Here is a 114,319-nt window from a genome sequence, read left to right as displayed (position 1 = left end):
CGCCTCGCCATTCGACAGGTGGGAGAGCTCGGCCGGCAAGCGCCCGGATTCGATTTGATCGAGATACGAGAGCACCGCCTGCTTGATGAACCAGTGCGGGGTACGCCCCACCTGTTCAGCCGCCGTGCGCAAGCGCGCACGCAGTGCTTCGTCTACCTTGATTCCGAGCGTGGTGGTGGCCATGTCGCCTTCTGTTGTCCGTGAAAAACCCCAAATCGGGATGGCGGGATTATTCGCCAGTCGCCCTTCGAATTTAATAAGGGTTTACCCTTTAGGTTGCACTTTTTCGATGTTGCGGTGCAACCTGACACGGCAATAAAAAACGCGTGCACCGGCTTGGACCTGTACACGCGTTTTCGGCGGTGGCGACCCGGGCGCGGGGCTACTCCACCAGTTCGACCTCGGGCTTGCTGGCCTTGTCCACCTTCGAGGGTTTGGCGGGCGTGTCGCCGTAGCTCAGTTGCACCGCCTCGCTCTCGTCGATGTCGACCGTGACCGTGCCGCCATCGACCAGCTTGCCGAACAGCAACTCGTCGGCCAGCGCCCGGCGAATGGTGTCCTGGATGAGGCGTTGCATGGGACGCGCCCCCATCAGCGGGTCGAAGCCCTTCTTGCCCAGGTAGTCGCGCAGCGCTTCGGTGAACGTGATCTCGACGCGCTTCTCGTGGAGCTGGTCTTCCAGCTGCATCAGGAACTTGTCGACCACGCGCAGGATGACCTCGCGGCTGAGCGGCGCGAACGAGATGATGGCGTCCAGGCGGTTGCGGAACTCGGGCGTGAACATGCGCCGGATCTCGGCCATTTCATCGCCCGTGGCACGCGAATTGGCGAAGCCGATGGACGGCTTGCCCAACGCTTCCGCGCCCGCATTGGTCGTCATGATCAGGATGACGTTGCGCATGTCGGTCTTGCGGCCGTTGTTGTCGGTCAACGTGCCGTGGTCCATGACCTGCAGCAGGATGTTGAAGACATCGGGATGCGCCTTCTCGATTTCATCGAGCAGCAGCACGCAATGCGGCTGCTTGGCGACGGCCTCGGTCAGCAGGCCGCCCTGGTCGAAGCCGACGTAGCCAGGAGGCGCGCCGATGAGGCGCGACACCGCGTGGCGCTCCATGTATTCGGACATGTCGAAGCGCAGCAACTCGACGCCCAGCGTGAAGGCCAATTGGCGGGCGACTTCGGTCTTGCCCACGCCCGTCGGGCCGGAGAAGAGGAAGGAGCCGATGGGGCGTTCGGGCTTGCCCAGGCCGGACCGGGCCATCTTGATGGCCGAGGCCAGCACTTCGATGGCGGGTTCCTGCCCGAACACGACGGTCTTGAGGTCGCGTTCCAGCGTGGCCAGGCGATTGCGGTCATCGGTGGACACCGACTGCGGCGGAATGCGCGCGATCTTGGCCACGATGCTTTCGATCTCGCCCTTGCCGATGACCTTCTTCTGGCGCGAGCGCGGCAGCAGGCGCTGCGCGGCCCCGGCCTCGTCGATGACGTCGATGGCCTTGTCCGGCAGATGGCGGTCGGTGATGTGGCGCGCCGACAGTTCGGCCGCCGCGGTCAGCGCGGCGGCCGAGTAGCGCACGCTGTGGTGCGATTCGAAGCGCGCCTTCAGGCCGCGCAGGATCTGCACGGTCTGCTCGACGCTGGGCTCGGGCACGTCGATCTTCTGGAAACGGCGCGACAGCGCCGAGTCTTTCTCGAAGACGCCGCGGTATTCGGTGTAGGTGGTGGCGCCGATGCACTTCAACTGCCCCGACGACAGCGCCGGCTTGAGCAGGTTGGAGGCATCCAGCGTGCCGCCCGAGGCCGAGCCCGCGCCGATCAGCGTGTGGATCTCGTCGATGAACAGCACCGCGTTGGGATTGGCGCGCAGCTGCTTCAGCACCGCCTTCAGGCGTTGCTCGAAGTCGCCGCGATACTTGGTGCCGGCGAGCAGCGCGCCGATGTCCAGCGCGTAGACCTGGGCCTGCGCCAGGATTTCCGGCACGTCGCCGCGCGTGATGCGCCATGCCAGGCCCTCGGCGATGGCAGTCTTGCCCACGCCGGCCTCGCCGACCAGCAGGGGGTTGTTCTTGCGGCGGCGGCACAGCACCTGGATGACGCGCTCGACTTCCTGCTCGCGGCCGATCAGCGGATCGATGCGGCCAGCCAGGGCGGCCGCGTTGAGGTCCTGCGCGTATTGGTCGAGCGCCGACTGGCGCGACTCGGCATTTTCCTCGGCGGGCGGCGGTTCCTTGGCCGGGCTGCTGGACTCGACCTGGGTCTGCTTGGTGATGCCGTGCGACAGGAAATTGACCACATCGAGGCGCGTCACGCCCTGCTGTTGCAGGTAATAGACGGCGTGGGAATCCTTCTCGCCGAAGATGGCGACAAGCACGTTCGCGCCGGTGACCGGCTTCTTGCTGGCGCCGCCGGACGACACGTGCATGATGGCGCGCTGGATCACGCGCTGGAAACCCAGCGTGGGCTGCGTGTCCACTTCGGCGCCGCTCGGGATGACGGGCGTGTTCTCGGTGATGAACTGGCGCAGGTTGCGGCGCAGTTCGTCCATGTTGGCCGCGCAGGCGCGAAGCACTTCCACCGCAGACGCGTTGTCCAGCAGTGACAGCAGCAGGTGCTCCACGGTAATGAATTCATGCCGGGCCGAACGGGCCTCGACAAACGCCATGTGCAGGCTGACTTCAAGCTCTTGAGAAATCACGCTTCCTCCGTCTTCCAATCGAAGCGGACCAGTAAATCCACGCTTCCTATTCTATGCCGTTCACGGCACAACACCAGCGATTTGGAATGTCGCGCTGTCGTGGCGCCCCTGCGCGTCCATGACGGTGGCGACATACGTGCCATTACGCGACAGTACCAGGGTCTGGACCGCTGCCTCGGCGCCTTTGCGCGCATCGCTGCGTGCCACGATTCGACCATCGAGCAGCCACCAGAGTTCTCCCCGGGTGCCTTCCGCGCCCAATGCCAGCCGAACCTCGCGCTGGCCTGGTGGTGGCCGCAATACTGCATGTGGGGCCACCCCGGTCAGACGCAAGGGCCCGTCGGCGGGTTCGGCGTAGGCCGGGAACGTGGGCGGCACGGTTTCATTCAGCGACCAGGCCGCGCGCCGTTGCGGACAGACGCCGTCCGGCGCCCGTTCGGGCGTGACGCCCAGTGGCCAGCACGTCGTGACGGGCTGCACCGTTACAGGGCGGACACGCCAGGCCATGCCGGTGCCTGCGGGGCCTCGCGGCAATGCCGCCGCCAGGTCCTGCAGCAATGGCGCCGCCACGTTCGCGCCAAAAAAACCCGGATTGGGCGTGCCGTCGGGCCGCCCGACCCAGACGCCCAGCGTCCAGTCGTCGGTCACACCCAGCGCCCAGGCATCGCGGAACCCGAAACTCGTGCCCGTTTTCCATGCCAGCATGGCGCCCGACTGCTGGAACGGCCGGTCGGGATGGCCGCCCCCTTCCAGGATGTCGCGGATGATCCAGGCAGCGCCCTGGCTCATGATACGCGACTCCCTGAACGGCTGCCCTTCCTCCAGCCGCGGCCGGCCCGCCAGCCCGCCGCGCGCCAGCGCCCGATAGGCGCCTGCCAGCTCTTCCAGCGTGGTGCCGCCGCCGCCCAGGATCAGGCTGAGATTGGGCACGGCGCCCGCGGGCATGCGCAGGCGCACCCCGCCCGCCTGCATGGCCGAGGCGAAACGGGCCGGCCCCACCCGGTCCAGCAGGTCGACGGCGGGCACGTTCAAGGAACGTTGCAAGGCCTGCGCCATGCTCACCGGTCCGGAAAACGCGGCCTGGAAATTACCCGGAGCATACCCGCCAAAAGACAGCGGGTCGTCGCGCAGCAGGCTTTCGGAATGCACCAGGCCGTCATCCAGCGCGAAGCCATACAGGAACGGCTTGAGCGTGGAGCCGGGCGAGCGCACGGCCTGCACCATGTCCACGTGGGCATAGCGGGAATCATCGCCAAAGTCCGCCGAGCCCGCATAGGCCCGCAGCGCCAGCGTGTCGTTGTCCATGACGATCACGGCCGCCGAGACACGCGGCGGCAGCAGATCGATGCGATCGAGCAGCATGCCTTCGACCGTGGCCTGCATCTCGGCATCCAGTGTCGAGGCCAGCACCTCCTGCCCTGCGGGCGCGCGCCGGCGCAGGCGCTCGGCCGCGAGCGGCGCCAGCCAGCGCGCGCGCAAGGGCGGCGCCACGACGTTCTCGAGCCGCGCATCGGCCACCCGCGCCTCGGTCCAGCCGCTGGTCTGCACCATGCGGGCCAGCACCTTGTCGCGCGCGGCCTGCGCGGCCTCGGGATGGCGGTCGGGACGCAGGCGGGACGGCGCCTGCGGCAGGGCCACCAGCAGCGCGGCCTCGGCATCGGTCAGGCGCGCGGCGGGTTTGCCCAGCCACAGGCGCGCGCCCATTTCGACGCCTTCGACGATGCCCCCCATGGGCGCCCGGCTCAGGTACAGGGAAAGGATCTCGTCCTTGCCGTAATGCAGTTCCAGCTGCAACGCGCGCAAGGCCTGGCGCAGCTTGGCGGACAGCCGCCGCGAATCGGCGCCCGCCAGCGCGGGGTCGATCAACCGCGCCACCTGCATCGTCAAGGTCGAGCCGCCCGAGACGATGCGGCCGTTCCACAGCCATTGCCAGGCGGCGCGCGCCAATGCGACAGGGTTGATCCCGGGATGCCAGCGGAACCAGCGGTCCTCGTAATCGAGCAGGATCTGCAGATAGCGCGGCGAGACATCCTTGGCGGTCACGGGATAGCGCCAGACGCCGTCGGCGCTGGGCCAGTTGCGCAAGGGCTCGCCGTGCCGGTCGGTGACCACCAGGCCGCCCTGCGCGCGCGGATCGGGCAAGGGAAAGGCGCGGTCCAGCAGGATGATGCCCAGCACCATCAGCAGCAGGACGAGCAGGCCGCGCCGCGCGGCCTGCCGCCAGCTTGCGGCGGAACCGTTCACCCGCCCGACTTCGAGGCAGGCTGCCGGTCGCGCACTTCCACGGTGCCCCAGCTCGCGCCCACGCCGCGCAGTTCGGGCCGGTACATGTCCTCGGCCTCGACGGCGGGCACCGTGTAGCGGCCGGGCGACACCACGCGCACCATGTAGAAGATATCCAGCGTCTGGCTGTTCAGCTCGGCGGCGACCACGAAGCGATCATCGCGGTATTCGGTGTGCTTCACGCGCGAATCCGACAGCGCAGCCTGCACGCGCTTGCCGCCCAGGGTCCAGTCCTGCATCTGCGGCCCCTGCACCAGGTTGATGTTCTCGACCTCCAGGCCTGCCGGCACGCGGTCCACCACCAGCCCGTCGGCGATGCGCTGGCGCGCCGTGGCCTGCAGGCGCACCACCATGACGTCGCCCGTGCGCAAGGCATTGCCATCCCACACGCGGCCATCGGTGTGATACCAGGTCTTGCGCAGGGAGATCGGGTCGTGGCGCTCTGCGGGCGGCGCCATGGGATAACCCTGCAGGTCGATTTCGGCGAAGAGCGCCTCCTTGCCGGTGTTGCGCAGCGTCAGGCCGCTTTCCAGCACGGCGGCACCCACCGACAGCACCCGGTCGTCGGTGCCCGTTTCCGTGCGCGGCGTGGCGCCAGGCACGCTCAGCTCCGCCGACCAGGGCTTGCCCGCCCCACCGCCGGCCGCGCGCGCGGCCAGCAGCAGCGAGACCTGTTCCTGCGTCGACAGATAGCTGCGGCCGCCCAGGCGGCTTGCCGCTTCGGCCAGCAGGTTCTCGCGCTGCGGATGCGCCAGCTTGTGGCGCGCCATCAGCGCATAGGCCATGGCGTAGTCACGCACGGCCGACCCGTAGTCGCCCAGCCAGGTGTAGCCCGTGCCACCGAAACCGTAGGTGCGTTGCATGGCGGCATCGACAGCCTGCCGGGCGCGCCCTTCGTCGCCCGTCAACTGGAAGGCCACGGCCATCTGAATGAGGGGCAGCGGCGAGCGCGCGCGGTCCTGGTAGTCGTCGTACAGCACACGCAGACTGGCAAGCGGCGCCTTGCCTTCGCGCGCCAGCACCAGCGACACCGCGGCCAGTTCAGCAAAACGCTGGTGGCTGTCGCGCAGCAGGTTGAGGTCGCGCGACTCGTAGCGGCCGGTTTCCAAGGCCTGTTGCGTACTTTGCGGCAAGGTGCCGAAGCGGTTGGGCGCCTGGCGCAACTGCGCCATCAGCCAATCGCGCGTGCGCGCCAGGGCGCTGTCGGGCACGCTGAAGCCCTGCTCGCGCGCATCCAGCAGGAAGCTTTGCACATAGGCGCTGGTCCAGAGGTTCTGGCTGCCCTCGCCCCAGGTGGAATAGGCGCCCGACCCGCCGCGCATGCCCGACAGGCGCGCCAGCGCGCCTTCGATCCTGGCGGCGCGGACCTCCTGCGTCTGCGCGGGCAGGCCTGCCAGGCGCGCGGCCTCGTCGTCCAGCACGACGTAGGGCATGGCGGCGCTGACGGTCTGCTCGGTGCAGCCGTAGGGATAGTCCAGCAGGTCCTTGACCAGCTTCGCGACGTTCAAGGGCGGACGCGACGAGACCGTCACGGCCAGCGTGGCCGAATCCATGTGCAGGTCATCGCCGAACGCCACCGGCAAGGCGCGCGACTCGCCCGGGGCGAGGCGCAGGCGCAGCACCTCGCGGCGCGGCGCATAGGCCGGCTGCACGGTCAGTTCGGATTCGCGCGTGATCCGCACGGGCTCGGGGCCGCCACGCGCCTCCAGGTTCAGCGTGATCTTGCCCGCGCCCAGGGAGCCGGTGGTGGTGGCGGTGAAACGCAGCGTGCTGCGCTGGCGCGGCTTGAGCGTGACCGTGCGCGCGCCGTCGGCGATGGCCAGCGGATTGGCGGCCGACAGCGTCACCGACACCTGCTGCGTGGTCTCGGTCATGTTGCTGACATCCAGCGCCACCGCCGCCTGGTCGCCCGGCGTGATGAAGCGCGGCGTCGACAGCTCCGCCACGATGGGCGCGGCCACGACCATCTCGGCATCGGCATGGCCATAGCGTTCATCGGTGAACGCCACCGCCATGAGGCGCAGCGTGCCGTTGAAATCGGGCAGGTCCAGCGGGATCCGCGCGCGGCCCTGCTCGTCCAGCGCGACCACGCCCGAGAAGAGATCCACCAGCTTGACCTTGCGCGGCAGGCTGCGCGTGTCGCCGCGCAGCGCGGCATCGCCGCCCCACTTCAGCCGGCCGCGCGTGCCGTCCATCTTCTCGATCAGCTTGCCGTACATGTCCAGCAGCTCCGGCGCATAGCGATGCTTGCCGAAGAAGAAATCGAAGGGATCGGGCGTCGCGTACTGGTTGATGTTCAGGATGCCCACGTCCACGGCCGACAGCGTGACGTGCGCGGTCTTCGCGCCCTCGCCTTCGACCTGCACCTGGACCATCGCCTGGGTTTCCGGACGCACCTTGGCCGGCGCGTCCAAGGCCACCTTCAGGCCGCGCGCCGTGGTGTCCAGCGGCAGGTGCACCAGGCCGACGGCGCGTGCGGGCGTGACCCGGTCACCCGTGCTGCCAGGCCGGAACACGGTGGCCGAGACATAGAGATCATGGCGGCGCCATTCGTCATTCAGGGGAATGTCGATCTGCGTGCCGTCGGCCTTCGCATCGACCCACTTGCTCCAGAGCAGCGTGTCGCCCTCGACCGTGATCAGCGCGCGGCCATCATGCGGCGGGCGGAACGTCAGGCTGACGGGCACGCCCGGCTTGGCGGGCACGCGCGCCAGCTGCATCTGCACACGGTCGGGCCGGTTGCCGATCTCGTCCGCGTTCTGCGCGTCCCAGCCGGCGTAGAAGCGATAGCGCAGCGTCTGTCCGGTTTCCGGATCCGTGATTTCCAGGCGGTAGCGTCCCCAGCCCACCTGCAGCGAGAACGGCATGCGGATGTGCAGGGGCAATTGCCGCGACTCGACCAGTTCGTCGGTATCGGTGTAGCCGCTGTTCCAGCCGCGGTTGTCGTCGTAGCGCCAGTAGTATTGGCGACGCTCGTGATACAGCCGCATTTGCGCCGCGGCCAGCGGCACGATCTCGCCGCGCGCGTCCACGCGCACGGCCTCGAAGGCCGCGCCGCTGGACTCCCGGGTGACGTCGCGGTCGAACAGCGGGCGCACGGCGATCAGCTTGTCCGCCGGCCAGACGGAACGCTCCAGCGAACGCACGACGGGCCGCCCGCCCGACTCCAGCAGGCTGGCCGACAGGCGCAGGCGCATGGGCGAACGCGCGCCCTCCACGCTGGGGTCGATATCGAGGCTGGCGCCGCCCTGGGCATTGGTCTCCTTCTCGGGCAGTTCTTCGTAGCGCCGCGTGGCATCGTCCGCCACGTCGCCGAAGATGAAGCCCGGCCACTGCGCCGGCAAGGCCACGCGGTCACGCCGCACCTGCAGGCTGGACAGCAGGCGCATGCCGTCGGCGGGCGCGCCGTACAGATAGTCCCCCTGCACCGCCACCGTCCAGTTCTCGCCCGGCGACAACACGCCCTGGCCGCCATCGAGCGCCAGCTTCATGCGCTCGGGCAGGAACTCCTCGACCTGGAACTTCCAGCTGGCGTCCGGCACGCGCGCGGCCGGATCGACGCGCAGTTCCAGCGTCCAACCGCCCGTCGGGGCATCGGCGGGCAGCGCGATCGCCTGCTGCACATAAGCGGCGACCTTTTCATCGCCCTTCCAGGTGCCGGACTGCGACACCTTCCCGTCGGGGCGCTTGATGCTGTAGGACAGCGGCGCAGCCGGCAAGGCGCGGCCATCGGGATCGCGCGGCAGCACCGAGACATGGAAGCGCTCGCCGGGGCGATACAGGTTGCGGCCCGCGTAGACGAAGACGCTGTTGGCACGGGCCGGGTGGCCGCCCACGTCGAACTCGGAGAGATCCAGCGCGGGTTCGCCCAGCGCCAGGACCGTCATTTCCTTGCCGCGCAGCGCGCGCAACACGCGCGCCTTGCTCAAGTCGCCGGTCAGCGTGGCATGGCCCTGGGCATCCGCGCGCGCGCGGGCCAGCACTTTCGCGTTGTCGTCCAGCACCTCGACGTCCACGTCGGCCAGCGGCGCCCCCGAGGACAGCGACACGGCGAAGGCCTCCAGCTGCCCCGCATAGCGGCGCGCGTGCAGGCCGATGTCGCTGACATAGAAATAGGTCACCTGGTAGTCATAGCGGAAGCGGCCGGGCTGCGACATCACGGCCACATAGATGCCCGGTTCCTTCAGCGGGGCGATGGTCTCGACCGGCAGGAAGGTGACGTGTCGGCGGTTCGGCTTGTCGTCGGTCAGGAAGCGGCCCTGGTACACGCTGGTGGTCAGGTTGCGCAGGCGGTCCAGGTCCCATTGATCGACCGACCCCTTCAAGGTCCGGTTCGACGAATAGCGCCAGTTGCCGCCCTCTTCGTCGTAGTCGTCATCGTCGTCCGAACGCGTCGCGCCGATGCCCAGGACGTTGCTGAAGAACTCGGGCACCTTGTCCGGGGCCACGCGCAGGAACTGCACGTCGACCTCGGGCTGGTTCACCGTGGTCACGGGCAGGCCGCCGTTCTGGCCGGCGGGCAGCACCACGCCGCGGCTGGCGAAATAGAAGGAAGGCGGCATCGCCTCGGTATCGACCACGCAGCGCAGGCCTTCCGGCAGGGTCGTTCCGCCCTGGGCGGCCAGCTCGCGGCCCAGGGTGATTTCATAGCGCCGCTCGGGCTGCACGTAGGGGAAATAGATGACGCGGGGGTTCTCGCCCATCGTCCAGCTGCCCTGGACAGGCTGGCCGCCGCGGGCAGGCGCGTCGCTCAGGGCAAACGGCGTGCCAGGCTGGGCACCGCCCTGCTTGGCCTCGTCGGCCCGGCCCGCCTCCGAAGGCGCCTCGCCCGTGTCGATCACGCGCAGATTGCCATCGAGCTTGCGGCGCCCATCCACCGGCTGCGTGAAGGTCACGGCCAGCGCCAGCGAATCATTGAATTCGCGCGCCTGGCAGGTGACGGCATTGAACGGATCGGGATCTCCGATGGTGGAGCCCGGCGCCGACCCCGCGGCGGGCGAAGGCCGGTGCTGCGACACGTTGACGACGACCGGCGCCGCGTCGGGGCTGGCGCCGAGCCGGCCTTTCCCGGCCCACCAGCCCACCGCGCCCGCACCGGCGCACACCACCGCCACAGCGGCAACTAGACCCCAGGAAAAGCGTTTGCTGGCCACCGCGACGACTCCTGCTTCTTATGGATATAGATATCTAGAGGAAAAAACCGGAAAAACAGGCCGTTGCCGGCCGCCGAGCAAACCGGGGCGCCGCGGACCGGCAAGGCGGGTCCGCCAACGCTTCCGGGAAGAGGCGCGAACGCGCCTGGGAAGGATCTAGTCGTCCACCGGCTCCATGATGCACTGCAGGGGATGCTGGCGCGCCTGGGCGTATTGGCCGACCAGGGCAATCCGGGTGGAGGCGATGTCGCGGGGGTAGACACCGCAGATGCCACGCCCTTCATGATGCACTTGCAGCATGACGCGCGTGGCCTGTTCGATATTCTTGCCGAAGAACTTCTGGAGCACCTTCACGACGAACTCCATGGGGGTGTAGTCGTCATTGAGCAGCACCACCTGATACATGGGCGGGGGTGCGGGCGGCGCAAGTTCGGGCTCCACGACAGTGTCGTGCTGAGGGTCGTAGCGTGTACTCATGATTCCGGCATTTTAGGAAAAGCGCGCGTGCTTGTGCGCATCCAAGCGTAAAAACCGGCTTGCGGCCACGGGATATCTCCGCCGCTCGCCCCCGGTTTCCTGCCTGAAAATGCGACGTTCGCATGCGTAATAACCATACTTGACGCACCTGTCAAACGTGCGCATCATCAGTTGCTTCCGGAGGTTCCGCAACGCGGGGGCCCCCTGGAAGCAGATGCTTGCCGGCGGGACCCGGTGGCAAAAACCCATGATGAACAATATGTGAGGCAGTCCGCATGTCTGAAACGACCGCAACCGCCAGCCAAGGGGATACACCCAAATCGACCGGCATCGTAAAGTGGTTCAACGATGCCAAGGGATTCGGATTCATTACTCCCGACGATGGCAGCGAAGACCTTTTCGCGCATTTCTCGTCCATCCAGATGAATGGATTCAAGACCCTGAAGGAAGGACAGAAAGTCGCCTTCGAGATCATCCAGGGGCCCAAGGGCAAACAGGCGCTGAACATCACGGCAGCCTGACCCGCCAGCCCTCGCGGCCCGGTCCGGCGGTCCGGCCCAAAACCGGACCGCCGCGGTGTATAAACACCGCATGACACGCATCCGAACCTTTTTCCGCTCGGACCGGCGCCTGCACGCGCTGCTCGCCTGTGCCGCGCTGCTTCCCGCCTCGGTCTTCGCCGCCTCCGGCGCGCTCCCCTTGCGCGAGCTCACGGCCGGCATGCACCGCATCCACGCAGAAATCGCCGACACCGACGCCAGCCGCACACGCGGCCTGATGCGACGGGAATCGCTGGCGCCCAACCACGGCATGCTGTTCATCTTCCAGGACAGCGACACGCGCTGCTTCTGGATGCGCAACACGCCCCTGCCGCTCACCATCGCCTTCCTCGACGACGCGGGCCGCGTGGTGAACCTGGCCGACATGGCGCCCCATACCGAGACGCCGCACTGCTCGGCCGAACCCGTGCGCTACGCGCTGGAAATGGAGCAGGGCTGGTTCAGCCAGCGCGGCATCCAGGCCGGCGCCCGGCTGCAGGGGCTGCCGGCAGCCGGCCGCTGAGCGGCCTGCAAGCCCCCGCCTGTCTCTCGGCGCACACCGCTGCGCGCCGCGCCTGTTCACGCCGCGCCGTCTTCCGGTGTGACGTCCCGCACGTCGACCTGCGCCTCGCCCCGAGCGAAACGCAGCGATAGCCGCGCGCCGCGCGCGAGCGTCCCGGCATCGCGCACGATCCGCCCATCCGTGTCTCTTGCGATCGCGTAGCCGCGCGCCAGCGTCTGCTGGGGATCCAGGGCCCGCAACTGCCCCGACAAGGCCTGCAGGGCGGCCTGGCGGGCCGGCGTGAGCCGCCTGCCGGCCTGGGCCAGGGCTGCCTGCACCCGCGCCAGGCGTTCCGCCGCGCGCCGCACGTCCGGGCGACGGTGCGCCAGCCGGGTATGCAATACCTCCAGGCGCGCTTCGCGGCGGGCCAGCGGCCGGCGCGCTGCCACGCCCAGGCGATGGCGCAGGGCATCCAGCCGATCCCGCTGATGCGACAGGCGCTGGCCGGGCGACGTCAGTTGCGCGGCGGCCCGGTCCAGGCGCTGCGCCGCGCGCTCCAGGCGGCGCTGCTGCGTGCGGGCCAGGGCGCGATTGGCCTGCGCGACCCGTGCCAGCCACTCGCCGCGCGGCGTGGCGGCCAGCTCGGCCGCCGCGGTGGGCGTGGGCGCGCGCAGATCGGCGACGAAATCGGCAATGGTGAAATCGGTTTCGTGCCCCACCCCGCTGATGACGGGGATGGCGCTGTCCAGGATGGCGTAGGCCAGCGCTTCGTCGTTGAAGCTCCAGAGATCCTCGATGCTGCCGCCGCCTCGCACCAGCAGCAGCGTGTCGACCTCGGCGCGCGCGGTCGCCGCGCGCACCGCGGCCGCCAACCTGGCGGCCGCGTCGGCGCCCTGCACGGGCGCCGGATAGATCACCACCGGGATATGCGGGGCGCGGCGGGCCAGCGCCGACAGGACATCGCGCAAGGCGGCCGCCTGCAGCGAGGTCACGACGCCGATGGCGCGCGGCAAGGCCACGGGCTCGCGCTTGCGCTCGGGGTCGAAGAGCCCCTGGGCAGCCAGCTTCTCCTTCAGCCGCAGAAAGGCCTCGTAGAGACCGCCCTGGCCCGCCGGCCGCATGGCGTCCACCTGCAGCTGGTAGTCGCCGCGAGGTTCGTAAAGCGACACCCTGGCCCGGATCTCGACCTTGTCGCCCGCCCGGGGGGAAAAGGAGACCGCCTGGGCGCGTCCGCGGAACATGACCGCGCGGACGGCGGCCTGGGGGTCCTTCAGGGTGAAATACCAGTGGCCTGATGCCGCCTGGGTGAAATTGGAAATTTCGCCCGACACCCAGACTGCCGGAATGCTGCGATCCAGCAACTGCCCCACCGCTTGGTTCAACTGGGCAACCGTCAGGACAGACCGCGCCAAATCGTCATTTGTGACCGAAAGTCGTGTTGTCATAAGGCTGAGCGCAGAGGGAGCTGTCCACAGGCCGGCGGAGCGGGGAACGGATGATACAACAGCCACCGATTTGGCCCAACCCTGCCAGATGCCTTCAAAGAAACCATGCAAGCCATTGATTTATAAGAAAACATGGAAAAACGGGCAGTGCGTGCCCTGAGCGCGTACCGGCGCGCAAGCCCTATCCACGCGTACTCCGGCCGACTTGCACACAGAATTATCCACAGAATCTGTGGATAGTTTCGGCGTGGATCAAACGCCGGGGGCAACCTCCCGTAACAGGGGCTTGCCGCCCCGCGCCGATGCACTATCATTGCCAACCTGTCGCCTGACCGGCATGCCGCCGGATCGCCCAGGAGCTACCGTCTTGCTTTCCATCCTCCACGATGCCGGCTGGCCCGTCATCCCCCTGCTGTTCGCCTCGGTACTGGGCCTGGCGCTCATCATCGAACGCCTGCTGGCCCTGCGGCGCGCCCGCGTGCTGCCGCGCGGCCTGACCGAACAGGTGCTGGACATGCTGCGCCGCCGCCAGGACACGCCGGAAGCCCTGTCGCGCCTGGCCACCAACTCCCCGCTGGGCCGGGTGCTGGCCGAGGTCGTGCGCAACCGCCACCTGCCGCGCGCCGAACAGCGCCTGGCGGTCGAGGATGCCGGCCGCGCCGAGGCCCACAAGCTGGGCCGCTACCTGTCCGGCCTGGGAACGATCGCCGTGGTGGCGCCGCTGCTGGGCCTGTTCGGCACGGTCGTGGGCATGATCGAGATCTTCGGCGCCTACACCCCCGACGGCGGCGACCCCGCCCAGCTGGCGCGCGGCATCTCCGTCGCGCTGTACAACACCGGTTTCGGCATCCTGATCGCCATCCCGGCCATGATCTTCCACCGCCACCTGCGTGCCCGCGTCGAGGATTTCCTGCGCGACATGGAGACGGCCGCCGCCCGCCTGGCGCGGGTGCTGGCCCGCGACGAGGGCGTGTCGTGAATTTTGGCGGTCCGCGCGCCGGCCACGAAGAACTCGAGATCAACCTGATCCCGCTCATCGACGTCCTGCTGGTGGTCCTGATCTTCCTGGCGGCCACCACCTCGTTCATGCGCCAGAGCGCGCTGGAAGTCGCCCTGCCCCGCGCCCAGGCCGACGCTGCCTCGCCCCCCCAGGCCCTGGACATCGCCATCAGCCGCGATGGCCGCTATGCCCTGAACGGCGAGCTGCTGGAAGCCAGCGGCGCAGCCGCCATCGCCCAGGCACTGGCGCGCGCCGCCGCGGGCCAGGCCGATGCCGTCCTCGTCATCAATGCCGACGGGCAGGCCAGCCACCAGTCGGTCGTCGACGTGATGGAAGCCGCCCGTGAAGCCGGGATCGCGCGCGTGAACTTCGCCGCGCAGCGCGCACCATGACCATGGGCCGCGGCGCAACGCTGCTCCAGCGCCAATGGCAGACCGGCGGCTGGCTGTCCACCCTGCTGCGCCCGCTGTCCTGCCTGACGGGGCTGGCCATCCGGCTGCGCCGCCGGGCGCACGCGCAAGGCTGGCGCAAGACCTGGCGGGCCCCGGTGCCGGTCGTCGTGGTGGGCAACGTCTATGTCGGCGGCACGGGCAAGACCCCCGTCACCATCGCCGTGGTGCGCGCGTTGCGCGAGCGCGGCTGGCGCCCCGGCGTTATCAGCCGGGGCTATGGCGTGAAGATCGGCCCCGCCCCGCGCAGCGGTCGCGGCACGCTCTCGGCCGACGACTTCGGCGACGAACCCGCCCTCATCGCCCAGGAAACCCAGGTGCCGGTCGCCGTGCACCCGCAACGCCCGCTGGCCGGCAAGGCCCTGCTGGCCCGCTGGCCCGACGTCGACGTGATCGTCTGCGACGACGGCCTGCAACACCTGCCGCTGGGGCGCGACGTGGAAATCGCCGTGGACGACGAGCGCGGCGTGGGCAACGGCCTGCTGCTGCCGGCCGGCCCGCTGCGCGAACCGCCCGCACGCCTGGACACCGTGGACGCCATCGTCACCAATCGCAGCATGCACGCCACGTCCGACAGCGCGGCAGGCGCGGCCCTGGGCGTGCCCTACCGCAGCGACATGCGCCTGACGCCCTCGCGCTACGTCAACCTCGTCTCGGGCGAATCCCTGTCTGCGGCCGACTTCATGGCGCGCTATGGCGCCACGCCGCTGGCCGCCGCCGCCGGCATCGGCCAGCCCGAGCGGTTTTTCTCGATGCTGCGCCACGCAGGCCTGAACCTGGTGCAGACCCTGCCCCTGCCGGATCACTACGCCTATCACGGCTCGCCTTTCGATAGCCTTCAAGCCGAAGGCGTGCTGATCACCGCCAAGGACGCGGTCAAGTGCGCGGGCCTGGGCGACGAGCGGCTCTGGACCGTGCACGCCGACACCGCGTTCTCGCGCCCGGCCCTCTTCGACTGGCTCGACGTCCGCCTGCGCGCCGCCGCCGCCCAGCGACGGCAGCGGCACACCCAGCCCCCCCCCCCGCCCGGGAAAGTCGACTAGAATTCCTGGATGGAATCCCGTCTGCTCGACCTGCTTGTCTGCCCCGCCTGCAAGGGCCGCCTCCACTACGACCGCGCGCACTCGGAACTCGTGTGCCGCGGCGATCGCCTCGCCTATCCCGTGCGTGACGGCGTGCCGATCCTCCTGGAAAGCGAAGCCCGCCGCCTGGAGCCCCAGGCCGAGCGCCCGCCCGCCCAGCCTGCCTGAACCGTGGGCTTCATTGCGCTGATCCCTGCCCGTGCGGCCTCCACCCGGCTGCCCGACAAGCCCCTGGCCGACATCGGCGGCAAGCCGATGGTGGTGCGCGTGGCTGAAAGGGCCCAGGCCTGCGGCGCCAGCCGGGTGCTGGTCGCCACCGACACGCCGCGCATCGCGCAAGCGGTCCGGGCGCACGGCCATGAGGCCCTGCTCACCCGCGCGGACCACCCCACCGGCACCGACCGTCTTGCCGAGGCCGCCGAGCAACTGGGCCTGGACGATGCGCAGATCATCGTCAATGTCCAAGGCGACGAACCCCTCATCGAGCCTGCGCTGATCGACGCCGTCGCGGACCTGCTGGCCCAGCGGCCCGACGCGGCCATCGCCACCTGCGCCTGCCCGCTGGCCGATGCGCAGGCGCTTTTCACGCCCAGCATCGTCAAGGTGGTGTGCGGCGCAGACGGCCGGGCCCTGTATTTCTCGCGCGCGCCCATCCCCTGGGCCCGCGACGCGTTGTCTGACGGCGCGCAAAGGCTGGCCCCCGGACTGCCCGCCTGGCACCACATCGGCCTGTATGCTTATCGCGTCGGCTTCCTGCGCCGCTACCCTTCCCTGCCGCAAGGCGAGCTGGAGCGTTTCGAGTCGCTGGAGCAGCTGCGTGCGCTGGAGCACGGTCATACCATCGTCGTACACAAGACGCCGACGCCGCCTGCGGCGGGCGTGGATACGCCCGAAGACCTGGCGCGCGTGCGTGCCGTCTTCGCAAATAAGGTATAAGAAAGGCTCGCCGCCATTTTCGCCCCACGGGCTCCGGCCTTTTATAACCAGAATGGCGAAACTTAGCGGCGTAAATCCTGCATAATCGCCCCGATTTCACAAAAACAGCGTTCTTACTGGAGCACTCATGCGTCTCATCCTGCTCGGGCCGCCCGGCGCCGGCAAAGGCACCCAGGCGGCCTTTGTCACTCAGCAATACGGCATTCCCCAGATTTCCACGGGCGACATGCTGCGCGCCGCCGTCAAGGCAGGCACGCCGCTGGGCCTCGAAGCCAAGAAAATCATGGATGCTGGCGGCCTCGTGTCGGATGACCTCATCATCGGCCTGGTGCGTGATCGCCTGAACCAGCCCGACTGCCAGCCCGGTTATCTGTTCGACGGCTTCCCCCGCACCATCCCCCAGGCAGATGCGCTGAAGGATGCGAACATCGGCCTGGACTTCGTGGTCGAGATCGAAGTGCCCGAGAGCGACATCATCGAACGCATGAGCGGGCGCCGCGTGCATCCGGCCAGCGGCCGTTCGTACCACACGCGCTTCAACCCGCCCAAGGTCGAAGGCAAGGACGACGTGACCGGCGAAGCGCTGGTGCAACGTGACGACGACCGCGAGGAAACCGTGCGCCACCGCCTGTCGGTCTACCGCGACCAGACGCGTCCCCTGGTGGACTATTACGCCAGCTGGGCCGCCAAGGACCCCGCCGCCGCGCCGCGCTACCGCAAGATCTCCGGTGTCGGCAGCGTCGAGGAAATCAAGTCGCGCCTGTTCGCCGCCCTGAAAGACTAAGTTCCCATCGTGCCCACGCCTGGCGGCGCGCCCCGGTGCGCCGCCGGCAATCCCCCCTCCCGCCCGCCAGGGCAAGAGGCGTCACGCGCCGCGCGGCGCAGGATCGGCCAGGCGCCTGTCCATCGGGGTCCATCCCCTGCCGCGCGTGCGCGCCACGCCAGCCAGGAAACAGACATGGACATCACCAACAAGGTTTTCATCGTGACCGGCGCGGCCTCTGGCCTGGGCGCGGGCACCGTGCGCATGCTGGTCGAACAGGGCGCGCGCGTCGTGCTGGCCGACCTGCAGGACGCGGCTGGCGAGGCGCTGGCCGCCGAACTCGGCCAACGATACGTGCATTGCGACGTGACGAAAGAAACGGATGCCCAGGCCGTGGTGGCAGCCGCCACCGCCCTGGGCCCGCTGTTCGGCCTGGTCAACTGCGCGGGCGTCGCCCCCGCCGCCAAGACCGTCGGCAAGGACGGCGCCCACCCGCTGGAACTCTTCCAGCGCACGGTGGGCATCAACCTCATCGGCACCTTCAACATGCTGCGCCTGGCCGCCACCGCCATGGCCGGCAATACGCCCGAGCCCACCGGCGAACGCGGCGTCATCATCAACACCGCCTCGGTCGCGGCCTATGACGGCCAGATCGGCCAGGCAGCCTATGCCGCCTCCAAGGCCGGCGTGGTCGGCATGACGCTGCCCATCGCCCGCGATCTGGCCCGCAACGGCATCCGCTGCGTGACCATCGCCCCGGGCATCTTCGGCACCCCCATGATCTTCGGCATGCCGCAGGAAGTGCAGGACTCGCTGGCCGCCAGCATTCCCTTCCCGTCCCGCCTGGGCCGCCCGGAAGACTACGCCAAGCTGGTGCGCCACATCGTCGAGAACGACATGATCAACGGTGAAACCATCCGCCTGGATGGCGCCATCCGCATGCCGCCGAAGTAACATTGCGCCTTCGAGTCAGCCCTAGAAGTCCGTGCAATGAGTCTGCTCCGCTCGGCGGCCACCGTCAGCAGCTTTACCCTGCTGTCGCGCATCACCGGCCTGGTCCGTGACGTCATCATCGCCCGCGCCTTTGGCGCGGGGCCGCTGACCGACGCCTTCTGGGTCGCCTTCCGCATCCCCAACCTGTTGCGCCGCCTCTTTGCCGAAGGCGCCTTCGCCCAGGCCTTCGTTCCCATCCTGGGATCGGCCCGGGCCGAACACGACGAAGCCGCCGTGCGCGTGCTGCTGGACCGGGTCGCGCGCGTGCTGACCTTCGTGCTGATGACCATTACCGTCATCGGCATGCTGGCCGCGCCGTGGGTGGTCAGCATCATGGCAACCGGCCTGCGCGACGCCTCGCGCGCGCAGGACTTCGACGCCGCGGTCTGGATGACCCGCACGATGTTCCCCTACATCGTCTGCATGTCGCTGGTCGCCTTTGCATCGGGCGTGCTGAACACCTGGCGCAAGTTCGCCGTGCCGGCGTTCACGCCGGTGCTGCTCAATGTGGCGATGATCGCCAGCGCCATCTGGCTGGCGCCCCGCATGGCGCAGCCGGTCCATGCCCTCGCCGTCGGCGTGCTGGCGGGCGGCGTGGCGCAGTTGGCCGTCCAATGGATTGCACTCAAGCGCCTGGGCCTTGCACCGCGACCCTCGCTCAAGCTGCGCGAAGCCTGGCGCGACCCCACCGTGCAGCGCATCGTGAAGCAGATGGCCCCCGCCACGCTGGGCGTCTCGGTGGCACAGATCTCCCTGCTCATCAACACCAACATCGCCACCTGGCTGGCGCCCGGCAGCGTCTCCTGGCTGTCCTTCGCGGACCGCCTGATGGAATTCCCCACCGCGCTGCTGGGCGTGGCGCTGGGCACGGTGCTGCTGCCCAGCCTGTCGCAGGCCCACGCCAAGGGGGCCACGCAAGACTACAGCGCCCTGCTCGACTGGGGCCTGCGGCTGGTGCTGCTGCTCGGCCTGCCGGCGGCCATGGGCCTGGCCCTGCTCGCCGACGGCCTGGTGGCCACGCTGTTCCACTATGGCCGCTTCGAGGCGGCCGACGTCATGCAGACGCGCGCGGCCGTCATGGCGTATTCGGTGGGGCTCGTCGGCATGCTGGCGGTGAAGATCCTGGCGCCGGGCTTCTATGCCCGCCAGGACATCCGCACGCCCGTGCGCATCGCCATCGCCGTGCTGATCTTCACCCAATTGCTCAACCTGGTGCTGGTGCCCGCGCTGCAACACGCAGGCCTGGCGCTGGCCATCGGCCTGGGCGCCTGCCTGAATGCCGGCGTGCTGCTGCGCGGCCTGCTCACGCGCGGCATCTACACCCCGCGCCCGGGCTGGGGCGGCTTCGCGCTGCGGCTGCTGCCCGCGCTGTTTGCCATGGCCGCCGCGCTGTACGCGGCCGACCAGAGGATAGACTGGATCGCCCTGCAGGCCACCCCGCTGCTGCGGATCCTCTACCTGGGCGGCGTCACCGGCGGCGCGGCCGTGCTGTATTTCGGGGTGCTCATGGCGCTGGGCATCCGGCCCGCCGATTTCCGCCGCCGGCCACGCACGGAAACGGCCGATGCCCCGCCTCCCGGCGAAGCGCCCTGATCCGATTTACCCAGGAAAAATACCGTGCCAGGCATTTTTACGACGCCCTTCCCTGCAAAGGGCTTGCTCTCACAGCTGGAGTTGCTATAATTTAATGCTTTGCTAGGCCCGTCGAGGTCGCCGCACGGACATCAATGTCCCCGGAAGGTCCACGACGCAGAGATCCCGTCGCGACTTCCCGCTGGTTGAACATACCAGCCTCCAGCCCCGACTCGACCCACAGGGCATAGCGCCAACAGACACCAGACAGACTCCAAGACACACATGGCCAATACCGCCCAAGCCCGCAAGCGCGCACGTCAATCGGTTGTGCGCAACCAGCACAACTCCAGCCTGCGCTCGATGCTGCGCACGGCCATCAAGCGTGTGCGCAGCGCCATCGTCGCCGGCGACAAGTCGTCCGCCGCCGAAACGCTGCAGAAGGCCACGAGCGTCATCGACCGCGTGGCCGACAAGAACATCATCCACAAGAACAAGGCCGCTCGCCACAAGAGCCGCCTGGCTGCCGCCGTCAAGGCAATGGCCTGAGCTGGCACATCAGGTCGAAAGACTGGTGTGGCTGCCTCCGGGCAGCATGAAGTGAAAAAGGGGCTTCCAGCCCCTTTTTTCATTGGCCTTTCCCTCATGCGCCGAAGACATCCTCGGCACCGCATGACACCAGGGGTGAAGTTAAGGGTTAAAGTGAGCGGCTTGCTTGTCAGCAAGTTGTCCTTCCCTTCCACCCCCAGCATGAGAGTCCAATGACGACCAAACCGCGCGTTCTCCAGATCGGCCCGCTGGCCGGCTCCCCCTCCGCCCAGGAACGGCTGCAGGCCAGCTACACGCCCCTCGAACTGTGGAAGCAGGAAGACAAGGCAGCCTTCATCGCGCGTGAAGCCCAGGACGTGCGCGTCGTCGTCACCACGGCCAGCTTCGGCTGCCCGGCCGACGTCATCAACGCCCTGCCCAAGCTGGAAGCCATCTGCAGCTGGGGCGTGGGCTATGACAGCATCGACGTCGAGGCTGCCCACGCCCGCAAGGTGCTGGTCAGCAACACACCGGACGTCCTGACCGATTGCGTCGCGGACCTGGCCTGGGGCCTGATGCTGGGCGTGTCCCGCCGCATCGCCCAGGGCGACCGCTATGTGCGTGAGGGTTCCTGGGGCCAGGTGCACGGCGCCTTCCCGCTGGGCGTGCGCGTCAGCGGCAAGAAGCTGGGCATCGTCGGCCTGGGCCGCATCGGCGAGGCGATTGCCCGCCGCGGCACCGGCTTCGACATGGACGTGCGCTATCACAGCCGCCGCCAGCGCAACGACACCGACTATGGCTACGAGGCCTCGCTGGAATCGCTGGCCGCCTGGGCCGACTACCTGGTCATCGCCACGGTGGGCGGCCCCAGCACGCGCCACCTGATCAACGCACCCGTGCTCGACGCGCTGGGTCCCCAGGGCATTATCGTCAACATCGCGCGCGGCTCGGTCATCGACGAGGCTGCGATGGTCGAGGCGCTGTCGTCCGGCAAGCTGGGCGGCGCAGGCCTGGACGTGTTCGAGCATGAACCCAAGGTGCCCGATGCGCTGAAAAAGATGGACAGCGTGGTGCTGCTGCCGCACGTGGGCAGCGCCACGCTGGAGACGCGCGAAGCCATGGCAGGCATGCTGTTCGACAACCTGGCCAGCTTCTTCGCCGACGGCAAGGTCATCACGCCGGTCTGAACACGCGGCCAGCGCAAGGACGACACGGGGCAGCCGCCAGGGCTGCCCCGTGTGCGTTCAGGCCAAACACCGTAACGGTATTCGGCCAGCCGCATTTCCATCGGTCCCAGGTAGCAGCGCACGGCACGACACACCCATCGGAGCGCAAGTATTCGCGATTTCAGCCGTGACACCGCACTAACTGCCTTCCAATTGCCCTTGGCCCTTTTTTGCGCTTTGCCGCATGAGATTCAGGAGCAACGATATGCCTTGCGCACTGCCTGGAAGCCCATCCTGTTCGGTCACGCAACCGGCGATTTCAAGATCGATGAGGCCGTGAATCGTCGCGTAGATCAAATTGGCCAGCGCGCGTGTCGGCGTGGCCGGCAGCACCCCTGCCTTCTGGCCATCCTGCACAAGGCCGATGACTGCCTCGAACGCGGCCGTCCCGGCCGCTTCGAGCGCGCTCTCGGCCAGGACAATCTCAGGTTTGCTGAACATCAGGCGATAGCGAGATGGGTAGCGGCAGCCGTAATCAACAAACGTAGCCAAGCCGCGGCGCAGGCGCTCTGAAGCCGAGCCATCGCCGCTGCGCGCCGCCTCGACGCCAGCGGCCAACAGCGTGAGGTCACGCTCGACGACCCCTGCGAGCAGGTCATTGCGGTCCACGAAATGCCGATAGGGTGCGTTGTGCGAAACGCCCACCGCCTGGGCAACGGCCCGCAACGTCACGACGGACTCGCCGCCTGCATCCAGCAGGCGCGCGGCTTCGGTGAGCAGCCTCTCTCGTGTATTCAATCAAGTCTCCTGTACCGTGGATGGCAAACCCACCAGTGCCTCTGAATCGGTCCAGAGTTTGCGCGCAAGTGTACTGTCGTAGGACATCGCCGACGAGCGCTGTTCAACCCATTGGCCATTGCATGATTGAATGTACTTGGCCGAGGCGTCGGCGAACTCGGGATCGATGGCGAGCCTTGCCAATACCTCCCCGGAGAAGGTCAAGCTGCCCATGGTGACGCCCATCCGCTTGACAAGCCATTTTGCAAAACCGGTACGCGCCGCCCACTGCATCAATGGCGGTGCCGTGCGTGCAAGGTTGGTTTCGACGATCAGCCCCGGATCGAACGCGATGGACAGGATGGAGGAACCCCGGGCGCGCAAGCGGCGATCCAACTCGTAGGCGTACATGATCGTGCAGAGCTTGGAGGTGGAGTAACGCTGACCGGGCGACAGCGGCTTGCCTGCTTTGCCCTCATTGGCCAGCCTCATCGCATCCGGCAAGGCGGCCCTGCCCACCATCTTGCCATCCATCGTGGCGGGGTCATGCGTGCCGCTCGCGGTGAACACAATTCGACCCTCTGGCTGGATGTCATCAAGCAGGCGATTGACCAGCATGAAGTGCCCCAGGCAATTGGTCGCGAACGTCTTTTCATAGCCTTCCGGGCTGTATTGGATAGGCCCCATGAACTGCGCGCCCGCATTGAGCAGCAGGGCTTGCAAGGGGGCGATGGCACCATCGCGCACAAGCTCTTGTACAGCCTTTGCAGCCGCGGCCACGGACGCCAGTGAACACACATCCAAAGCCAGGGCCCTAACGGTGACCCCGTACGTTGCGCCAAGCTCCTGCGCTACCGCGCTCACCTCGGCGTTGCTCCGCCCGCCCAGAACGATGTCGACTCCCCCGCGCCGGGCAATGGCCGTCGTTGCGTGCAAGCCGAGGCCTTTGTGGCCTCCCGTGATCAAAACAGAGGGCATCAAGGTTCCTTTGTTGACAATGTCAACTCGACAATATGCCCGCATGTTGACGCTGTCAACTTATTTTGAGGTCCGAACCGCAGCCCCCGGTACAGGCGCCGCCTTTTTGCCTTGGGGGCCCGGCGACAAAAAAAGAGCCAGGCCTGTCACCAGGGCTGGCTGAGTCCGGAGAAAGCCCGGCCCTACTCGCTTTAAATTTAAACAAAATGGTCAAGCAAGCACGCGACGCCCGCGGACACCGGGGCGCCGGGGTGCTAGACCGTGCGTTCGCTGGTCTTGAGCCCGTTGTCGCGGGCGAAATCCATCACGAACTTCCAGGCCAGCGGCTCGAGGTCGCGCAAGCGCTGATCCACCACCACGCAGCGCTCGCCGTCGATGAGGACGGGAACGACATAGGGCGAATAGGTCAGGTGGTTGCCCGCCGCGCCGGGAGGCCGGAACGAAGCCATCACGCCCGCCAGCCGTTCCGCCCAGTCGCTGGGGCGAAAGCGGTGGCCGTCCTGCGTGACGCCGTGAAGAATGAATTGCCTGACGTTCTGTGTCATGAAATACCGTATCGGGGCTAGCCTTTTCCGCCTGGCGGTTCATATGGCCTGCGCCGCGGATTGTATATGATTGACCCTTTCGGCACCCCGTCGTTCGCCTGAAGCGCGCAACGATCCGCCACTCTTCTTTTCCGCAGGAGTCCCGCATGTCTTCGTCCCTGGCCAATATCTACGCCCGCCTGCCTGTCGCCCTGTCCCACGGCAAGGGCGTCTGGGTGTGGGATACCGAGGGCCGCAAGCTGCTCGACGGCCTGGCCGGCATCGGCGTGTCCTGCCTGGGCCACGCCCACCCCAAGCTCGTGGGCGCCATCACCGAGCAGGCCGCCAAGCTCATCCACACCTCGAACCTCTACGAGGTGCCCGAGCAGACCGCCCTGGGCGAGCGCATCGCCGCCATCGCCGGCATGCAGGAAGTGCTCTTCGCCAACAGCGGCGCCGAAGCCAACGAAGCGGCCATCAAGGCCGCCCGCTACTACGGCCACAAGCAAGGCAATGAATTCCCCCACATCATCGTGATGGAGTCGTCGTGGCACGGCCGCACGCTGGGCACGCTGGCCGCCACCGGCAGCGAGAAGGCGCGCAAGGGCTTCGGCCCCCTGCCCGAAGGCTTCATCCAGGTGCCGTACAACGACCTGGCCGCCGTCGCCGCCGCTGGCGACAAGGAACCGCGCGTCACCGCCGTGCTGCTGGAAGCCCTGCAGGGCGAAGGCGGCATCCGCCCGGCCGACGTGGCCTACCTGCAAGGCCTGCGCAAGCTGTGCGACGAGCGCGGCTGGCTGCTGATGCTCGACGAAGTGCAGGCCGGCATCGGCCGCACGGGCAAGTGGATGGCCTACCAATGGGCAGGCATCGTGCCGGACGTCGTCACGCTGGCCAAGGGCCTGGGCGGCGGCGTGCCCATCGGCGCGGCTGCCTTCGCGGGCCGCGCCACCGGCGTCTTCGGTCCCGGCAACCACGGCACCACCTTCGGCGGCGGGCCACTGGTCAGCGCGGCAGCGCTGGCCACGCTGCAGGCCCTGGAAGAAGAAGGCCTGCTGGAGAATGCCGCCACCGTCGGCCAATACCTGCAGGACAGCCTGGCGCAGGCGCTTGCCGGCGTGCAGGGCGTGGCCGAGATCCGCGGCCGCGGCCTCATGATCGGCATCGAGCTCGACCGCCCCTGCGGCGTGCTGGTGCGCCGCGCGCTGGATGCGGGCCTGCTCATCAACGTCACGCGCGACAAGGTCGTGCGCCTGTTGCCGCCCCTCATCCTTTCCCGCGAAGAAGCCGACTACCTCGTCGGCCAGCTCGTGCCGCTGATCAAGCAATTCCTGGCCGAACAAGCCTGACCGAACCCGGTCCGCGGCAACCCGCCACGGACCCCGTAGCCCCAGCAAAACCGGATCCAAGATGACGAACGTTTCCCCCCAGAACGGCCCGCTGCGCCACTTCCTTCAATTCCGCGACCTCAGCCGCGGCGAGATCGACTACGTGCTGCGACGCGCTGGCGTCATCAAGGACAAGTTCAAGCGCTACGCGCCGCACCTGACCCTGCATGACCGCACGCTGGCCATGGTCTTCGAGAAGGCCAGCACCCGCACGCGCGTGTCGTTCGAGGCCGGCATGTACCAGCTGGGCGGCTCGGTCATCCACCTGACCACCAACGACTCGCAGCTAGGCCGCTCGGAGCCCATCGAGGACACCGCGCGCGTGGTCTCGCGCATGGTCGATCTCGTCATGATCCGCACCTTCGAGCAGACGCGCATCGAGCGCTTCGCCTCGCACTCGCGCGTGCCGGTCATCAACGGCCTGACCAACGAGTTCCATCCCTGCCAGATCCTGGCCGACATCTTCACGTTCATCGAGCACCGCGGCGCCATCCAGGGCAAGACCGTGGCCTGGATCGGCGACGCCAACAACATGTCCTACACCTGGGTGCAGGCCGCCGAGCTGCTGGGCTTCCGCCTGCACGTCTCGACGCCGCCGGGCTACGAGCTCGACGCCACGCGCGTGGGCGGCGTGTCGGAGGACGTGCTGCGCCAGTTCGCCGACCCGCGCGAGGCCTGCGCCGGCGCCCACCTGGTCACGACCGACGTCTGGACCAGCATGGGCTATGAGGACGAGAACGAGGAACGCCGCAAGGCCTTCGCCGACTGGTGCGTGGACGCCGAACTCATGCAGCTGGCCGCCCCCGACGCCCTCTTCATGCACTGCCTGCCCGCGCACCGCGGCGAGGAAGTGACGGGAGAAGTCATCGACGGCCCGCAAAGCGTGGTGTGGGACGAAGCCGAGAACCGCATGCACGTGCAGAAGTCGCTGATGGAGTTCCTGCTGCTGGGCCAGCAGGACTGAGTCTTTTCCTCGGCAGGCAAAACAAGGGGGCGCTTCGGTGAAGCGCCCCTGGCGGATGCCGGCGCCGCCGGGCAGCCAACTGCCAGGCCACGAATGTCATGGACGGGGGCTGCACGGCCTGCGCTGTTGCAGGCACGCCCCCTCCCTTGCCAGCCACCGAGGCAAACGCGCTAGAATGCAAGGTTGACCGGCCATTCACGGGCTTTCCCTCAACATTCGCGGCTGAACGCCCGGCACCCCGCCGACACGCAGGCCGCCAAGACCCCAGGAACAATGAGCACTATCCTCCCCCATCTTCCTTCCGGCCAAAAGGTCGGCATCGCCTTCTCGGGCGGCCTCGACACCAGCGCAGCGCTGCTGTGGATGCGCAAGAAGGGAGCGGTGCCGTACGCCTACACGGCGAACCTGGGCCAGCCCGACGAGCCCGACTACGAAGAAATCCCGCGACGCGCCAAGGAATACGGCGCGGAGAACGCCCGCCTGATCGACTGCCGCAAGCAGCTGGTGGCTGAAGGCATTGCGGCCCTGCAAAGCGGCGCCTTCCACATCTCGACGGCCGGCATCACCTACTTCAACACCACCCCCATCGGCCGTGCCGTCACCGGCACGATGCTGGTGGCCGCCATGAAGGAAGACGACGTCAACATCTGGGGCGACGGCAGCACCTTCAAGGGCAACGACATCGAGCGTTTCTACCGCTACGGCCTGCTGACCAACCCGGAACTGAAGATCTACAAGCCCTGGCTGGACCAGACCTTCATCGACGAGCTGGGCGGCCGCGCGGAAATGTCCGAGTACATGCGCGCTGCCGGCTTCGACTACAAGATGTCGAGCGAGAAAGCCTACTCCACCGACTCGAACATGCTGGGCGCCACGCATGAAGCCAAGGACCTGGAGTACCTGAGCTCCGGCATCCGCATCGTGCAGCCCATCATGGGCGTCGCGTTCTGGCGCGAAGACGTCGCCATCAAGGCTGAAACCGTCAGCGTGCGCTTCGAGGAAGGCCAGCCGGTCGCCCTGAACGGCGTCGAATACGCCGACCCGGTCGAACTGATGCTGGAAGCCAACCGCATCGGCGGGCGTCACGGCCTGGGCATGAGCGACCAGATCGAGAACCGTATCATCGAAGCCAAGAGCCGCGGCATCTACGAAGCCCCGGGCATGGCGCTGCTGTTCGCCGCCTACGAGCGCCTGGTCACCGGCATCCACAACGAAGACACCATCGAGCAGTACCGCGACCACGGCCGCAAGCTGGGCCGCCTGCTGTACCAGGGCCGCTGGTTCGACCCGCAAGCCATCATGCTGCGCGAAACGGCCCAGCGCTGGGTGGCCCGCGCCATCACCGGCGAGGTCACGCTGGAACTGCGCCGTGGCAACGACTACTCGATCCTGGACACCACCTCGCCCAACCTGACCTACCAGCCCGAGCGCCTGACCATGGAAAAGGGCGAATCGATGTTCTCGCCGCGCGACCGCATCGGCCAACTCACCCTGCGCAACCTCGACATCGTCGACACGCGCGACAAGCTGGTCACCTATGTAAAGGCGGGCCTGCTGGCCCCCACCTCCGGCTCGGCCCTGCCGCAGCTGAAGGACGGCAACGACAAGTCCTGATCGGTCCTGCGCCGACAGCACGGACCCCGCCGGTGGCATCCAGCCCGGCGGGGTTTTTCTTTGTCCTGCCCGATCTGCGCCGGCAAGGCGCCATTCAGCGCGCCAGGCCCCGCAGGCAGGCCGCCTGCAGCAAGGCCCCCAGCGCCGCCACGGCGGCGGCCCCGGTGGCAAGCGACCACGCCGGCCACTGCACCGCCAGCATGAGGCCCCCCCCCGCCGCGCCCAATGCACTACCGAGATACAGGGCTGACTCGTTCAAGGCCACCGCCACGTTGCCATCCCCCTGCCGCTCGCGGCATTGCACAAGCAGCTTGTTCTGCGGCACCTGCAATGCCCAGCCGACGGCGCCCCACACCGCGATCGGCAACAGCGCCCCCCAGGGGCTCACGCCCACGGCCAGCGGCAGCACGGACAGGGCCATGGCCAGCAAGACCATGATGCCGAGCGTCAGCCATGGCGCACGGACCCGGTCGGCCAGGAGTCCCACCAGGAAACTCCCCACGATGCCGCCCAGGCCCCACACCCACAGCGATGCCGTCAAGGACACTGAACCGCTGCCCTCCCCCGGCACCAGCAAGGCAGCCAGATAGGTATAGAGCCCCAGGCTTGCGATGGCGGCCAGCAGCGATACCGCCAGGATCGCCAGCACCTGCCTGTCGGCCAACAAGGCAAGCTTGCGCGACAGGGGCAAGGCGGCCGCAAGCGGCAGGGCCGGCAATCGCGCGGCCAGCCCCGCGCAGGCCAATGCGCCCAAGGCGGCGACCAGCCAGAAGGCCGCCTGCCATCCGAGCCACCCGGCCAGCAACAGGCTCAGCGGCACGCCCAGCACGGTGCCGCTGGCCATGCCGCCCATGATGATCGCAATGGCCTGCCCACGCCTGGCAGGCGGTGCGACCGCGGCCGCCGCACCGATGCCCAGCGCCAGATAGACGCCCGCCCCCACGCCAGCCGCCGCGCGCGCCAGCAGCAGCGCGGACAGGCTGCCCGCCAGGGCACTGGCGGCATTTGCCGCCACGAATATCGCCAGCGACACCAGCAACGCAGTGCGCTGGCCTCGCGGGGGCAATACCGCCACGGCCACGGGCGACCCCAGGCCATAGGCCAGCGTGAAGGCCGTGACGAGCTGCGCGGCCACGGCCAATGGCACGGCGAACGAGGACTGGATCAGGGGGATGAGCCCCGCGGTCATGTACGAGGCCATGCCCAGCGCGAAGGCGCCCAGGGCGACCAGGACGACCACCGCCATGGGCCCGGCCTGTGCGGCCGCGGGGGAGGGACAGCGGGAAATATCGGAATGCAGGGACATCGTGCTTGCTCTCGACCAGGAAAGCGCACATTCTGGAAGCCTTGCCATCCCATTACAATTTAGCCATTTATGCTATTGCTTAAAGCGACAGGCTCCCATGCGTAACCTCGCTCGCAACCGGGGCGAACTGGCCGCCTTTCTTCGCGCGCGCCGCGAGCGGCTTTCGCCCGCCGAAGCCGGGCTGCCCGCCTCGACCCGCCGCCGCACCCCCGGGCTGCGCCGCGAGGAAGTCGCGGCCCTGGCCGGGGTCGGGCTCACCTGGTACACCTGGCTGGAACAGGGACGCGAGATCGGCGTCTCCAGCGCCTTCCTGGACAACCTGGCGCGCGTCCTGAAGCTGGACGCAGCCGAGCGCCGGCATCTTTATCTGCTGGCCCATGAACGTCCCCCCGCTGAATCGGGCAAGACCTGGTGCGTGGTGCCACCGCCCATCCTGCGCCTGATGCATGACCTGGCGCCCCATGCGGCCTTCGTGCTGAACCTGCGCTGGGATGTGCTGGCCAGCAATGCCGCGGCCAATACCCTCTTCGGCTATGACCGCCACGCGCCCGCGCGGCGCAATCTGCTCTGGCTGCTGTATACGGACCCCGCCTTGCGCGAGACGCTGGTGGATTGGGACGCCGAGGCGCCGCGCATGCTGTCGAGTTTTCGCCGCGACTATGCGCGCGCCACGCAGGAGGCCGACATCCTGGCGCTGCTCGCCGAACTGGAAAAGGTATCGCCGGAATTCAAGCAGGGATGGCGCCAGCACGACGATGTGCATGCGCCCTGCGCCGGCGTGCGCCGCTTGCGGGTGGCCGGCAAGGCCGAACCCTTCGAACACAGCACGCTCACCATCGACGCAGACCGGCACTTGCGGCTGGTGGTCTACGCCCGCCAGGAAGCCTGACGGCTTCTGCCCCTACAGCTCCACCTGGATGCCCATCTCGACCACCCGGTTCGGCGGAATCCGGTAGAAACGCGTGCTGCGCGTGGCGTTGCGCGCCATGAAGGCATACAGCCGTGCCAGCCAGCGCGGCATGGCGCCGGCTTTCCTGCCCAGCACGATGGTCTCGCGCGACAGGAAATAGGACGTCCGCATGGGCGCCAGCGCGATCTCGGAATGGTGCTGCGCAATCGCTTCCAGCGCGCGCGGCACGTCGGGCTCTTCCATGAAACCGTAGTACACCACCGCCTGCCAGCTGGAGGCGCTGAGCTTGTCGACCTTCAGCCGTTCCTGCGGATCGGCATAGGGCACGTCCCGGATGCACACCGTCAGGAACAGCACGTGCTCATGCAGCACCTGGTTGTGCTTCAGGTTGTGCAGCAGCGCCGGCGGCGCGACCCCTTCGCGCATGCTCATGAAGACCGCCGTGCCGTCCACCCGGGCAGGCGGATAGTTTTCCAGCTGCACCATGAACGCCTGCACCGGCAGGCGGTCGCGGTGCTCGATCTCGGTCAGGATGGCGCGGCCGCGCCGCCAGGTCATCATCAACGTGAAGATCGCCAGGCCCACGGTCAGCGGCATCCAGCCGCCCTCGTGCATCTTGGCCGCATTGGCGCCGAACAGCAGCAGGTCCAGCACCAGCAGGAAACCCAGCACCGTCCACCACGCCACCCGGCGCCAGCCGCGCGTGCCGTGCGCCAGCACGGCGAAGGCCAGGATGGTGGTGACCAGCATCGTGCCCGTGACCGCGAAGCCATAGGCCGAGGCCAGCGCCTCGGAAGAACCGAACAGCAGCACCAGCGCAATGACGGCCACCAGCAGCAGGCGATTGACCTGTGGCAGGTAGACCTGGCCCTGCTCGCGCGCCGAGGTGTGCTGGATATCCATGCGCGGCCAGAAGCCCAGTTGCACGGCTTGCCGGGTCACGGAATAGGCGCCGGAGATGACGGCCTGCGACGCCACGATGGTGGCGATGGTCGCCAGCACCACCAGCGGCCATTGCGCCCAGCCCGGCGCCATCAGGTAGAAGGGGTTGCGGATGGCGCCGGGGTCCATCAGCAGCAGCGCGCCCTGGCCGAAATAGCACAAGGTAAGCGCGGGCAGCACCAGCACGAACCAGGCGCGCCGGATGGCCGGGCGGCCGAAGTGTCCCATGTCGGCATACAGGGCTTCGGCGCCCGTCAGCGCCAGCACCACGGCGCTCAGCAGGAGGAACCCCGTCCACGGATCACGCGCCACGAAACACAGCGCCCAGCGCGGATCCAGCGCCTGCAGCACCTGCGGATGCTCGGCGATCTGCGCGATGCCCAGCGCCGCCAGCGTCAGGAACCAGACGATCATCACCGGGCCGAAGAGCCTGCCCATGGCTGCGGTGCCATGCGACTGCACGGCGAAAAGCAGCGCCAGCACCGCCAGCGACAGGGGCACCACCCAATCATCCAGGGTGTGCGACACCACGCCGATGCCCTCCAGCGCGGACATCACCGAGATCGCCGGCGTGATCATGCTGTCGCCATAGAAAAGCGCTGCGCCGAAGATGCCCAGGCCCGTCAGCACCGCGCCCAGCCGCCCTCCTCTTCCCCGCAAGGCCAGCTCCAGCAGGGCCAGCGTGCCGCCTTCGCCACGGTTGTCGGCGCGCAGGATGAGCATCACGTATTTCAGCGACACCACGATCATCAGCATCCAGAACAGCAGCGACAGTACGCCCAGCACCGTGTCCGGCGAGAAGTCCTGCAAGAGCGTCATGCAGGCGCGCAAGGTATAGAGCGGGCTGGTGCCGATGTCGCCATACACCACGCCCAGCGCACCGATGACCAGGGCGGCCCGCGGCGTGGCGGCGTGGGCGGCCTGGCTCATGCGCTGCGTTCCTGCCGGGTGAGCTGGGCGCCGATGCGCGGGCCGGGGAAAACCACGCTCAGGCGCGTGCCGGGATACTCCGGCCGGCTGACGAGATTCCAGAACGCGCCGTGCGCGCCCGCGATCTCGCGCACGATCGCCAGCCCCAGGCCGGAACCGCCTGCCGCCGAGCGCGGCGAACGATAGAAGGCCTCGAAGACGCGCTCGCGTTCATCGGGCGGAATGCCCACGCCGTCATCCTCGACCGTCAGGGACGGCGGATTGGTGCCCACGTGCAGGCGGATGCGCGTCGCGCCTTCGGCATAACGCAAGGCATTGTCGATGAGGTTGCCCAGCAATTCGCCCAGCAGCAAGGCATCGGCATCGATCCAGGCAGGGGTGTCGGGCGCGATCAACTCCAGGTCGATATGCTGCGCGCGGGCACGGCCCAGCCAGGTGGCGCCGGTCTCGCGCACCCACTCGCACAGGTCCAGGCGCACGAAGCTGTCCTGCGGACGGATGCCGGGGTCGGCGCGTGCCAGCACCAGCAACTGCTGCCCCAGGCGGATCATGCGGTCGGTGACCGACTTGATGCGTTCGGCCCGGTCGCGCACGTCGTCCGACAGCGGGCGCGCCAGCATCAGCTCGGACTCCAGTTTCAAGCCGCTGAGCGGCGTGCGCAGCTGGTGCGCGGCATGTCCCACGAAGCGCCGCTGCGCGGCCAGGGCGGCCTCGAGCCGCGCCAGCAATTCGTTGGTGCGCGCCACCATGGGCTCCATTTCCAGCGGCAGGCCCACCACGTCCAGCGGCTGCAGGTCGTCGGCGGAACGCTGGCGGATCGCCTCGGATAGATGGTTGACGCCGCGCAGCCCCGAGCGCACGCCGGCCACGACGACCCAGGCGAACAGCAGCAGCAGCACCGTCTGTCCCAGCACCATGAGCCAGAAGATGTCCTCCAGCACCCAGTCGGAGATGTCGAGCTTGTGGGTGATGACCCAGATCGCCCCCAGGTCCAGCACCACCAGCAGCAGGATGGCCGGCAACAGCCGCACCACCAGGTGGCGGGCCAGCGAACCCGCGGGCAGGATGGGCTTGCGCGCGCCGTCCTCGGGATCAGCGGGACGGCGCGGCGCAGGAGAGGGGGGAAGGGAACGCGTGGGCATGGGCGTGGGCGTCCCGCGGCCGGAGCGTCAGCTCAGGTGGACGCGGCGGACTCGACGTCCAGCAGGTAGCCGAAGCCCCGCACGGTCTGGATGCCGGCGCCCGTGCCTTCCAGGCGCTTGCGCAGGCGGTAGACATAGACCTCGACGGCATTCTCGCTGAAGTCGGCATCCCAGGCCGACAGCGAATTGACGATCTGCCGCTTGGTGACGACCCGGCCGGCGCGGGCCATCAGCATTTCCAGCACGGACAGTTCGCGCACCGACAAGGCGATGCGTTCGCCGTTGACACGGACTTCACGGCCGACGGTGTCGAAGACCAGCGGGCCGATTTCCAGCAGCGGCTGGACCTGGCCGGTACGGCGGCGCGCCAGGGCGCGCACGCGCGCGGCCAGCTCGGGCAGGTCGAAAGGCTTGGTGACGTAATCGTCGGCGCCGGCATCCAGCCCAGCCACGCGATCCTCCAGCCCATCGCGGGCGGTCAGGATCAGCACGGGGATGCTGTTGCCCTCCCCTCGCAGGCGGCGCAGGATGTCCAGCCCGCTCATGGCGGGCAGGTTCAGGTCCAGGACCACCAGTTCATAGGATTCGCCTGCCAGGGCGCTGAGCGCGGGCTCGCCATCGGTCAGCCAGTCGACCGCATAGCCCTGGTCGGACAGGAATTCCTGCAGCGCATGGCCCAGGGTGGTGTCGTCTTCGATTACTAGTACACGCATGCCGCGATTCTAGCGCCATCCTTTGAGCGGCGCGCTTCCTGAAAGACAAAAAACAACGGGCCGCCCCAGGGGCGGCCCGTCAAGACGGCCGGACTGCGTGTTGCGCTCAGGGCGCGGCAGGCGTCTGCACCGCGGCGGCGCCCGTGCCCGTCGGCGCGGCGGCGGCAGCGCCATCGGCCGAGGCCGGCTGGGTCACGAAGCCGATACGGGCCATGCCGCCCCGGCGCGCGCTGGCCATGACCTTGGCCAGCACTTCATAGCGGGTGTTCACATCGGCACGGATACGCAGTTCGGGCTGGGGCTTTTCACCCGCGATCGCCGCGAAACGCGCCTGCAGCGCGTCCACCGCCACGGGCTGCTCGTCCCAGAAGATCTGGCCGGCGTCGTCGATGGCCAGGTCGATGACCTTGGGCTTCTCGTCGATCTGCTCGGCGCTGACCTGCGGCACGTTGATGCGGATCGAGTGCGCCATCAGCGGCGCCGTGATGATGAAGATCACCAGCAGCACCAGCATGACGTCGATCAACGGCACCATGTTGATCTCGGACATTGCGTGGCCGCCGCCCGACTTGCTGTCGAAGCTGCCAAAGGCCATTATTCGCTCCCCTTGCTACCCGGCACCGAGCGGCGCAGGGAACGCACCTTGCTGTCCGGGAACACCACCTGCTGGCCCGTCGAGAGGAAGGCGAACAGGTCGTGCGCGAAGGCGTCCAGGCGCGCCAGCAGCACGCGGTTGCTGCGCACGAAGGTGTTGTAGGCCAGCACCGCGGGAATGGCGACCGCCAGGCCCAGGCCCGTCATGATCAGCGCCTCGCCCACCGGGCCGGCGATGCGGTTGATGGTCATGCCTTCCGACATGCCGATGCCGACCAGCGCGTGGTACACGCCCCACACCGTGCCGAAGAGGCCGACGAAAGGCGCCGTGGAGCCCACCGAGGCCAGCACGGTCAGGCCGTTCTCGAGCTTGGCGGTTTCCTCGTCGATCACCTTGCGCATGGTGCGGGTGACGAACTCGCCGTTGGAACCGATTTCCTCCAGGCGCGTCGCGCCATACTTGGCGTGGTGCGTGCGCGCATGGACCGCATGGCTGGTCAGGTGCGAGAATGGGTCGTTCACGCCGTGGGTGCGCATTTCGTTCTCGACGCTTTCCAGCGAGGTCGAGTTCCAGAACGTGTTCAGGAACTGGTCTGAACGGCGGCGGGTGCGCATGTTCGAGATCGCCTTGACGACGATGAGGTACCACGTCACCAGCGACATCACGATCAGCACGATGAAGAGCCCCTTGCCCACCATGTCGCTTTGCGCAATGAAGTGCATGAAGCCCATCTGCGCGTCGGCGGCGGCGCCCCCCACGGCATTGGCCGCGGGCGCGAGGCTGTCGACGAGGGGTGCCGCAGGTGCAGCGGCAGGCGCAGCGGGCGCGGCAGCCGGCGCCACCTCAGCGGTGGAGGGAGTGGCCTGCGCCAGCATCGCGGCGGCGGCTTGCATCAGAATGGACATGTGATTACCTCAGGACAAAATCGTAGGGGACGATGGTTTCGGCGGGATACGGCACGCCGTTCTCGGTATAGGGCTTGAAGCGGCCTTTGCGCACGGCATCCAGCGCGGCCTCGTCCAGGCGCGGCGAACCCGAGGACTTCTCCACGGTCGCGCGCTCGACCCGGCCTTGGCGGTCGATCAGGATACGGATCAGCACCCGGCCTTCTTCGCGGCGCAATTGCGAAGCGCGGGGATACACCGCCATGGGCTGCCCGCCCAGGTAGTCGATGCGGCCGATCTGGCGGCGCTCATCGGGCGGGGGGCCCTGCTGCGGGCCTTGCGGCTTGCCTTCGCCTTGCGGCGTGCCGCTGGGCGGGGTTTCCACCTTGGGCGGCGCGGGATCGGGCTTGATCTCCGGCTTGACTTCGGGTTTCTTCACCTCGGGCTTGGGTTTCGGCTTGGGCTTGGGTTTCGGCTTCGGCGGCGCCTCGGGCACCGGCGGCGGCGTCACCTCGGGTTCGGGCTCAGGTTCCGGCTCGGGCTCTGGTTCTGGTTCCGGTTCGGGCTCGGGTTCCGGCTCGGGTTCAGGCTGCGCAACGGGCGCGGGCGGTTCGGGCAAAGGCTCGGCCTTGGCCTCCTGGGGATCGGGGCCGATTTCCACGAATCGCACCATGACGGCTTCGGGCTCAAGCATTTCGGGCTTGGAGCTGGAGGCCGTGAACAGGGCGCCAATGACCGCGGCGTGCAGGACCAGCACGGTCGTGCCGGCCACGATGCGCAACGCGGGGGAAAACTGCGATGACGCCCAGGCAGAACGGGAATGAGGCATGCAGGAGTATGCGTGAGAGCGGCAGCCCCTGGCACGCGAGCGCCCGGCAGCTGGCCAGTGAATCCAGCCAGAGATAGTAATTTAAATACGACTTATTCGCAAACAAGTTGCAGCAATTCCGCTTGTGGCGTATCAAGGGCGCGCGAACAGGCGCGGCGCCAAGCCGAAAGCAGAGCCGGGATCCCAGGGGGAAAGAAGCAAAAGGGAAAGTAAGTGGTGGGTGCTACAGGGGTCGAACCTGTGACCTACGCCTTGTAAGGGCGCCGCTCTACCAACTGAGCTAAGCACCCCTTTTGCGAATGGCAAGCCAGCGCGTTGCGCGGGCCAGGGGCCACTTGATGCGTACCGGCGGATGGCCCGCGACGGTGTCGTGGAAGACTGCCTGTGACGCCCGGGAAAACAGAGGCTCTGCAACCCGGCGATGCGCTGCCCCATGCAGACAGCGGCGCCACAAAAAACTACGCGGTCCGGATTCTACCGGACCGCGTAGTTTGGAGCAAACCGCGGCACGCCGCGGTTTGGCGCATCAACACTTAGTTGACGGCGTCCTTCAGGGCCTTGCCCGGACGGAACTTCGGCACCTTGGCCTTCTTGATCTTGATGGTTTCGCCGGTGCGCGGGTTGCGGCCGGTGCGCGCAGCGCGGGCGGTCACGGCGAACGTGCCGAAACCCACCAGGGTGACCGTGCCGCCCTTCTTCAGGGTGGTCTTGACGGCGCCGATCAGGGCGTCCAGCGCACGGCCGGCTGCAGCCTTGGAGATGTCGGATTTGCTGGCAATGTGGTCGATAAGTTCGGTTTTGTTCATTACAGGTTTACCCCTCACAAGGTACAAAAATACAAGGTTTGTCGTTCAGCATAGCCGGCCCGCAATCGGCCCGCGGATTCACGCGCGGGACGCTTGCGTGGCATAACAGAAACGGGCTGCCAAGCAAAAAAGTTTTGAAGCCGCTGAATTAAAGCCACCACACCGGACGAAACCGCGCAAACGTTCCGTCTCGGCGCAGAGGCGTATTAGGCCTCGCCCCCAGGCGGCTGTCAAGCAAAAAACACACGACAAGCCGCGTGTTTACTGGCTTTGCGCCGCATCAACGTCATTTGAATATGACTGTCAGTTGCCATGCCCGCAAGCGCAAAAAAACGGGACGAAGCCAAACCGATCAGGCACCGCGCAGCGCGCGGTCAAAATCGTCGATCAGGTCCGCTTCGTCTTCAATGCCGATCGACACGCGGATCAGGCTGTCGGCAATACCCATTTGGGCGCGCCGTTGCGCACCCATCTCGTAATAGATGGTGTGCGCCGCAGGCAAGGCCAGCGTACGGGTATCTCCCAGATGGGTTGCCAGCGCAACGACCGACAGACGGTTCAGGAAATCGAAGCAATCGATGCCCTCGGCAAGCTCGATGCCCATCAGCGCGCCATGGCGGCCACGGAACAGTTCGCCTGCGCGGACGTGCTGCGGGTGCGAGGGCAAACCCGGATAGTGCACGCGCGCCACGCCCGGATGCTCGACCAGGTAGCGGGACAGCGCCAGCGCGTTGGCGCAGGCACGGTCCATGCGCAAGGCCAGCGTCTCGGCGCCCACTGCGATGCGATGCGCGGGCTCGGCGGCCAGCGTGCCGCCCATGTCGCGCAGTCCCTTCTTCTTGATCTGGGTAAGCCCCCAGGTGGTCGAGGGCCCGTTCTGGTAGGACTCGAAAATGTTCGGATGCCCCTTCCAATCGAAGAGCCCGGTGTCGGTGACCGACCCGCCCAGCGCGTGGCCGTGGCCGCCGATGTACTTGGACAGCGAATTCATCACCAGCGCGGCGCCCGCGTCGCGGCCCTTGAACAGCCAGGGCGACGTCAGCGTGTTGTCGATGACGTAGACCAGGCCCGCGCGGCCGCACAGGGCGCCGATGCCCATGAGGTCGGCGATCTGGGTGCCGGGGTTGGCGATGGTTTCGACGAATACCATGCGGGTGTTGGGCCGGATGGCGGCCTCCACTTGCGCAACGTCCGTGGCGTCGACCATCGTTACCTCGACGCCCAGTTCCTGCAGCGTGCCCAGCAGGCTGTTCGTGTTGCCGAAGATGTACTGGCTGGACACCAGGTGATCGCCGCGGCGCAGCAAGGTCGTGAAGATGGCGGCCAGCGCGGCCATGCCGGTGGCGAAGGACACCGTGCCGGCGCCCGACTCCATCGCCGTGATCTTCGCCTCCAGCGCCATCGTGGTGGGCGTGCCCTGGCGCGCATAGCTGAAACCGGACTTGCCCTGGAACACGGCCGTCAATTCGCGCGCGTCCTTATAGGCATATTCCGAGGAAGGGTGCATGGGCTTGTGGACCGCGCCATGTTCGACGCCCTGGCGTCGGTCGCCGTGCAGGATGGTGGTGGTAAAGCCGTGCTTGCTCATGATGCAACGTCCAGGTGCTTTCTTTATTTATTGGCGGGGTGGCCGCCGCCCGGCGGCCACCGGTATCAGGGCTGGCGCTGGCGCACCGTCTCGTACAGGCAGACGGCGCTGGCCACGCTGACGTTCAGGCTTTCGACCGACCCCTGCATGGGGATCTGCACCAGGCGGTCGCAGGTCTCGCGCGTCAGGCGGCGCATGCCCTCGCCTTCCGCGCCCATCACCCAGGCCATGGGCAGCTTGGCGTCCACATCGTGGATGGTGTCCTGCGACTGGTCATCGGTGCCGACCAGCCAGACGCCGCGATCCTTCAGCTCGCGCATGGTCCGCGCAAGATTGGTGACCATCAGGTAGGGCACGGTGTCGGCCGCGCCGCAGGCGACGCGCGCCACCGTGGCGTTGAGCCCCACCGCGCGATCTCGCGGCGCGATGACCGCGTGCACGCCCGCCGCATCGGCGGTGCGCAGGCAGGCGCCCAGATTGTGCGGATCGGTCACGCCATCGAGGATCAGCAGGAACGGCACGGCGTTCGCCGTCTCCAGGACTTCATCCAGGTCCACGGCCAGGCTGCGCGCGTCGGCCAGCGCCACCACGCCCTGGTGGCGCGTGCCGCGTGCCAGGCCATCGAGGCGCTCGGCATTGACCGCATGCACCGGACGCTGCGCGCGCTCGGCCTGCTCGAGCAGGGACAGCATGCGCTTGTCGCGGCGCTGGCCGTCGTAATAGATGTCCTTGACCGAGTCGGGCGCGTGGCGCAAGCGCGCCACCACCGCATGAAAACCGGCCAATACCTGGGATGCTGCCATGTCGTCCTGAAATGTAAGTCGTGTCGATAGGAAGGATAGTAGTGGATGGGCGGACATCCGCCCGCCCATCCCGCCGTGCTGCCGTTACCTGCGCTTGCGGCTGGCGGACTTCTTGCCCGCCGGCGAGGCCGCCGGACGCGCCGCCTGCTGCGCGCTCTTCTTGGCCTGGGCGCGGCGCTCCTTGGCCGTGGTGCCGCGCAACGGCGCCGGCTTGGCGGAGGCCGCCTTCTTCACGCGGCGCGGCGCGGGCTCTTCGCCGCGGCCCGCGGCGCGGCGCAAGGCGTCGAAGCTCGTGCCAGGCACCAGGCGAAACTCGATGCGGCGCGCCTCCAGGTCCACGCGCGACACTTGCACCTGGACCTTGTCGGTCAGGCGATAGCGCATGCCGGTGCGCTCGCCACGCAGTTCGTGCAGCGCCTCGTTGAACTGGAAGTATTCGCCGCCCAGCTCGGACACGTGCACCAGGCCTTCGACGTGCAGCGTCTCGAGCGTGACGAAGATGCCGAAGCTTGCCACGCCCGTCACGCGGCCGCTGAAGGTCTCGCCCACGCGTTCCTTCACGAACCAGCACTTGAGCCAGGCCTCGACATCGCGCGAGGCCTCGTCGGCGCGGCGCTCGTTGGCCGACAGCAGCAGGCCCAGGCGTTCCCAGACGGCATGCTCCTGCTCGCGCGCCGTGGCGGCCAGCGCGACGGCGTGGTTTTCCACCTGCGGCACATAGCGGCGCGTCTGCAGCAGCGACTTGATGACGCGGTGCGTCAGCAGGTCGGGATAGCGGCGGATGGGCGACGTGAAGTGCGTGTAGGCGTCGTACGCCAGGCCGAAGTGCCCGACGTTGTCGGGGCTGTACATGGCCTGCTGCATCGAGCGCAGGCACATGGTCTGCAGCAGCTGGTAGTCCGGCCGCGCGCGGGCGGCTTCCAGCAGCTTCAGGTAATCCTTGGCGGTGGGATCCTCGCCGCCGCCCAGCGACAGGCCCGCGGTGCGCAGGAACTCGCGCAGCGCCTGCAGGCGCTCGGTGGTCGGTCCTTCATGGATGCGGTAGAGCCCCGGATGCTTGCTGCGCGCCATGAAGTCGGCAGCGCAGGTGTTGGCCGCCAGCATGCACTCCTCGATCAGCTTATGCGCATCGTTGCGGACGTAAGGCGCGATCTGTTCGATCTTGCCCAGTTCGTTGCAGACGATCTTCGTCTCGATGGTGTCGAAATCGATGGCGCCACGCGTGCGGCGCGATTGCGCCAGCAATTGATAGAGTTCATACAGATCCTGCACATGCGGCAACACGCCCGGCAGCGAACGCGCCGCCGGCCCCTCGGGTTGCTGCAGCGCCCCCCACACCTGGGTGTAGGTGGTGCGGGCGTGCGAGTGGATGACCGCGTTGTAGAACTGGTAGGCCGTGATCGTGCCGGCCTTGGCGCCCGAGGCAGGAATCACCATGTCGCAGACCAGCACCAGGCGGTCGACGTCGGGATTCAGCGAGCACAGCCCGTTGGACAGCTTTTCCGGCAGCATCGGAATGACGCGGCGCGGGAAATAGACGCTGGTGCCGCGCTCGACGGCGTCGGCATCGAGGTGGTCGCCAGGCTGGACGTAATGGCTGACGTCGGCGATGGCCACCAGCAGGCGCCAGGCCGGGCGCTTGCGCGAGCCAGTGCCCAGTTCGATGGCTTCGCAGTAGACCGCGTCGTCGAAGTCGCGCGCGTCCTCGCCGTCGATGGTGATGAACGGCACGTCGCGCAGGTCGATGCGGTCCTTCAGGTCGGACTTGCGCACGACGTCGGGCAGGCGGTCGGCCTGCTTCAGCGCGCCCTCCGAGAAATCGACCGGCACGTCGAACTTGCGCACGGCGATCTCGATTTCCATGCCGGGATCGTCGATCTCGCCCAGCACCTGCGACACGCGGCCCAGCGGCTGGCTGTGGCGGGTGGGCTGCTCGATGATGTCGACGGTGACGACCTGGCCATGCTGGGCATCGCCGGTTTCACCAGGCGGCACCAGGATGTCGTGCTTGATGCGCTGGTCTTCCGGCACCACGATGGAGAGGCCCCGCTCGTTCAGGAAGCGGCCCACCAGCTTGTTGGTGCGGCGCTCGATCACCTCGACGATGGTGCCGTCGGGCTTGCCGCGGTATTCGCCGGTGGGCTTCACCAGCACGCGGTCGCCGTGCAGCACCTTCTGCATTTCACGCGGCGACAGGAAGATGTCGGGACCGGCGCCGTCGTCGCGCACCAGGAAGCCGAAGCCGTCGCGGTGGCCCAGCACCTTGCCGGGCACGAAGTCCAGTTTGTTCGCCAGCAGCAGCACGCCCTTGCGGTTGGGCATCAGTTGCCCGTCACGCTCCATGGCGTTCAGGCGCCGCTCGAAGCCCTTCAAGGTGCCCGGGCGGGTCAGTTTCATGCGCTCGGCCAGTTCGGCCGGCTCGAGAGGTGCGCCCGCGTCCCGCAAGGCAGCCAGGATGGCCTCGCGACTGGGGACGTCAGGGTCGAAGTCGGGGGGGAGATCGGGCGAAACCGACGCGGTTCTGTTGTTACTGTTTGCGTTACTGTTCGATCGATTTGCCAAAATTGAAAAGTCTCTTATATAATGCGCAGCTTCGGAAGTTTAGCACTGCAAGTACGCGGCACTGACGACCGAAGCGCTAGACCAGATTGCTTTAGAGCCCAGGTGGCGGAATTGGTAGACGCGCATGGTTCAGGTCCATGTGCCGCAAGGTGTGGAGGTTCGAGTCCTCTCCTGGGCACCACAAGATTCTAAAGCAAGCAGTAAGGCAAAGCAGCAAAAAACCGGGCAGGCCGTATCGCCCTGGTTTCAGCAAGGCAGTAAAACAAGCAGTGAAGTGATGCGTTAGCAATAACAAGTCAGCAGTGCCCAGGTGGCGGAATTGGTAGACGCGCATGGTTCAGGTCCATGTGCCGCAAGGTGTGGAGGTTCGAGTCCTCTCCTGGGCACCACCCAAACAGCATCACGCAGGTCGCGTCATCGCGCTTGCACAAACAGAAACCCGCGATGGCGGGTTTTTTGTTGTCCGGCCCTCTCCACTAAAAGGCCACTAAAGGCCAGCCGATGCGCGCCGTTAACGTCAGGCACGCGCCTTTGCGCCATGTGTCTCGACAAGAACAACGCATAGGTGGGTAATGGGAGGTTTCTTCCTCGATTCGTCGGTCGACGCGCTACAGCAGGTCGCCGGCACGCATAACTCGTGGCTGGTGGCACTCTCCATCCTGGTGGCGATCTTTTCCGCCAGCATGGCCCTGCAGACCACCCATATCGCCCGCGCCTCCGATCTCCCCCTGCACCGCCAGATCGCCATCGGCACGGGCTCGTTCGCGCTGGGCGGCGGCATCTGGACCATGCACTTCATCGGCATGCTGTCCTTTGAACTGTGCACCACGGTCCAATACGACCCCGGCCTCACGCTGCTCTCCATCCTGCCAGGCTGGGCGGCATCGTGGGTCGCGCTGCAGATACTCGCGCGTCCCCGCGTCTCCACCCCCCACCTGATACTGGGCGGCGTGCTGGTCGGCGCGGGCATCGGCACCATGCACTACAGCGGCATGGCCGCCATGCAGATGGCGCCGCAACTGCGCTACGACCCCCTCATGTTCGCCCTCTCGCTGGCGGTGGCGGTGGGCCTGGCCATCCTCTCGCTCTGGATCCGCTTCCGCCTGCTGCGCACACGCCTCACGCAAACCCAGCGCCTGGTCGTGGCCGGCACCGTCATGGGCCTGGCGATCTCGGGCATGCACTACACCGGCATGGCGGCCGCGCGCGTCATCGGCATGAGCGAGACGCCGCAGATCGCGCTGGTGTTCAACAGCACCTTCGTCTCGGTGATGCTGTCCACCTTCACCATCACGCTCACGGTGTTCGTCACCGCGGCCAACGGCCTGCTGCGCTATCGCCAGCTGTACCGGAAGATGGAGGACAGCGAGTCCCGCATGCGCGCCGTCGTGGAGACGGCCGTCGACGGCATCCTGACCATCGACGGGCGCGGCATCATCCAGGCCTTCAACCCGTCCGCCGAGCGCCTCTTCGGCTGGCAGGCGCGCGAGGTCATCGGCCGCAACATCAAGATGCTGATGCCGGAACCCGACCAGTCGCGCCACGACAGCTATCTCAGCAACTACCTGCGCTCGGGCGAAGCCAAGATCATCGGCTCGGGCCGCGAAGTGACCGGCCTGCGCAAGGATGGCAGCCTGATTCCCATGCGCCTGGCGGTGGGCCAGGTCGACCTGCCCGGCGAAGCGCTCTTCGTGGGCTTCGTCAGCGACATCACCCAGCGCAAGGAACTGGAATCGTCGCTGCGCGTAACGGCGGCGCGCGCGGAACAGGCCGCCACGGCCAAAAGCACCTTCCTGGCCACGATGAGCCACGAAATCCGTACACCGATGAACGCCATCATCGGCTTCACCGAACTGCTGCTGAAAAGCGAGATGAATGCGCTGCAGCGCAGCCACCTGAATACCGTGCGCCAATCGGCGCGCTCGCTGCTGGCGCTGCTCAACGATATTCTCGACACCACCAAGCTCGAGCGCGGCACCTTCCAGCTGGAGGGCCTGGACTTCTCGCTGAAGGCGGTGGCCGAACAGGTGATCGCCTCGCTGCGCCTGAGCGCGCAGGCGCGCGACCTGACCCTGACGCTGGACTATCCCGCCGACATGTCGCCCTTCTACAAGGGCGACCCCCTGCGGCTGCAACAGGTGCTGACCAACCTGCTGGGCAATGCGCTCAAGTTCACCGAGCAAGGCCAGGTAACGCTGCGCTTCGCCACCCTGGACGGCATGGTGCACATCCAGGTCAGCGACACCGGCATCGGCATGACCCCCGAGCAGGCCGACAAGATCTTCGAACCCTTCGTGCAGGCCGATGCCTCCATCAGCCGCCGCTTCGGCGGCACCGGCCTGGGCACCACGATCGTGCGCCAGCTGGTGGAACTGATGGGCGGGTCCATCCGCGTGGAAAGCGAAATCGGCCTGGGCAGCACCTTCCATGTCCTGTTGCCGCTGCGGCTCGGACACGCCCCGGAACCCGCGCGCGCCGACAGCGACAGCATGCCGCTGCCGCCGCTCAGCATCCTCGCGGCCGACGACGTGCCGCAGAACCTGGAACTGCTGACGCTGATCCTGCGTGACGGCGGCCATCGCCTCACCATCGCGCGGGACGGCAACGAAGTGCTCGCGCGCTTTGGCGAGCAGCGCTACGACGTGGTGCTGATGGACGTGCACATGCCCGGCACTGACGGCCTGGACGCTACCCGCCACATCCGCCAACGCGAACAGGCGCAGGGCCTGACGCCCACGCCCATCATTGCGCTGACGGCCAGCGTCATGGATTCGGACCGGCGCGCAGCGCGCCAGGCCGGCATGGACGGCTTCGCGGTCAAGCCGCTGGACGCACCGCGCCTGATCGCGGAAATCGCACGCGTGCTGGCGGGTGATCGCCTGCCGGCCCAGGGCGCGCGCAACCCGTCAGCCCGGGCCCAGGCGGCCCGCCAGGCCATCGACTGGCCCGCCGGCATCGCCCTGTGGGGAAGCGCCCCGCGGTTGGCACGTGCCATCGAAGGCTTCCTCGCCCAGCAGCCCGAGCGCCATCCGCTGCCCAAGGACACCGAAATTTCGCCTGACGGGGCCGCCGCGCTGGAGAGCCTGCATGGCCTGCGCGGCGCTGCCGGCAACCTGGGAATGACCGTCGTGGCCGACATCGCCGCCCAGCTGGAACTGCGCATCCGCGGCGGGCAGCGCGAGGACCTGGGCCTGCACATCGAGGCGCTGCGGCAGGCGCTGGCCGATGCCGACGCCGCGCTGCATGCCTCGCCAGCCCTGGCCGAGGCCCGGCAGCACCCTCCCAGCCCTTGCGTGCCGCGCGCCGAAGTGCGGGCCCGCGTCGATGAGCTGCTGGACTGCGTGGACCGGGGCGAACTGAACGATGCCGCGCTGGAAGCCGTCTGCGAACACTTGCGCGCCAGCGGTGAACCTGCGCTGTGCCATACCCTGCGCGATGCTCTGGACAGCTTCGAATTCGACGACGCCAGGAAAATGCTTCGCACCCTGCAAGACCGGCTGGACCGGGACGACAAGGACTCGCCATGACCCAGTTGCGAGACACGCGCCAGACCCTGCTGCTGGTGGACGACGAACCCATCAACCTGCAGGTGCTGAACCACACCCTGCAGCAGGACTACCGCCTGCTGTTCGCCAAGGACGGCAACAAGGCGCTGGCGCTGGCGCGCGCCGAGCTGCCCGACCTGGTCCTGCTGGACATCATGATGCCGGGCACCTCCGGCTATGACGTCTGCCAGGCCCTGAAGGCAGACCCCGCCACCGCCGGCATTCCCGTCATCTTCGTCACGGCGCTGACCGGCGACGCGCACGAGGAGCGCGGCTTCGCGCTGGGCGCCGTGGACTACATCACGAAGCCGTTCAGTCCCGCCATCGTCAAGGCGCGCGTGCGCACCCACCTGTCGCTGGTACAGGTCGACGTGCTGCGCAACACCCGGCTGCAGATCGTGCAATGCCTGGGCATGGCTTCCGAGTACAAGGACAACGAAACCGGCATGCACGTGGTGCGCATGAGCCACTATGCCCACCGGCTGGCCCTGGCGGCGGGCTACACCGCCGCCCAGGCCGAGGACGTGCTGCACGCGGCGCCCATGCACGACGTGGGCAAGATCGGCATTCCCGACGCCATCCTGCAAAAACCCGGCAAGCTGACGGGCCCCGAATGGGACGTCATGCGCCGTCATGCGGAAATTGGCGCGCGCATCATCGGCGAACACGAAACGGGCCTGCTGCGGCTGGCCCGCACGATCGCGCTGCACCACCATGAGAAATGGGATGGCACGGGTTACCCGCAAGGCCTGCGCGGGGAGGAAATTCCGCACGTGGCGCGCATCGTCGCCATCGCCGACGTGTTCGACGCCCTGACCAGCGCCCGCCCCTACAAGCCCGCCTGGCCGCTGGAAGAGGCGCTGGACCTGATCCGCCGCGAAGGCGGCAAGCATTTCGACCCCGTGCTGGCGGAGCTGTTCCTGGGCTGCCTGCCCGAGATCCTGCTGATCAGGGAGCGCTGGGCCGACCGGGAAGGACTGTTCGACGACCTGGCGGCGGCCCCCTCGGTGGCCGCCGCCGCGGCAGCGGCAGCCGCCCAGAGCGCGTCGGAGACGCTCCGCCCCTCAGCCTGAGCCCGCCCGTCTACAGGTCACGCACCATCAGCACGTGATCGATGCCTGCTTCCTCGAAGGTCTCGCCTTCGGCCTGGAAGCCGTGGGCCTCGTAGAACCCCTGCGCGTGGGTCTGCGCATGCAGCGCCAGCTTCCGGTGAGCCAGCCCCCTTCCCTCTTCGATGAGCGCGTCCAGGATCAGGCCGCCGACACCCAGGCCACGCGCGGCGCGGCGCACCGCCATGCGGCCGATGTGTCCGTCCGGCAGCAGGCGGCCCGTGCCCAGCGGCTCGCCGTTTTCGCCGTAGGCCACGGCATGGACGGACACCGCATCCATGTCATCCAGCTCGATGTCGGCCGGCACCGCCTGCTCCAGCACGAAGACCTCGTGGCGCACGCCATAGGCGTCATCGCGCAGCCGGTCCCAGGTGCCAAGGACGATGCGGGGAGGAAGGGCTTGCGGCATGGAAAGGAAGGCTCCGGGTCGGATGGAAGCCGTATTATCGCCCGCCGCGCTTGCTCCAGCCAGGCTGGGACGATACGCTGGCACGCGACGCGGGACCTGGCCAGCCAGGCTGCCCGCCGTCCTGAACAGCAAGGCACGCCTAGGAGAAATGACGATGAATGTCCTGGTACCCCGCTATGCCACCCTGGCGCTCGTCGCGCTGGGCACGCTGGCCGGTTGGTTGCTGGCGGGCCGCGGCCTGGGGTGGCTGTGGCTCGCCCTGCCCTGTACGGCCTTGCTGCTGCTGGGCCTGTATGACCTGGCACAGACGCGCCACGCCATCCGCCGCAACTATCCGGTGCTGGGCAACCTGCGCTTTCTCTTCGAGCTGATCCGGCCCGAGATCCGCCAGTATTTCCTGGAGGACGACACCAACGCCGCGCCGTTCTCCCGCGCGCAACGCTCGCTGGTGTACCAGCGCGCCAAGCAGGAAATCGACAAGCGTCCTTTCGGCACGCAGCATGACGTGTACGGGGACGGCTATGAATGGATCAACCATTCGATGACGCCCACGCAGGTCACCGACAGCGACTTCCGCGTGACGGTGGGCGGCCCGGACTGCACCCAGCCCTATGCCATGTCGGTGCTGAACATTTCGGCCATGAGTTTCGGCGCGCTGTCTGGCAACGCCATCCACGCGCTGAACGAAGGCGCGCGCCAGGGCGGCTTCGCCCACGACACCGGCGAGGGCGGCATCAGCGTGCACCATCGCACGCCGGGCGGCGACCTGGTCTGGAACATCGGCTCGGGCTATTTCGGCTGCCGCGACGAGCACGGCGGCTTTTCCGACGAGGCCTTCGCGCGCAACGCCACGCTGCCGCAGGTCAGGATGATCGAGATCAAGCTGTCCCAGGGCGCCAAGCCCGGCCACGGCGGCATCCTGCCCGGCCCGAAGGTCACGCTTGAGATCGCGGAAGCCCGCGGCGTGAAACCCTGGCAGGACTGCAATTCGCCGTCCGCCCACGGCGCCTTCCGCAACCCGATCGAGCTCATGCACTTCGTGGCCAGGCTGCGCCGCCTGTCGGGCGGCAAGCCCGTGGGCATCAAGTTCTGCGTGGGACACCCATGGGAATGGTTCGCCATCACCAAGGCCATGCTGGAGACCGGCATCTCGCCAGACTTCGTCGTGGTCGACGGCGGCGAAGGCGGCACCGGCGCCGCGCCCGTGGAATTCGTCGACCACGTCGGCACGCCCCTGCGCGAAGCGCTGCGCCTGGTGCACAACACCCTGGTGGGCGTGGGCCTGCGCGACCGCGTGAAGATCGGCGCCTCGGGCAAGATCATCTCGGCTTTCGACGTGGCACGCACGCTGGCGTTGGGCGCCGACTGGTGCAACGCGGCGCGCGGCTTCATGTTTGCCATCGGCTGCATCCAGGCGCAGGCCTGCCACACCGACAAATGCCCGACGGGCGTCGCCACGCAGGATCCGCTGCGCCAGCGCGCGCTGGTCGTGCCCGACAAGTCGCGGCGCGTGGCGAACTTCCATCGCAACACGCTGCACGCGCTGGCCGAACTGCTGTCGGCCGCCGGCATCTCGCATCCTTCGGCATTGCGCCCGCACCACATCGCACGGCGCGTGTCGGATGGCGAAGTGCGGCTGCTGTCGGCGCTGGTGCCCGACCTGATGCCGGGCGAACTGCTGAGCGGGGAGTTCCGCCACACGATCTATCGGGCGGCCTGGCCCATGGCCCGCGCAGACAGCTTTGCACCTGCCTATGACCTGGGGGATGCGCTGTCACGCATGCATGCGGCGTCGGCAAAGGCCGAGCAGGCGGCCTGATCGCAATCAGGCCGCGGGGGGAGAGGATCAGGCGCTGGCGGACGGCAGGTGATCCGTGCCATTCGTGGCCACCGATTCATCCACCCTCATCACGGCCGCCGAGTCGCGAGCGGCGCGCACGGCCTGCGCGGCGGACGCACGGCGGGGCGCAACGCCCCAGGCCGCGCGCATGAGGCGCCACAGCAGCGCGGCGTACATCGGCACGGTCAACCAGGCGCCGCCCAGCAAGAGGTTGCGCGTGGCGAGATCCTGCGCGGGGAACGGGCTGCTGGGCAGCAGCATGAGGCTGAAGGCGGTATTCACGCCCACCACCACTGCCGTCATGCCCGCCAGGGCGACGCGGCGCTCGGCGCGCGTGGGGTGGCGCGTGTTGGCGCGCAGGTAGCGGCGGCATTGCCAGGGCACGATCAGCCACAGCAATGCGATGGCCACGACCGTGTCCGGCACCCCGGCCAGCGTCGCGGCGATGAGCCCCAGGCACATCGCCGGGCACCAGCCCAGGCAGAATCCAACGAGTAAGCGCACGACTGCCATCCTGGCTCCGCGATTCCGGTTTTATTGTTGCTCCTTGCTTACTAGACGCTTGGGCGCTGGCAAAAGTGCAAGTTGTCATAAAAGATTCATCATGCGGAGCTAGGAGAGGAAACGCCCAGTTACGCATCCTGGGTGCCCTGAGGTCATTCCTCCCGGCTGCGATGCGGACGGTACCCATCCGGCCGGGCGCATCATGCCCGCGAACATTACGATCGTAATGTTATGCTGCCGCCATGTGCGCAGACATCCATCGCCCCAAGCAGCCCGACCTCGTGCGCGCCCGCCTGCTGGCGGCCGGCGCCGCTCTGCTCGCCCAGGGAGACGCCGTCTCCATCGGCAAGGTCGCCGCACTGGCGGATGTCACCAAGGGCGCGGTCCAGCACCACTTCGCGACGCGCGACGCGCTGGTGCAGGCCATCTACGACGATCTGCTGGCCAGGTTCGAGCGCCAGCTGGCCGACTGCACGACGGCGCGCTCGCCCGCCGGCCGCTATGTGCAAGCCACGCTTGCCCTGGCCACCGACCCGGCCCCCGCCGCGCTGTGGCGCGCCCTGCTGGCCGCCTCCGCGGCCGAGCACCGCGTGGCGCAACGCTGGTCGGCCTGGGTGGCGTCGGACCGTGCGAAGGAAGGATCGAACGCGAACAAGCTCATTGCCCGCCTGGCGGCGGACGGCCTGTGGCTGTCCGAGACACTGGGCACCTATTCCCTGTCCGACGCCGAACGCGCCTCGCTGGCGCGCGCGCTGCGGACGCTTGCCGATGATGAAGAGGACACCAACCGATGAATCCGTATGTCTTGCTGGGCGGCGCCATCGTCTTTGAAGTGGTGGCGACGACGTTGCTGAAGGCCTCGGATGGGTTTTCACGCCTGTGGCCGAGCGTGGGCACGATCCTGGGCTATGCCGTGTCGTTCTACCTGTTGTCGCTGACGCTGAGGACGGTGCCGACGGGGATCGCGTATGCGATCTGGTCGGGGGTGGGCGTGGTGCTGATTTCGCTGGCTGCCTGGGCGGTGTACGGGCAGAAGCTGGATACCGCGGCGGTGGCGGGGATTGCGCTGATCGTGAGCGGGGTGCTGGTGATCAATCTGTTTTCGAAGGCCGGGCATTGAAAGGAGCCCTCCGCCCAGCGGCCTGCGATTGCTGGCAGCGCCCGCCCGGCCGCCCCCCCCCCTGCCGGCGGGCTCATGCCGCGATCAATCCCACCAGACGATGGTCAGTGCGTATTTCACTTCCTTGCCGTCGACGATGCGGACACGGGTTTCGTAGTGCTCGTCGTCCGTGTTGACCATGGCATTCCATTCGGCCACGTCCACCCACTCGCCGGTGGGAAGGGGTTCCTGGACCCATTCAGGACTGCCTCGGTCCCAGTCAACGGTGTAATGCTCAAGCTTGTCCATGTTTTTCTCTTGCCCCATGCATCCGAGGCGTGTCTGTCAGTGGGTGGGAAGGGAAATGCTGTCTTTGTCGCGGGCAGGTCCAACGGAAACAATTCCGAAAGAGAGTGAGCGTTTGAAATCAGCCATCCGGCCAAGTTCCGGCCCTCGCCTGCCCAAAAAAGGCGGCAATGCCAGGACAATACCTGCCCACGCCCAAAACAAAAGCGCCCGCTTACGCGGGCGCCCTTGAGGATACTGGTGGCGCATCCCTGATTCGAACAGGGGACCTGCGGATTATGATTCCGTCGCTCTAACCGGCTGAGCTAATGCGCCTTCGGAAAACCGAAGACCGAGATTCTAGCACGGTTTTCCCGATTTGCATCAAGCCCGTATGTTGGCCGGGCCACGGGCCAATCCCGTGCGATACGGGCGCTTACGGCTCGTAGCCAACCGCACAGCCCCCGCGGCGCGGTGATCGGCACAATGAACACATTCTCCGGACTTCAGAACTTCTCAAAGGAGCCACGATATGTTCAGCCTTCACCGCAACAAGCCCGTCCGTCATCGTGACAACATGGAACGCAGCTTCCGCGACCTGCTTTCGAGCACGGAAGACCTGCTGCGCTCGACCGCCGCCCACACCAGCGAGGAAGTCGACGGCGCCCGCGCCCGACTGAAGCGCCAACTGGCTCACGCCCGCGAACGCGCCCATGACTGGGAAGAAGTGGCCCTGGCCCGCACCGGCCAGGCCGCGCGCGCCGCGGACGACTACGTGCACGCCAATGTCTGGAAGTCGGTGGGCGCGGTGGCCGTGGTCGGCATCGTCATCGGCTGCCTGGCCGCATCGGCCTGCCTGGGCAAGCGCTACTGAACACGCCCGACAACGCGGCGGCGCGGGGCTCGCGGCCTCGCCTGCCGTCGCGCGGCCCCCAATGGGCACCCGAATGGGCCGGGCACTGACACAAGGAGACCGACATGTCCTTGATTGTGGCAGCACGCTTCGAGACCTTCGATGCCGCGCAGGCGGCAGCCGGCAAGCTCTTCGCCCAAGGCTGGGCCGAGGACGCCATCAACATCTTTTTCGTGAATCCGCCCGGGGCGCATGACCGATACCCGGTAGGGGGCGACCGCGCGGTCGATCCGGATGCGAAGGGCGCACAGAAAGGCGCGTGGAGCGGTGCGGCCCTTTGCGGGGCCGTGGGTGCCGCGATCGGCGCCGGCCTGCTCGCGCTCGTCGGCGGCGCGGGCTGGGGCCTGGTGGTGGGCGGCGCGCTGGGCGCCTACCTTGGGGCATTCGCCGGGGCATTGCTGCTGGCGGGCCGGGGCAAGGCAGCCTTTCCCTCGCTGGCTGGCGAAACGTCCCCCGCCAAGGTCCGCCCGGCAGGCGTCCTGCTGGCCGTGCACGTCGAAGCAGGCCAGCAGCAGGACGTGGCCCAAAGGCTGCGTGAACTGGGCGGCTCCGACGTGGAGCGGGCGCAGGGCCGCTGGCGCGAGGGTCGCTGGGTGGACTTCGATCCCGTCGAGGCGCCACAGCCCGTCACGCCTGGCGACGCGCCGCCCAATGCGGGCGCGCCCATGCGCTAGACACCCGCTTGCGGGTCAATGATCCATGTGAATCAGTACGGCACTTCCCCATTCCGAGACAGGAGAATCACCATGAGCACGCTCAAGAAAAACCCGGAAAGCGCCGACCAGGACAAGCAGCGCAAGGAAAACGAAGGCCCGGGCGCCTTCACCCAGGAGTTCAAGGAAGAAGGCACGGCCAGCGACCTGAAGCATGGCGGCTATCAGAAGCCCGGCCAGGGTGGCTACCAGGGCAGCTATGACGAGGGCAAGTTCGAGCACCACCCGCTGGCGCCCGACGCCGCCGAAGAGGCCCGCAACGCGCCCACCGACAGCGACGTGAAGCTGATCGAGGACGTGCGCGCCCGGCTGGCGGAAGGCGGCCCTTTCCTCGATGCCCATGACCTGAACGTGAGCGTGGAAGGCGGCCGCGCGGTGTTGACCGGCAGCGTCGCCGAGGCGCATGTGCGCGAGGACATCGAGGCGGCCATCGCCCAGTCGCCTGGCCTGGCCGGCGTGGACAACCGCATCGCGGTGCGCTGAATGTGAATGCGCTGCGAGGCTTGGGGGCAGCGGCCGCCTGCGCGCTGCTGACCCATTGCGCTTCCGTGCCGGGACCGGAGGTCCTGGCCGAGCAGCGCGCGCAGGTCCAGGCAGCGCGGGAGTCCGGCCAGGAAGGCTACCAGCGTGGCCGTGACATCGTTCGCGATGCCACCAGCAGCAAGCAGGATGACTTCCTGGCCTTGCACATGGCGGTGGAAGAAGCCGTCAGCGCGCAGCCGCTGTGGCCGCGCAATTCGGTGCGGCTGCTGACCGATGGCCCCGCCACTTACAAGGCGATGCAACAGGCGATCCGCGCGGCGCGTCATTCCATCCGCCTGGAAACCTATATCTTCGACGACGACGAGATCGGCAACCTGTTCGCCGACCTGTTGATCGAACGCGCCCGCGCCGGCCTGGACGTGGCGCTGATGGTCGATGCCATCGGCACGCTGGCGGCCAGCGAGGAGATGTTCGCGCGCATGCGCGATGCCGGTGTGCAGGTCGTGGTGTTCAACCCCTTGAATCCGCTGGCGGCCAGGGCCGGCTGGTCGGTGAACGAGCGCAGCCACCGCAAGATCCTGGTCACGGACGGCCGCGTGGGCTTCCTGGGCGGGATCAATGTGAGCGGGGTTTACGCCTCGTCCTCCCTGCTGGGCAAGCGCGACTCGCAGGAAGCGAAAGGGGCCGACGACGCGCCCTGGCGCGACACGCACGTGGAGATTCGCGGCCCGGCGGTGCAGCGCATCGAGGAAGTGTTCCTGGAAGGTTGGAACGAACAGAAGGGGCCGCCCATCGCGCAGCGCCAGACGCTGGGCGCCGCGTCGGCTGCGGGTGACCTGACGGTGCGCATCCTGGCCAACCAGCCCGGCGAGGAAGACGGCTACACGGTATATCTGACGCTGATGTCGGCGCTGCAAAGCGCGCAGAAGCGTATCTGGATCACGATGGCCTATTTCGTGCCGGACCCGGCGTTCGTGCAGGCGCTGCAGGAAGCCTCCCAGCGCGGCGTGGACGTGCGGCTGATCCTGCCTGGCTTCACCGATTCGAAGCTGGTGTTCCACGCCGGCCGCTCGCACTACACGTCGCTGCTGAAATCCGGCGTCCAGCTGTATGAACGCAAGGATGCCCTGCTGCATGCCAAGACCATCGTGATCGACGGCGTGTGGTCGACGGTGGGCTCCAGCAACCTGGACTGGCGCAGCTTCGCGCTGAACCACGAGATCAACGCGGTGATCCTGGGCACCAGCTTCGCCAGGGAAATGGAAACGCTGTTCGAGCAGGACCAGCAGGCGGCCGAGCGCGTCACGCTGGAGCAATGGCGCTCGCGTGCTGCGGGTGACCGCCTCATGGAAGGCTTCTCGCGCCTGTTCGAGCGCTGGCTTTGAAGTGTCGGCCCCTGCCCCGCAACCCGTCAGCCCGGGCGCGATTTCCATGAGGAACTCCGCCATCACAACAATCGGCGGCACACCCCTGTGCTAGCCTGTTCCTGACCGATGGCCGTGCCATCGCCCCGAGGAGTCCCATGCTGCCCCAGACCCTGTCCGAACTGGACGAGATCCGCGACCGCTGCCTGAAACTGGTCCAGCGCAAGGCCCTGCTGTCGGCAGGCGCCGCGGCCGTGCCCGTGCCCGGCCTGGACGTGGGCACCGACGTGGCCATCCTGATGCAGTTGCTGCCCCAGATCAACGAGCGTTTCGGCCTGAGCGCCAAGCAGATCGACGCACTCAGCCCCGACACCCGCAAGATCCTGACCGCCAGTTCGGTCAGCCTTGGCACCGAGTTCCTGGGCCGCGTGCTGACCCCGCAACGCGTCATCACGGTGCTGCAGAAACTGGGCGTGAAGAAGCTGGCGGGCAAAAGCGCCGCCAAGATCGTGCCCATCGTGGGCAGCGCCGTGGCGGCCACCGTCAGCTACGTGGTCCTGCGCCGCATCGGCGTGAAGCACATCAACGAATGCTACGAAGTCGTGCGGCGCACGCTGATCGCCGAAGGCCATCGCGACGTGATAGAGGTCGACGCCGTGGAAGTCCCGACGCGCACCCGCTGACTTCCGCATGTCACCGCCCGACACCGCCGCGCCGCCCGCCTACGGCCCGCCCGCCCTGCCCCGGCCCATGCTGCCCGCGGGCAGCCACCTGTTGCGCCTGGCGCCCAACCCGTCAGGGCGCGACCTGGCCGTGGGCGATATCCACGGCCACTTCTCGAAGCTGCGCGACGCCCTGGCGCGCGTGGGCTTCGACGGCGCGCGCGACCGCCTGCTGAGCGTGGGCGATCTCATCGACCGCGGGCCCGAGAGCGAGCGGGCGCTGGAATGGCTGGCGCAGCCCTGGTTCCATGCCGTGCGCGGCAATCACGAGGACTATCCGGTGCGCCTGGTGCGCACCGGCCTGGTGGACAGGGAGAACTACGCGCGCAACGGCGGCGGCTGGTTCCTGGCCTTGCCGCCCGAGGCGCAGGCGCGCCACGCGGCGGCGTATGCACAACTCCCTTATGCCCTGTCGGTGCCGACGCCGCAGGGGGAAGTCGGGATCATCCACGCGGCGTCCCCTTCGCGCGATTGGCAACGCGTGGCGCAGGCGCTGACCTTGCGCAGCGCGCGCGGCCTGGCCACCTGGTCCCGCCGCAAGGCGCAGGAAGGAGACACCACGCCGATCGCAGGGGTACGCGCCGTCGTGGTGGGCCACCAGCCCATGGCAGACCCGCTGGTGCTGGGCAACGTGCACTACATCGATACGGCGGGCTGGACGCCCGAGGGGCGCTTCACCCTGCTGGACCTGGCGACGCTGCAGCCCGTCTGAACGCGACGCTCAGGCCAGCGCGTGCTGTCCGCGCGCAGCCGATGCCGCGGCCACCGGCGCATCGGAAGACACATAGGAAAACGCCACGCGCTTGACGTTGCACAGCAGCTCGTACGAGATCATGCCGGCGGCCTCGGCCACGCGATCCACCGGCACCTGCGCGCCCCACAGCTCGACCTTGCTGCCCACGCCGGCCTGCGGCAGGTCGGTCAGGTCGACCGTCATCATGTCCATCGACACCCGCCCGAAAAGCGGCGCCAGTTGGCCGTCCACGGCCACCGGCGTGCCGGCGGGCGCGTTGCGCGGGTAGCCATCGGCATAGCCCATCGCAATGAGGCCCACGCGCGTGTCGCGGCGCGTGACGTCGCGCGCGCCGTAGCCGACGGGCTCGCCGGCGGGCAGCGTGCGCACCGCGAAGATCTCGCTTTGCAGGGTCATGACCGCGCGCAAGGCATCCTCGCCCTCGCGCGGCAGCATGCCGCCAGGGTCGGAGCCATACAGCATGATGCCCGCGCGGCCCCAGTCGCGCCGGGCGGGGGACCAGCCCACGATGCCGGCGGAATTGCACAGGCTGCGCGGGCCGGGCAAGGCGCCCACGGCGGCGTCGAAACAGGCCACCTGGGCGGTGGTCATGTCGCTGGCGGGTTCGTCGGCGCGCGCGAAGTGGGTCATGAAACCGATCTCGCCCACGGCCGGCAGCGCGCGCAGGCGCGCATGCGCCCACTCGACCTGCGCAGGCGTGAAGCCTGCACGGTGCATGCCCGAATCCACCTTCAGCCAGACCTGCAGCGGCCGCGTGTCGCGCAGGCGCTGCAGCATCTCGATCTGGACGTCGCTGTGCACGACCAGCGCGCAATCATGGCGCGCCGCCTCCTGCGCATCGTCATCGGAGAACGCGCCTTCCAGCACCAGGATGGGACCGTCGATGCCTGCCATGCGCAGCAGCGAAGCTTCCTGCATGAAGGCGACCGCATAGCCGTCGGCCAGGCCTTGCAAGGCGCGGGCGCAGGCGATGCTGCCATGCCCATAGCCATTGGCCTTCAGCACGGCCATCACCTGACCGCCGTGCAGGCGCCGCGCCAGGGCGTAGTTGTGGCGCAAGGCATCCAGGTCGATCAGCGCGCGGGCGGGGCGGGTCATGCGGGCACTCCGTGAAATACGAACATCAGATGCAATGGTACTCGCCCCGGGCAGGATGCCCGGGGCGGCGGATGAGACACAAGGACGAGGGGGGCGGCAAGGCAGCTCGCCCGCCCCTTTTTTCAGGCAGAAGCGCCGACGGCGTGGCGTGAGACGCCGGCCCGAGGCGCGCCATCGGCGCCGTAGCGCGAGATGTCCAGGCCTTCGGTGGAAATCTCGGGCTTGCGGCCCATCAGCAGGTCGGCCAGCAGGCGGCTGGAACCGCAGGCCATGGTCCAGCCCAGCGTGCCGTGGCCGGTGTTGAGATACAGGTTTTCGTAGCGCGTGCGGCCGACGATGGGCGTGCCGTCCGGTGTCATCGGGCGCAGGCCGGTCCAGAACTCGGCGCGCGCGACGTCGCCGCTGCCCGGATACAGATCGTTGACCACGCGCTCCAGCGTCTCGCGGCGACGCGGATTCAGGCGCAGGTCGTAGCCCGAGAGCTCGGCCATGCCGCCCACGCGGATGCGGCCGTCCAAGCGCGTGACGGCAACCTTGTAGGTCTCGTCCAGCACCGTGGACGTCGGCGCGGCGGCCTCGTCGGTCATCGGGATGGTCAGCGAATAGCCCTTGACCGGGTACACCGGCAGGTCCAGGCCCAGCGGCGCCAGGAAATCACGGTTGTAGCTGCCGAAGGCGGCGACATATCGGTCGGCGCGCAACACTTCTTCGCCCAGGCGGACGCCCGCGATCCGGCCGTTCTCAACCATCAGGCCGTCCACCTGCTGGCCCGTGCGGAACACCACGCCTTGCGAGGCGGCCAGCTCGGCCAGGCGGCGCGTGAACAGATGGCAGTCGCCGGTTTCATCGTTGGGCAGGCGCAGCCCACCCGCCAGCTTGTCCAGCGAACGCCGCAGGCCCGGCTCGATTTCGGCCAGGCGGTCGCGCGAAATCAGTTCATAGGGCACGCCGCACTCTTCCAGCACGGCGGTGTCGCGTTGCGCGGCCTGCATCTGCGCCGGATCGCGGAACAGCTGCATCAGGCCTTTCGTGCGCGACTCATACTGGATGCCGGTGTCGTCGCGCAGCGCGCGCAGGCAGTCGCGGCTGTACTCCGCCAGCCGCAGCATGCGCTCCTTGTTGATGGCATAGCGCTCGGAAGAGCATTCGCGCAGCATGCGGGCGATCCAGCGCAGCTGATAGGCGCTGCCGTCGGGACGGATGGCCAGCGGCGCATGGCGCTGGAACATCCACTTCAGCGCCTTCATGGGAATGCCGGGCGCGGCCCACGGCGTGGAATAGCCCGGCGAGACCTGGCCTGCGTTGGCGTAGCTGGTTTCAAGCGCCACGCCAGGCTGGCGGTCGATGAGCGTCACGTGCGCGCCCTGGCGCGCAAGGTAATAGGCGGACGTCACGCCGATCACGCCGCCGCCCAAGATGACCACGTTCATGGCATTCCCCTGTTGTTTGGTGTAAGTCAATTCGGCTAGTCTATGGACAATTCCCCAGTTTTTTTTCCTGTTTTATGGGCCCCAAACAAGAAATAAGTCATGGCATCCTCCAGAAAAACCCCGGCCGGAAGTGAAATTCGCCCACTGGACAGGATCGACCGGCAGATCCTGGACATCCTGCAGAAAGAGGGCCGCATCCCCATCAGCGAGCTGGCCGGGCGGGTCAATCTTTCCACCACGCCCTGCTCCGAGCGGGTCAAGCGCCTGGAACGCGAGGGCATCATCATGGGCTACCACGCCCGGGTGAATCCGCAGGCCGTGGGCAAGGACCTGCTGGTCTTCCTGGAGATCAACCTGTCGGCCAAGTCGGGCGACGTCTTCGAGAAAGTGCGCCGCGAGCTCATGGAAGTGCCCGAAGTGCTGGAATGCCACCTGGTGTCCGGCGAGTTCGATTACCTCGTCAAGGCCAGGCTGGGCGAGATGCGCGCCTATCGCCGGCTGCTGGGCGAACTGTTGAAGCGCCTGCCCGCCTCGGCCTCCTCCCGCAGCTACGTGGTGATGGAGGAGGTCAAGGAAACGCTGTACCTGGCGCTCTGAGCGGCGCGCTCAGGTCTTGCGCCTGACCGCCTTGCCCTTGCCCGGCGGTTTTCCTGGCACCGCGGCGGGTTTCACTTTCTCCCTGGTCTTGCTCCTTGCCTTGACGGGCGCGGGCGGTGCCGCGGGCTTGAAGCGCCCGGCCTGGCGGCTGGCGACTGCCGGCACTTCCCGGCCCACGATGCCGCGCTGCCGCGCCCACACGATGGCGGCGCTGCGGCGGTTCACGCCAATCTTGCTGTACAGCGAGGCAACGTGATTGCGTATGGTGTTGCGTGACAAATGCAATTCCAGCGCGATCTCGGTGTCGGTCAGGCCCTGGCACATCAGCCCCAGCACCTCGCGTTCGCGGGTGCTCAGGTCGGCCAGCTCACCCCCTGCCTGACGCGCCTCGGTATGCGGCATGCGCAATTGCGCCAGCTTCTCGATCACCGTGCGGCTGAACCACGAGGTGTCCTGCATCACCGTCTGGATGGCGGCATACAGGTCGGCCTCGGAACGCTTGCGCTCGCTGATGTCCTGGTACACGGTCAGCACGCAGGCGATGTCATCTATCGTGACCACTTCGGCGGAAACGAGGCAATCGAGCGTGCTGCCATCACTGGCGCGCAGCACCGCTTCCAGGCCGCTGATGCTGCCCGTGGCGCGCAGCGCGCGTGCCGCCTCGCGATAGGCGCTGGGGTCGACCCACAAGGTGCCCGCCGCATCGGCGCGGCCCACGATGTCCTCGGCGGCATATCCCGTGACCTTGACGAACGCATCATTGACTTCGAGATACTGGCCTTCGAGCGTATCCAGCGCCATCGGCACCGGCGCCAGCCGGAAGGCCCGCGAAAACCGCTCCTCGCTCTGACGCAAGGCGATCTCGGCGCGGCGGCGCGATTCCAGGTCGTTGTAGGTAAAAAGCATGCACTCGTGCCCACCGACGTCGATGGGCTGGCCCGCCACCACCACCAGCTTGTTGCCGCCCCCCTTGATCGTCAGCAGGGTCTCCGTCTGGGGAATGGTGCGGCCCTCGCCCAGGCGCGCCAGGGCGCGCTCTCGGCCCGGGCCCGCGCCCAGCACGCCGATTTCGCGTGCCTTGCGGCCCAGCAGGCTGTCGCGCGAATAACCGGTCATTTCCATGAAGCCCTCGTTGACCTTGATGCAGCGCATGTCGTCCAGGCGGCAGATCAGGGCGGGCGCAGGGTTCGCGGCAAAGGCGCGCTCGAAGCGCTCCTCGGCGCTATAGCGATCCGTCTCGTCCAGGCAAACCAGCACCATGCCTTCGGTCACGCCATCGCTGTCCAGCAACGGCAGGCTGCGCAGGCGATGCACGCGCATCGGCGCATCCGCCTGGCCCTTGCGCGTAACCTCGACCACCACGTCGGAGAAGGCCTCGCCCGCCAGGGCGCGGTCCATGGGATAACGCGAGGCAAGCAGCGGCTTGCCATTGCGGTGGCGCAGGGCGTAGTGCTTGCGAAAGCCCGCGGCGGTGCCGCCCAGCTCCAGCAGGTTGGCCGCGCCATACATGGCCAGCGCGGTGTCGTTGGCCCAGGCGATATGCCGGTCGGTGTCCAGCAGGATGATGCCCTCGATGAGTCCATCGATGATCTCGAGCAGGTGCCTGCGCTCCGTCGTGAACGCGGTGGTCGATTGCTGCATCACTCCTCCGTTAGTGCAGGGCTACCGGTACAAAAGTACTAGAGAGAGTGGTGCGCCGTCCTCTGTCGCAATAGACGGGCACACATTAATGTCTTCGTTGCGTCTTTCCCGAATGAAAGCGTCAGGATGCAAGAAGGAGCAACGATGAAGCAGCCACCCCGCCCCGACCGCAAGCCAGAGGAGGTTCCCGCGCTATTGCCTGAAGAGGACACCCAACCCGCGCCTATCCCCCTGCCCCCCGACGACCCTGTCCCGCCCGTGCGCAAACCTCCCAAACCCGGCGAGGCAGACGTCTTCACGGATTTGGCGCGGCGCCGTCTCGCCGCGCATCGCGCCCATGGTTCAGGGACAGCAGCATCGCGGCAAATACCCGCGCAGCCGGCGCAAGCGGCACGGCCGTGCGCTGCACCAGACTGATGTCCGCGTGCGGAATGGGCTCGCGCAAGGCGAGTGCCTTCAGTTCACGGGTGAAGGTGCCGTCCTCCACCACGAAACCCGGGCCGAGAAAGAGATAGTCGGTCTCGGCCACCAGTTTCAAGGTATCCAGCAGGGAATCCACCGTGACCGCCACGTTGGGCTTGGCCATGCCGTGCGCGGCGAACCAGTCGCCCAGGCGGTTCGACGGCGTGCCAGATGGTCCCAGTGGCCGCGTATTGATCCATTGCGCCTGCGCCAGCGCCTGGATGGACGTGGCATCCGCCAGCGGGTGGCCGCGCCGGCACAGGATGGCGGGCCGCGAATCGCCCATCTTGGTGCTGGACAGGTCGCTCATGTCGCTGGCCTGTGACACCAGCGTCACCGCGAAATCCAGCCGTCCTTCGCGGATTCCCGACAGCAGGGCCGCCGAGGGGCCGCTGGCCAGGTGCACCTGCACCTTGGGATAGGCCCAGCGCAATTGCTGCAGCGCCGCCGGCACCAGCCGCGCGCAGGCCTCTGACGAGGCCCCGACGCTGATGCTGCCCGACAACTCCCCCTTCAGGTGGCTGAACTCCTGCTCGGCGCGGTGGCACTCCCCCAGGATGATGCGCGCCCGCGCCAGCAACGTATGCCCATGATCGGTCAGCACCACGCCGCTGCTGGCCCGCACGAACAGCGTGGTGCCCAGGGAGTGTTCCAGCCGCCGCAACTGCTGCGTGAGCCCGCTTTGCGCGATACCGAGACTTCGGGCGCCTGCCCGGATGCTGCCGTGCTCGACGATGGCCACGAAGGCCCGTAATTGGTCCAAGGTCATTTTCTGGCCTTTTTTGGGCGAAAAACTGCGGATTCCGGCTGGTTTCCGGGGTTTCGGCAGGGACGTGTCATGCCGTTGTCATGGGAATTACCCCGATAATCTTTGCTTATCATGATAACGATATTCGCATCTTACGAGATCGCATTGGCTTACTTAGACTGCATCGCATGGCCCACCTTCCGGGCCGGACCGACACGCAGAAAGGGCAAGCAAAATGAGCAAGGATCTGTTCAAGCGCGGAGAGGAAATCCGCAATGAGGTGCTGGGCGAGGCCTACGTCAAGAATTCGGCCGCCGTCACCGACGCCTTCAGCGAGCCGATGCGCACGTTCGCCATCAAGAACCTGTGGGGCGACATCTGGGACCGCCCCGGCCTGGACCGCCGCAGCCGCAGCATGATCAACCTGGCGATGCTGGCCGCCATGGACCGCCCCGCCGAACTGAAGATCCACCTGCGCGGCGCCCTGAACAACGGCGTCACCCGCGACGAAATCCAGGAAATCTTCCTGCAGGTCGCCCTGTATTGCGGCGTGCCCACCGGCAGCGACGCCACCCGCGTCGCCCGCCTGTTCTTCGCCGAATTCGACGCCGAAAAAGCCAGCGCATGAGCACCGACGCACGCACCCTGGCGCCGGAGCGCCTCTACGCCGCCCTGATGGGGCCCGACGCGGTCGTGGGCTCGTATGTGTCGGGCAAGCTGGTGGCAGGCACCGGCCAGGCCATCGACCTGGTGAACCCGGCAGATGGCACGCCGCTGCTCAGCTACCAGGACACGACGGCCGACACGGTGCGCGCGGCGCTGGAAGACGCCCGCCAGGCACAACGTGTCTGGGCCGCGAAGCCCGCCCGCGAGCGCGGCATCGTGCTGGCGCGCCTGTCGGCACTCGTCGGCGAACACGCCGAGGCACTGGCCCGGCTGGAAGCCTGGTCGACCGGCAAGGCTTTGAAAGGCTGTCGCGCGCAGATGGGCGCGGTCGCCGAGAGCTTCCGCTACTACGCGGGCTGGACCGACAAGTTCGCCGGCAAGGTCACCCCCGTGCCGGGCGGTCAGTTGAACTACACGCTGCGCGAGCCCCTGGGCGTGGTGCTGCAGATCATGCCCTGGAATTCGCCGCTGTACCTGGCCGGCGGCAGCATGGCGCCCGCGCTGGCCACGGGCAATGCCGTGCTGCTCAAGCCCTCGGAACTCACGCCGCTGTCCTCGCTGGTGCTGGGCCGCCTTGCCATCGAGGCCGGCCTGCCCGCCGGCGTGCTGCAGGTGGTCAACGGCCTGGGCCAGACCGTCGGCCCCGCGGCCATCGAGCATGAGGCCACGCGCAAGGTCGTGTTCGTGGGCTCGACCCAGACGGGCCGCCGCGTGAACAGCGCCGCGGGCTTGCGGCCGATCCCCTGCCTGCTGGAACTGGGCGGCAAGTCGGCCAATATCGTCTTTGCCGACGCCGACATCCCGGCCGCGGTGGATGCCGCCGTGATCGCGGCCTTCGCCAACACGGGCCAGAACTGCGCAGCCGGCTCGCGCCTGCTGGTGCAGCGTCCCGTCTACGACCGCTTCGTCGCCGAACTGGCCGTGGCCTCGCGCCGCTACAAGGTCGGCGCGCCGCTGGACGACAGTTCGGATTGCGGCCCCATCAACAACCTGGCGCAGTACCGCCGCGTGTGGGACATGATCGCCATGGGCCTGGCCGAAGGCGCCGAGCTGGCCGAAGGAAAGGCCGCGCCCGACGCCGATGCGCAGGGCTACTACGTGCCGCCCACCATCCTCAAGCACGTGAACAACGGCATGCGCATCGCCCGCGAGGAAGTGTTCGGTCCCGTCGTCGTCGCCATTCCCTTCGACACGGAAGAAGAGGCGATCACGGTGGCGAACGACAGCGAGTTCGGCCTGGCCGGCGCCGTCTGGACGCGCGACATCGCCCGCGCGCACCGCGTGGCGGCCAGCGTCAATGCCGGCATCTTCTGGATCAACATGTACCGCGAGATGCACGCCTCCACGCCCTTCGGCGGCTACGGCAACAGCGGCTACGGCCGCGGCAGCGGCGAGGAAGCCCTGCACGAATACACCCAGACGAAGAACGTCTGGGTCCCCTACTCCCACGGCGCCTGAAACGCCTTCTTCCTTACACGGACACCCAAGAACATGAGCAAGCTTTCCACCATCGGCGTCATCGGCCTGGGCAAGATGGGCCGCGGCATGGCCAACTCGATCCAGCGCGCGGGCCTGTCGGTCATCGGCCTGGACGCCTACGCCCCGGCGCGCGAAGCCTGCGCCGCCGACGGCCTGCGCGTCACCGACTCGCTGGCCGAACTGGCCGGCCTGGCCGACGCCATCGTCTTGTCGCTGCCCAACTCCGACATCGTGCGTGCGCTGCTGGAAGGCCCCGAAGGCCTGATCGCGCTGGCTCGCCCCGGCACGATCCTGATCGACACCACCACCGCCGATCCGAAGACCATGCAGGCGCTGATCCCGGCGCTGCGCGAGGCCGGCGTGCGCTTCGTCGACGCCCCCGTCAGCGGCGGCCCGGCGGGCGCGGCCAAGGGCACGCTGACGATGTTCATCGGCGCCGCCGCCGAGGACCTGGAAGCCGCCACCCCGGTGCTGGCCGCCCTGGGCGAGAAGCGCTTCCATATCGGCGAGGCCGGCGCGGGCTATATCGCCAAGCTGGTGAACAACCTGCTGGTCGCCTCGCACCTGCTGACCGCCAGCGAAGCCTTCCGCATCGCCGAAGCCGCGGGCGTGCGCACCGAGCAATTGCTGGAGTCGATCAATGCGGGCTCCGGCCGCAGCGGGGTCACGCTCTACAACTACCCCAGCCGCATCCTGAACCAGGGCTTCGACTCGGGCTTCACCATGCAGCTGATGCGCAAGGACGTGCGCCTTGCGCAATCGCTGATGCGCGAATCGGGCCTGGACCTGCCGGTCAGCCGCACCGTCGGCGCGATCTGGCAGGGTAGCGACAAGGAACTGGCCGACCAGGAAGATTTCAACCGTATCGTTACCATCGATACCAACCAACGTCAGGCGCACTGAACGCCTCGACGAAACAAGGGGAAAACAGCATGAAACATGCACTCAAGACCATCGCGGGCGCCATGGCGCTCATCGGCGCCACCTTGGCCGGCGCCGCCCACGCAGCCTATCCGGAGCGCCCGATCAAGCTGATCGTGCCCTTCCCGGCCGGCGGCACCACCGACACGGTGGCGCGCTTCATCGCCCAGGGCATGGGCGAGAAGCTCGGCCAGTCGGTGATCGTGGACTACAAGGCTGGCGCGGCCACCATCATCGGCGCCGACAGCGTGGCGAAATCCGCGCCCGACGGCTACACCCTGCTGATGGGCACCGCCACCACGTTCACGCTGAACCCGATCCTGTATCCCACCCTGCCCTACGATCCGCTCAAGAGCTTCGCGCCCATCGGCGTCATCGGCACGACGCCGCTGGCCGTGATGGCCTCGCAGAACGAGCCCTCGACCGACATCAAGAGCCTGATCGAGAACGTCCGCAAGGACCCCAGCAAGTATTCCTACGGTTCGCACGGCAACGGTACGCCCGTGCATTTCGCCGCGGAAATGCTGTGGTCGGCCGCCAAGGTCAAGGTCACGCACATTCCGTACAAGGGCTCCTCGCCCGCGCTCAACGACCTGATGGGCGGCCAGATTCCGCTCAGCTTCGAAGCCTTGCCGGCCGCCATCGCCGCCGCCAAGGGCGGCCGCGTGAAGATCCTGGCCGTCACCAGCGACAAGCGCTCGCCGCTGATGCCGGAAGCCCCGACCGTGGCCGAAAGCGGCTATCCCGGCTTCTCGATGCAGACCTGGTTCGCCATCGTCGCCCCCAACGGCGTGCCCCAGGACGCGCAGGACAAGCTGAGCAAGGCCCTGTCCGACACGCTGGCCGACCCGGCGCTGAAGGAAAAGCTGAGCGCAGTCGGCATCCAACCCGGCTACGAGCCGCCTTCGGGCTACGTCTCGCGCGTGGAAGGCGACATCGCCAAGCTCACGCCGATTGCGCGCGACAACAACATCGAACGCAACTGAGCGATGGCGGGGGCCGCACATGGCCCGCGCGTATCGCTTGAAATCCACCTCCCTATTGCACAGGCCGGCCCCGCGCCGGCCTGTGCGCCTGATGCCGCCATGTCACGATCCCAGTCCCTTGCTCTGGCCGCCGCCTATTTCGATGACGGCCGATTCCTGTCCGACCTCGAGCGGCGCGTCGCCTGTCCCACCGAAAGCGACGGCGGGACAGTGCCGCCGTCGCTGGCGCAGTACCTGCGTGACGAGATGGCGCCCACCCTGACGCCGCTGGGCTTCGACTGCCAGATCCTGCAGAATCCCTCGCCGCGCGGCGGCCCGCTGCTGATCGCGCGCCGCGTCGAAGACCCCGCGCTGCCGACCGTGCTGACCTATGGCCACGGCGACGTGGTCAACGGCCAGGTCGGCAAATGGCGGGCAGGCCTGGCGCCGTGGCGCGTCACGGTGGAAGACGGCAAGTGGTATGGCCGCGGCACGGCCGACAACAAGGGCCAGCACACCGTCAACCTGGGCGGGTTGGCGGCCGCCATCGCCGCCCGCGACGGCAAGCTGGGCTACAACGTGACGGTCCTGATCGAGACCGGCGAAGAAGCCGGCTCGCCCGGCCTGAACGACTTCTGCGCCGCCCAGGCCCAGGCACTGGAAGCGGAACTCTTCATCGGCTGCGATGGCCCGCGTGTGCGCGCCGACCTGCCCACGCTCTTCCTGGGCTCGCGCGGCATGGTGAATTTCACGCTCAGCCTGCGCTGCCGTGAGCGCGCCTATCACTCGGGCAACTGGGGCGGCGTCATCACCAACCCGGCCACGGTGCTGGCGAATGCGCTGGCATCGATGGTGGATGCGCGCGGCGTGCTGGGGGTGGAAGGCCTGCGCGCGCCCGCCGTGACGGATGCCGTGCGCGCCGCGCTGGACGGCCTGCCCATCGGCGGCGATGTGAACGATCCCGCGCTGGACCCGGCCTGGGGCGAACCTGGCATGACGCCCGCCGAGAGGCTGGTGGCCTGGAACACGCTGGAAGTGCTGGCGTTGGGCGCGGGCTCGGCCGAGCGCCCCGTCAACGCCATCCCGCCCGCCGCGGTGGCGCATTGCCAGCTGCGTTTCGTGGTGGGCACCGACTGGACGAACCTGGCGCGGCACCTGCGCCGCCACCTGGATGAGCGGGGCTTCCAGGCCATCGACATCGACGTGACCATGCAGACGGCGGCGACGCGCCTGGACGTGGAACATCCCTGGGTGCGCTGGGCACAAGGATCGTTGGCCGGCACCACCGGCGACGCCCCCGCCGTCATGCCCAACCTGGCGGGCTCGCTGCCCAACGACGCCTTCGCCGATGTGCTGGGTCTGCCCACGCTGTGGGTGCCGCACTCGTATCCCGCCTGCGCGCAGCACGGCCCCGACGAACACCTGCTGCCCGCCATTGCCCGCGAGGGCCTGCAGATCATGGCAGGCCTGTATTGGGACCTGGGCGAGGCCGGCGCCCCCTGGCGGGCCTGAGGCCACGGTCTGGCGTGGCCTGACAGCGCGCGCATCTTGCGTTGCCGCAATCCAGGCAACCCATCCTGCCGCTAGAATGCGCGGCATGTCGACGCGCAACCGCCCAGCATGGATGCCATGGCAGCAAGCCCGCTTGCTGCTGGGCTTGCTGCTGCTGTCGGTCATCGCGCGCGGGGCGATTCCCGCCGGCTACATGCCGGATGCCGCCGCCCTGAAGCAGGGGCGCATCGAGATCAGCCTGTGCGTGGCAGGCCACGTCACCAGCGTGCCGATGTGGCTGGACGCCGGCTCCAAGGACGGCGGCCTCGAAGGCAATGACGCTTCCGCCGAGACCTGCCCGTTCTGGCTGCATGCGCACCAGCAGGCCGCCATGCCCGCCACCGCGCCGGCCATCGCCCTGCCTTTGCCGCGCACGCTGCCGCCACCGGCGCCTCCCCCTTTCCTCGTCCTTGCCGCCCACGGTCCGACCGGACCACCGCTGGGCTCGCGGGCGCCGCCCCAGGTCTGATCGCGAACACCGTAGGTAACCCAGGCACTGCCGCGCCTGGCCGCCTGCCGGTTTCCGCCGCGGCGCAATCTTGCCGCGCGTGCGTGTCATGCGCGCCTCTCCCAAACCCTGGCCGTTGACGGCTCGCCGCACCCTCTCATGCGCCGGGCCATCGCGCCCGCCGCTACGCGCCTAGCCGCTGTCGGCGGCAGGCGCGCGGCCACAAGGACAGACCTGGATTTTCACCATGCCCAAGCATCAACGCTTTTCCCGCAACTACCTGGCCACGGCCCTGGCCTGCCTGGCCGCCGCCCCGGTGGCCGCGGCCTCTCTTGATGTGCTCAACCCGGTGGTGGTCACCGCCGTGGCCCCCGAATCGCCACTGACCTTCACCACCGATCCCAAGGCCCCCCGCCAACCGCTGCCCGCCAGCGACGGCACCGACTACCTGAAAACCATTCCCGGCTTCTCGGCCATCCGCAACGGCGGCAGCAACGGCGACCCCGTGCTGCGCGGCATGTTCGGCTCGCGCCTGAACGTGCTGGCCAACGATGCCGCCATGCCCGGCGCCTGCCCGGCCCGCATGGACGCGCCCAGCTCCTATATCTCGCCCGAGACCTTCGACCGGCTCACGGTCATCAAAGGCCCACAGACCGTGTTGTGGGGCCCGGGCGCATCGGCAGGCACCGTGCGCTTCGAGCGCGACACGCCACGCTTCGACGCGCCGGGCGTGCGCTTCGACGGTACGCTGGTGGGCGGCTCGCATGGCCGCAACGACCAGACCGTGGACCTGACCGCGGGCGCGGCCAAGGGCTACGCCCGCGTCACGGCCAACCACTCGCAGGCGCAGGACTACCGCGACGGCAACGGCGACCGCGTGCCGTCGAAATGGGACAAGTGGAATGCCGACCTGGCGCTGGGCCTGACGCCGGACCCGGACACCCTTGTGGAACTGAGCGCTGGCGTGGGCGACGGCCGCGCGCGCTATGCCGGCCGCAGCATGGACGGCTCGCGCTTCCGGCGCGAAAGCCTGGGCCTGCGGGCCGAGCATCGCGTGAACAGCGGCCTGCTGGAAAAGGTGGAAGCGCGCCTCTTCCACAACCGTGCCGACCACGTGATGGATAACTACACGCTGCGCGCGCCTGATCCCATGAGCGCCATGCCCACGGCGATGGCCGCGAACGTGGAACGCAGCACCTGGGGGGGACGCATGGCCGCCACCCTGCGCGTGGCCGAGCCCGCCACGCTCACGGTTGGAACGGACTTCCAACTTAGCCGCCATCGGCAGCGCAGCGGCAGCGATGTCGACAACTATCGCGACCAGGCCTGGACCAAGGACGCCGATTCGCGTCAGGCGGGCGTCTTCGGCGAGCTGGAATGGGCCACTGGCGAACAGGGCCGTATCATCGGCGGCGCACGCCTGGACCGCGTGTCGGCCAAGGACTTCCGCGCCACGGATGGCGGCATGATGATGCCCATGCCCAACCCCACTGCGAACCAGCGCCGCGCGCGTACCTTGCCCGCCGGCTTCCTTCGTTATGAGGAAGACCTGCACGGCCTGCCCGCCAGCTGGTATGCCGGCATCGGCCACGTGCAGCGTTTTCCGGACTACTGGGAGCTGTTCTCGCCCAACGCGGGCCCGACCGGCAGCGACAACGCCTTCTCTGGCGTGCTGCCGGAGAAGACAACGCAGTTGGATCTGGGCGCGCAGTATCGTGGCAAGGACGTCGATGCCTGGATATCGGCCTATGCCGGCGTGGTGCGCGACTACATCCTCTTCACCTATGTGCCAGGCGGCATGATGGGCGCGAGTTCGCGTGCGGACAATGTGCAGGCCCGCATCGCGGGCGGGGAAACCGGCGTCACCTGGCGCTTCCGGCCGGCCTGGCAAGCAGGCGCCACGGTGGCCTATGCCTGGGGCGAGAACCGCAGCGACGGCAGGCCGCTGGCACAGATTCCGCCGCTGGAGGCGCGGCTGAACCTGGCGTATGACGACGGCACGTGGTCGGCCGGCGCGCTGTGGCGCCTGGTCGCGCCGCAACGCCGGGTGGCGACAGGCGTGGGCAATGTGGTGGGCAAGGACTTCGGCCCCAGCGCGGGCTTCGGCATCCTGTCCCTGAACGCCAGCCTGGCGGTCAACAAGCAGGTCAGCCTGGCCATCGGCGTCGACAATGTGTTGGACAAGGCCTACAGCGAACACCTGAACCTGGCAGGCGACGCCGGCTTCGGCTTCCCGGCAGACACCAGGATCAACGAACCCGGCCGCTCGGTCTGGGCAAGACTGCAAGTGAAATATTAAAAACCCGCCAGAAGAAGCTCAGCAATCAGGGGTGCAGTGGAGCCGGCTCCGCCGGTCCACCAGCACCGCCCCCCCGGGGGGGGGGGAGGCGCGCAGCGCCTCGGGGGGGGTCACCGCTTAGGCACGGTCCAGAAATAGACCATGCGGCCGTCGACGTTGACGGTCTGGTCGGGCTTCCAGTCGCCCATGTCGAAGGCGTGCGACACGATGCGCGTGCCCGGCTTCAGCGCCAGCAGCTTCGGACGCAGCTTCAGGTTCAACGAGTTCAACAGATAGAGGCTGATGACGGTGGCTTCCGACAGGTCCTGCTCGAACAGGTCGGCCTGGATGAACTTCACCTTGTCCGTGACGCCGTTTTCCTTGGCGTTGGCATTGGCTTCCTCGATGCGCTGCGGATCGATGTCGAAGCCCACGCCGCGCGTGCCGAAGCGCTTGGCCGCGGTCACCGGGATGATGCCGTTGCCCGAGCCCAGGTCATACAGCACGTCGTTCGGGCCGACCTTGGCCACGTCCAGCATGGCGTCGACGACTTCCTGCGGCGTCGGCACGAAGATCACGTCGGGCGTGCGCGAGGGGGCGTTCTGGGCCGAGGCGGTGCCGGCAAGCAGCGCGGCGCCGGCAAAGGCGGACAACCAGGTCAGGGGACTTTTCACGGCTAGCTCCTAAGAGGGTAAGGCAGGAAACAACGCAGGGAAATCGAGACGGCGTCAGGACGCCTTGCCGGGATCGCTGGCGGCGGGCGGCGTACGGCGGAACAACAGCAGCACCGCGCCCAGCAGCAGCACGCCGATGCCCACGAACGCGCCCATGCCCGTGTACATCACGCTGGAATACAGCAGGTAGGCGCAGATGGCGACGAAGACGATGGGCGTGAAGGGATAGAACGGCACCTTGAAGGGACGCGGATGATCGGGCCAGCGGCGGCGCAGCACGAAGAGCGCGATGCCCGTCAGCATGAAGAAGAACCAGAACACCGGCGCGGTGTAGTCGACCATGGTCGAGAAGCCGCTGCGGGTGATGGCGCCCAGGGCCACCAGCGCCAGCGAGATCAGGCCCACCGTGACAAGCGCGTTGGTGGGACCATCGTGGCGTGCGTTCCAGCGCCCCAGGAAGCTGAACATCGGCTCGTCGCGGCCGAAGGCATAGATGGTGCGAGCCCCCAGCAGGATGGTGGCATTGGCGGAGGTGAGCGCCGACACGGCGATCAGCACGCTGATGATGCGCGCGCCGCTCTCGCCCATCAGGGCCCGCAGCATGTCGGCGGCCACCGCGTCGGTGGCGCCCGCGCCCTCAAGGCCCAGCACCCGCACGAACGCAAGGTTGACCAGCAAATAGGCAATGGTGACGATGCCCAGGCTCCAGCACAGCGCGCGCGGCAGGTTGCGGTTCGCGCCGACGGTCTCGGCAGACACATAGGCCGCTTCGTTCCAGCCGCCGTAGGTCAGCATGACGAAGACCAGGATCAGGCCCCATTGCGTCGCTTCGCGCGTGGCCGGGCTGAGCGCGCCCACCGCCTGCGGATCCGGCGTCATGAAGAGACCCGCGCCGATGATGAAGAGCACGCCGCCCACTTCCAGCAGGGTCAGGAAGTTCTGGGTCCATTTGCCCGACCGCAGACCCACCAGGTTGATGGCCGTCAGCACCAGCACCATGCCCGCCGCGTACAAGGCGGAGGAATACTCGCCCAGGCTGTAGACCTGCGTGGCGTAGTCGCCGAACACGAAGCCCAGCAGCGCGATGGAGCCGGTGGGAATGACGGTCAGCCGCGCCCACGCGAACAGGAAGGACAGCCGGTCGCCATAAGCCAGCCGCAGGAAGTGGTAGTCCCCGCCCGTGTTCGGATGCGCGGTGGCCAGCTCGGCATAGCAGAGCGCGCCCGCGATGGAAATCAGTCCGCCCAGCAGCCAGGCGAACATCATCTCGGTGACGGAATGGGAGTTGGCCGCCACCAGCGCGGGCGCGCTGAAGATGCCCGCCCCGATCACGATGCCGATGATCAGGGCCATGACGTCGATCGTGCCTAGCAGGCGGCGCGGCGCGGTGTCGGGGGCGGCGGATGACGGGGAGGATGCTGCGGGACTTGCACTGGTGGGCTGGGCGACTTCGCTCATGGGTATCCGTGTGAAGGGCATGTCAGGAGGGAACGCAAAACGGCTTGCGGCAGCCTGGGTCCCTGCGCATGGCAGGGAGAAGGCCGCCGCGGCCGCCGCCCGGTGCAAGCGGGCGGCACTGTCCCGTCAGAAAGGGTTTTCTCCGGGAAGTTCCCATTTTCTGACTGTTTGCTTAAAAAATCGGTAATTTTTCTTTGCCGCCCTGCGCGCGGACGCATCACCGCAAGCCGCGGCCGTCCCGCCGCGGACACGCCAAGTGCGCTAGGATGCCGGCATGAACAGCACCCCTCCTCCTCGCGCGCCGGCCTTCCCGCGCGGTTTTGCACCATCCTGGGGCCACGAGCGCGCCGATTGCCGCGGCGATCGCGCGCTGGGTTTCTTCATCGACGACCTGCATCGCGTGCTCTCGCAGCACGACGACGCCCGCGAAGGCGGCGCGCTGGCGCTGATTCCCGCGCAACAGGCCGTCGACGCGCTACTGCGCCGCTATGTCGAGATCGGCGCTTCCCCCGCCGCCTTCAACGGCCAGACGGTCACCCTGCGCCAGGGCGCGGACCAGATGGGCGTCGCCCAGATCGTGCCGGTGTTCTCCCCGGGATTGAAAGAAGCGCTGACCACCCTGCTGCGCCGCAGCCCGCCCGCGGACCGCAGGCAGTAAGAAAACCGCCGATACCGGCGGGCGTGCGTCCCGCCACGTCACCCGCAAGGAATGCCATCGTGCCAGCCAGCTTCAATCCCCCGGTCCGCGTCTGGGACCTGCCCACCCGGCTGTTCCACTGGGCTCTCGTGGCCTGTGTGACCGGTGCCCTCGTCACGATCAAGCTGGGCGGCACCTACATGGACTGGCATGTGCGTTTCGGCCTGGCCACCGTCGGCCTCGTCGCCTTCCGGTTGGCCTGGGGCCTCATCGGCCCGCGCTACGCGCGCTTCGCCACCTTCCTGCGCGGCCCCGTCGGCGTCTGGCGCTATCTGTCGGGCAAGGCCCCGGCACCCGCCGGCCACAATCCGCTGGGCGCATGGTCGGTGATCGCCATGCTGCTGGTTATCGGCTTCCAGTCCGTCAGCGGCCTCTTCGCCAACGACGACATCCTGACCCAAGGCCCGCTTGCCCACACCATCGACGGCAGCCTGTCGGGCACCCTGACCTGGCTGCATTCGCAGAACGAATGGATCATCTACGGCCTGATCGCGCTGCACCTGCTGGCCATCCTCTGGTACACGCTGGTGCGACACAAGCGCCTGGTGACCCCCATGGTGACGGGCAACGCCCGCGCCAGCGACCTGCCCGAGCGCGCACCCGCCGCCGAGGATGGCCCGTCCGTGTGGCTGCGCGCCATCGTGCTGGCGGCGGCCGCCACCGCGCTGGTGCTGTGGATCAATGCGCAGCAGGCGGCGATGAGCCTGTCCTTCTGAGCCTCGTGCGCATCGCTCGCCGCGCATGAAAACGGCCCCGATGGGGCCGTTTTCATGGGTGCCGGAAGCGCAGGCTTCAGCGGCGCTGGCGGTAGGAGTCGTGGCAGGCCTTGCAGCTGGCGCCGACGTCGCCGAAAGCCGCGCGCAGCTGGCCCAGGTCGTTGCCGTCGGCAGCCACGGCCAGCTTGGCCACGCTGTCGTTGAAGCGCTGCTGCGCCTTGCGGAAACCGGCTTCGTCGCGCCAGATCTCGGCCTTGGCGCCGCCGCCTTCGGTGCCCGCGCCGAACGCCGCCCAGGGCAGGCCTGCCAGCGTCTGCAGCACCTGCACATTGGCCTTGATCTGTGCCGGGTCATGCGGGGCGTCGCCCTTGACCACGGGCGCCATGCGGCCGAAGTGCGAACCGATGAGCGTGAAGGCCGACTGGCGGTACTTGACCGCGTCTTCCGGCTTGGCGAACTGGGCGGCGGCCGGCGCGGACCACAGCGCGCCGGCGACCGTACAGGACGCGGCGAACAGCGCGAGGATTTTCTTCATGGATACTCTCCGAGGCAGGGAAGAGACTGAGGGAAGAGACTGGCGTTGACAAACAAAACGGGCCTGGCCGGACCAGCGGGAAAGCCTCCCGCCAGCCTTGCCAGGCCCATCCGCGCTGGCGGCGCGGCAGGCATGGGCAATGCGCGGGGCTTGCCCGCGCCGCCCGACTATACCTGCTGGGCCAGCGTCACGGCCAGACCCACGTAGCTGCGCGGGGTCATGGCCAGCAGGCGTGCCTTGGGTTCCGCTGGCAGGTCCAGGCCCTGCACGAACTCGCGCAATGCGTCTTCGGTGATGCCCTTGCCGCGCGTCAGCGCCTTCAGTTGCTCGTAGGGCTGCGGCAGGCCATAACGGCGCATGACGGTCTGCACCGGCTCGGCCAGCACTTCCCAGCACGCGTCGATGTCGGCATCGACCGCGACGGCGTTCAGCTCGAGCTTGCCCAGGCCGCGCAGGCAGGCGTCATAGGCCACCATGCAGTAACCCAGGCCCACGCCCAGGTTGCGCAACACCGTGGAATCGGTCAGGTCGCGCTGCCAGCGCGAGACCGGCAGCTTCTCGGACAGGTGGCGCAGGGTGGCGTTGGCCAGGCCCAGGTTGCCTTCCGAGTTTTCGAAGTCGATGGGGTTGACCTTGTGCGGCATCGTGGACGACCCCACTTCACCTTCCTTCAGGCGCTGCTTGAAGTAACCCAGCGAGATGTAGCCCCAGACGTCGCGGTCCAGGTCCAGCACGATGACGTTGGCGCGCGCGATGGCGTCGAAGAGCGCGGCCATCCAGTCATGCGGCTCGATCTGGATGGTGTGCACGTTCTGGGTCAGGCCCAGGCCCTTCAGCACGCCGGCCGAGAACGCGGGCCAGTCGATTTCCGGATAGGCCGAGACGTGGGCGTTGTAGTTGCCGGTGGCGCCGTTCAGCTTGGCCAGCGGCTGCACCGCCGCGATGGCGTCGATGGCGCGCGCCAGGCGGGCGGCGACGTTGGCGAACTCCTTGCCCACGGTGGTGGGGCTGGCCGGCTGGCCGTGCGTGCGCGACAGCATGGGCTGCGCGGCGTGCGTGCGCGCCAGCTCGGCCAGCTTGGCGTGCAGCGTGCGCAGTTGCGGCAGCACCACCTGGTCGCGCGCGCGGGTCAGCATCAGCGCGTGCGAGGTGTTGTTGATGTCCTCGGACGTGCAGGCGAAGTGGATGAACTCGGCCGCGCGGTCCAGCTCGGCGTCGCCGGCAACTTGCTCCTTCAGCCAGTATTCGACGGCCTTCACGTCGTGGTTGGTGACGCGCTCGATCTCCTTGATCCGGCCGGCGTCGGCCTCGGAGAAGTTTTCCACCAGCGCCAGCAGGCGGGCGCGGGCGGTGTCGGAAAAGCGCGGCAGCTCGGGCAGGCCGGCGTCGGCCAGGCCAATCAGCCAGGCCACCTCGACTTCGACGCGGTGCGCCATGAAACCTGCCTCGGACAGGAGACCGCGCAGGGCGTCGCCGCGCGAGGCATAGCGCCCGTCCAGGGGAGACAGGGCGTTGAGTTGGCTGAGCTGGGCGGCAATCTGCATGATGTGAAAAAGAGACAGAAATCGAATCCGCAATTTTATCACCCGCCCCCCTCCTCCCCTGACGCCCAAAACCAGTGTGCCAAGATAAACTTGAAGCGCCTGATTTGCCGAAGCCTCGTCACCCAGGCAAAATGCGGCCCTTTTGCCGCCAGGCCGCCCCAAGGCAAAAGGCGCCCCCTCGGGGGGCAGCAAGCCGAAGGCGCGGCGTGGGGGTCCCCCTTCGGGAGCCGCAAGCCCATGTGACGGGATGGCGGCACAGTTCTGTCGCAGCGACGTTCGCTGCCAATCCGCCACGGCTTGCACCTGCCGCGGCCTCTTGATTTGCAGGCCCAATGAAACTCATCGGTTCCCTCACCAGCCCCTATGTCCGCAAGGTGCGCGTCGTCCTCGCGGAAAAGAAACTGGACTACCGTCTCGAACTCGAAAACGTCTGGGCCGAAGACACGACCATCCAGCACTACAACCCGCTGGGCAAGGTGCCCTGCCTGGTCATGGAAGACAACGGCGCGCTGTTCGATTCGCGCGTCATCGTCGAGTACCTGGACACCCTTTCCCCCGTCAGCCGCCTGATCCCGCAAACCGGCCGCGACCGCGCCGCGGTGAAGTGCTGGGAAGCCATCGCCGACGGCGTGCTCGACGCCTGCGTGCTGATCTTCAAGGAGAACCAGCGCCCCGAGAACCTGCGCAGCGCCGAATGGATCGCGCGCCAGTACGGCAAGATCCACGCCTCGCTGGCGGCCATGGACAAGAGCCTGGGCGACAACGCGTTCTGCCAGGGCGTGAACTACTGCCTGGCGGACATCGCCGTGGGCGTCACGCTGGGCTACCTGGACCTGCGCTTCGGCGACCTGGACTGGCGCGCCGGCCACGCCAACCTGGCCCGCCTGTACGAGAAGCTCTCGGCCCGCCAGTCGTTCATCGACACGGTGCCGCCGCGGGTCTGAACGCGCGATTTGTCCAACGGAAAGCCGAGCGGGCATAAACCGCTGAACTGCGCTAACCGCAGCGACTCGCCGTCACACCACCTTCTTGACTTCCGCTCAATTCAGCGCCCCTGGCACAGGGTCTGCGGCGGGGCCGAGTGGCGCACTGCGCACGCTCGGCTACACCGACCAATACATATCCTCGTACCGCTCGATCAGGTCCTGGTCGACCAGGCGCAGCTCAATCTGGTTGGCGACCTCGATATGCTTGGGGTTGTCCAGGGAAAACACGTCGTTCGCAACGCTGACGATAAGCGTGCCAGTTTGTTTTTTTCCAGGTGCCGGCAACGGAATCAGTGCCTCCGCCTCCGGGACCTGTTCGACCGTGATGATCCGAGGCAGGTAGAGCATCCATCCGGCCCCTGGCTTGTCCTTGAATACCTGATGGCGAGAGTAAAGCGGAGGTGCGACGGAAACGTACTGTGGAGGAAAAAGGGCGACTATTTCCTTGACGATCGCTATCACCGAGGTGACTTTGCCAAAGCCACCGTTGTGTCCACTTGAATAGGAAAGGGAGAAGGTGCAAGGTTGGCCGACGCTATTGGCTTCCACCGCTAAAGAGACGCTTTTTGATTGTTTCTCCGTCCCGTTCCAGATCGCCGCGAACGTGAAAGACTGGTCCTCTCGGAACTCCTCCTTTAAAACAGCAAGCAATGCGGTTGAAGGCTCAGCCCCCTCAAAAGCTGGATAGAGAAAAGCCTCTTCCAACGTATCCCCTTGGGCAAACCACTGAATCTCCCGCTCTGAGTGCTCTTCCAACAGCAAGGTAATGACGCGCATTCGGCGCAGCATCTCGGCGAAATCATCCGATCGAAGCGTGGGGTCTCGGAATTGACACTGGATGAGCATGAATAACCTATGGGGCGAGTACCGATTCGATACGCATTGAAGTCAGGAAGGGCGCCATGACCTCCCACATTTTGGGTGTCTGGAAATACCACCGCAACCTGGCGGGCGGCGAACTGTTGCACACGGTCGCTTGCCGCCTGGCCTCGACTCGCAACCACCCATATCCTTTGAACCACCCGTAGACGTTGCCTTCGGCGTCGACAAAGTTGTCGTAATTCCCCTTGGTTTCCTGTAACAGGCACTCTCCGGGTTGGAATCCATCGAAATGCACTCCCATCCAAAGCCACTCATCACTCCAGCGACAGCTCACTGTGTCGAAAGGGAACCCGGTGATTCTGGCTTGGTAAGTGTAGGCGTTCCAGTTCACGCCATGCGCCCGCCTGACGATCACGCCCATGTCGGGCGGGCATTTTTTGCAGTCCTCCGCCGTGCATGCCATCTCACGATCTGTCGCCTTGGCCCCTGGGTTGGCCTCGCTGTCATCGCGCGGCGTGTCGCCCGGCAGGCTGGCCGCGCCGCCGACCACGGCGCCCGTCGCTGCGCCCACAGCCAAGCGACCCGCAGCCGCCGCCAGCGCTTCGGCCACCCACGTCGCTATCGGTACCGCCAATGGTCCCGGCATGTCACCTCACTCCTTGTCGTGGCCTGGCCCCGCACGGCGCATCTGCCATTGCATGACTTGCATGTAGTCATGGAAACGCTGGTCGGGTGGCCGGCCCGCCTTGGCCATCCATGCGCCGAACCCCGGCTGGGTGTAGAAACCCGGCACCATTGCCTCGGTCCTGAGGAAGTTGACTAGGTTGGCATCGGCGTCAATGCCCAAACCGCGTGCCGCCTTCAACGACGCCGACAATCGCGCTGTCAGTCCAGCCTGGGGCAGTCCCGGATATTCGCTGAGCAAATCCTGCTGCACCCCCAGGACAAAAGTTTCAGCATCGATCTCGCCCAGGCCGGCGAGTTGTTGGGCAGTGAACTCAAGCTGCATCGGTGGGATGAATCCTGGTCAATTTCCCCGTGCACTGGGTCAGCCATCCATGCACGGGCGCAAAAAACTCGGCGCGTTGCCTCTCGGACAGCAATCCGAGAATCGCCCCACTCACCCTGGCATCGTAGTGGCGCAGCAGGGCCAGTTTTCCGGAAGGCAGGCGGACATTCAAGCGTTCGCGCAGCGCGTCAGCCAGATCTGAAAGGGGGTAGGCGCTGATCAACCAGATCAAGCCTTCCTCGCTCTCGGCCAGTACGCCCAGCACCGCCCGATGAGGGCCGTTTTGATCTGTGGCCTCCAGTAGCCAAGGCCCCGCGTGGGCAAGCACTTGGTCGGGCGTGCCATCGAATAAAGCGGCGGATGATTCGGACCGCGACAACGCATCATTCGGGCTGACGCGAGCATGCGTCAGCCCATCGACCAGCCCGTAGAGCCGCAGCGGATAGCCCATCCGTTCTTGGTGGGCTGCCAAGCAGCGCGCAATGTCCTTGCGCATCTTGGCCTAACCCCGCCCCACGGTGGTCGCTGCATTGCGCGAGGCGGCTTCCAGGCATTCCAGACAAAGCGTTTCACTTTGCAGCGAGGCGCTGTTTTCGGGAGTGCCGCCCCCTCAGCCTCTCCGATACGAGCCACGGTCTGCGATGCGATCAACACCGCCCCGCAGGCGGTACGCATGCCTTCGACCGCCGTCTCTTTATTCATGAAAGTGTGGCGCCGGCCCGTGTCGGGCAGGATCGGGAAAGCTCCCTTGCATTTCGAGCACATCACACGATGCCCGACAAGGGCAATTTCGCGCCCGAACAGCACGCCCATGGGGTGCCCTTCGATCACGATCCCCCCATGGGACGTGGTGTCGCCTTTGCGGATAATTGCGCGTCCAGCCATGTCGCCCTCCCTGTTACGGAGCGCAATTTACCGCGAAATTCCATACAATGGAAGCCACGCGATTCCACCAGCGATTGCAGACGGAGTTCGGCGCTGGTTGCTTTAGCCAGATCGTCAAAAAGAACGTGGCCTAAGGGGGCGCTGCACGTTACAACGAAGGGCGAGGGCACCGCGCATGCGGTGCCTTTTTATGTGCGCAAACGAGGCTCATGCCCCCACGGCAAATGCCACCCAGGCCTTGTAGAGCATGTAGGCGGCGAGCAGGAACAGCAGGCCGCCGAACACCTTCTTCAGCGACCCCACCGGCAGGCGATGCGCCACCTTGGCGCCTTGCGGGGCCAGCAGCACGCTGACCGCCACCACGGCCAGCAGCGCGGGCCAATAGATGTAGCCCAGCATGCCCGGCTGGCTGACATCCTGCGACAGGCCCGCATAGATGTAGCCGATGCTGTTGGCCAGCGCGATGGGAAAGCCCAGCGCCGCGGACGTGGCCACTGCCTGGTGCAGGGGCACGTTGCACCAGGTCATGAAGGGCACGGACAGGAAACCGCCGCCCGCGCCGACCAGGCCCGACAGGAAGCCGATGCCGCCGCCCACGGCGGTGGTCCCCACCGGCCCCGGCATCTGGCGCGTGGGCTTGGGCTTCTTGCCGTTGATCATGCTGTAGCCCGAATAGCCGACGAAGAGCGCGAAGAAGAGCGAGAGCCAGGCGGTGTTGAGATAAGCGAAGACCGCGCCGCCCGAGAACAGGCCGCCGATGATGATGCCCGGCGCCATCGCCCAGACGATGTTCCAGCGCACGGCGCCCTTCTTCTGGTGGGCCCAGACGCTGGAAAGCGAGGTGAAAAGGATGGAGGTCATCGAGGTAGCGATGGCCGCATGCACGACCAGATCCAGCGGCATCTTCTGCCAGGTGAACAGCATGGTCAGGAACGGCACCATCAGCATGCCGCCGCCAATGCCCAGCAGGCCGGCGGCGAACCCCGCGACGGCACCCAGCGCGAGCAGACTTACCAGAAACAACGGATCCACGACTTCCCCTCTCTTTTTTGACTGTAGATAAAACCCGAGGCCCCCGCCAGGCGAGGGCCCGACATCACACGATGATGCCGCCGCCCAGACAGACGTCGCCATCGTAGAGCACCGCCGACTGCCCCGGCGTGACCGCCCACTGCGGTGCGTCGAAATCCAGCGCGAAGGTCTCGCTGCCCGCAACGGCACGCAGGCGGCAGGCCGCGTCGGCCTGGCGATAGCGCGTCTTGGCGCCATAGGCGCCCGCGGCCGGCGGCTCGCCAGCGATCCAGCTGGCATCCTGCGCCGAAAGCGCGCGCGACAGCAGCCAGGGATGGTCATGGCCCTGCACGACGTACAAGGTGTTGCTGGCCAGATCCTTGCGCGCGGCGTACCAGGCATCGGCCGTGCCATCCTCGCGCTGGCGGCCCTTCACGCCGCCGATGCCCAGGCCCTTGCGTTGTCCCAGCGTGTGGAAGGCCAGGCCCTGGTGCTTGCCCACCTCCTTGCCGTCCGGCGTGCGGATGGGGCCCGACTGCGTGGGCAGGTAGCGGTTCAGGAACTCACGGAACGGCCGCTCGCCGATGAAGCAGATGCCGGTGGAATCCTTCTTGGCTGCGTTGGGCAAGCCGATGTCGGTGGCGATGCGGCGCACCTGTGTCTTGGGCAGCTCACCCAGCGGGAACATCGTGCGCGCCAGTTGCGCCTGGTTCAGGCGATGCAGGAAATAGCTCTGGTCCTTGCTGGCATCCAGCGCCTTCAGCAGCTGGCGGCGCGGGCCGGCGGGCGTATCCACCGTGCGGGCGCGGGCATAGTGGCCCGTGGCGATGAACTCGGCGCCCAGGCCCATCGCGTGATCCAGGAAGGCCTTGAACTTGATCTCGGCGTTGCACAGCACGTCGGGATTGGGCGTGCGGCCGGCGGAATACTCGCGCAGGAAATCGGCGAAGACGCGATCCTTGTATTCAGCGGCGAAGTTCACCGCCTCCAGGTCCACGCCCACGATGTCGGCCACGCTGGCCGCGTCCAGCAGGTCCTGGCGCGTGGAGCAGTATTCCGAATCGTCGTCGTCTTCCCAGTTCTTCATGAACAGGCCGACCACCTCATAGCCCTGCTCCTTCAGCAGCCAGGCCGTGACGGAGGAATCGACGCCGCCGGACATGCCGACCACGACGCGGCCCTTGGTGGGACGCGCCGCGCGGGCGGGACGGGAAGACGGGACGGCATCCGCGGACGCGACGCCGGACTCGGAAACAGGGGCACTGCTGCTGGTGGTCATGGGGGCAGGAAAGCGATACGTTCAGCCCGTCATTCTAGTTGAGGCGCCCGCCAGGCTCCGGATTGACCCGCCCGGCAACGCGCCCGCGCCCGGTCCGATCTCTCAGGCGGCCAGCGGATCGGCCTCCACCTGGGTCAGCAGCCAGGCGCGGAAGGCCTGCAGGGCAGGCAGGTTGGCCTTCTGCTCCGGATAGCACAGGTAATACCCTTGGCTGGCCAGGATGGGCAGGTTCACCGCCACCTCCAGCTTGCCGTCGCGCAGCTCGTCCTCGACCAGGCAGCGCGGGATCAGCGCAAGCCCGAAACCGGCAGCGGCGGCCTCGGTCAGCAGCGAATACTGGTCGAAGCGCGAACCCTCCCAACTGCGGGCCGAGGCGCAGCCGGCGCGCTCGAACCATTCGTGCCAGCCCTGGGGAGCCGTCGTGTGATGCAGCAGCGGATACCGCAGCAGATCGGCGGGCTGCCGCTCTCCGCCCGCGATCAATTGCGGCTTGCAGACAGGCACCACTTCTCGCCCGCCCAGGTAATCGGCGCGCGCGCCCGGCCACAGCCCTTCGCCATAACGCACGGCGGCATCCAGCTTGGGCACCGAGAAATCATAGCCGCGATGGTGCGGCAGGAACTCCATGCGGATGTCGGGGCGCAGGCGCAGGAAGGCGTTCAATCGGGGAATCAGCCACTTGGCGCCGAAGGTCGGCATGCTGGTCAAGGTCAACAAGCCGCCCTGGCCGCGGTGCGACAGCAGGTCCAGGCTGGCCGTCTCGATCTGGTCCAGGCCGCCCTTGATCTGGCTCAGGTATCCGCGTCCAGCGTCGGTCAGCATCAGTCCTTGCCTGACCCGCAGGAATAGCTCCACGCCGACCGTCGCCTCCAGGCTTTTCACCTGCTTGCTGACCGCGCCCTGCGTCACGCACAATTCCTCAGCCGCGCGGGTAAAACTGCCATGCCTGGCGGCGGATTCAAAGGCGATCAGTTCGGTCAGCGAAGGGCAGAAACGGCGCATGAGGCGTACTTTTTGCAGTGACGCTGAAGGCAGGCTTGCCCTCAGCCATGAAATTAAGTCATAGCTTAGGGAGATTTTTTCGTTTGTACAAACGCCGCCGGGCGGACAAGAATGCCCTGTGTGCTTGACGCGAGCCCACGCCCCGCGCCCTGGCCGCATCTGGACGCGGGGTCCAGACAACCGCCGTCCTACGAAACCATATCAAGGGGAATCCCATGCAAGACCGCCGTACCCTCCTGAAGGTCTGTGCCGCCGCCGCGCTGACCGCCTCCGTCTTCTCCGGCGCCGCCGTGGCCGCCGACAACTACCCCAACAAGCCCATCCGCCTCGTCGTGCCCTTCCCGGCGGGCGGCACCACCGACCTGGTCGGCCGGCTGTATGCCGACAAGCTCGGCCAGGCACTGGGCCAGACCGTCGTGGTCGAGAACAAGGGCGGCGCGGGCGGCTCGATCGGCAGCAGCTACGTTGCCGGCGCCGCGCCCGATGGCTACACCCTGGGCCTGGCCACCGTCAGCACCCACGGCATCAACCCGGCCGTCTACCCCAAGCTGCCCTTCGACGTGCTGAAGGACTTCACGCCGATCTCGAACCTGGCCGCCGTTCCCAACATCATGACGGTCAACCCGAACCGCGTCGCCGCGCGCAACATGGCCGACTTCGTGAAGGCCGCCAAGGCCGAGCCCGGCAAGTACACCTATGCGTCGGCCGGCAACGGCTCGGTCTCGCACATGATGGGCGAACTGTTCAAGAGCGCCTCGGGCACCGACCTGATGCACGTGCCCTACCGTGGCGTCGGCCCGGCGCTGAACGACGCGCTGGCCGGCCAGGTCGACGTCATGTACGACAACCTGCCCTCGACGCTGCCGCACGTGCAGGCCGGCAAGCTGATCGCGCTGGCCGTCGCCACGCCCAAGCGCGTGGCCGCCCTGCCCGACGTGCCGACCTTCGCTGAAGTGGGCCTGGCGCCCGTGAACGATCCTTCGTGGTTCGGCCTGGTGGCGCCCGCCAATCTGCCCAAGGAAATCCTGGACAAGCTGTCGGCTGCCGTGAAGCAGGCCGCCGCCGATCCGGCGGTCAAGGAGCGTCTGGTCAGCCTGGGCGCGGAGCCCGTGGGCAACAGCCCCGACGCCTTCGCCAAGCAGATCGCCGACGAGGTCGAGAAGAACAAGCGCATCGCCAAGACGGCCAACATCAAGATCGACTGACCCCCGTCGCCACAGCGAGCAAGGCACCGCGGCACCGGCCGCGGCGCCCACCAACCGCCGGCCGCAGTCCGCGCCCGCCACCCCTGGCGAGCGCGGGGCCGGCAGCGAGGCCCATCCCCATCATGCTGATTACCCATCCCCTGTCCTACCGGCTGGACGCCCCCGACGCCTTTCCCGACACCGACATCGCCGCGCCGCTGGTGCTGGACTCGCCGCACAGCGGCACCGCCTACCCCCCTGATTTCCGTTCCGTCATCGAGCCGGGCGTGCTGCGCACCGCCGAGGACACCTGGGTCGGCGACCTCTGGAGCGACGCGCCGGCCATCGGCGTGCCGCTGCTGCAAGCAGCCTTCCCGCGCGCCTACATCGACGCCAACCGCGGCCTCGAGGACATCGACCCTGAACTGCTGGAGGAAGCCTGGCCCGAAGCCCTCGAGCCGTCGGCCAAGGTAAGGCTGGGCAAGGGCCTGATCTGGCGCCTGCTGGATGACGGCACGCCACTCTATGACCGCAAACTCTCGCTGGCCGAAGTCAGGCACCGCATCGAAGCCTGCTGGAAGCCTTACCACGCGCGCCTGCGCGACACGCTGGACGAGACCCACCGCCACTTCGGCAAGGTCTGGCACCTGAACTGCCACTCCATGCCCAGCGTCGCGGGCAAGTTCGCCACCGACCAGCCCGGCCTCGTCCACCCCGATGTCGTGCTGGGCGACCGCGACGGCAGCACCAGCGATCCGGCCTTCCGCGAGTTCATCGCCGCCTGGCTGCGCGAGCGGGGCTACGGCGTGTCGGTGAACGATCCGTACAAGGGCGTGGAGTTGGTGCGGGCCTATGGCGATCCGGCCAAGGGCCGCCACAGCGTGCAGATCGAGCTGAACCGCAAGCTGTACATGGACGAGGTGACCCTGCGTCCGAACGAGCGCTACGCCACGCTGAAGAACGACCTCTGCGAACTCACGCTCGCGCTGGCCGCCTGGACGCTGGCGCAGGTATGAAGCAGGCGGGCCTGCCGGCCCGCCATCGATGCCTTTACAGCACGAAGACCACGGTCACGCCCTGGGCGTGATCGGGCGACACCTGCAGGTTGCCATCGGCCTGCGTCAGGAACGACACTCCCGCCTGGGCCAGCACGCCGGCGGTGCGCGCCAGGTCCGCGACGCGGAAGCGGATCACCGCCAGGTGCGGCAAGGCACGCGGCGCATGCCGCTGCCCGTGCGCCAGCCAATCCACGTTTCCCGGCTCGACCGCGATCAGGCTGGCGCCCGGCATCTCGAGCCGCCATCCCAGGCCGTAAGGCGCCACCGGCACGTCCAGCAAGGCCCCATAACACTCCAGGTCATGCTCGGGCGTCTCCGACACCAGCACCAGCGCATCCAGTCCGGTCACGCCGTTGGGATGCGAGTCATAGCCCGGCCGCCAGGCCACTTCGGGCGTGTAGTGCTGGCACGCGAAGGTGTGCGCGCCGGGCGTGCCCGCGGGCGGCATGTCCAGGGTGCGAAACCGCGCCTCGGCCTGCCGGCCGTCCAGGTCCACCGGCCGCGAAAAATCGCGGACCTCGCCCGGCGTCATGCCCGCCACCAGCAACTCGGCATGCGCGCCTTGTGCATCGTCGGTGCGCAAGGCCAGCGCGGCCAGGCCAGGCCCTCCCGCCTCGAGAAAACGCGCGAAGGCAGGCGCGCCAGTGAAGCCAGGCGGCAGGCCCAGCAGCTCCAGGTAGTCCTTGCCGAACATGGCGCAATGATTGGCCGAGCCCAGGGAATGGTGGCCGCGCGGCGTCAGGTTGAATCCCAGCGCCTCGTAGTCGCTGACCGCCTGATCCAGGTCGCCCACGACGACGACGACGTGATCGATGCCGTTAAGGTGATTGCGCATGCTGCCTCTACCTCCTGCCGGCCCGGCTGGCACGCCGGGCGTGTTGGGAAAATAGCTGCATTCAAGCATACGCCGCGCGCCCTGCGTGGGCGATTGACAAGTTGAAACACTTGCCGCCGGATTTCGCATCCGCGGGGGACGAACCGGGAACGAACCGGTGTCTCAGGCCCGGGCGGGCGCCCGCGACAAAGCCTCGTCCACGGCCTCGATCCAATGCCGCACCGGGGTCTCGGTGCCCCCCTGCAAATGGCCGATGCAGCCGACGTTGGACGATAGGATGACATCCGGCCGGGTCTGGCCGATCGCGGCAAGCTTGCGGTCGCGCAGCGACCCGGCAATCCCGGGATTCATGACCGAATAGGCGCCCGCCGAGCCGCAGCACAGATGCGTGTCCTGGAAGGGTTGCAAGGCGAAGCCCAGGTCGGCCAACAGCTTCTCCGTCAGGGGCCGCAGGCCCTGCCAGTGCTGCAGGGTGCAAGGCGGATGAAAAGCCGCCCGGCGCGCGTGCAGCGACGTGCCCAGGCGTTCGCGCAAGGTCGCGGCGTGTGGCGCCACGAGCTCGCTCACGTCGCGCACCAGCGCCACGATGCGTTCGGCCCGGGGCCGATAGACCGGATCGGCGCGCAGGTGATGGGCATACTCACGCACCATCGCGCCGCAACCCGAGGCGTTCATCACGATGGCCTCGACGTCGCCCCGTTCCACCAGCGGCAGCCAGGCATCGATGTTCGCGCGCATCTGCGCCAGCCCGGCCTGCTGGTCATCCAGGTGGAAATTGACCGCGCCACAGCAGCCCGAGCCCGCCGCCACGCGCGCGCCGATGCCGATGGCGTCCAGCACGCGCACCGTGGCCGCATCCACGGTGGGCATCATGGCGGGCTGCACGCACCCCGCCAACAGCAGCACTTGCCGGGCGTGCTGTTCGCCACGCGGCACCACGCCCACGGGACGGCGCAACGGCACCTTGCGGCGCAAGGCCGGCGGCAGCACGCCGCGCAGCGCCTGCCCCAGGCGCAAGGCCGGCGCGAACAAGGGGGAGTTCAAGCCTCGGCGCAAGGCCGCGCGCTTCATGCGTTCGGCCAGCGGCCGCTGCACGCGCTCCTCGACCAGCGCGCGCCCGATGTCGATCAGGTGGCCGTACTGCACGCCCGAAGGACACGTCGTCTCGCAGTTGCGGCAGGTCAGGCAGCGGTCCAGGTGTGTCTGCGTGGCGCGCGTGGGCGCCTCGCCTTCCAGCACCTGCTTGATCAGGTAGATCCGGCCGCGCGGGCTGTCCAGCTCGTCGCCCAGCACCTGGTAGGTCGGACAGGTGGCCGTGCAGAAGCCGCAGTGCACGCAGCGCCGCAGGATCTCGTCGGCCTCCCGGCCTGTCTCGGTGTCGCGCGCCCACTCGGCAAGATTGGTCTGCATGGATCAGAGGCCCGGAATCATGCGCCCGGGATTGAATATCCCCAGCGGATCGAATTCTTCCTTGAGGCGGCGGGTGATCGCGGCCACCGCCGGCGCCAAGGGATGAAAGACGCCATCGGCGGGCCCGCCCGCCTCGCCCGCGCGAAACAGCGTGGCGTGGCCGCCTACCTGCGCGGCCGCGGCCCGCAAGGACGCAGCCGACAGGTGCCCGCCCGCCAGCCAGCGTTGCCCGCCGCCCCACTCGATCAGCGTCGGGCCCAGGCCCAATGGCGGCGTGATGGGCGGCACGGCCAGGCGCCACAACGGGCCCTGCGCCAGGAAGGGAAGCGTGTGCTCGCGCAGGCCTTGCCACCACGCCTGCGCCTCGCCGTCGGCCATGAGTTCGCCACCCAGCAGGCGCCGCGCGCCGTCCACGGCGGCCGGCGCCCCCGACAGGCGCACCGTCAGGATGCCGCTGTCCGCCGGCCCCTCCGCCTGGCGCCAGGCCGTCGCGGAAATGGGCAGCGGCTTGCCGCGCCAGGTGCCGAACTGCGCCAGCGCCTGGGCCTGTCCCATCTGCAGGCGCAGCGTCGCCTCGGCGATGGGCCGCGGCACGACCTTCAAGGACACGTCCAGCAACGCGCCGAATATGCCTTGCGAGCCCGCCAGCAGCCGCGAGACGTCGTAGCCCGCCACGTTCTTCATGACCTCGCCGCCAAAGCGCAGCACCCTGCCCTGCGCATCCAGCAGCCGCGCGCCCAGCACGAAATCGCGCACGCCGCCCGCCGCCACGCGGCGCGGTCCGGCCAAGCCGGCCGCCACGCAGCCGCCCACGGTCGCATTCGCGCCGAAATGCGGCGGTTCGAAGGCCAGCATCTGGCCTTGCGCGGCCAGCGTGGCCTCCAGCTCGGCCAGCGGCGTGCCGGCGCGCACGGTCACCACCAGTTCCGACGGCTCATAGGTGACCACGCCGCGATACACCGTCATGTCCAGCACGTGGCGGGGCTCGCCCTGCGGGGCGCGGCCATTGCCATAGAACGCCTTGGTGCCACCGCCGCCCACGTGCAGCGGACGATGCGCGGCGCTCGCGGTCATGACCTGGTCGCACAGTTCGGACAACACGAATTCCATGCGGGCCTCCGTGCCTAGAACCGCGACAGTTCGGGAAAGGGCAAGGCGCCATGGTGCACGTGCATCTTGCCGTGCTCGGCGCAGCGCGCCAGCGTGGGAATCACCTTGTCCGGATTGAGCAGGCCGCTCGGGTCGAAGGCCGCCTTCACCGCCTTGAAGGCATCCAGCTCCTCGCGCGAGAACTGCACGCACATCTCGTTGATCTTCTCCATGCCCACGCCGTGCTCGCCCGTGACCGTGCCGCCCACCTGTACGCAGAGCTCCAGAATCGCCGATCCGAATTTCTCGGCACGGCGCACTTCGTCGGGCTTGTTGGAATCGAACAGGATGAGCGGATGCAGGTTGCCGTCGCCGGCGTGGAAAACATTGGCGCAGCGCAGGCCGTATTCGTCCTCCATCTGCTGGATGGCCGACAGCACGCGGGCCAGGTGCCGGCGCGGAATCGTGCCGTCCATGCAGTAGTAGTCCGGCGAGACACGGCCCGCGGCGGGGAAGGCATTCTTGCGGCCCGCCCAGAAGCGCAGCCGTTCGGCCTCGGTGGTGGACACCTGCATGCGCGTGGCGCCCACGCTGGCAAAGACGGCCTCCATGCGCGCGACCTCGTCGGCCACCTCGGCGTCGGTGCCATCGGATTCGCACAGCAGGATGGCCTCGGCCTCGAGGTCGTAGCCCGCGCGCACGAAGGGCTCCACCATCGCGACCGCGCGCTTGTCCATCATTTCCAGGCCGGCGGGGATGATGCCCGCGGCGATGACCGCGGCCACCGCGTCGCCGGCCGACTCCACCGACGCGAAGCTGGCCATGATGACCACGGCGCGCGCCGGCTTGGGCACGAGCTTGACCGTCACTTCGGTGACCACGCCCAGCATGCCCTCGGACCCGATGAAGGCCGACAGCAGGTCCGGCCCCGACGCATCGGGCGCCAGGCTGCCCAGCTCGACGACGTCGCCGTCCATGGTGACCATGCGCACGCGCAGCACGTTGTGCACGGTCAGCCCATATTTCAGGCAATGCACGCCGCCGGAGTTCTCGGCCACGTTGCCGCCGATCGTACAGGCGATCTGGCTGGATGGATCGGGCGCGTAATAAAGGCCATATGGCGCGGCCGCTTCGGAAATCGCCAGGTTGCGCACGCCCGGCTGCACCACGGCCGTGGCGCTGGGCAGGTCGATGCGCACAATGCGATTGAACTTGGCCAGGCCCAGCAGCACGCCCTCGGCATGCGGCATGGCGCCGCCCGACAGGCCGGTGCCTGCCCCGCGCGCCACGACCGGCACGCTCAGCCGCTTGCACAGGCGCAAGGTCTGCTGCACCTGGGCTTCGGTCTCGGGCAACACCACGGCCTTGGGCAAGGCGCGGTACAGCGACAACCCATCGCACTCGTACGGCCGCGTCTCCTCTTCGCGGTGCAGGATGCAATGCGTGGGCAATATCCCCTTGAGGGCCGCGATCAGTTCTTGTTGGGTGGGCGACGCAGGCGTGGCCGCGATGCCTGTCTCGACGATGGCGCTCATGCAGGGAAGATATCCTGGACCACCACGCTTGCGCAGGCCCGGATTTTCCCTAGGGACGGGTCTTCCCGAGGCGCTTGCGCGCCTCGTTGAAGCGTTTCCTTACCAAGACACGATCTTGCCGGGATTGAGGATGTTGTTGGGGTCGAAGGCGTGCTTCAGGCTGCGCATGAGCGCCAGCGCGTCCTCGCCATGTTCCTGAGCCATGAACTGCATTTTGTGCAGGCCCACGCCGTGCTCGCCCGTGCAGGTGCCGTCGGCCTCGATGGCCTGGCGCACGATGGCATGGTTAATGCGCTCGGATTCGTCCCATTCGGCCTGGCTGTCCGGGTCCAGCAACATCAGCACGTGGAAGTTGCCATCGCCCACGTGCCCCACGATGGTCGAGGGAAAGCTGGCCGCGGCCAGGGCCTGCGCCGCGGCACCCACGCACTCGGCCAGACGCGAGATCGGCACGCATACGTCGGTGGTGCTGGCGCGGCACCCCGGGCGCAGTTGCAGGCCCGCGAAATACGCGTTGTGCCGCGCGGTCCACAGGCGGTTGCGGTCTTCCGGGCGCTCGGCCCATTCGAAGTCCTTGCCGCCATGCTCGCGCGCCAGGTCCTGCACCAGGCCCGCCTGCTCCTGCACGCCCGCGGGGCTGCCATGGAACTCGAACACCAGCATGGGCGACTCGCGCAGCGTCATCTTGCTGTGCAGGTTCACGCTGCGCACCGCGGCGGCATCCATGAACTCCACGCGCGCGACCGGCACGCCCAGCTGGATGGTCTCGATCACGCACTGCACGGCGGCGTCCAGCGAATCGAAATTACAGACCGCCGCGGCCACGGCCTCGGGCTGCGGATAGAGCCGCACGGTGACTTCGGTGATGATGCCCAGCGTGCCCTCGCTGCCCACGAACACGCGGGTCAGGTCGTAGCCCGCGGACGACTTGCGCGCGCGGCTCGCCGTGCGGATCACGCGGCCATCGGCGGTGACCACCGTCAGGCTCATGACGTTTTCGCGCATCGTGCCGTAGCGCACGGCGTTGGTGCCCGAGGCGCGCGTAGCGGCCATGCCGCCCAGGCTGGCATCCGCGCCCGGATCGATGGGGAAGAAGAGACCCGTGTCGCGCAGGTTCTCGTTCAGCTGCTTGCGGGTCACGCCCGCCTGCACCGTGGCGGTCAGGTCCTCGGCATTGACCGAGACGATCTGGTTCATGGCCTGCAGGTCCAGGCTGATGCCGCCCTCGATGGCCAGCAGATGGCCTTCCAGCGACGAGCCCGAACCATAGGGAATCAGCGGAATGCCGTGCGCGTTGCACAGGCCCGCGACGAAAGCCACGTCATCCGTGCCCTGGGCGAACACCACCGCGTCGGGCAGCATGGCGGGATAGGGCGACTCGTCGCGGCCGTGGTGCTCGCGCACGGCCTCGGCGCGCGACAGGCGGTCGCCGAAGCGCGCCTGCAGGGCCTCCCACATGGCATCGGGAACGGGGCGGCGCAGACGCTGGCCTTCAGTCAGGGCATTCATTGGGGGTCTTCCTGGCGGGTATTTCTGGCCGGTATTGCTGGCGGATACGGGCGCCGCCTCGGGCGCCACTGGATAGCGGCCCAGTATACGCCCGGCGATTTCCCGGGCGTGCGGGCCGGCCCAAGCGGCGCCGGCCCTCTGCTGTCCGACCATCGGCCGGGGAGCCTTTTGCCGCCGGGCCGCCCCAAGGCAAATGCGCCCCCCCTCGGGGGCAGCAAGCCGAAGGCGCAGCGTGGGGGTACCTTACTTGCCGGTGCTCGACAGGGCCGACCGGCGACCCTGCACGGCTTGGGCCAGGCGCTCCAGTACCTTCACCGAGGCATCCCAATCGATGCAGCCGTCGGTGATGCTCTGGCCGTAGACCAGCGGCTGGCCGGGCACCAGGTCCTGGCGGCCGCCCACCAGGTGGCTCTCGATCATCACGCCCACGATGCGCTGGTCGCCGGCTTCCATCTGGCGCGCCACGTCATCCATGACCATCGGCTGATTCTCGGGCTTCTTGCTGCTGTTGGCATGGCTGGCGTCGATCATCACGCGCTGCGCCAGGCCTGCCTTGGCGATGTCCTGGCAGGCCGCCTCCACGCTGGCCGCGTCATAGTTCGGCGCCTTGCCGCCGCGCAGGATCACGTGGCAATCCTCGTTGCCCTCGGTGGACACGATGGCCGAGTGGCCGCCCTTGGTCACCGACAGGAAGTGGTGCGGCTGCGATGCGGCCTTGATGGCGTCGACCGCGATCTTCACGTTGCCATCGGTGCCGTTCTTGAAACCGACCGGGCACGACAGGCCCGAGGCCAGTTCGCGGTGCACCTGGCTTTCCGTGGTGCGCGCGCCGATGGCGCCCCAGGACACCAGGTCGGCGATGTATTGCGGGGTGATCATGTCCAGGAACTCGCAGCCGGCCGGCACGCCCTGGGCGTTCAAGGCCAACAGTAGCTCGCGCGCGCCGCGCAGGCCCTTGTTGATGTTGAAGCTGCCGTCCATGTCCGGATCGTTGATGAGCCCCTTCCAGCCCACCGTGGTGCGGGGCTTCTCGAAGTAGACGCGCATGACGATTTCCAGCTCGCCGCGCAGCTTCTCGCGCAGCGGCAGCAGGCGGCTGGCGTATTCGTGGGCGGCCTTGGGATCGTGGATCGAGCAGGGCCCGATCACCACGACCAGGCGGTCGTCCATGCCGTGCAGGATGCGGTGCAGCGCCTGGCGGGTGCCGTGCACCAGCTCCGACACGGCGGGGGTACACGGGTACTCGCGCATCGTGTGCGAGGGCGGGGCAAGCTCCTTGATTTCACGGATACGTTGATCGTCGGTATTGTGTGACACGGTAAGGCTCCAGGGGTCGGTCATGCAGGGTCAGGGTTCGGCGCCGACTTCTGGAAAAGCCCGCCAGACACGGCTGGCGGACGAAAAAAAACCGCCAGCGGTTTCCGCTGGCGGCTTTTTCAGGAATCGGACTAGGCTTTAGGCTACGCGCGATCCTTCCTCCGCCAGCGGCATCGGAAAAGCAAAATAAAAATAAAATCGGGCGAACGCGTTTTGCATAGTGCAGCGATGGTAGCACGGTTTTTCTTACTGCCAGTGACAGTCGCATGACGGCAAGACACCCCCCGCCAGGACAAGCCCGCCGGCAGGGCATGCTAAAACCTGCCCATGACACGCCTGAAAACACTGTCGCGCACGGGTCTCGTCTTCACCGCCCTGTACTTCACGGCCTTCTTCGCACAACCCTCCCCCGGGAACTGCGGCTTCCTTGGCTGCGACTTCGGCAAGTACCTGCTGGCCCTGCCCTGGAATGCGCTGATCCCGACTGACTGGCTCACGGAGAAGCAAGGCTCGCACCTCGGCGCGATGGTCAATGCCGTGCTGATGTATCAACTGGGGCGTTTTCTCGCCTGGTTCACGCGCAGGGCGCGGGAAACCCGCGCAGACATCCGTGACGCCCAACGTGGCCCCCCCTTTGGCACCGCCGCAGGCACCCACGGTCAAGGTCCAGCCGAAAGACCCCGCCTGATTCAGGCCGTCCCGCCCACCGTCAGCCCGTCCATGCGCACGGTCGGCATGCCCACGCCCACCGGCACGCTCTGGCCGTCCTTGCCGCAGGTGCCCACGCCGCTGTCAAGCGCCAGGTCGTTGCCGATCAGGCTGACCTGGTTCATGGCCTCGGGACCGCTGCCGATGAGCGTCGCGCCCTTGACCGGATAGGTGACCTTGCCGTTCTCGATCATGTAGGCCTCGGAGGCCGAGAACACGAACTTGCCGCTGGTGATGTCGACCTGGCCGCCGCCGAAGTTGACGGCATAGAGACCGCGCTTGACCGAGGCAATGATTTCCTCGGGCGGCGTCTGGCCGGCCAGCATGTAGGTATTGGTCATGCGCGGCATCGGCAGGTGCGCGAACGATTCGCGCCGGCCGTTGCCGGTGGCGGCGGTCTTCATCAGGCGCGCGTTCAGCGTGTCCTGCATATAGCCGCGCAGGATGCCGTCCTCGATCAGGACGTTGCGCTGGCTGGGGTTGCCCTCGTCATCGACGTTCAGCGAGCCGCGGCGGTCGGGCAGCGTGCCGTCGTCCACCACGGTGACGCCCTTGGACGCCACGCGCTCGCCGATGCGGCCCGAGAACACGCTGGAACCCTTGCGGTTGAAGTCGCCTTCCAGGCCGTGGCCCACGGCCTCGTGCAACAGGATGCCGGGCCAGCCCGAGCCCAGCACCACGGTCATCTCGCCGGCAGGCGCCGGACGCGCTTCCAAGTTGACCATGGCTTCATGCACGGCGCGCTCGACATAGCCGCGCAGGACATCGTCGGTGAAATACGCCAGGCCGCTGCGTCCGCCGCCGCCGCCATGTCCCATTTCACGGCGGCCATCGCGCTCGGCGATGACGGTCACCGACAGGCGCACCAGCGGCCGCACGTCGGCGGCCAGGCGGCCGTCGCTGCCCGCCACCAGCACCACATCGTATTCGGCGCCCAGGCCGGCCATCACCTGGATCACGTGCGGATCGCGCGCGCGCGCCATCTTTTCCACGCGCTCGAGCAGCGCGACCTTCTCGGGCGCGGTCAGCGTGGTCAGCGGATCGATGGGCGGGTACAGCGCCAGGCCGGGCGCGGAGGACTGCGCCGCCACGCGCGCCTTGCCGGCGCCCTGGCGCGCGATGCTGCGCACGGCATGCGAGGCCGACATCAGCGCATCGGACGACAAGGTGTCGGAATAGGCGAAGGCGGTCTTCTCGCCGCTGACGGCGCGCACGCCCACGCCCTGGCCGATGGAGAAGCTGCCGGTCTTGACGATGCCTTCTTCCAGGCTCCAGCCTTCGCTGCGCGTGTACTGGAAATACAGGTCGGCGTAATCGACCTTGTGGGTGAATATCTCGCCCAGCGCGCGCGCCATGTCGGCCTCGGTCAGGCCCCAGGGGTCGAGCAGCAGCGACTTGGCGGTGGCGAGGCTGGCGATGGCGGGATCGGTAACTTTCATCAGGTCAGGACTTTGCTCTAAAGGACACGGTGGCGCCAGGCCGGCAAGGAGGTTCGCACGGACTCCAGGCGCTCGGCATCTATCGTACCTCCAACGACGCCCGGACCTTCCGGCAGGACGTCCAGGATATCGCCCCACGGGTCGACCAGCATGGAATGCCCCCACGTGCGGCGGCCGTTGGGATGGCGCCCGCCCTGCGCCGGCGCCAGCACGTAGCACTGGTTCTCGATGGCCCGCGCGCGCAGCAGCAGCTCCCAATGGGCCTGCCCCGTCGTATAGGTAAAGGCCGCGGGCACCAGCAGCAGGCTGGACGTGCGCAGGGCCCGATAAAGCTCAGGAAAACGCAGGTCATAGCACACGGACAGGCCGACCGTGCCACCGGGGCTCTCGAAACTGCGGACTTCGCCGCCTGGACGAATGGCCAGGGACTCGTCGTACGACTCCTGTCCGCGCGTGAAATTGAAAAGATGGATCTTGTCGTAACGCGCGCATTGGGTGCCGTCCGGATCGAAAACCAGCATCGTGTTGAATACCCGGTCGGGATCGGGAGAGCGCAAGGGCAAGGTGCCGCCCGCCAGCCAGATACCGTGCCGGCGCGCGGTTTGCGCCAGGAATTCCTGTATCGGACCGCTGCCCTCTTCCTCCTGGATCGCCAGTTTGTCGCGGTCGGCCCGCCCCATGAAGCAGAAGTATTCGGGCAGCGCCACCAGCCGCGCGCCTTGCGCCGCGGCCGTCGCAATCAACTCGCCTGCCTGCGCCAGGTTTTCGTCGCGATCCGGCGTGGAAACCATCTGTACGGCAGCGACATGAAAATGTCCGTCGGGACTTGTACTGCAGGAATCAGGCATGTTCGTTCCATCTGTTGAGGAAAAAATATAACAAAAGGCTTAAAACCCGTCATTGGAAAAGCCACAGAATACAAAATCAAACATTTTCAGGGTGTTAGCGCGCAGGGAAAATGTCCTTTGTATATATAATTCTGGCATTCGCCAAACAGGATGGTAAATACCCGACGTGCTGTTTGGCGAGCATCCACTCACTAAAGGAATACCAAATGGCCCGCGAATCCTATTCCCTGCTCCAGGCGAAGATCGAGAAGGAAATCAGCAAGCTGCAAAAGAAAAAGGAATCATTGCAGGCAAAACGCCGCAAGCCCGTGATGGACTCGATCGTGCGCTCCATGCGTGAATATGACATCTCCCCCGAAGACGTGGCCACCGCTTTCGGCAAGACCGCAGCCCGCCGCGGCACCGCCACTGGCGCCGCCCGCAAGACCGGCGCCGCCGTCGCCAAGAAAACCGTCGCCCCCAAGTACCGCCATCCCGACACCGGCGAAACCTGGAGCGGCCGTGGCAAGCCCCCGCGCTGGCTGGCAGCCGCCGAGGAACAAGGCGCCAAGCGCGAGTCTTTCCTTATTCAGCAGCCGGCAGCCTGAGCCGGCTCATGCCGTCCCGGTTGAAGGACCAGCAAAAAGGAGCACATCGTGCTCCTTTTTTTGCGTGCTCGTTCTTGAAGCAGGCGCCAGCCGGGCACGTGTTCAGTCGGTGCGGTAACGCACCTCGCGCTGCTGGCCGTTATTCTGCGGAAAATCGTCGAAAATGGCCCGAACCAGATAAGGCATGAGGCGCACCATGTCATCCGAGCGGCCCAGCGACATGGCGCTGGCGCGATAAACCTCCGCATTGTTGCGCGTGGTGTCGCGGATTTCCACGGTCAGGGTATTGCGCCAGGCTTCCATATTCACTGGCGCCCAATGCGGGCCGTAATAGCCGACGCCGCCCCAGCCGCCCCCCCAGCCACGCCGCCCGTAGTAGCCATACCCGCCAGGATAGGCAAAATAGGGATCGAAGAAGGGATCACGCGGCTCGGCCACCGTCACCTGGGTGCGTTCGCTGCCATAGGTGAAGCGCACGGCGAAACGGGCCGACTTGGGGTCCTGCCCTTCGACCAGGCCGGTGGCGCCAATGGCGGCGCGCACCATGTCGCGATAGGTCTGGTACTCCAGCGACTCGCCCAAGCCATTGGCGGGCGTGTCGAAACGGTAGCTTTGCCCTTCGACGCCGGCCGGCCATTGCTGGAACGTGGTGACGCGGGCGGACAGCGTGGAGGCGCAACCCGACAGCAGCAATGCGCAACCGGCCAGGGCAAGACGCCCCAGCGAACGGCGCCAAAGCCAGGAAAGCCCCGCGGAAAGGACGTCCGCCCGGGCGGAAGGAGAATGGTGGAGAGACTGGGACATGGCAACCTCGGCTACATGCACGCGCCGTCCGCCGCTGCGGACCTGGCGCGCTGCAATCATCGCGCTGTAATAATGATACCCACGCTTGGACCGCGCCGGCGTTCCAAAGTTTTACGGCCTGCGCACGGCCTGGTAAGCAGCAGGTAACAGCCCGGCCCGGGGCAGGATTGCCCCCGCCCCCGGGTCTACAATGGCGGCTTGTCGATCCAGGCCAGGTCTTATGCGCACAGAGCAAGCCGTTACCGTCGCCCGCGGCGACTACCTCCCCTACCCCTACGCCATTCCCAGCATCGCGCTGGAATTCGACCTGGACCCTGCGCGCACGCGCGTGCTGTCCCGCCTGTCGATCGAACGCCAGCCCGGCGTGCCCGCCGATACGCCGCTCGCGCTCAAGGGCGAAGACCTGGCGCTGGTATCGGTGGCCGTGGATGGAAGCCCGATCGCGGAAGGCGGCTACACGATCAGCGATGGCGTCCTGCGCCTGACCGGCCTGCCCGCCGCCTGCGAAGTCGAGATCGTCAGCGACTGCCGCCCCGCCGAGAACTCCACGCTGATGGGGCTCTATGTGTCCGGCGCCAGCCTCTTCACGCAGTGCGAGGCCGAAGGGTTCCGGCGCATCACCTGGTTCGCCGACCGCCCCGATGTCATGTCGCGCTATCGCGTGACCCTGCGCGGCACGCGTGCCGACTACCCGCTGCTGCTGTCCAACGGCAACCTGGTCGATGCCGGCGACCTGCCCGACGGCCGCCACCAGGCCGTGTGGGAAGATCCCCACCCGAAGCCCTGCTACCTGTTTGCCCTGGTCGCCGGCAACCTCACCTGCCGCGAACTGCGCACCCGCACGCGCTCCGGCCGCGACGTGCTCCTGCAGGTCTACAGCGACCCCGGTTCGGAAAGCCAGACCGAGTGGGCGCTGGCGTCGCTGGAGCGCTCGCTGCGCTGGGACGAGGACCGCTTCGGGCTGGAACTGGACCTGGACCGATTCATGGTGGTCGCCGCACGCGACTTCAACATGGGCGCCATGGAGAACAAGGGCCTGAACATCTTCAACGCGGCCTACGTGCTGGCCGATCCCGACACCGCCACCGACGCCAACTACCTGGCCATCGAAGCCGTGATCGGCCATGAGTACTTCCATAACTGGACCGGCAACCGCGTCACCTGCCGCGACTGGTTCCAGTTGAGCCTGAAGGAAGGCCTGACCGTCTTCCGCGACCAGGAATTCACCGCCGACATGATGGCGCGCGGCCAGGACGCCGCAGCCGCCGCCAGCGCGCGCGCCGTCAAGCGCATCGACGACGTGGCCACGCTGCGCGCCGCGCAGTTCCCCGAGGACGCCGGCCCCATGGCGCACCCGATCCGCCCGGAAAGCTACCAGGAGATCGGCAACTTCTACACCGCCACCGTCTACGAGAAAGGCGCCGAAGTCATCCGCATGCAGCACACGCTGCTGGGCGAGGCGGGCTTTCGTGCCGGCATGGACGAGTACTTCCGCCGCCATGACGGCCAGGCCGTGACCTGCGACGACTTCGTCGACGCCATGGAATCCGTCTATCGCGACCTGCACCCGGGCCGCGACCTGTCGGTCTTCCGCCGCTGGTATCAACAGGCGGGCACGCCACGCGTGTCGGTCACGCTGGACCACGACGCCGCCGCGCAGCGCTGCACCGTCACGCTCAGCCAGCGCAACCCGGCAGTGGGCGTGGAAAAGCAGGATGCCTCGGCCCAGGAAAAGCCGCCGCTGCACATTCCCTTCGCGCTGGGCCTGCTCGATCCGCAAGGCCGCGCCCTGCCGCTCACGCTGGACGGCAAGACGCAGGAAACCGTGCTGCTCGAGCTCACCACCGCCAGCGCGCAATGGACCTTCGAGAACATCCCCGCGCAACCCATCCCCTCGCTGCTGCGTGACTTCTCGGCGCCCGTCATCGTCGACTATCCCTGGACCGATGCGGCGCTGGCGCTGCTGTCGGCCCACGACGGCAATCCTTTCGCGCGCTGGGAAGCGGGCCAGGAGCTCGCCACGCGGCAGATCCTCGCCAACGCCGCGCGCCACCAGGCAGGCGAGCCGCTGGCGGCCGACCCCACGCTGGTCGACGCCTGGCGCGCCACGCTGCGCGACCCGAAGCTGGATGCGGCCTATCGCGCCCGCGCGCTGATGCTGCCGTCGGAAAAGACGCTGGCTGAACGCATGCAGCCCATCGATCCGCCCGCGCTGGCCGCCGCGCGCGACTTCCTGCGCGCCGAGCTGGGCCGCCAGCTGGCGCAGGACTGGCGCGCCGCCTACCAGGACAACCAGACGGAGGGCGCGTTCTCGCCCGCGCCTGGCCCGGCGGGCCGCCGTGCACTGAAGAACCTGTCGCTGGCCTACCTGATGGCCGGCGACGCAGCCGCCAACCAGGCGCTGGCGGAAACGCAGTATCGCGGCGCGGCCAACATGACCGACCGCATGGGCGCGCTGAGCGCACTGGTCAACGAAGGCAGCGGCGACGCCGTCGGCCAGGCCATCGCCGACTTCCACACACGCTGGCAGCACGACCCGCTGGTCATCGACAAGTGGTTCGCCTTGCAGGCCACCGCGCGCGGCACCGACGTGGCTGCCGCCCGCGCCCTGATGGCGCATCCTGCCTTCACGCTGCGCAATCCCAACCGTGCACGCGCGCTGGTGTTCCAGTTCTGCCTGAACAACGCCCGCGGCCTGCATGCCGCCGATGGCGCCGGCTACGATTTCTGGGCCGAGCAGGTGCTGGCCCTCGACGCGCTGAATCCCGAAGTGGCCGCGCGCCTGGCGCGCGCCATGGACAACTGGGCCCGTTATGCCCCGGCGCTGCGCACGGGCATGCAGGCCGCGCTCGGCCGCGTGCGCGCGCATGCCGGCCTGTCGCGCAACGTCGCCGAGATCGTCGCCAAGGCGCTCGACATCTGATTCCCTGAAACCGCCACTTTTATCCCGACGCCATGAAACGTAAAACCCTCACGCAATACCTGGTCGAACAGCAGCGCCAGGCCGATGGCCTGGGCGCCGAGGTGCGCCTGCTCATCGAAGTCGTCGCGCGCGCCTGCAAGTCCATCGGCCACGCCGTGGGCAAGGGCGCGCTGGGCGGCGTCCTGGGCAGCCTGGACAGCGAGAACGTGCAAGGCGAAGTCCAGAAGAAGCTGGACGTGCTCTCCAACGAAATCCTGCTGGAAGCCAATGAATGGGGCGGCCACCTCGCCGCCATGGCCTCCGAGGAAATGGAAACCATCCACGCCATTCCCAACCGCTATCCCAAGGGCGAATACCTGCTGCTGTTCGATCCGCTGGACGGCTCGTCGAACATCGACGTGAACGTCTCCATCGGCACCATCTTCTCGGTGCTGAAGGCACCCACCCACGTGGCCGGCGCGCCCGTCACCGAAGCCGACTTCCTGCAGGAAGGCAGCCGCCAGGTGGCCGCGGGCTATGCCGTCTATGGCCCCCAGACCATGCTGGTCCTCACCGTCGGCAAGGGCGTGGTGGGCTTCACGCTGGACCGTGAAATGGGCTCCTGGGTGCTCACGCACGAAAACATCCGCATCCCCGAGGACACGCGCGAATTCGCCATCAACATGTCCAACATGCGCCACTGGGCACCGCCCGTGCGCCGCTACATCGACGAATGCCTGGCTGGCGCCACCGGCACGCGCGGCAAGGACTTCAACATGCGCTGGATCGCCTCGATGGTGGCCGACGTGCATCGCATCCTCACGCGCGGCGGCATCTTCATGTATCCCTGGGACGCGCGCGAGCCGGGCAAGCCGGGCAAGCTGCGCCTGATGTACGAAGCCAATCCCATGAGCTTCATCGTCGAACAGGCCGGCGGCGCGGCGGTGGACGGCGTCAACCGCATCCTGGACATCAAGCCCGGGCAGTTGCACCAGCGCGTGGGCGTGGTGCTGGGCTCGCGCAACGAAGTCGAGCGCGTGGCGCAATACCACCGCGAAGCCGGACAATAGGCCTTTCGGCCTCGGCATGAAGAACGGCGCCATCAGGCGCCGTTCTTCATGCGCGCCCGCAACGGGCGCTGCAATGCGTCATTCGACCACGCGCTTACTTCACTTCCTCGATGCGGTCGACGCGATCCTTGTTGACCTGCACCTTGCGGCCGTCTTCCTCGTACGAATAGGTGTTCGAACGCTTGTCGTACTCGGGCGCGTCGGCGGTCACGGTCTGCGAGCCGTCGCTCTTGGTCACGATCGAGGGCGAGGAGCAACCGGCCAGAACGCCAGCGCCGGCCACGGTCAGGGCAAGAGTCAAGGTCTTCAGGGTCATGATGATCTCCTAGGCGATGAATGCGAAGTCATCTTAGAAGCAGCGCGCCAGGCTGGCCGTAACCGGATGTCTGCAAACGCCTTCCGACTGTAAGAATCCTCCCCTGCCCCAGGCACCGCTTGCGCAATCCCCGCCAGGCTTGGCCCGCTTGCGCGCCGGGCCGCTCCTCGCCGCCCGGAAATCCTGCCTGCGCGGGGAACACACCGACACATATTGAGGCCGCCACGCCACGCCGGCGCTTGCCGCGCCGCGGCTCAATCCAGCGTCAGGACCGTCGCGCCCGTGGTCTTGCGGCTGCTCAGCGCGGCCTGCGCCTCGCCGGCCTTCGCCAGCGGATAGCGCTGGTCGATGCGCACCGCGATCTTCTTCTTCACGACCAGCGAAAAAAGATCATCGGCGGCAGCCTGCATCTTGGCCTGCGTGTCCACGTAGCTGCCCAGCTTCGGGCGCGTCAGGTAGAGCGAGCCCTTGTCGGCCAGGATGCCCAGGTTCACGTCGGTGACCGGGCCCGACGCGTTGCCGAAGCTGACCATCAGTCCGCGCGGCTCCAGGCTGTCCAGCGAGGCCAGCCAGGTGTCCTTGCCCACGCCGTCATACACCACCGGCACCTTGCGCCCGCTCGTCAGTTCCTTGACGCGCTCAGCGACGTTCTCGCGCGAGTAGTCGATGGTCTCCCAGGCGCCATGCTCGCGCGCCAGCGCGGCCTTCTCGGGGCTGGACACCGTGCCGATCAGCTTCACGCCCAGGGCGCGCGCCCATTGGCAGGCGATCAGGCCCACGCCGCCGGCCGCGGCATGGAACAGGATCGTTTCGCCGCCCTGCAGGCGATAGGTCTGGCGGAACAGGTATTGCACCGTCAGGCCCTTGAGCATCAGCGCGGCCGCCTCCTCGAAGCTCACGCCCTTGGGCAGCTTGACGACCTGATGGGCCGGCACGTTGCGCGCCTGCGCGTAAGCGCCCAGGGGGCTTTGGCCGTAGGCCACGCGGTCGCCCACTTTCAGGTGTCCCACCTTGGCGCCCACCGCCTCGACCACGCCCGCGGCCTCGAAGCCCAGGCCATGCGGCAGCGGATGCGGGTAAAGACCCGTGCGGAAATAGATATCGATGAAATTCAGGCCCACCGCATGCTGGCGGATCGTCACCTCGGTGTCGGCGGGCGGCGCAAGGACGACATCGGCCACCTTGAGAACCTCGGGACCGCCGTGCTGGTCGATGCGGATTGCCTGGACTGTCTTGCTCATGTCTAGCTCCTGAACGCGCGATGAACTGGGAAGGAGATGGCTTGCGGCGAGACACGCCCGACCGCGAGGGAAAGCAGATGCACGCCGCCGACTTTACCGCTTGCGGCGGACGCTGAGAACAAAGACCCCGGCCATGACGAGGACGGTCCCGGCCAACTGCCAGACGGTGATGGGCTCGTCCAGCAGCCAGGCGGCCAGGAACAGCACCGACACCGGGCCGATCATGCCCACCTGCGAAGTGGTGGGCGCCCCCACGCGGGCCACGGCCCACATGATCATGAAGACGGGCGCCACGGTGTTCAGCGTGGCATGCACGACCGACCAGCTATAGACCGGCATCGGCTGGATCACCTGGGACGTGCCGTGCACCACGAAGAACTGCACGATGCAGGCGAGGCTGGAGACCGTCATTGCATAGGCCACGAGGCGGGTCGCCCCGACCTTGGCGATCAGCTCCCCGGAGCCGATCAGGTACAGCGCATAGGTCAGCGCCGACCCGAGCACGAAGAGCGAGCCCTTCAGCACATGGTCGCCGCCGAAGCTCACGTCATGCGCGAACACCAGCACCACGCCGGCATACGACAGGGCCAGCGCCACCCACTGGGCGCGCGAGATCTGCCGTCCCAGCCAAAACGCGCTGATGAGCAGCACCATGGTGGGCGCCAGGAACAGAATCAGGCGCTCGAGCCCGGCGCTGATGTACTGCAGGCCGATGAAGTCGAGGAAGCTGGACAGGTAATAGCCCATCAAGCCCAGCGCCGCCAGCTGCAGGCTGTCGCGGCGGGTGAGCCTGGGCTGCAGCCCGCGCCGCGCGCGGCGGGCTTCATACCATCCGATGGCAAGGAAAAAGGGCAGCGAGAACGCCATGCGGAAGGCGATGACGGTGACGGCGTCCACGTCGTAGCGATAGGTGAGCTTCACCACGACGGCCTTGGCCGCGAACAGGATGGCGCCCAACGCGGCCAGCAGGATGCCGATGCTGCGGGCGGACAGGATGACGCGCGAGGCAGCGCCGCCAGGACCGGATTCTGGATTCATGCGATGATTTTAGTCTCCGCCCTCTTCATGCGGGCCCCGTTTTTTCCCGTCTCCGCCCATTCCGCCGGCACACGCTTCCATGCAGCATCGCAACGCCCTCCTCTCCATCCACGCCGCGGCGGTTCTCTTCGGCCTGACCGGCATCTTCGGCGAGTTGATACAGGCCAGTGCTGCCGTCATCACCTTCGGACGCGCGCTGTTCGCCCTGGTCTCGCTGGCGGCCTTCGCCCGGCTGCGCGGCGTCCCGCTCAAGCGCGGCATCGACGCGGGCAAGCTGGGGCTGCTCGCCGTCTGCGGCATCCTGCTGGCCGCGCATTGGGTCACCTTCTTCATCGCCGTGAAAGTGGGCGGCATCGCGGTGGCCACGCTGGGCTTCGCCAGCTTCCCCGCCTTCACCATGCTGCTCGAGGGCCTCTTCTATCGCGAGCGCATCCGCCTGGCGGAATGGGGCGTGCTGGCGCTGGTCTCCCTCGGCCTGGTGCTGGTGGTGCCCTCGTACGACTGGGCCGACCAGGGCACCGTGGGCCTGGCCTGGGGCCTGTCCTCGGGTTTGTCCTTCGCGCTGCTGGCGCTGTTGAACCGGCGCAGCGCCAAGGGCGCCGACCCCGTGCAGGTGGCGTGGTGGCAGAACCTGGCCGTGGCATTGTCGGTGGCCGCCTTCGCCGTGCCCGAGCTGCATGCGCTGCGCACGGCCGACTGGCTGTGGCTGGCCGCGCTGGGCGTCTTCTGCACGGGGCTGTCGCATTTCCTGTTCGTGTCCAGCCTGCAGGTCATCAAGGCCCGCACGGCCGGCCTGGTCATCGCGCTGGAGCCGGTCTATGCGATTGCCGGCGCCTGGCTGCTGTTCGGCCAGGAACCCAGCCCGCGCATGATGCTGGGCGCCGCGCTCATCATCCTGGCCATCGTCCTGCCCGCGCGTCCCAAGTGATGCGCGCGCGCCGGCGCCCGGCGACCAATCCGCTTGACAGAAACTGACTAGGCAACTAAATTGGCCGGCATGTCTACCCCGTCGACCGACCCCCACAGCACACCCGCCGCGCATTACCGCGGCGATAGCCGCTGCCTGTCCAACGACAGCATCGGCTACCTGATCAAGCAGGTCTACCTGTCGCTGAACCGGGTCATCGACAAGGAAATGGCGCCGCTGGAGCTCACCGCCATGCAATGGCGCCCGCTCATCATGGTGGCGCTGCGCCGGGCGGAAACCCCGGCCGAGCTCGCCCGCCTGATCGGCGTGGATACCGGCGCCATCACGCGCACGCTGGACCGCCTGGAAAGCAAGGGCCTCCTGCGCCGCGTGCGCAGCAGCGAAGACCGCCGCGTCATCAAGCTCGAAATGACCGAAGCCGGCCAGGCCACCAGCGAAAGGATTCCCCCGCTGCTGGCCAGCGCATTGAACCTGCACCTGCGCGGCTTCTCCAACGAAGAGGCCGCGGTGCTCGGCGGCCTCCTGCGACGCATGATCGCCAACGGCGGCGAGCTCAGTTGACGCCGTTTTTTTTCCCTATATATTTGCCTAGTCAGATTCGAACCAGTCAAACACTTTCAGCCATTTGTCAGCATGAAAAGACTGCTTGCCCTCCTTCCCCTGCTCCTGGCCACCGGCTGCGCGCAGATCGCCCCCGGCGCCACGCCCGCCGACCCCGTGGACGCGGCCACCCTGGGCCTGGTCGCCAGCCCGGTGCAATGGCCCGCCGCCGACTGGTGGCAGCGCTATGAAGACCCGCAACTGAACCGGCTGGTCGAGCAGGCAGTGGCCGGCAGCCCCTCGCTGCTTGCCGCCCAGGCGCGCGTCGCGCAGGCCAACGCCGCCGCAGCCCAGGCCCGCACCGACCTGCTGCCCTCGGTGACCGGCAACTACGGCCTGACGCGCCAGCGCTACAGCGGCAACTACATCTACCCGCCGCCCCTGGGCGGCTCGGTCGGCACCGACAACAGGCTGGCGCTGGATTTCAGCTACGAGATCGACTTCTGGGGCAAGCACCGCGCCGAACACGAAGCGGCGCTGTCGCGGGTGCAATCGGCCGAGGCCGAAGCCCGCGCCGCCCACAACCTGCTGGCCAGCGCGGTCGTGCGCAGCTACCTGAACCTGCAGAACGCCTTTGCCCAGCAGCAGGTCATCGCCGACACGGTGCGCCAGCGCGAGGACGTCGCCCAGCTGACGCGCGACCGCCAGGCCGCCGGCCTGGACACCCAGGTGGAAGTGAAGCAGGCGGAATCCGCGCTGGCCGCGGCCAAGGTGGAAGCCGTGCAGGTGCAGACCCGCCTGGCCGTGGGCCGCAACCAGCTGGCCGCCCTGGCCGGTGGCGGGCCCGAGCTGGCGCGCGGCATCCAGGCCGCGGCGCTGCGCCGCCTGCCGCTGGCCGTGCCCGACACCCTGCCGATCGAACTGCTGGGCCACCGTCCCGACGTGGTGGCCGCGCGCTGGCGTGCCGAAGCCGCGCGCAAGGACATCCAAAGCGCGCGCGCCGCCTTCTATCCGAATGTGAATCTCTCCGCGTTCCTGGGCTTCGCTTCGCTGTCCACGGGGAACCTGCTGAACGCCGGCAGCCGGATGGCCGGCATCGGCCCGGCCATCAGCCTGCCCATCTTCGAAGGCGGCCGGCTCAACGCCGCGCTGGCAGGCCGGCGCGCCGAGAGCGACCTGGCGGTGGCCGACTACAACGACACGGTGCTGACCGCCGTACACCAGGTGGCCGACGCCGTCGATGCCCTGCGCCTGCTGGGCGACGAAAGCCAGGCCCAGACGCAGGCGCGCGCGGCCGTGGAAGAAGCCTACGCGCTGGCGCGGGACCGTTACCGCAGCGGCCTGGGCAACTACCTCTCGGTCCTGATCGCCCAGGACGGCGTGCTGCAGCAACGCCGCCAGGAAACCGACCTGCGGCTGCGCGGCTACCAGCTGGACGCAGACCTCGCCTATGCGCTGGGCGGCGGCTATGCGCCCGACGCATCCTGAACCCATCCAATCCCCGACCTCTCACTTCGACCGGCAGATACGACATGAACGCTCCCGCCGCCCCCCGCCCCGCCGCCCGCAAGCGGCTCCTGATCCTGGCCGGCATCGGCATCGCCGCGGTCGCCGTTGCTTACGGCGCCTGGTGGACGCTCGTGGCTTCGCACTACGAAGCCACCGACGACGCCTATGTGCACGGCAACCTGGTCCAGATCACGCCGCGCCTGGCCGGCACGGTGGTCGCCATCGAAGCCGATGACACCGACACCGTGCGCGCCGGCCAGCCGCTGGTGCGCCTGGACGCCGCCGATGCGGACGTCGCCCTGGCGCAAGCCAAGGCGCGCCTGGCCCAGACCGTGCGCCAGACCCGCACCCTGTACGTGCAGAACGATGCGCTGGACGCCGACGTGAACGTGCGCCGCGCCGACATCAGCCGCGCCCAGGCCGAGCTGGCCCGCGCCCGCAGCGATTGGCAACGCCGCCAGGCGCTGTCGAAATCGGGCGGCGTCAGCGGCGAGGAGATCCTGCACGCCCGCACCGCGCTGCAATCGGCCGAATCCGGCCTGGCCCAGGCCCAGGCACAACTGGCCGCGGCGCAGGCCAAGCTGGCCACCAACCAGGCGCTGACGCAAGGCACCGACGTGGCGCACCATCCCGATGTCCTGCAGGCGGCCTCGGCGCTGCGCCAGGCCTGGCTGGATGCCTCGCGCGCCACGCTGCCCGCCCCCGCGGACGGCATGATCGCGCAGCGCAGCGTGCAGGTCGGCCAGCGCGTGGCGCCCGGCACGCCGCTCATGACCGTCGTGCCCCTGGACCAGGTATGGGTCGAAGCCAACTTCAAGGAAGGCCAGCTGCGCGAGATGCGCGTGGGCCAGCCTGCCACCGTCGTGGCCGACCTCTACGGCAAGTCGGTCACCTATCACGGCACCGTCGTGGGTCTCGACGCCGGCACCGGCAGCGCCTTCGCGCTGCTGCCCGCGCAGAACGCCACCGGCAACTGGATCAAGGTCGTGCAGCGCGTGCCCGTGCGCATCGCACTGGACCCGGAAACGCTGCGCCAGCATCCGCTGCGCGTGGGCCTGTCCATGAACGTCGAGGTCGACGTGTCGGCCGAGCCCGCCTCGCCCCCCACGCGCAGCGGCCCCGCCCTGTCCACCCGTGCCTTCGATGCCGAGTCGGCCCAGGCCGACACGCTGATCGAACAGATCATCACCAGCAACCTCTCGGCATGAGCACGCCCGCCAACACCGCGCCGGCGCCAGCTGCACCCGCCACGGGATCGCCCGCCGGCCATCCGCCGCTGGAGGGCGCGCTGCGCGTCATCGGCTCCGTCGCCCTGTCGGCCGCGGTGTTCATGAACGTCCTGGACACCTCGATCGCGAACGTGTCCATCCCCACCATCTCGGGCGACCTGGGCGTGAGCGCCAGCCAGGGCACCTGGGTCATCACGTCGTTCGCGGTGGCCAACGCCATCACCGTGCCGCTCACCGGCTGGCTCACGCAGCGTTTCGGCCAGGTGCGGCTGTTCCTGGCCTCCACGCTGCTGTTCGTGCTGACGTCCTGGCTGTGCGGCTTCGCGCCGTCGCTGGAAGCACTGGTGCTGTTCCGCGTGCTGCAGGGCGCGGTGGCCGGCCCCATGATCCCGCTGTCGCAGGCCTTGATGCTGGCCAGCTTCCCCAAGGAGAAGGCGGGCATGGCGCTGGCCATCTGGGCCATGACGACGCTGGTCGCGCCCGTGGCCGGGCCCCTGCTGGGCGGGTGGATCTCGGACAACTACACCTGGCCCTGGATCTTCTACATCAACGTGCCCATCGGCCTCTTTGCCGCCTGGGTGGTCTGGCGCATCTATCGCCACCGCGAGTCGCCCACGCGCAGCCTGCCCATCGACAAGATCGGACTGGGCCTGCTGGTCGTCTGGGTCGGCGCGCTGCAGATCATGCTGGACAAGGGCAAGGAGCTCGACTGGTTCGCCAGCGGCTTCATCGTCGGCCTGGCGGCGCTGTCGCTCGCCACCTTCGTCATCTTCCTCATCTGGGAACTGACCGACGCCCACCCCATCGTGGACTTGCGGCTTTTCGCACAACGCAATTTCACGGTGGGCGCCGTCACGCTGGCCGTGGCCTACGGCGTGTTCTTCGGCGGCGTGGTGCTGCTGCCGCTCTGGCTGCAAAGCTACATGGGCTACACCGCCACCTATGCCGGCCTCGTGACCGCGCCGGTGGGCCTGCTGGCGATCCTGCTCACGCCCGTCGTCGGCAAGATGATCGGCCGGGTCGACCCGCGCCGCCTGGTCACCGGCGCCTTCCTCATCTTCGCGCTGGTCTGCGCCATGCGCGCGGGCTTCAACACCCAGGTCGACATGCGCACCCTGATGATCCCCACCATCATCCAGGGCGCGGCCATGGCGGCGTTCTTCGTGCCGCTGACCTCCATCACGCTGTCGGGGCTGGACCCCTCGCGCATTCCGGCGGCGTCGGGCCTGTCGAACTTCCTGCGGCTGACGGCCGGCGCCTTCGGCACCTCGATCGCCACGACCGTCTGGGAAGACCGCGCCACGCTGCATCATGCCCAGCTGGTGGAGGTGGCGCGGCCGGGCGTGCTCGCCTTCGACCAGACGGTGGCGGGCATGCAGGCGCGCGGCCTGACGTCCGAACAGGCGCTTGCCACGCTGAACCGCATGGTGGATGCCCAGGCCTACACGCTGTCGGCGCTGGACATCTTCCATGCCTCGGCCATCATTTTCCTGCTGCTGATCGTGCTGGCCTGGTTCGCCCGGCCGGCCCGCTCAGGCGGCGCGGCATCCGCCGAAGCGGCGGGCGCGCACTGAGTTTCAACGGCGGCGGCGGCCCAGCAAAGACCCCAGCAGGCCGCGCGCCAGTTCGCGCGCCACCTGCCTGGCGGTGCTCTTGGCCACGGTCTGCACGACGCCGTCGCGGCGGCCGCCACGCGGACCGGTGGAGCCGAACAGCACGTCGCTCACCTCGTCCATGAGCCCGCGCTCGGCGGGTTCCTGCTTGGGCACGCCCGCCGGCGCGCGGCGCGTGGCGGGCGCCTCGGCTGCCGGTTCCGCGGCAGGTGCCGGCGTGGGCGCCGCCTGGCCCTTGCCCGCGGGCGCCGCGCCATTCACCCGCGCCATCAGCACCTCGTAGGCCGACTCGCGGTCGATCACCTGTTCATACTTGCCCCCCAGGCCGGACTGGCTGCGCAGCGCCTGGCGCTCGGCATCCGAGGCCGGACCGATGCGGCTGCCGGGTGGCATGATCCAGGCGCGTTCGGTCGGCGTGGGACGGCCCTTGGCATCCAGCACCGACACCAGCGCCTCGCCCACGCCCAGCTCGGTGATGGCCGCCTCGATGTCCAGGCCCGGATTCGGCCGCATGGTCTGCGCGGCCGTGCGCACGGCCTTCTGGTCGCGCGGCGTGAACGCGCGCAGCGCGTGCTGCACCCGGTTGCCCAGCTGGCCCAGCACCGCATCGGGGATGTCCAAGGGGTTCTGCGTGACGAAATACACCCCCACGCCCTTGGAGCGCACCAGCCGCACCACCTGCTCGATCTTGTCCAGCAGCGCGGGCGGCGCGTCGTTGAAGAGCAGGTGCGCCTCGTCGAAGAAGAAGACCAGCTTGGGGCGGTCCAGGTCGCCGGCCTCCGGCAGGGTCTCGTACAGGTCGGCCAGCAGCCACAACAGGAAGATGCCGTAGAGCCGGGGCGACTGCATCAGCTTGTCGGCGGCCAGGATGTTGACGATGCCGCGGCCCGTAGCGTCGTTGCGCATGAGGTCGGCGATGTCCAGCATGGGTTCGCCGAAGAACTGCTCGGCGCCCTGCGACTCCAGCCGCAGCAGGCTGCGCTGGATCGCCCCCACGCTGGCCGAGGACACATTGCCGTAGCGCAGCTTCAGGGTGGCCGCGCGCTCGGCGACGTCCTGCAGCATCGCGCGCAGGTCCTTCAGGTCGAGCAGCAGTTGCCCTTCGTCGTCGGCCACCTTGAAGACGATGTTCAGCACGCCTTCCTGGGTGTCGTTCAGCTCCAGCATGCGCGCCAGCAGCAGCGGCCCCATGTCGGACACGGTGGCGCGCACCGGATGGCCCTGCTGGCCGAAGACGTCCCACAGCACCGTGGGGCTCGCCCCCCAGGCGGGCTCGGGGATGCCGTGGGCGGCCAGGCGCTCCTGCATCTTGGGGGACGAGGCGCCCGCCTGCGAAATGCCGGTCAGGTCGCCCTTGATATCGGCCAGGAACACCGGCGTGCCCCGCCGCGAGAACTGCTCGGCCAGCACCTGCAGCGTCACGGTCTTGCCGGTGCCGGTGGCGCCGGTGATGCAGCCGTGGCGGTTGGCCATGGCGGGCAGCAGCGCAAGCGCGCCGTGCTCGCCCTGGGCGATGGCAATGGGATCGGTCATAGTCGTGCCCCTGGTATCTGGCATGGGCGCCTGGAGGGCGCCATCACCGCCGAGTGTAGCGGCTCGGAGCGGGGTGTGGGCGACGCGCTAAAATACATGGTTCGCCCGGCTGCCCGGGCCCTGCATCGCCAGGGTCGCATGGCCGTCCCGGCGCCAAGAAGCAGTCTCAGACAACCGCAACCAACCTGTCCGACGGGCCCAGCCCGCGGCACTTCCAGGATCACCCAGGACCATCATGGCCGGACACTCGAAATGGGCCAATATCCAGCACCGCAAGGGGCGCCAGGACGCCAAGCGCGGCAAGCTGTGGACCAAGATCATCCGTGAAATCACCGTCGCGGCGCGCGCCGGCGGCGCGGACCCCGACAGCAACCCGCGCCTGCGCCTGGCATGGGACAAGGCCACCGCGGTCAACATGCCCAAGGACAACATCCAGCGCGCGATCACCCGCGGCGCGGGTGGCGCCGACGGCGACAACTACGAGGAAGTGCGCTACGAAGGCTATGGCCTGGGCGGCGCGGCGGTGCTGGTCGACTGCATGACCGACAACCGCACCCGCACGGTGGCCGAAGTGCGCCACGCCTTCGCGAAGAACGGCGGCAACCTCGGCACCGAAGGCTCGGTGGCGTTCCAGTTCAAGCATTGCGGGCAATTCATCTTCGCCCCCGGCACCTCGGAAGAACAGGTCATGGAACTGGCCCTGGAGGCCGGCGCCGACGACATCGTGACCGACGAGGAAGGCGTCATCGAAGTGACCTGCGAGCCGCCGGCCTACCCGGCCGTGCGCGCGGCCTTCGAGGCCGCGGGCCTGAAGCCCGAGGTCGACGGCGTGGTCATGAAGGCCCTGAACGAGACCGAGCTGGCCGGCGAAGACGCCGAACGCATGCAGAAGCTGCTGGACGTGCTGGAATCCCTGGACGACGTCCAGGAGGTCTACACCACGGCCGTGCTGGACGAGACGGCCTGAGCTTGACCGCATGATTTTCTTGCGTCGCTTGCGGCCTGCCGCAATCGACGCGCCCCGCGTCCTCCGGGACGCCCCCTGCACTGAACACACATCATGAAATTGCTGGTTATCGGATCGGGCGGCCGCGAACATGCCCTCGCCTGGCGCCTGTCGCGCTCGGCCCGCGTGCACAAGGTCTTCGTCGCCCCGGGCAACGGCGGCACGGCCCGCGACCCCAACCTCGAGAACGTCGACATCACCGACCCCGAGGCCCTGGCCGATTTCGCCGAACGCGAAGGCATCGCGCTGACCGTGGTGGGCCCCGAGGCCCCGCTGGCCGCGGGCGTGGTCGACGTGTTCCGCGCGCGCAAGCTCAAGATCTTCGGCCCGACGCGCGCCGCCGCCCAGCTGGAAAGCTCGAAGGACTACGCCAAGTCCTTCCTGATCCGCCACAACATTCCGACGGCGGCCTACCAGACCTTCACCGATCCCGCCGCCGCCCACGCCTACATCGACGCGCAAGGCGCGCCGATCGTCATCAAGGCCGACGGCCTGGCCGCCGGCAAGGGCGTGGTCGTGGCCACCTCGCTGGAAGAAGCCCACCAGGCGGTCGACGCCATGCTGGGCGACGGCTCGCTGGGCGCAGCCGGCGCGCGCGTGGTCATCGAGGAGTGCCTGGAAGGCGAGGAAGCCAGCTTCATCGTGCTGGTCGACGGCCGCAACGTGCTGGCGCTGGCCACCAGCCAGGACCACAAGCGCCTGCAGGACGGCGACCAGGGCCCCAACACCGGCGGCATGGGCGCCTATTCGCCCGCGCCCGTGGTCACGCCCGAAATGCACCACCGCATCATGCGCGAGGTGATCCACCCCACCGTGCAGGGCATGGCGCGCGACGGCATCCCCTATACCGGCTTCCTGTATGCCGGCCTGATGATCGCCCCGGGTGAAGACCCCGCGCGCCCCATCAAGGTGCTGGAGTTCAACTGCCGCATGGGCGACCCGGAAACCCAGCCCATCATGATGCGCGTGAAGAGCGATCTGCTCGACGTATTCGAGCACGCCGTCGAAGGCACGCTGGACCAGGCCGAGATCACCTGGGACCGCCGCACCGCGCTGGGCGTGGTGCTGGCCGCGGCCAACTATCCGCAAACCCCGCGCAAGGGCGATGTCATCGAAGACCTGCCCGCCGACAACGACGACTGCATGGTCTTCCACGCCGGCACGGTCCAGGACGGCGACGCCATCAAGACGGCCGGCGGCCGCGTGCTGTGCGTCACGGCCCTGGGCGACTCGGTGCGCATCGCGCGTGAAATCGCCTACGAAACCATCGAGCGCGTGCGCTTCGATGGCCGCCAATACCGCAGCGATATCGGCTGGCGCGCCCTGAAGCGCACGCCCAACGCCCGCTGAGCCACGGAGCCCGCCTGCCCGCATGACTACCCTGCCGCTGTCCAACGTCCGCGATTACCTCCTTGATCTCCAGGCGCGCATCGTCGCCGAACTGGAAGCCATCGAAGAAGGTCCCTTCCGCAGCGATGCGTGGCAGCGCGTCGAGGGCGGCGGCGGGCTGTCGCGGCTGCTGGAAGGCGGCCGGGTGTTCGAGCGCGCAGGCGTGCTCTTCAGCCATGTCCAGGGCAAGACGCTGCCGCCCTCGGCCAGCGCCCACCGCCCCGAACTGGCCGGGCGCGCCTGGGAAGCCACCGGCGTCTCGCTGGTGCTGCACCCCCGCAATCCCTACGTGCCCATCACGCACATGAACGTGCGCTGCTTCGCCGCGCTGGCGCAGCCTGGCTCGCACGAGCAGGACGTGTTCTGGTTCGGCGGCGGCGGCGACCTGACGCCCATCTATCCCTACGAGGAAGACGCGGCCCACTTCCACCGCGCCTACCGCGACGCACTGGCGCCGCACGGCGAGCAGTACTACCCCGCCTACAAGAAGTGGTGCGACGAATACTTCTTCCTGAAGCACCGCAACGAGACCCGCGGCGTGGGCGGCGTGTTCTTCGACGACCTGAACGCCCCCGGCTTCGAGGCCAGCTTCGCGCTGACCCGCGCGGTGGGCGACGCCTTCCTGCCGGCCTACGCGCCCATCGTCCAGAAACGCCTGGCGCTGCCCTACGGCGAGCGCGAGCGCGACTTCCAGGCCTACCGGCGCGGGCGCTACGTGGAATTCAACCTGGTGTTCGATCGGGGCACGCTGTTCGGCCTGCAATCGGGCGGCCGCACCGAATCCATCCTGCTGTCCATGCCGCCCATGGCCGCGTGGCGCTATGACTGGCGCCCCGAGGACGGCACGCCCGAGGCGCGCCTCTACGATTACCTGAGCCCGCGCGAATGGCTGTGACCGCCGCGCAGCCCTCGTCCACGCGGCGCGCCAAGGCCCGCGTGGGCTTGCTGGGCGGCAGCTTCGACCCCATCCACGTCGCGCACGTCGCGCTGGCGCAAGCCGCCCTGCGCGAACTCGCGCTGGACCGCGTCGACTTCATCCCGGCGGGCGAACCCTGGCAGCGCGCGCCGCTGCAGGCCAGCCCGGCCGACCGCCTCGCCATGCTCGAACTGGCCATCGCCGGCCTGCCCAGCCTGGCCATCAATCCGATGGAACTGCAACGCCAGGGCGCCACCTATACGCTGGAAACCCTGCGCGCGCTGCC

At 67.9% G+C, this 114,319-nt stretch carries 103 protein-coding genes, 4 tRNA genes and 1 pseudogene (2 of these 108 running past the window's edge); 54 read left to right on the top strand and 54 right to left on the bottom strand.

Translation table 11 applies throughout. The features are described 5' to 3' along the window. From putA to clpS, 5 genes are all read right to left on the bottom strand, one after another. Positions 1-183 carry the start of a trifunctional transcriptional regulator/proline dehydrogenase/L-glutamate gamma-semialdehyde dehydrogenase gene (gene putA, locus ODI_RS08970; protein WP_067752836.1) on the bottom strand. 3,633 nt of this gene lie to the left of the window's left edge, so 183 of the gene's 3,816 nt are visible here — the first part of the coding sequence; it begins with the start codon at positions 181-183; the stop codon falls past the left edge of the window. Between the two features lie 199 nt (positions 184-382). Further along, positions 383-2,695, bottom strand: coding sequence for an ATP-dependent Clp protease ATP-binding subunit ClpA (clpA, locus tag ODI_RS08965; RefSeq protein WP_067752984.1), 2,313 nt, complete (start codon positions 2,693-2,695; stop codon positions 383-385). Between the two features lie 60 nt (positions 2,696-2,755). Further along, the gene (gene pbpC / locus ODI_RS08960; protein ID WP_082985277.1) at positions 2,756-4,876 is read right to left on the bottom strand and encodes a penicillin-binding protein 1C; all 2,121 of its coding nucleotides are present in this window, start codon (positions 4,874-4,876) and stop codon (positions 2,756-2,758) included. 59 nt (positions 4,877-4,935) lie between these two features. Continuing rightward, entirely contained in the window at positions 4,936-10,131 is a 5,196-nt protein-coding gene (locus ODI_RS08955) for an alpha-2-macroglobulin family protein (protein ID WP_231968222.1), read from the bottom strand. Between the two features lie 156 nt (positions 10,132-10,287). Continuing rightward, entirely contained in the window at positions 10,288-10,608 is a 321-nt protein-coding gene (gene clpS, locus ODI_RS08950) for an ATP-dependent Clp protease adapter ClpS (RefSeq protein WP_067752833.1), read from the bottom strand. 275 nt (positions 10,609-10,883) lie between these two features. Here clpS and ODI_RS08945 point away from each other — a divergent pair, with 275 nt between their 5' ends. Both ODI_RS08945 and ODI_RS08940 read left to right on the top strand, forming a co-directional pair. Then, entirely contained in the window at positions 10,884-11,129 is a 246-nt protein-coding gene (locus ODI_RS08945; RefSeq protein WP_067752830.1) for a cold-shock protein, read from the top strand. A gap of 70 nt (positions 11,130-11,199) precedes the next feature. Further along, the gene (locus ODI_RS08940; RefSeq protein WP_067752827.1) at positions 11,200-11,670 is read left to right on the top strand and encodes a DUF192 domain-containing protein; all 471 of its coding nucleotides are present in this window, start codon (positions 11,200-11,202) and stop codon (positions 11,668-11,670) included. 56 nt (positions 11,671-11,726) lie between these two features. On the opposite strand, the gene xseA is transcribed toward ODI_RS08940, so the two are convergent. Then, positions 11,727-13,094 (bottom strand): exodeoxyribonuclease VII large subunit, encoded by a 1,368-nt coding sequence (gene xseA, locus ODI_RS08935; protein ID WP_067752824.1) that lies wholly within the window; start codon positions 13,092-13,094, stop codon positions 11,727-11,729. Between the two features lie 337 nt (positions 13,095-13,431). On the opposite strand from xseA, the gene ODI_RS08930 reads away from it, so the two are divergent. The 10 genes from ODI_RS08930 to ODI_RS08885 all read left to right on the top strand — a co-directional run bounded on the left by ODI_RS08930 (position 13,432) and on the right by ODI_RS08885 (position 21,604). Next, positions 13,432-14,073, top strand: coding sequence for a MotA/TolQ/ExbB proton channel family protein (locus ODI_RS08930; RefSeq protein WP_408635941.1), 642 nt, complete (start codon positions 13,432-13,434; stop codon positions 14,071-14,073). After that, a complete protein-coding gene (locus ODI_RS08925) occupies positions 14,070-14,486 on the top strand; it encodes an ExbD/TolR family protein (protein WP_067752818.1) in 417 nt (138 codons plus the stop codon). Before ODI_RS08930 ends, ODI_RS08925 begins: the two co-directional genes overlap by 4 nt. Further along, positions 14,483-15,586 (top strand): tetraacyldisaccharide 4'-kinase, encoded by a 1,104-nt coding sequence (lpxK, locus tag ODI_RS08920; protein WP_098020879.1) that lies wholly within the window; start codon positions 14,483-14,485, stop codon positions 15,584-15,586. Before ODI_RS08925 ends, lpxK begins: the two co-directional genes overlap by 4 nt. 9 nt (positions 15,587-15,595) lie before the next feature. Further along, a complete protein-coding gene (locus ODI_RS08915; RefSeq protein WP_067753407.1) occupies positions 15,596-15,793 on the top strand; it encodes a Trm112 family protein in 198 nt (65 codons plus the stop codon). Between the two features lie 3 nt (positions 15,794-15,796). Beyond that, positions 15,797-16,561 carry a 3-deoxy-manno-octulosonate cytidylyltransferase gene (kdsB, locus tag ODI_RS08910; protein WP_067753404.1) on the top strand — a complete coding sequence of 255 codons (765 nt, stop codon included), beginning with the start codon at positions 15,797-15,799 and terminating at the stop codon, positions 16,559-16,561. 127 nt (positions 16,562-16,688) lie between these two features. Next, the gene (gene adk / locus ODI_RS08905; RefSeq protein WP_067753401.1) at positions 16,689-17,345 is read left to right on the top strand and encodes an adenylate kinase; all 657 of its coding nucleotides are present in this window, start codon (positions 16,689-16,691) and stop codon (positions 17,343-17,345) included. Between the two features lie 174 nt (positions 17,346-17,519). Then, positions 17,520-18,278 carry a 3-hydroxyacyl-CoA dehydrogenase gene (locus ODI_RS08900; protein ID WP_067753398.1) on the top strand — a complete coding sequence of 253 codons (759 nt, stop codon included), beginning with the start codon at positions 17,520-17,522 and terminating at the stop codon, positions 18,276-18,278. Positions 18,279-18,314: 36 nt separating this feature from the next. Beyond that, positions 18,315-19,910: a murein biosynthesis integral membrane protein MurJ gene (gene murJ, locus ODI_RS08895; RefSeq protein ID WP_067753395.1), complete on the top strand. Its 1,596-nt coding sequence runs from the start codon at positions 18,315-18,317 to the stop codon at positions 19,908-19,910. A 264-nt stretch (positions 19,911-20,174) separates the two neighbouring features. After that, on the top strand, positions 20,175-20,438 hold the full coding sequence (rpsT, locus tag ODI_RS08890; protein ID WP_067753392.1) for a 30S ribosomal protein S20: 264 nt from the start codon (positions 20,175-20,177) through the stop codon (positions 20,436-20,438). Positions 20,439-20,650: 212 nt separating this feature from the next. Next, positions 20,651-21,604, top strand: a complete 954-nt coding sequence (locus tag ODI_RS08885; RefSeq protein ID WP_067753389.1) for a 2-hydroxyacid dehydrogenase — start codon at positions 20,651-20,653, stop codon at positions 21,602-21,604. A gap of 177 nt (positions 21,605-21,781) precedes the next feature. Here the strand turns inward: ODI_RS08885 and ODI_RS08880 are convergent, their stop codons facing one another. The 3 genes from ODI_RS08880 to ODI_RS08870 form a co-directional block, all read right to left on the bottom strand. Further along, complete coding sequence (locus ODI_RS08880) at positions 21,782-22,381, bottom strand: TetR/AcrR family transcriptional regulator (RefSeq protein WP_067753387.1); 600 nt, start codon at positions 22,379-22,381, stop codon at positions 21,782-21,784. Beyond that, complete coding sequence (locus ODI_RS08875) at positions 22,382-23,338, bottom strand: SDR family NAD(P)-dependent oxidoreductase (protein WP_067753384.1); 957 nt, start codon at positions 23,336-23,338, stop codon at positions 22,382-22,384. It lies immediately after the preceding gene. Between the two features lie 254 nt (positions 23,339-23,592). Continuing rightward, positions 23,593-23,883 carry a DUF3579 domain-containing protein gene (locus ODI_RS08870; protein ID WP_067753381.1) on the bottom strand — a complete coding sequence of 97 codons (291 nt, stop codon included), beginning with the start codon at positions 23,881-23,883 and terminating at the stop codon, positions 23,593-23,595. A gap of 146 nt (positions 23,884-24,029) precedes the next feature. Between ODI_RS08870 and ODI_RS08865 the strand changes: the two genes are divergently transcribed. The 3 genes from ODI_RS08865 to argG all read left to right on the top strand — a co-directional run bounded on the left by ODI_RS08865 (position 24,030) and on the right by argG (position 27,828). Then, positions 24,030-25,211: an aspartate aminotransferase family protein gene (locus ODI_RS08865; protein WP_067753378.1), complete on the top strand. Its 1,182-nt coding sequence runs from the start codon at positions 24,030-24,032 to the stop codon at positions 25,209-25,211. Between the two features lie 61 nt (positions 25,212-25,272). Next, positions 25,273-26,214: an ornithine carbamoyltransferase gene (argF, locus tag ODI_RS08860; RefSeq protein WP_067753374.1), complete on the top strand. Its 942-nt coding sequence runs from the start codon at positions 25,273-25,275 to the stop codon at positions 26,212-26,214. A 273-nt stretch (positions 26,215-26,487) separates the two neighbouring features. Next, positions 26,488-27,828, top strand: a complete 1,341-nt coding sequence (gene argG / locus ODI_RS08855; RefSeq protein WP_067753371.1) for an argininosuccinate synthase — start codon at positions 26,488-26,490, stop codon at positions 27,826-27,828. A 94-nt stretch (positions 27,829-27,922) separates the two neighbouring features. Here the strand turns inward: argG and ODI_RS08850 are convergent, their stop codons facing one another. After that, a complete protein-coding gene (locus ODI_RS08850) occupies positions 27,923-29,074 on the bottom strand; it encodes an MFS transporter (RefSeq protein ID WP_067753368.1) in 1,152 nt (383 codons plus the stop codon). Positions 29,075-29,231: 157 nt separating this feature from the next. On the opposite strand from ODI_RS08850, the gene ODI_RS08845 reads away from it, so the two are divergent. Then, positions 29,232-30,023: a helix-turn-helix transcriptional regulator gene (locus ODI_RS08845; protein ID WP_067753365.1), complete on the top strand. Its 792-nt coding sequence runs from the start codon at positions 29,232-29,234 to the stop codon at positions 30,021-30,023. Between the two features lie 12 nt (positions 30,024-30,035). Here ODI_RS08845 and ODI_RS08840 read toward each other — a convergent pair whose 3' ends face one another. The 11 genes from ODI_RS08840 to rnr form a co-directional block, all read right to left on the bottom strand. After that, complete coding sequence (locus tag ODI_RS08840; RefSeq protein WP_067753362.1) at positions 30,036-31,916, bottom strand: potassium transporter Kup; 1,881 nt, start codon at positions 31,914-31,916, stop codon at positions 30,036-30,038. Next, on the bottom strand, positions 31,913-33,058 hold the full coding sequence (locus ODI_RS08835) for a sensor histidine kinase (protein WP_082985290.1): 1,146 nt from the start codon (positions 33,056-33,058) through the stop codon (positions 31,913-31,915). The genes ODI_RS08840 and ODI_RS08835 overlap by 4 nt, the downstream gene beginning before the upstream one ends. 32 nt (positions 33,059-33,090) lie before the next feature. After that, a complete protein-coding gene (locus ODI_RS08830) occupies positions 33,091-33,771 on the bottom strand; it encodes a response regulator transcription factor (protein ID WP_067753359.1) in 681 nt (226 codons plus the stop codon). A 106-nt stretch (positions 33,772-33,877) separates the two neighbouring features. Further along, complete coding sequence (locus ODI_RS08825) at positions 33,878-34,366, bottom strand: ExbD/TolR family protein (RefSeq protein WP_067753355.1); 489 nt, start codon at positions 34,364-34,366, stop codon at positions 33,878-33,880. Next, positions 34,366-35,271: a MotA/TolQ/ExbB proton channel family protein gene (locus ODI_RS08820; RefSeq protein ID WP_067753352.1), complete on the bottom strand. Its 906-nt coding sequence runs from the start codon at positions 35,269-35,271 to the stop codon at positions 34,366-34,368. The genes ODI_RS08825 and ODI_RS08820 overlap by 1 nt, the downstream gene beginning before the upstream one ends. A 4-nt stretch (positions 35,272-35,275) precedes the next feature. Then, a complete protein-coding gene (locus ODI_RS08815; protein ID WP_074046796.1) occupies positions 35,276-36,079 on the bottom strand; it encodes an energy transducer TonB in 804 nt (267 codons plus the stop codon). 214 nt (positions 36,080-36,293) lie between these two features. Continuing rightward, positions 36,294-36,369, bottom strand: a tRNA-Val gene (locus tag ODI_RS08810). A 243-nt stretch (positions 36,370-36,612) separates the two neighbouring features. After that, a complete protein-coding gene (locus ODI_RS08805) occupies positions 36,613-36,885 on the bottom strand; it encodes an HU family DNA-binding protein (protein ID WP_067753349.1) in 273 nt (90 codons plus the stop codon). Positions 36,886-37,237: 352 nt separating this feature from the next. Beyond that, on the bottom strand, positions 37,238-38,473 hold the full coding sequence (locus ODI_RS08800) for a cystathionine gamma-synthase family protein (protein WP_067753346.1): 1,236 nt from the start codon (positions 38,471-38,473) through the stop codon (positions 37,238-37,240). Between the two features lie 65 nt (positions 38,474-38,538). Continuing rightward, the gene (rlmB, locus tag ODI_RS08795) at positions 38,539-39,276 is read right to left on the bottom strand and encodes a 23S rRNA (guanosine(2251)-2'-O)-methyltransferase RlmB (protein ID WP_067753343.1); all 738 of its coding nucleotides are present in this window, start codon (positions 39,274-39,276) and stop codon (positions 38,539-38,541) included. Between the two features lie 84 nt (positions 39,277-39,360). After that, complete coding sequence (rnr, locus tag ODI_RS08790) at positions 39,361-41,838, bottom strand: ribonuclease R (RefSeq protein ID WP_067753340.1); 2,478 nt, start codon at positions 41,836-41,838, stop codon at positions 39,361-39,363. Between the two features lie 96 nt (positions 41,839-41,934). Here rnr and ODI_RS08785 point away from each other — a divergent pair. The 4 genes from ODI_RS08785 to ODI_RS08770 all read left to right on the top strand — a co-directional run bounded on the left by ODI_RS08785 (position 41,935) and on the right by ODI_RS08770 (position 46,456). Then, positions 41,935-42,019: transfer RNA gene (locus tag ODI_RS08785), tRNA-Leu, on the top strand. Positions 42,020-42,142: 123 nt separating this feature from the next. Beyond that, positions 42,143-42,227 (top strand) — tRNA-Leu (locus ODI_RS08780). Between the two features lie 183 nt (positions 42,228-42,410). Continuing rightward, complete coding sequence (locus ODI_RS08775; protein WP_074046795.1) at positions 42,411-45,365, top strand: MHYT domain-containing protein; 2,955 nt, start codon at positions 42,411-42,413, stop codon at positions 45,363-45,365. Further along, on the top strand, positions 45,362-46,456 hold the full coding sequence (locus ODI_RS08770; RefSeq protein ID WP_067753337.1) for an HD domain-containing phosphohydrolase: 1,095 nt from the start codon (positions 45,362-45,364) through the stop codon (positions 46,454-46,456). Before ODI_RS08775 ends, ODI_RS08770 begins: the two co-directional genes overlap by 4 nt. A 10-nt stretch (positions 46,457-46,466) precedes the next feature. Here ODI_RS08770 and ODI_RS08765 read toward each other — a convergent pair whose 3' ends face one another. Beyond that, positions 46,467-46,901 carry a GNAT family N-acetyltransferase gene (locus ODI_RS08765; RefSeq protein ID WP_067753335.1) on the bottom strand — a complete coding sequence of 145 codons (435 nt, stop codon included), beginning with the start codon at positions 46,899-46,901 and terminating at the stop codon, positions 46,467-46,469. A 154-nt stretch (positions 46,902-47,055) separates the two neighbouring features. Between ODI_RS08765 and ODI_RS08760 the strand changes: the two genes are divergently transcribed. Beyond that, positions 47,056-48,720, top strand: a complete 1,665-nt coding sequence (locus tag ODI_RS08760) for an FMN-binding glutamate synthase family protein (RefSeq protein WP_067753332.1) — start codon at positions 47,056-47,058, stop codon at positions 48,718-48,720. Between the two features lie 27 nt (positions 48,721-48,747). On the opposite strand, the gene ODI_RS08755 is transcribed toward ODI_RS08760, so the two are convergent. Continuing rightward, positions 48,748-49,245 carry an ABZJ_00895 family protein gene (locus ODI_RS08755; protein ID WP_157929739.1) on the bottom strand — a complete coding sequence of 166 codons (498 nt, stop codon included), beginning with the start codon at positions 49,243-49,245 and terminating at the stop codon, positions 48,748-48,750. Positions 49,246-49,487: 242 nt separating this feature from the next. On the opposite strand from ODI_RS08755, the gene ODI_RS08750 reads away from it, so the two are divergent. Together ODI_RS08750 and ODI_RS08745 are read left to right on the top strand one after the other, a co-directional pair. Beyond that, entirely contained in the window at positions 49,488-50,039 is a 552-nt protein-coding gene (locus ODI_RS08750) for a TetR/AcrR family transcriptional regulator (protein WP_067753326.1), read from the top strand. After that, positions 50,036-50,365, top strand: coding sequence for an SMR family transporter (locus ODI_RS08745; RefSeq protein WP_067753323.1), 330 nt, complete (start codon positions 50,036-50,038; stop codon positions 50,363-50,365). The genes ODI_RS08750 and ODI_RS08745 overlap by 4 nt, the downstream gene beginning before the upstream one ends. A gap of 84 nt (positions 50,366-50,449) precedes the next feature. On the opposite strand, the gene ODI_RS08740 is transcribed toward ODI_RS08745, so the two are convergent. Both ODI_RS08740 and ODI_RS08735 read right to left on the bottom strand, forming a co-directional pair. Continuing rightward, complete coding sequence (locus tag ODI_RS08740) at positions 50,450-50,653, bottom strand: hypothetical protein (RefSeq protein ID WP_067753320.1); 204 nt, start codon at positions 50,651-50,653, stop codon at positions 50,450-50,452. A gap of 235 nt (positions 50,654-50,888) precedes the next feature. After that, a tRNA-Met gene (locus ODI_RS08735) sits at positions 50,889-50,965 on the bottom strand. 196 nt (positions 50,966-51,161) lie between these two features. Here ODI_RS08735 and ODI_RS08730 point away from each other — a divergent pair. From ODI_RS08730 to ODI_RS08705, 6 genes are all read left to right on the top strand, one after another. Then, on the top strand, positions 51,162-51,503 hold the full coding sequence (locus ODI_RS08730) for a DUF883 family protein (RefSeq protein ID WP_067753317.1): 342 nt from the start codon (positions 51,162-51,164) through the stop codon (positions 51,501-51,503). Positions 51,504-51,607: 104 nt separating this feature from the next. Then, positions 51,608-52,216, top strand: a complete 609-nt coding sequence (locus tag ODI_RS08725) for a hypothetical protein (RefSeq protein ID WP_067753314.1) — start codon at positions 51,608-51,610, stop codon at positions 52,214-52,216. 72 nt (positions 52,217-52,288) lie between these two features. Next, positions 52,289-52,738, top strand: coding sequence for a BON domain-containing protein (locus ODI_RS08720; protein ID WP_067753312.1), 450 nt, complete (start codon positions 52,289-52,291; stop codon positions 52,736-52,738). Beyond that, entirely contained in the window at positions 52,735-54,123 is a 1,389-nt protein-coding gene (gene cls / locus ODI_RS08715; protein WP_408635940.1) for a cardiolipin synthase, read from the top strand. Before ODI_RS08720 ends, cls begins: the two co-directional genes overlap by 4 nt. A gap of 137 nt (positions 54,124-54,260) precedes the next feature. Next, positions 54,261-54,785, top strand: coding sequence for a hypothetical protein (locus ODI_RS08710; RefSeq protein WP_067753309.1), 525 nt, complete (start codon positions 54,261-54,263; stop codon positions 54,783-54,785). Positions 54,786-54,792: 7 nt separating this feature from the next. Further along, positions 54,793-55,536 carry a metallophosphoesterase gene (locus ODI_RS08705; RefSeq protein ID WP_331716316.1) on the top strand — a complete coding sequence of 248 codons (744 nt, stop codon included), beginning with the start codon at positions 54,793-54,795 and terminating at the stop codon, positions 55,534-55,536. Positions 55,537-55,545: 9 nt separating this feature from the next. Here the strand turns inward: ODI_RS08705 and alr are convergent, their stop codons facing one another. Beyond that, positions 55,546-56,676: an alanine racemase gene (gene alr / locus ODI_RS08700; RefSeq protein WP_067753306.1), complete on the bottom strand. Its 1,131-nt coding sequence runs from the start codon at positions 56,674-56,676 to the stop codon at positions 55,546-55,548. A gap of 122 nt (positions 56,677-56,798) precedes the next feature. Continuing rightward, complete coding sequence (locus ODI_RS08695) at positions 56,799-58,136, bottom strand: D-amino acid dehydrogenase (RefSeq protein WP_331716315.1); 1,338 nt, start codon at positions 58,134-58,136, stop codon at positions 56,799-56,801. Positions 58,137-58,241: 105 nt separating this feature from the next. Here ODI_RS08695 and ODI_RS08690 point away from each other — a divergent pair, with 105 nt between their 5' ends. After that, positions 58,242-58,703, top strand: coding sequence for a winged helix-turn-helix transcriptional regulator (locus ODI_RS08690; RefSeq protein ID WP_067753422.1), 462 nt, complete (start codon positions 58,242-58,244; stop codon positions 58,701-58,703). 9 nt (positions 58,704-58,712) lie between these two features. Here ODI_RS08690 and ODI_RS08685 read toward each other — a convergent pair whose 3' ends face one another. Together ODI_RS08685 and ODI_RS08680 are read right to left on the bottom strand one after the other, a co-directional pair. Beyond that, positions 58,713-60,344, bottom strand: a complete 1,632-nt coding sequence (locus tag ODI_RS08685; RefSeq protein WP_067753298.1) for a PAS domain S-box protein — start codon at positions 60,342-60,344, stop codon at positions 58,713-58,715. A 295-nt stretch (positions 60,345-60,639) separates the two neighbouring features. Then, positions 60,640-61,569, bottom strand: coding sequence for a LysR substrate-binding domain-containing protein (locus tag ODI_RS08680; RefSeq protein WP_162292295.1), 930 nt, complete (start codon positions 61,567-61,569; stop codon positions 60,640-60,642). Between the two features lie 220 nt (positions 61,570-61,789). Here ODI_RS08680 and ODI_RS08675 point away from each other — a divergent pair, with 220 nt between their 5' ends. The 7 genes from ODI_RS08675 to ODI_RS08645 all read left to right on the top strand — a co-directional run bounded on the left by ODI_RS08675 (position 61,790) and on the right by ODI_RS08645 (position 69,883). Next, positions 61,790-62,182, top strand: a complete 393-nt coding sequence (locus ODI_RS08675) for a carboxymuconolactone decarboxylase family protein (protein WP_067753293.1) — start codon at positions 61,790-61,792, stop codon at positions 62,180-62,182. A gap of 47 nt (positions 62,183-62,229) precedes the next feature. Next, a complete protein-coding gene (locus tag ODI_RS08670; RefSeq protein ID WP_067753419.1) occupies positions 62,230-63,678 on the top strand; it encodes an aldehyde dehydrogenase family protein in 1,449 nt (482 codons plus the stop codon). Positions 63,679-63,711: 33 nt separating this feature from the next. Then, positions 63,712-64,602 carry an NAD(P)-dependent oxidoreductase gene (locus ODI_RS08665; RefSeq protein WP_067753292.1) on the top strand — a complete coding sequence of 297 codons (891 nt, stop codon included), beginning with the start codon at positions 63,712-63,714 and terminating at the stop codon, positions 64,600-64,602. A gap of 29 nt (positions 64,603-64,631) precedes the next feature. Further along, complete coding sequence (locus tag ODI_RS08660) at positions 64,632-65,606, top strand: Bug family tripartite tricarboxylate transporter substrate binding protein (protein WP_067753289.1); 975 nt, start codon at positions 64,632-64,634, stop codon at positions 65,604-65,606. A gap of 99 nt (positions 65,607-65,705) precedes the next feature. After that, on the top strand, positions 65,706-67,097 hold the full coding sequence (locus tag ODI_RS08655; RefSeq protein ID WP_067753286.1) for a M20 family metallopeptidase: 1,392 nt from the start codon (positions 65,706-65,708) through the stop codon (positions 67,095-67,097). An 85-nt stretch (positions 67,098-67,182) separates the two neighbouring features. Then, complete coding sequence (locus ODI_RS08650) at positions 67,183-67,605, top strand: hypothetical protein (protein ID WP_067753416.1); 423 nt, start codon at positions 67,183-67,185, stop codon at positions 67,603-67,605. Positions 67,606-67,831: 226 nt separating this feature from the next. Continuing rightward, on the top strand, positions 67,832-69,883 hold the full coding sequence (locus tag ODI_RS08645) for a TonB-dependent copper receptor (protein WP_067753284.1): 2,052 nt from the start codon (positions 67,832-67,834) through the stop codon (positions 69,881-69,883). Between the two features lie 110 nt (positions 69,884-69,993). On the opposite strand, the gene ODI_RS08640 is transcribed toward ODI_RS08645, so the two are convergent. Continuing rightward, the gene (locus ODI_RS08640; RefSeq protein WP_067753281.1) at positions 69,994-70,536 is read right to left on the bottom strand and encodes a methyltransferase domain-containing protein; all 543 of its coding nucleotides are present in this window, start codon (positions 70,534-70,536) and stop codon (positions 69,994-69,996) included. A gap of 54 nt (positions 70,537-70,590) precedes the next feature. Next, positions 70,591-71,994: an APC family permease gene (locus ODI_RS08635; RefSeq protein ID WP_067753278.1), complete on the bottom strand. Its 1,404-nt coding sequence runs from the start codon at positions 71,992-71,994 to the stop codon at positions 70,591-70,593. 274 nt (positions 71,995-72,268) lie between these two features. On the opposite strand from ODI_RS08635, the gene ODI_RS08630 reads away from it, so the two are divergent. Beyond that, positions 72,269-72,652 (top strand): hypothetical protein, encoded by a 384-nt coding sequence (locus ODI_RS08630; protein ID WP_067753275.1) that lies wholly within the window; start codon positions 72,269-72,271, stop codon positions 72,650-72,652. A gap of 59 nt (positions 72,653-72,711) precedes the next feature. Further along, positions 72,712-73,407, top strand: a complete 696-nt coding sequence (locus ODI_RS08625) for a cytochrome b/b6 domain-containing protein (RefSeq protein ID WP_098020878.1) — start codon at positions 72,712-72,714, stop codon at positions 73,405-73,407. 76 nt (positions 73,408-73,483) lie between these two features. On the opposite strand, the gene ODI_RS08620 is transcribed toward ODI_RS08625, so the two are convergent. Then, the gene (locus tag ODI_RS08620; RefSeq protein WP_067753272.1) at positions 73,484-73,942 is read right to left on the bottom strand and encodes a c-type cytochrome; all 459 of its coding nucleotides are present in this window, start codon (positions 73,940-73,942) and stop codon (positions 73,484-73,486) included. Between the two features lie 167 nt (positions 73,943-74,109). Continuing rightward, complete coding sequence (purB, locus tag ODI_RS08615) at positions 74,110-75,486, bottom strand: adenylosuccinate lyase (RefSeq protein WP_067753269.1); 1,377 nt, start codon at positions 75,484-75,486, stop codon at positions 74,110-74,112. Positions 75,487-75,818: 332 nt separating this feature from the next. Here purB and ODI_RS08610 point away from each other — a divergent pair, with 332 nt between their 5' ends. After that, positions 75,819-76,430: a glutathione S-transferase N-terminal domain-containing protein gene (locus ODI_RS08610; protein WP_067753266.1), complete on the top strand. Its 612-nt coding sequence runs from the start codon at positions 75,819-75,821 to the stop codon at positions 76,428-76,430. Between the two features lie 159 nt (positions 76,431-76,589). Here ODI_RS08610 and ODI_RS08605 read toward each other — a convergent pair whose 3' ends face one another. The 8 genes and pseudogenes from ODI_RS08605 to ODI_RS08570 all read right to left on the bottom strand — a co-directional run bounded on the left by ODI_RS08605 (position 76,590) and on the right by ODI_RS08570 (position 82,480). Then, complete coding sequence (locus ODI_RS08605; protein WP_162292294.1) at positions 76,590-77,249, bottom strand: Imm52 family immunity protein; 660 nt, start codon at positions 77,247-77,249, stop codon at positions 76,590-76,592. A 76-nt stretch (positions 77,250-77,325) separates the two neighbouring features. Then, complete coding sequence (locus tag ODI_RS08600) at positions 77,326-77,940, bottom strand: restriction endonuclease fold toxin 5 domain-containing protein (protein WP_067753261.1); 615 nt, start codon at positions 77,938-77,940, stop codon at positions 77,326-77,328. A gap of 6 nt (positions 77,941-77,946) precedes the next feature. Further along, on the bottom strand, positions 77,947-78,303 hold the full coding sequence (locus tag ODI_RS08595; protein ID WP_067753258.1) for a hypothetical protein: 357 nt from the start codon (positions 78,301-78,303) through the stop codon (positions 77,947-77,949). Further along, positions 78,293-78,799 carry a DUF4123 domain-containing protein gene (locus ODI_RS08590; RefSeq protein ID WP_067753255.1) on the bottom strand — a complete coding sequence of 169 codons (507 nt, stop codon included), beginning with the start codon at positions 78,797-78,799 and terminating at the stop codon, positions 78,293-78,295. Before ODI_RS08590 ends, ODI_RS08595 begins: the two co-directional genes overlap by 11 nt. A 6-nt stretch (positions 78,800-78,805) precedes the next feature. Beyond that, a pseudogene (locus ODI_RS08585) lies at positions 78,806-79,188 on the bottom strand (PAAR domain-containing protein). 207 nt (positions 79,189-79,395) lie between these two features. Then, a complete protein-coding gene (locus tag ODI_RS08580) occupies positions 79,396-80,220 on the bottom strand; it encodes a sulfite exporter TauE/SafE family protein (protein WP_067753251.1) in 825 nt (274 codons plus the stop codon). A gap of 64 nt (positions 80,221-80,284) precedes the next feature. Further along, positions 80,285-81,478 carry a tRNA 2-thiouridine(34) synthase MnmA gene (mnmA, locus tag ODI_RS08575; protein ID WP_082985286.1) on the bottom strand — a complete coding sequence of 398 codons (1,194 nt, stop codon included), beginning with the start codon at positions 81,476-81,478 and terminating at the stop codon, positions 80,285-80,287. Between the two features lie 102 nt (positions 81,479-81,580). Then, positions 81,581-82,480 (bottom strand): LysR substrate-binding domain-containing protein, encoded by a 900-nt coding sequence (locus tag ODI_RS08570; RefSeq protein ID WP_067753248.1) that lies wholly within the window; start codon positions 82,478-82,480, stop codon positions 81,581-81,583. A gap of 215 nt (positions 82,481-82,695) precedes the next feature. Between ODI_RS08570 and ODI_RS08565 the strand changes: the two genes are divergently transcribed. Together ODI_RS08565 and ODI_RS08560 are read left to right on the top strand one after the other, a co-directional pair. Beyond that, the gene (locus ODI_RS08565) at positions 82,696-83,685 is read left to right on the top strand and encodes a Bug family tripartite tricarboxylate transporter substrate binding protein (protein ID WP_067753246.1); all 990 of its coding nucleotides are present in this window, start codon (positions 82,696-82,698) and stop codon (positions 83,683-83,685) included. A 122-nt stretch (positions 83,686-83,807) separates the two neighbouring features. Further along, positions 83,808-84,680, top strand: coding sequence for an N-formylglutamate amidohydrolase (locus ODI_RS08560; protein ID WP_067753244.1), 873 nt, complete (start codon positions 83,808-83,810; stop codon positions 84,678-84,680). Between the two features lie 34 nt (positions 84,681-84,714). On the opposite strand, the gene ODI_RS08555 is transcribed toward ODI_RS08560, so the two are convergent. From ODI_RS08555 to ODI_RS08515, 8 genes are all read right to left on the bottom strand, one after another. Beyond that, positions 84,715-85,557: a VOC family protein gene (locus ODI_RS08555; RefSeq protein ID WP_067753242.1), complete on the bottom strand. Its 843-nt coding sequence runs from the start codon at positions 85,555-85,557 to the stop codon at positions 84,715-84,717. Positions 85,558-85,719: 162 nt separating this feature from the next. Next, positions 85,720-86,967: a glycolate oxidase subunit GlcF gene (glcF, locus tag ODI_RS08550; RefSeq protein WP_067753239.1), complete on the bottom strand. Its 1,248-nt coding sequence runs from the start codon at positions 86,965-86,967 to the stop codon at positions 85,720-85,722. A 3-nt stretch (positions 86,968-86,970) separates the two neighbouring features. After that, positions 86,971-88,077: a glycolate oxidase subunit GlcE gene (gene glcE, locus ODI_RS08545; protein ID WP_098020877.1), complete on the bottom strand. Its 1,107-nt coding sequence runs from the start codon at positions 88,075-88,077 to the stop codon at positions 86,971-86,973. 14 nt (positions 88,078-88,091) lie between these two features. After that, entirely contained in the window at positions 88,092-89,591 is a 1,500-nt protein-coding gene (locus tag ODI_RS08540) for an FAD-linked oxidase C-terminal domain-containing protein (protein WP_067755209.1), read from the bottom strand. A gap of 99 nt (positions 89,592-89,690) precedes the next feature. Further along, positions 89,691-91,100, bottom strand: coding sequence for an FAD-binding oxidoreductase (locus ODI_RS08535; RefSeq protein ID WP_067755206.1), 1,410 nt, complete (start codon positions 91,098-91,100; stop codon positions 89,691-89,693). A gap of 243 nt (positions 91,101-91,343) precedes the next feature. Further along, positions 91,344-92,417: a 3-deoxy-7-phosphoheptulonate synthase AroG gene (gene aroG / locus ODI_RS08530; RefSeq protein WP_067755203.1), complete on the bottom strand. Its 1,074-nt coding sequence runs from the start codon at positions 92,415-92,417 to the stop codon at positions 91,344-91,346. A 689-nt stretch (positions 92,418-93,106) separates the two neighbouring features. Next, the gene (gene tldD, locus ODI_RS08520) at positions 93,107-94,564 is read right to left on the bottom strand and encodes a metalloprotease TldD (RefSeq protein ID WP_067755197.1); all 1,458 of its coding nucleotides are present in this window, start codon (positions 94,562-94,564) and stop codon (positions 93,107-93,109) included. A 17-nt stretch (positions 94,565-94,581) separates the two neighbouring features. Beyond that, positions 94,582-95,412 carry a carbon-nitrogen hydrolase family protein gene (locus ODI_RS08515; protein WP_067755194.1) on the bottom strand — a complete coding sequence of 277 codons (831 nt, stop codon included), beginning with the start codon at positions 95,410-95,412 and terminating at the stop codon, positions 94,582-94,584. Between the two features lie 206 nt (positions 95,413-95,618). Between ODI_RS08515 and ODI_RS08510 the strand changes: the two genes are divergently transcribed. Further along, positions 95,619-95,999, top strand: coding sequence for an H-NS histone family protein (locus ODI_RS08510; RefSeq protein WP_067755191.1), 381 nt, complete (start codon positions 95,619-95,621; stop codon positions 95,997-95,999). A gap of 102 nt (positions 96,000-96,101) precedes the next feature. Here ODI_RS08510 and ODI_RS08505 read toward each other — a convergent pair whose 3' ends face one another. Next, positions 96,102-96,803, bottom strand: a complete 702-nt coding sequence (locus ODI_RS08505; RefSeq protein WP_082985356.1) for a DUF4136 domain-containing protein — start codon at positions 96,801-96,803, stop codon at positions 96,102-96,104. Between the two features lie 220 nt (positions 96,804-97,023). Here ODI_RS08505 and pepN point away from each other — a divergent pair, with 220 nt between their 5' ends. Continuing rightward, positions 97,024-99,726, top strand: a complete 2,703-nt coding sequence (pepN, locus tag ODI_RS08500) for an aminopeptidase N (protein ID WP_067755188.1) — start codon at positions 97,024-97,026, stop codon at positions 99,724-99,726. Positions 99,727-99,758: 32 nt separating this feature from the next. Continuing rightward, positions 99,759-100,775, top strand: a complete 1,017-nt coding sequence (locus ODI_RS08495; RefSeq protein WP_067755185.1) for a class 1 fructose-bisphosphatase — start codon at positions 99,759-99,761, stop codon at positions 100,773-100,775. Positions 100,776-100,869: 94 nt separating this feature from the next. Here ODI_RS08495 and ODI_RS08490 read toward each other — a convergent pair whose 3' ends face one another. The 3 genes from ODI_RS08490 to ODI_RS08480 all read right to left on the bottom strand — a co-directional run bounded on the left by ODI_RS08490 (position 100,870) and on the right by ODI_RS08480 (position 103,370). After that, complete coding sequence (locus tag ODI_RS08490) at positions 100,870-101,091, bottom strand: YgdI/YgdR family lipoprotein (RefSeq protein ID WP_067755183.1); 222 nt, start codon at positions 101,089-101,091, stop codon at positions 100,870-100,872. A 254-nt stretch (positions 101,092-101,345) separates the two neighbouring features. Next, on the bottom strand, positions 101,346-102,332 hold the full coding sequence (locus ODI_RS08485) for a quinone oxidoreductase family protein (RefSeq protein WP_067755180.1): 987 nt from the start codon (positions 102,330-102,332) through the stop codon (positions 101,346-101,348). Positions 102,333-102,425: 93 nt separating this feature from the next. Then, the gene (locus ODI_RS08480) at positions 102,426-103,370 is read right to left on the bottom strand and encodes a DMT family transporter (RefSeq protein WP_067755177.1); all 945 of its coding nucleotides are present in this window, start codon (positions 103,368-103,370) and stop codon (positions 102,426-102,428) included. A gap of 79 nt (positions 103,371-103,449) precedes the next feature. Between ODI_RS08480 and ODI_RS08475 the strand changes: the two genes are divergently transcribed. From ODI_RS08475 to ODI_RS08455, 5 genes are all read left to right on the top strand, one after another. Further along, positions 103,450-104,298 (top strand): DMT family transporter, encoded by an 849-nt coding sequence (locus tag ODI_RS08475; RefSeq protein WP_067755174.1) that lies wholly within the window; start codon positions 103,450-103,452, stop codon positions 104,296-104,298. A 69-nt stretch (positions 104,299-104,367) separates the two neighbouring features. Then, the gene (locus tag ODI_RS08470) at positions 104,368-104,859 is read left to right on the top strand and encodes a MarR family winged helix-turn-helix transcriptional regulator (protein WP_067755221.1); all 492 of its coding nucleotides are present in this window, start codon (positions 104,368-104,370) and stop codon (positions 104,857-104,859) included. Between the two features lie 72 nt (positions 104,860-104,931). Further along, positions 104,932-106,326 carry an efflux transporter outer membrane subunit gene (locus ODI_RS08465; RefSeq protein WP_067755171.1) on the top strand — a complete coding sequence of 465 codons (1,395 nt, stop codon included), beginning with the start codon at positions 104,932-104,934 and terminating at the stop codon, positions 106,324-106,326. A 44-nt stretch (positions 106,327-106,370) separates the two neighbouring features. Further along, the gene (locus ODI_RS08460) at positions 106,371-107,555 is read left to right on the top strand and encodes an EmrA/EmrK family multidrug efflux transporter periplasmic adaptor subunit (RefSeq protein WP_067755168.1); all 1,185 of its coding nucleotides are present in this window, start codon (positions 106,371-106,373) and stop codon (positions 107,553-107,555) included. Further along, a complete protein-coding gene (locus ODI_RS08455; RefSeq protein WP_067755165.1) occupies positions 107,552-109,150 on the top strand; it encodes a DHA2 family efflux MFS transporter permease subunit in 1,599 nt (532 codons plus the stop codon). The genes ODI_RS08460 and ODI_RS08455 overlap by 4 nt, the downstream gene beginning before the upstream one ends. Positions 109,151-109,153: 3 nt before the next feature. Here ODI_RS08455 and ODI_RS08450 read toward each other — a convergent pair whose 3' ends face one another. Beyond that, positions 109,154-110,722, bottom strand: coding sequence for a helicase HerA-like domain-containing protein (locus tag ODI_RS08450; protein WP_067755162.1), 1,569 nt, complete (start codon positions 110,720-110,722; stop codon positions 109,154-109,156). Between the two features lie 235 nt (positions 110,723-110,957). Between ODI_RS08450 and ODI_RS08445 the strand changes: the two genes are divergently transcribed. The 4 genes from ODI_RS08445 to nadD all read left to right on the top strand — a co-directional run. After that, positions 110,958-111,689 carry a YebC/PmpR family DNA-binding transcriptional regulator gene (locus ODI_RS08445; RefSeq protein ID WP_067755159.1) on the top strand — a complete coding sequence of 244 codons (732 nt, stop codon included), beginning with the start codon at positions 110,958-110,960 and terminating at the stop codon, positions 111,687-111,689. A 93-nt stretch (positions 111,690-111,782) separates the two neighbouring features. Beyond that, positions 111,783-113,078 (top strand): phosphoribosylamine--glycine ligase, encoded by a 1,296-nt coding sequence (purD, locus tag ODI_RS08440; RefSeq protein WP_067755157.1) that lies wholly within the window; start codon positions 111,783-111,785, stop codon positions 113,076-113,078. 22 nt (positions 113,079-113,100) lie between these two features. Continuing rightward, on the top strand, positions 113,101-114,012 hold the full coding sequence (gene hemF, locus ODI_RS08435; protein ID WP_067755154.1) for an oxygen-dependent coproporphyrinogen oxidase: 912 nt from the start codon (positions 113,101-113,103) through the stop codon (positions 114,010-114,012). After that, a protein-coding gene (nadD, locus tag ODI_RS08430) for a nicotinate (nicotinamide) nucleotide adenylyltransferase (RefSeq protein WP_067755151.1) crosses the window boundary here: on the top strand, positions 114,003-114,319 show its 5' end (the start). It continues 340 nt past the right edge of the window; only the first 317 of its 657 coding nucleotides appear in the window; it begins with the start codon at positions 114,003-114,005; the stop codon falls past the right edge of the window. The genes hemF and nadD overlap by 10 nt, the downstream gene beginning before the upstream one ends.

It is taken from the genome of Orrella dioscoreae (assembly GCF_900089455.2).
In the GTDB taxonomy this organism is placed as follows: domain Bacteria; phylum Pseudomonadota; class Gammaproteobacteria; order Burkholderiales; family Burkholderiaceae_B; genus Orrella; species Orrella dioscoreae.
The sequence above is the reverse complement of the archived record's forward strand: the minus strand, read 5'-3'. Positions and strand labels throughout refer to the sequence as shown.

Bases quoted from the DNA above. Each gene is read 5' to 3' on its own strand.
- ODI_RS08470 (WP_067755221.1), top strand. From the start codon at position 104,368: ATGTCTACCCCGTCGACCGACCCCCACAGCACACCCGCCGCGCATTAC.
- ODI_RS08850 (WP_067753368.1), bottom strand. From the start codon at position 29,074: ATGGCGGTGGTCGTCCTGGTCGCCCTGGGCGCCTTCGCGCTGGGCATG.
- pepN (WP_067755188.1), top strand. From the start codon at position 97,024: ATGCGCACAGAGCAAGCCGTTACCGTCGCCCGCGGCGACTACCTCCCC.
- ODI_RS08495 (WP_067755185.1), top strand. From the start codon at position 99,759: ATGAAACGTAAAACCCTCACGCAATACCTGGTCGAACAGCAGCGCCAG.
- ODI_RS08645 (WP_067753284.1), top strand. From the start codon at position 67,832: ATGCCCAAGCATCAACGCTTTTCCCGCAACTACCTGGCCACGGCCCTG.
- rlmB (WP_067753343.1), bottom strand. From the start codon at position 39,276: ATGGCAGCATCCCAGGTATTGGCCGGTTTTCATGCGGTGGTGGCGCGC.
- purD (WP_067755157.1), top strand. From the start codon at position 111,783: ATGAAATTGCTGGTTATCGGATCGGGCGGCCGCGAACATGCCCTCGCC.
- ODI_RS08675 (WP_067753293.1), top strand. From the start codon at position 61,790: ATGAGCAAGGATCTGTTCAAGCGCGGAGAGGAAATCCGCAATGAGGTG.
- ODI_RS08940 (WP_067752827.1), top strand. From the start codon at position 11,200: ATGACACGCATCCGAACCTTTTTCCGCTCGGACCGGCGCCTGCACGCG.
- xseA (WP_067752824.1), bottom strand. From the start codon at position 13,094: ATGACAACACGACTTTCGGTCACAAATGACGATTTGGCGCGGTCTGTC.
- ODI_RS08540 (WP_067755209.1), bottom strand. From the start codon at position 89,591: ATGAGCGCCATCGTCGAGACAGGCATCGCGGCCACGCCTGCGTCGCCC.
- ODI_RS08775 (WP_074046795.1), top strand. From the start codon at position 42,411: ATGGGAGGTTTCTTCCTCGATTCGTCGGTCGACGCGCTACAGCAGGTC.
- ODI_RS08945 (WP_067752830.1), top strand. From the start codon at position 10,884: ATGTCTGAAACGACCGCAACCGCCAGCCAAGGGGATACACCCAAATCG.
- ODI_RS08460 (WP_067755168.1), top strand. From the start codon at position 106,371: ATGAACGCTCCCGCCGCCCCCCGCCCCGCCGCCCGCAAGCGGCTCCTG.
- ODI_RS08600 (WP_067753261.1), bottom strand. From the start codon at position 77,940: ATGCCGGGACCATTGGCGGTACCGATAGCGACGTGGGTGGCCGAAGCG.
- ODI_RS08750 (WP_067753326.1), top strand. From the start codon at position 49,488: ATGTGCGCAGACATCCATCGCCCCAAGCAGCCCGACCTCGTGCGCGCC.
- ODI_RS08685 (WP_067753298.1), bottom strand. From the start codon at position 60,344: ATGCAGCAATCGACCACCGCGTTCACGACGGAGCGCAGGCACCTGCTC.
- ODI_RS08865 (WP_067753378.1), top strand. From the start codon at position 24,030: ATGTCTTCGTCCCTGGCCAATATCTACGCCCGCCTGCCTGTCGCCCTG.
- adk (WP_067753401.1), top strand. From the start codon at position 16,689: ATGCGTCTCATCCTGCTCGGGCCGCCCGGCGCCGGCAAAGGCACCCAG.
- ODI_RS08560 (WP_067753244.1), top strand. From the start codon at position 83,808: ATGCTGATTACCCATCCCCTGTCCTACCGGCTGGACGCCCCCGACGCC.
- tldD (WP_067755197.1), bottom strand. From the start codon at position 94,564: ATGAAAGTTACCGATCCCGCCATCGCCAGCCTCGCCACCGCCAAGTCG.
- ODI_RS08480 (WP_067755177.1), bottom strand. From the start codon at position 103,370: ATGAATCCAGAATCCGGTCCTGGCGGCGCTGCCTCGCGCGTCATCCTG.
- ODI_RS08610 (WP_067753266.1), top strand. From the start codon at position 75,819: ATGAAACTCATCGGTTCCCTCACCAGCCCCTATGTCCGCAAGGTGCGC.
- ODI_RS08915 (WP_067753407.1), top strand. From the start codon at position 15,596: ATGGAATCCCGTCTGCTCGACCTGCTTGTCTGCCCCGCCTGCAAGGGC.
- ODI_RS08570 (WP_067753248.1), bottom strand. From the start codon at position 82,480: ATGCGCCGTTTCTGCCCTTCGCTGACCGAACTGATCGCCTTTGAATCC.
- ODI_RS08845 (WP_067753365.1), top strand. From the start codon at position 29,232: ATGCGTAACCTCGCTCGCAACCGGGGCGAACTGGCCGCCTTTCTTCGC.
- ODI_RS08760 (WP_067753332.1), top strand. From the start codon at position 47,056: ATGAATGTCCTGGTACCCCGCTATGCCACCCTGGCGCTCGTCGCGCTG.
- ODI_RS08450 (WP_067755162.1), bottom strand. From the start codon at position 110,722: ATGACCGATCCCATTGCCATCGCCCAGGGCGAGCACGGCGCGCTTGCG.
- ODI_RS08445 (WP_067755159.1), top strand. From the start codon at position 110,958: ATGGCCGGACACTCGAAATGGGCCAATATCCAGCACCGCAAGGGGCGC.
- ODI_RS08635 (WP_067753278.1), bottom strand. From the start codon at position 71,994: ATGAGCGAAGTCGCCCAGCCCACCAGTGCAAGTCCCGCAGCATCCTCC.
- ODI_RS08655 (WP_067753286.1), top strand. From the start codon at position 65,706: ATGTCACGATCCCAGTCCCTTGCTCTGGCCGCCGCCTATTTCGATGAC.
- ODI_RS08820 (WP_067753352.1), bottom strand. From the start codon at position 35,271: ATGTCCATTCTGATGCAAGCCGCCGCCGCGATGCTGGCGCAGGCCACT.
- ODI_RS08465 (WP_067755171.1), top strand. From the start codon at position 104,932: ATGAAAAGACTGCTTGCCCTCCTTCCCCTGCTCCTGGCCACCGGCTGC.
- ODI_RS08565 (WP_067753246.1), top strand. From the start codon at position 82,696: ATGCAAGACCGCCGTACCCTCCTGAAGGTCTGTGCCGCCGCCGCGCTG.
- ODI_RS08725 (WP_067753314.1), top strand. From the start codon at position 51,608: ATGTCCTTGATTGTGGCAGCACGCTTCGAGACCTTCGATGCCGCGCAG.
- ODI_RS08930 (WP_408635941.1), top strand. From the start codon at position 13,432: ATGCCGCCGGATCGCCCAGGAGCTACCGTCTTGCTTTCCATCCTCCAC.
- ODI_RS08765 (WP_067753335.1), bottom strand. From the start codon at position 46,901: ATGCCGCAAGCCCTTCCTCCCCGCATCGTCCTTGGCACCTGGGACCGG.
- ODI_RS08825 (WP_067753355.1), bottom strand. From the start codon at position 34,366: ATGGCCTTTGGCAGCTTCGACAGCAAGTCGGGCGGCGGCCACGCAATG.
- ODI_RS08475 (WP_067755174.1), top strand. From the start codon at position 103,450: ATGCAGCATCGCAACGCCCTCCTCTCCATCCACGCCGCGGCGGTTCTC.
- rpsT (WP_067753392.1), top strand. From the start codon at position 20,175: ATGGCCAATACCGCCCAAGCCCGCAAGCGCGCACGTCAATCGGTTGTG.
- ODI_RS08630 (WP_067753275.1), top strand. From the start codon at position 72,269: ATGAACAGCACCCCTCCTCCTCGCGCGCCGGCCTTCCCGCGCGGTTTT.
- argF (WP_067753374.1), top strand. From the start codon at position 25,273: ATGACGAACGTTTCCCCCCAGAACGGCCCGCTGCGCCACTTCCTTCAA.
- ODI_RS08505 (WP_082985356.1), bottom strand. From the start codon at position 96,803: ATGTCCCAGTCTCTCCACCATTCTCCTTCCGCCCGGGCGGACGTCCTT.
- argG (WP_067753371.1), top strand. From the start codon at position 26,488: ATGAGCACTATCCTCCCCCATCTTCCTTCCGGCCAAAAGGTCGGCATC.
- ODI_RS08800 (WP_067753346.1), bottom strand. From the start codon at position 38,473: ATGAGCAAGCACGGCTTTACCACCACCATCCTGCACGGCGACCGACGC.
- ODI_RS08485 (WP_067755180.1), bottom strand. From the start codon at position 102,332: ATGAGCAAGACAGTCCAGGCAATCCGCATCGACCAGCACGGCGGTCCC.
- mnmA (WP_082985286.1), bottom strand. From the start codon at position 81,478: ATGACCACCAGCAGCAGTGCCCCTGTTTCCGAGTCCGGCGTCGCGTCC.
- ODI_RS08870 (WP_067753381.1), bottom strand. From the start codon at position 23,883: ATGACACAGAACGTCAGGCAATTCATTCTTCACGGCGTCACGCAGGAC.
- ODI_RS08660 (WP_067753289.1), top strand. From the start codon at position 64,632: ATGAAACATGCACTCAAGACCATCGCGGGCGCCATGGCGCTCATCGGC.
- ODI_RS08515 (WP_067755194.1), bottom strand. From the start codon at position 95,412: ATGCCTGATTCCTGCAGTACAAGTCCCGACGGACATTTTCATGTCGCT.
- glcE (WP_098020877.1), bottom strand. From the start codon at position 88,077: ATGGAATTCGTGTTGTCCGAACTGTGCGACCAGGTCATGACCGCGAGC.
- ODI_RS08510 (WP_067755191.1), top strand. From the start codon at position 95,619: ATGGCCCGCGAATCCTATTCCCTGCTCCAGGCGAAGATCGAGAAGGAA.
- alr (WP_067753306.1), bottom strand. From the start codon at position 56,676: ATGACCCGCCCCGCCCGCGCGCTGATCGACCTGGATGCCTTGCGCCAC.
- glcF (WP_067753239.1), bottom strand. From the start codon at position 86,967: ATGCAGACCAATCTTGCCGAGTGGGCGCGCGACACCGAGACAGGCCGG.
- ODI_RS08770 (WP_067753337.1), top strand. From the start codon at position 45,362: ATGACCCAGTTGCGAGACACGCGCCAGACCCTGCTGCTGGTGGACGAC.
- ODI_RS08605 (WP_162292294.1), bottom strand. From the start codon at position 77,249: ATGCGCGTCATTACCTTGCTGTTGGAAGAGCACTCAGAGCGGGAGATT.
- ODI_RS08885 (WP_067753389.1), top strand. From the start codon at position 20,651: ATGACGACCAAACCGCGCGTTCTCCAGATCGGCCCGCTGGCCGGCTCC.
- clpS (WP_067752833.1), bottom strand. From the start codon at position 10,608: ATGAGTACACGCTACGACCCTCAGCACGACACTGTCGTGGAGCCCGAA.
- ODI_RS08745 (WP_067753323.1), top strand. From the start codon at position 50,036: ATGAATCCGTATGTCTTGCTGGGCGGCGCCATCGTCTTTGAAGTGGTG.
- ODI_RS08835 (WP_082985290.1), bottom strand. From the start codon at position 33,058: ATGCCCACGCGTTCCCTTCCCCCCTCTCCTGCGCCGCGCCGTCCCGCT.
- ODI_RS08455 (WP_067755165.1), top strand. From the start codon at position 107,552: ATGAGCACGCCCGCCAACACCGCGCCGGCGCCAGCTGCACCCGCCACG.
- hemF (WP_067755154.1), top strand. From the start codon at position 113,101: ATGACTACCCTGCCGCTGTCCAACGTCCGCGATTACCTCCTTGATCTC.
- ODI_RS08740 (WP_067753320.1), bottom strand. From the start codon at position 50,653: ATGGACAAGCTTGAGCATTACACCGTTGACTGGGACCGAGGCAGTCCT.
- ODI_RS08590 (WP_067753255.1), bottom strand. From the start codon at position 78,799: ATGCGCAAGGACATTGCGCGCTGCTTGGCAGCCCACCAAGAACGGATG.
- ODI_RS08830 (WP_067753359.1), bottom strand. From the start codon at position 33,771: ATGCGTGTACTAGTAATCGAAGACGACACCACCCTGGGCCATGCGCTG.
- ODI_RS08730 (WP_067753317.1), top strand. From the start codon at position 51,162: ATGTTCAGCCTTCACCGCAACAAGCCCGTCCGTCATCGTGACAACATG.
- ODI_RS08705 (WP_331716316.1), top strand. From the start codon at position 54,793: ATGTCACCGCCCGACACCGCCGCGCCGCCCGCCTACGGCCCGCCCGCC.
- ODI_RS08900 (WP_067753398.1), top strand. From the start codon at position 17,520: ATGGACATCACCAACAAGGTTTTCATCGTGACCGGCGCGGCCTCTGGC.
- murJ (WP_067753395.1), top strand. From the start codon at position 18,315: ATGAGTCTGCTCCGCTCGGCGGCCACCGTCAGCAGCTTTACCCTGCTG.
- ODI_RS08840 (WP_067753362.1), bottom strand. From the start codon at position 31,916: ATGAGCCAGGCCGCCCACGCCGCCACGCCGCGGGCCGCCCTGGTCATC.
- pbpC (WP_082985277.1), bottom strand. From the start codon at position 4,876: ATGGTGCTGGGCATCATCCTGCTGGACCGCGCCTTTCCCTTGCCCGAT.
- ODI_RS08710 (WP_067753309.1), top strand. From the start codon at position 54,261: ATGCTGCCCCAGACCCTGTCCGAACTGGACGAGATCCGCGACCGCTGC.
- ODI_RS08805 (WP_067753349.1), bottom strand. From the start codon at position 36,885: ATGAACAAAACCGAACTTATCGACCACATTGCCAGCAAATCCGACATC.
- ODI_RS08815 (WP_074046796.1), bottom strand. From the start codon at position 36,079: ATGCCTCATTCCCGTTCTGCCTGGGCGTCATCGCAGTTTTCCCCCGCG.
- ODI_RS08535 (WP_067755206.1), bottom strand. From the start codon at position 91,100: ATGAATGCCCTGACTGAAGGCCAGCGTCTGCGCCGCCCCGTTCCCGAT.
- ODI_RS08490 (WP_067755183.1), bottom strand. From the start codon at position 101,091: ATGACCCTGAAGACCTTGACTCTTGCCCTGACCGTGGCCGGCGCTGGC.
- ODI_RS08665 (WP_067753292.1), top strand. From the start codon at position 63,712: ATGAGCAAGCTTTCCACCATCGGCGTCATCGGCCTGGGCAAGATGGGC.
- purB (WP_067753269.1), bottom strand. From the start codon at position 75,486: ATGCAGATTGCCGCCCAGCTCAGCCAACTCAACGCCCTGTCTCCCCTG.
- ODI_RS08720 (WP_067753312.1), top strand. From the start codon at position 52,289: ATGAGCACGCTCAAGAAAAACCCGGAAAGCGCCGACCAGGACAAGCAG.
- ODI_RS08595 (WP_067753258.1), bottom strand. From the start codon at position 78,303: ATGCAGCTTGAGTTCACTGCCCAACAACTCGCCGGCCTGGGCGAGATC.
- lpxK (WP_098020879.1), top strand. From the start codon at position 14,483: ATGACCATGGGCCGCGGCGCAACGCTGCTCCAGCGCCAATGGCAGACC.
- ODI_RS08875 (WP_067753384.1), bottom strand. From the start codon at position 23,338: ATGCCCTCTGTTTTGATCACGGGAGGCCACAAAGGCCTCGGCTTGCAC.
- ODI_RS08670 (WP_067753419.1), top strand. From the start codon at position 62,230: ATGGGGCCCGACGCGGTCGTGGGCTCGTATGTGTCGGGCAAGCTGGTG.
- ODI_RS08620 (WP_067753272.1), bottom strand. From the start codon at position 73,942: ATGAAGAAAATCCTCGCGCTGTTCGCCGCGTCCTGTACGGTCGCCGGC.
- ODI_RS08555 (WP_067753242.1), bottom strand. From the start codon at position 85,557: ATGCGCAATCACCTTAACGGCATCGATCACGTCGTCGTCGTCGTGGGC.
- ODI_RS08650 (WP_067753416.1), top strand. From the start codon at position 67,183: ATGTCGACGCGCAACCGCCCAGCATGGATGCCATGGCAGCAAGCCCGC.